We start from the raw sequence: 115,343 nt of genomic DNA on the forward strand, positions 1-115,343 counted from the left end.
TGAATCCCTTGGCGCTGATGCCGGTGGGACGGATGTCCCCGGCGCCCGGTTCCTTCCCCTGCCGAGACCGCTGTTATCCCCGGCGTCCCCGCGCAGATGAGTGAGCATGGGCAGAAGCCTGGCCCGGCCGCGTGCGCAGCGGCTCTTCACCGTTCCGACGGGCACATCCAGGACTGCCGCGGCCTCGGCCACGGGATAGCCCTGCATGTCGACGAGTACCAAGGCCGCGCGCTGGTCGGCTGGAAGCTTGGCCAGAGCCGCCAGGAGCTGCCGGTTGAGGTCCTGGCGCTCGGCAGGGGCCTCGGCCGACTCATGGGGCTCAAGAAGCTGTTCCAGCCGCTCGGTGTCGTCCATGGGGGAAGTCTTGCGGGAGGCGGCCTTCCGAGCCCGGTCCAGGCAGGCATTGACCGTGATGCGATGCAGCCAGGTGGTCACGGCGGACTGACCACGGAAGGTATGGGCCGCCCGGAAGGCGGAGACCAGCGCATCCTGAACCGCGTCGGCCGCTTCCTCGCGGTCGCCCAGAGTACGAAGGGCAACCGCCCAGAGCCGGTCGCGGTGGCGCCGTACCAGCTCACCGAACGCGTGAGGGTGGCCATCAACATGAGCGCTCAGGAGGTCCTGGTCGCTTGTATCGCCGAGTGCGGCGTCGTCCAACGGTGAGCCCCCTCCCCTGTCCGGTCAGCTGGTGATCTCGATCTCCGAGATTCCGCCTCGGAAATCGCTGGGCGATCCGTCCGTCGGCAGTTCGGTGATGTGGATCAATACGTACCGGGTCCGCACGGGCTTGTCGAGGGTGTTGCTGAGAGTGCTGCCCACCGTCTCCAGCTTGGTGAGGCGCTGTGAGAAGTCCGAGAGGGCGGTCGGGTTCGAGGCACTCTCTCCGGCGGCCAGTGCTTGGGCCTTCTGACCGCCGCGGTACATGTCCACGTTGATGCCGGACACTTCCTGCACGCTGCCGAGGTCGACGATTATGCCGCTGCCCTCTTTGCGATTCGGGAGATTCCCGAAGTTGGCGTAGCCCCGGTACTGCGGTGTGATCCAGGCAGTACCCGGCTTGCCGTCAATGGCGTTGGGCACCTGCTCCTGCTGTATCCCCGACCCGCCGGGCATGAACTCGGTCGCACTGGAGATGTTGATGGGCTTGCCGGGCTTGACGGCCTTGTCGTCGTTTCCCGGGGTCGTTTGCGTGGGAGCGGGATCTTCCGCCTCGTTGTGGTTGAGGAGCCGGTCGGCGATCTGCCAGCTGCCGAGTCCCAGGGCTGCGATGAGGAGTGCGGCGACGGTCCACTTCAGCGCCTTGCCGGTGCGGCTCTGGAGCGGCGGCGGCGGCACTGCCACCGGGGCGGTGGCGGCGCGCCCGGGAGCGGAGTGCGGGCGCCCGTAGGTGCCCTGCTGGTAGGTGGTGCGCTGGTATTCGGGCGGGGCGGTGAAAGTGGGTTCCGGCGGCCGGATGCGCGGCATCTCCGCGACCGCGGCTGCCAACTCGTCCGGGGTGGTGCAAGGCGGTTCCTGGCGGGAGGCGGTGGCCCCGTCGTTGACCAAGGCCCGCATGGCGAGCTCGGAGAGACCGCGGTGTATCCCCGCGCGCACTTGGTCGGGGGCGATCAGCCCGACATCCTTGGGGAGGCCGGAGAGGCCATGGGCGTCGGTCTCGTAGGGCCAGCGCTGTGTCAGCGCGGCATAGAGAAGCGCGCCGATCGCCTCGGTGTCCGTGCGCTGCGGACGCTCGGCACTGATTCCGCGCAGAGCGGCGTTCACGGCGAGGCCGCGAATCCGGTACTGACCGCTGGACGTCCGCAGTACGGCTCCGGGCGTCAGGCGCAGATGGGCAAGGCCTTCACGGTGGGCCGCTGCCATGGCCTGGGAGATCTGGCTGACCAGCTGATAGGCGTCATGGGCCTCCATCGGGCCGGAGGCGAGGAGAGCGGTGAGTTCGACAGCGTCCGGCAGCCACTCGTGGACGACGTAGACAAGGTCGTTCTCCTCGACGGCGTCCAGTACTTGAACGAAGCGCGGGTCACCGAGCAGGGCGGCGGACCGGGCCGCGGCCAGCACGGAGCGGGCCCGGGGATGGCCGGCGGGAAGCAGATGTACGCCGACCGCGCGGCGCAGCTTCTCGTCGACCGCACGCCAACTGCTGAAACCGTCCAGACGGGTGACGCACTCCTCCAGGCGGTAACGTCTGGCGAGCTTGTGGCCGCTGTGCAGCTCCGGCGCCTCGACGGACGATTCGGTGCTGTGCCGCTCACTGCCCGTGTCCGTCGCGGATCGCTCCGCCGTGTCCTGGGCTTTCGCCAATCCGTCGGTCGTGGCCTTGTCCGCCTTGGCGGTCAGCGGTTCATCACCGCTGTTGTCGGCCACGTCGACGGCAGCCGTGCTACGTTCCGCCACCGTCGCTCCTGCCTCCCCATCCGTTGCGCACTATCCAACAGCCAAGCCAATTGTGCCCACAGTCGGACGCTATGCACGACACACGGCAGCCGACGATGGTTGTGCTCGGCCCCCGTCGTCCTAGCGTCCGAGGCGTCCGCGCACCATGCCGACCATGGCGTTCATCTCTTCGATCCGCATCTTCTTCGCCGCGACGAAGAAGACACCCAACAGGACGATGCCACCACCGATCAGTGCGGCCACCGCGCCGAGAGCGCCACTGCCGAGACGGTCCAGGACGACATAGGCGACCGCGCCGGCCGCGAGGGCCCCAGGGACGGACGCCAGGCAGAGCCGGGCGTACGTACGCAGGACGCGGCCGCCGTCCAGATCGCCGCCCAGCCGGTTCTTCAGCCTGCGCCAGGCGACACCGACGCCGACCGCGTAGGCCAGTCCGTACGAGGCGGCCATGCCGACCACGGCCCAGCGCGGCGGCAGGACCACGTAGCAGACGGCGGAAGCGGCGGCATTGACCGCGGCGACGATGACCGTGTTGTAGAAGGGCGTCCGCGTGTCCTCGTAGGCGTAGAAACCACGCAGCACGACGTACTGGATGGAGTACGGAATCAGTCCGAGAGCGAACGCCATCAGGATGAAGCCCATGGACCGCGCCGACTCCAGCCCACTCGACGAGAACATCAGGATGGAGAGCGGGACACCGAGCGCCAGGAACGTGAAGGCGATGGGGACGATCGCGACCGCGGAATTGCGCAGTCCCTGGGAGATGTCGTCGCGCACCGCGCCGGGATCGCCGTCGGAGGCGGACCGGGAGATCCGGGGCAGCAGCGCGGCCATGACCGAGACGGTGATGATGGCCTGCGGCATGCCCCAGATCAGCTGGGCGTTGCTGTAGGCGAGGATGCCCGTGCCGTCCCTGCCGGACGCTTCGCCGGCTGCGGTGGCGAGCTGGGTGACGACCAGCACACCGGCCTGGTTGGCGAGGACGAACAGGACGGTCCACTTGGCCAGCTTGACCGTCTTGCCGAGGCCGTGGCCCTTCCAGTCGAACCGCGGGCGGAACCGGAACCCGGTCTCCCGGAGGTACGGGATCATCGCGAGAGCCTGGACCACCAGGCCGAGCAGCGTGCCGATGCCCAGGAGCCGTACGCCGTCCGGGGGGATCGTCCCGACGGTCATGCTCGAGTCGGCGGCGGTGCCGTAGACCCAGATGAAGAGACCGAACGTGGTGATCATGACGATGTTGTTGAGGACCGGAGTCCACATCATCGCGCCGAATTTCCCGCGCGCGTTGAGGATCTGGCCCATCACCACGTGCACGCCCATGAAGAAGATCGTGGGCAGGCAGTAGCGGGCGAAGGTGACGGCGACATTGTTGGCGGACGGATCTCCGGCGATCGTGTCCGACATCAGACGCACCAGCAACGGCGCCCCGAACACGGCGAGAGCAACGATCACACCGAGAGCCACCATGACGAGGGTCAACAGCCGGTTGGCATAGGCCACGCCGTCGTCGTCATCGTTCTTCATCGCCCGCACGAGCTGCGGTACGAACACGGAGTTGAGGCCGCCACCGACGGTCAGGATGTAGATCATCGTCGGCAGCGTGTAGGCGACGGTGAAGGAGTCACCGAGCAGCGCCGCACCCAGGGCCGCGGTGATCACCAGGCTGCGTACGAAGCCGGTGAGCCGGGAGACCAGCGTCCCCGCGGCCATCACCGCGCTCGACTTGAGCAGCCCCGCGGCCTTGCCGGGCTTCTTGGCGGGGGGCGAGGGAGCTGCCTCGGGCTCCGGAGCGGTCAGTACCTGTCCCGAGCCCTGCTGGTCGCGGTACAGGTGCGCGAACGCGTCCGGCGGCGGAGTCTCGTCACCGGCCCGCGAGACCAGGTCGTCGACGCCCGTGAACTGGGTGGTTCTGGGGTCGTCCCCGTACGGGAGACGGCGCGACGGTCCGGCGGGCTCGGGAGGCGGGGTCTGCGCCCAGATGCGGGGATCGGGGGCGGGCTGCTGCGCGGAAGGCCGCTGGTACAGCTCCATCGTCTCCTGATAAGTGCCGGGAGGCGGCGGGGGGTGCGAGGCGCGGTCGTACAGCGCCTCGGTCACCGGATCCTGCGTGGAGAGATCCTGTGCCCAGTAGGGATCCTGGGTGTAGGCGTCCTGGACATACGGATCCTGGGCAGGCGGCGGAGAAGGCGGAACCTGGCCGGCCGGATCGCCGCCCGCGCCCTGCCCACGGTCACCGTCGTACGGCGCGTTCATGGTTACCCCACCTCATCGTCCCCGGCCGACCGGCCACGACATCGCTCAACGGTCCACTTTCTCACCCGTGCCCGACGCGTCCGCGCTTTCCGGTCCGGTGTCCGGTGTCAGGTCACTCGGCTGCCCGGGATCTGTCGCCCTCGCGGCCTGCTGATCGCCCGTGTCCTTCGTGCCGTGCGCGTTCTCTTCGCCGTCGGCGTCCTCGCCCTTGCCGGTGTCTCCGGCCGCTTCGGCACCGTCGTCGTCCGTAGGATCGGCGGCTTCCTTACGGGCCACCGCCCGCTTGCGCTGGCTGTACATCTTGATCCCGGCCAGTACCAGCAGCAGCACGCCGCCGGCGATGACGAGCATCACGGTGGGCGTGATCTCGGAGACCTTGACCTGGAAGGTCATGGGGCCGCCGTAGGGCTTGCCGTCGACCGTGTACAGCTGCGCGGTCACCTGCACCGGACCGTTGGCGTTGCCGGCGCCGGTGAACTTCACCGACTGGCTGTGCCCGCCGTCGATCTTGATCGGCTGCTCGGTGACCGCCCGGTTACCGTCGAGCTTGAGGCGGGTCGGGTTGTCGGACTTGAGCCGGAGCACCAGATTCTGGACACCCTGGACCAGCTTGTTCTGGACCGTCACCGGAATCGTCGCGCTGCGTCCGGACAAGGTGAGGACCGACTTCGGGATGAGCTGCACCTCGCTGGTGAGGCTCAGCAGATAGGTCTCCACCGTGGTGCGGTACTGCTGGGCCTGCGTCGGCTCGCCCCGCCAGGAGGTGGACATCGCCCGGTTGATCGCGTTGCTGAAGGGAGCGGCCACACGATCCGGTGAGCTGAGGATGGCCTTGAAGTTGTCGAGCCGTTCCTGCGTCTTCTTGATCTCCAGGAACGCCCCGGTCGGCAGTTCCTGACCACGCAGGCTCTTCGGGTACCGCGCAGAGCTGGGCACCTTGGTGGTGGCGTTGCTGTCAGGCTTGGCGGCGGCCGCCTCGACCAGATCGGCCGACTGCGTCCAGCGCTCGGGGTCCAGACCACGCAGCGCGTTTGCCATGGACTGCGCCTGGGTGGCGGTCGGCATCCGCTGGGGGGCCACGACGACGCTGCGCTGATTACCGGGCTCCTGCAAGGTCAGCGCCAGCGACTGGGCGAGGAACTTCTGGACCGCGAGAGTGGAGCTGCCCGCCTCCGTCATATCGCCCCGGAAGGCCGTGGAGAGCCTGGTGTCGGCGACGACCGCCGTTGTCCCGCCGCCGATCGGGCGTGCGGCGCTGGGGGTGTACGGCAGATTGTCCTGGAGACTGTCGCCGCGAGTGATGACCTTGTGGGCACCCGCCGAGGTCGCGACATCGATGATCGAGGGATCGATCGCGCCGTCCACGGGCCAGGCGAAGTCGACGGACGGCTTCACATGGAGGACGGTCTCCACGGTCTTCCCGGCCACATCGGTGGCGGGCTGCAGATGACTGAGCGCCCCGGAGACGTTCTTGCCGCGATGAGCCAGCGATGCCAGGTCCGGATCACCGAACGGCAGGGCGACGACCTTGCGGTCCTTGACCGCCTTTTCCAGGGAGTTGAGCCACTGGGTGGCAATGGCCTGGTTCCTGCCCGGGACAGTGGTGTCGCCGCTTCTGACGCGGTAGTTCCGGGTCATGGCATCCGCGGTGGCGATCAGATCCGGGTCGATGACCCAGGTGACGGGAAGCTGGCCGCCGAGCGTGACCATCTGTTCCAGCCGGCCACCGGGAGCCATCTCCTCGGCGAGGCCGTCGTTCTCGAAAACAGGGGTCTGCTGATCGTCCGAGCCGGTCTCCGCGGAGAGATGCGCCGACGACATCAGCGGCCAGAGCGCGGTGAGCTGCGTCTTCTTCTCTGTCGCCTCGGGCTGCCAGGGAAGGAACGTGCGCTGGATGCCCAGCACCTGCTGGTACGGAGCGGCGGAGGTCTGACCGGTCAGCGAGACGCCGAGCTGGTACACGCCGTCCTCACCGAGCCCGAGCTTGCTGACCGGGACGGACAGGGAGAAGTCCTGGGAGATGCCGGAGGCGAGCTTCGGGAAAGTGACCTTGTACTTGCCCCCGAGCGGGGCCACCTCACCCGAGGCATTGGTGGAACGCTCGGAGGCGTCGTCGATGGCGGTCCTGCCGGACAGTCGCGGACCCACTCGCAGATCCACCTGAGCGCTGGTGATCGGCTTCTTGCCCTCGTTGGTCACCGAGCCGGAGACGGTGAGGGTGTCGCCTTTCACCGGGGCGCTCGGGCTGAGTGTGTCGAGCGACACATCGACCGTACGGGGGCCGGATGCCTCCGGCGCGGCATGGGCCGCAGGGGCCGCTGTGCCGGCCAGCAGACCTGCCAGGAGCGGTGCTCCGGCGATCAGGGAGGCTGTACGCCGCAGCCACCGGCGGGCAGGAGAATGACCCATCCCCTGGAAGTCTGCCGCCTCCGCCACGCGCTCGCCCGTCCCTCGTCATCGTTGGTTGCCGTTGGTGGTTGTCGATTGCTGCGTCCACGCATGGTAACGATGTGCGCTGTGGTGAAGTGCTGGGGACTGCTCCACATGATCAGAAGAATCTCATGCGTCACAGGAAACCCGTGAATCGGCGGCCGGGACCGAAACGGGGACGACCGCGTGAGCCATGGCACGTAACCTTTTCTGTTGTGCCGAACGCCAATGAAGACAATCCCAGTGCCCTCAGTCAGGTGCAGCGCCGCGCGGTCAGTGAGCTGCTACGGGTGTCCCCCGTCGCCGACGATCTCGCGCGCCGATTCCAGGAAGCCGGATTCAGTCTCGCCCTGGTCGGTGGCTCGGTCAGGGACGCCCTTCTCGGGCGTCTCGGCAATGACCTGGATTTCGCGACCGATGCCCGTCCCGAGGACGTTCTGAAGATCGTCCGGCCTTGGGCGGACTCGGTATGGGAAGTCGGGATCGCCTTCGGCACGGTCGGCTGTCAGAAGGACGCCCGAGTCGGAGACGCTGATCAGCGCTTCCTGGTCGAGGTGACGACGTACCGCTCGGAGGCGTACGACCGGACGTCACGCAAACCTGAGGTGTCTTACGGCAACTCCATCGAGGAAGACCTCGTACGCCGTGATTTCACGGTGAATGCCATGGCCGTAGCCCTGCCGCAGAAGGAGTTCATCGATCCCCACGGCGGACTGGAGGACCTCTCGGCCCAGGTGCTGCGTACCCCCGGCACTCCCGAGGAGTCCTTCTCCGATGATCCGCTGCGCATGCTCCGGGCTGCTCGATTCGCCGCACAGCTGGACTTCGAGGTGGCCCCGGAGGTGGTCGCGGCCATGACGGCCATGGCCGAGCGCATCGAGATCATCTCTGCCGAGCGAGTACGTGACGAGCTGAACAAGCTCATCCTCTCCGCTCGGCCGCGCACGGGACTGGCGCTGCTCGTGGACACCGGCCTCGCCGAGCGAGTGCTGCCCGAGCTTCCGGCGCTGCACCTGGAGAGCGATGAGCACCACCGGCACAAGGATGTGTACGAGCACTCCCTGACTGTCCTGGAACAGGCCATCGACCTGGAGGAGGACGGGCCCGACCTGGTGCTGCGGCTGGCCGCGCTGCTGCACGACATCGGCAAGCCCCGGACGCGGCGTTTCGAGAAGGACGGCCGGGTCTCCTTCCACCACCACGAGGTGGTGGGCGCGAAGATGACCAAGAAGCGGATGATCGCGCTCAAGTACTCCAACGAGTTGGTGAAGGACGTCTCGCGGCTGGTGGAGCTGCACCTGCGCTTTCACGGTTACGGGACGGGTGAGTGGACTGATTCGGCGGTACGGCGCTATGTGCGTGATGCCGGTCCGCTGCTGGAACGGCTCCACAAACTGACCCGTTCGGACTGCACCACACGCAACAAGCGCAAGGCGAACGCGCTCTCCCGCGCGTATGACGGCCTGGAAGCACGCATCGCTCAGCTCCAGGAGCAGGAGGAGCTGGATGCCATCAGGCCGGATCTGGACGGCAACGAGATCATGGAGATCCTCGGTGTCGGCCCCGGGCCGGTGATCGGCAAGGCGTACACATTCCTGCTGGAGCTACGACTGGAGAACGGGCCGATGGAGCGCGACGCGGCCATCGCCGCGCTCAAGGAATGGTGGGCAACACAGAACTGAGGAGCGCGCGGGTCATGTTTCACGTGAAACACGACCCGCGCGGTGGCGTTCCGGAGGGCGACGTTTCACGTGAAACGTCGCCCTCCGCGGGTGAGGGACGCGGATACGGCCGCGTAGAGCAAGGCGACCATCACGACGAGCGGCGCCGAACGGCCGTCCGGCGGCAGCAACAGGGCGGCTACTCCGGCGGCTCCGACGAAGGCGACGTTGAAGAGAACGTCATAAAGAGAGAAGACCCGGCCGCGGAACGCGTCGTCGACGTCTGTCTGCACCACGGTGTCCGCGGCGATCTTCGAGCCCTGCGTGATCAACCCCAGAACGAATGCGGCGATCAGTATGGGTACGGGGGTGAAGGGAAGCCCCAGGGCTGGTTCCAGTACGGCCGCTGCTCCAGCGCACAGCGCCATCCATCCGTACGGGCCGAGCCGCCCCACCGCCCAGGGCGTGAGGACGGCGGCGGCGAAGAATCCTGCTCCGGACATGGCGACGGCCAGCCCGAGAAGCGCCAGTCCGTCGGATTCCCGTTCCGTCCAGGCGTATCTGCACAGCATGAGCACCATCACCGTCAGCGCTCCGTAGCAGAAGCGCATCACCGTCATGGCGGCCAACGCGCCGGCTGCCGCTCGCCGCTGTGTGAGGTGCCGGATCCCATCCGCGAGCCCGCTCGCGGTGGAGGCCAAGGCGGCCCTCAGTCGTAGTTGGCCCGACGCCCGCTCGGGGCCGAGCAGTTCGCGCGCCAGGAGGAGTGCGGTGAATGCCGCACAGAGATAGAGGGTGGCGCCCAGCAGCATCACGACCGCGTCGGAGTCGGCTGCCGTCAGCCGGACGGCAAAGGCGAGTCCACCACCCGCGGTCGCGGCGAGTGTTCCGGCGGTCGGTGAGAGCGAGTTGGCGAGGACGAGACGCTCGTCGTCGACCACGCGCGGCAGGGCGGCCGAGAGGCCGGCGAGGACGAACCGGTTGACGGCGGTCACGGACAACGCTGAAACGTAGAAAAGCCAGTCGGGTACGGAAGCCAGAATCAGCAGCGCCGTACAACTCGCCAGCAGGGCCCGCAGCAGGTTCCCGTACAGGAACACCTGGCGGCGCTGCCAACGGTCCAGCAGCACACCGGCGAACGGGCCGATCAGTGAATAGGGCAGCAGCAGTACCGCCATGGCGGAGGCGATCGCGGCGGGCGAGGTCTGTTTCTCGGGCGAGAAGACCACGTACGTGGCGAGCGCGACCTGGAAGACGCCGTCGGCCGCCTGGGAGAGCAGGCGGACCGCGAGCAGCCGACGGAAGTTGCTGAGGCGCAGGAGTACGCGCAGATCACGTACGACAGGCATGTGAGCCAGCGTCACATATGTACCGGTGAAGCACGCGAGAAGGGTCCTCGGACATCAGCCAGGGGACCCTTCTCGTACGCGTGCGAAAGCGGCGTTCCAGTACCGCCGCGACACGCTTTAGCGCTCGACCTCGCCTGCGATGAACTTCTCGACGTTGTCGCGGGCCTCGTTGTCGAAGTACTGGACCGGCGGCGACTTCATGAAGTACGAGGACGCGGAGAGGATCGGGCCGCCGATGCCACGGTCCTTGGCGATCTTCGCGGCGCGCACGGCGTCGATGATGACACCCGCGGAGTTCGGGGAGTCCCAGACCTCGAGCTTGTACTCCAGGTTGAGCGGGACGTCTCCGAAGGCGCGGCCCTCGAGACGGACGTACGCCCACTTGCGGTCGTCGAGCCACGCGACATAGTCCGACGGACCGATGTGGACGTTGTCGGCGCCCAGATCGCGGTCGGGGATCTGGGAGGTGACGGCCTGCGTCTTCGAGATCTTCTTGGACTCCAGGCGCTCGCGCTCGAGCATGTTCTTGAAGTCCATGTTGCCGCCGACGTTCAGCTGCATCGTGCGGTCCAGGACGACGCCCCGGTCCTCGAAGAGCTTCGCCATGACGCGGTGGGTGATGGTGGCGCCCACCTGGGACTTGATGTCGTCGCCGACGATCGGGACACCGGCCTCGGTGAACTTGTCCGCCCACTCCTTCGTACCGGCGATGAAGACCGGGAGGGCATTGACGAAGGCGACCTTGGCGTCGATGGCGCACTGCGCGTAGTGCTTCGCGGCGTCGTCGGATCCCACGGGCAGATAGCAGACGAGGACGTCGACCTGCTTGTCCTTGAGGGTCTGGACGATGTCCGCCGGCGCCTCGGGGGACTCCTCGATCGTCTGGCGGTAGTACTTGCCCAGGCCGTCGAGGGTGTGTCCGCGCTGGACTCTGACGCCGGTGGACGGCACGTCACAGATCTTGATGGTGTTGTTCTCACTGGCTCCGATGGCGTCCGCGAGGTCGAGACCGACCTTCTTCGCGTCGACGTCGAAGGCGGCCACGAACTCGATGTCCCGCACGTGGTAATCGCCGAACTGAACGTGCATCAGACCCGGGACCTTGCTCGCCGGGTCGGCGTCCTTGTAGTACTCGACGCCCTGCACCAGTGAGGCGGCGCAGTTGCCCACGCCGACGATGGCTACGCGAACCGAACCCATTCCGCTTGCTCCCTGTGTCTCTCAGTGTTCGTGATGAAACCCTGCGGAGGTGCAGGACCTCACTTGGCGGTGTCGGCGGACGGATCCGACGGTCCGGGATGTCCCGGGGGCGTACCCCCGGGAGACGCGACATCCCGGTGCCGGGGCAGGCCGTCCGCTTCTCCTGTTGTGTCTCCCTGTGCGGCGGGCTCCTCGGGCGCGGACCGTCTCTGATCCCGCCCCGCCCGCTCACTCTCGATGAGCTCGTTCAGCCAGCGCACCTCGCGCTCCACGGACTCCATTCCATGGCGCTGGAGCTCGAGCGTGTAGTCGTCGAGGCGCTCGCGTGTACGGGCCAGGGAGGCGCGCATCTTCTCCAGACGCTCCTCGAGCCGGCTGCGACGGCCCTCCAGCACACGCATCCGTACCTCGCGCTCCGTCTGACCGAAGAAGGCGAACCGAGCAGCGAAGTGCTCGTCCTCCCAGGCATCCGGACCGGTGTGCGACAGGAGCTCCTCGAAGTGCTCCTTACCTTCCGCCGTCAGCCGGTAGACGATCTTGGCTCGGCGGCCCGCGAGCGAAGCGGCGAGCGCGTCTTCCAGGGCGCTGCCCGGCTCCTCGATCAACCAGCCATTGGCGACCAGCGTCTTGAGGCAGGGGTAGAGCGTTCCGTAACTGAACGCCCGGAAGATCCCCAGCGAAGTATTGAGCCGTTTCCGCAGCTCATAGCCGTGCATAGGGGACTCACGGAGCAGGCCGAGAACGGCGAACTCAAGGATGCCCGAGCGTCTGCTCATCCATCGCCTCCTCCGTTGTGAGGGACTCTTATGTCGTGCTGATGTATCGACTCGATACATCAGCACGATAGAACGGAGATGCTGATGCGACAAGGGGGGCCTTGGTGAGCGGCATCACATCGCTAATTCTCAGGAAGCAACTTGCCTGATTTGGGGTGAACTTCAGCTCTAGGTAGGTTTTGGCCGTGCGTAGTCTGTGCGGCATGCAGACCACCGGGAACCCAGCGACGCTCTTGAGCGTCAAGACTGTCGGCTTACCGGCTGCATGCCGGATGAGCCCCAAGGGGGGCGCATCCGTATTCAGTTCGGGGGGACCGGAACTCAACTGCCGCTTCCAGGCGTACGCGCCTGCCCGAGGAGTAGTCGTTCGATGAGCGAGCACCGTCGCAAACCGCCACAGCCGCAGGGTGGCGGGCGTGCCGCGACCAGGCGTGCAGCCCAGCAGCCGTCAGGCCGCCGTGCAGCCCCTTCCCATGAGACAAATACGTCGTCGCCCTCCGAGTCGCACGAGGACGAGCGCCCTTACAGCAGTCGTGCCGAAGCCAGACGAGCCGCTCAGAAGGGCGGTCGCAGGCGTGGCGCCGACGGCGGGGGCGCCGGCCGTGGCGGATCCGGCGGCGGCCGGCGCGGCGGTGGCGGGGGTCATGAGGGTCCTGGCCGCGGCGGGCGGCCGTCCAAGAAGCGGTTGATCGACTACCCGCGCCACAACAAGGACGGCTGGCGGCGCTGGGTGCCGTCCTGGAAGCAGACCACTGGTCTCTGTGTCGCTTTCGTCGGCTCGATTCTCGCCGCCAGCACCATCGCGTACGCCTTGGTGGAAGTGCCTGACAACACCCTGGCTTCGAAGGCCGAGAACAACGTCTACTACTGGGACGACAACACGCCCATGGTCTCCACCGGTGGTGGTGCCAACCGGCAGATCCTCCCGATCGAGAAGATCCCCGCGGCGATGCAGAACGCGGTGATCTCGGCGGAGAACAAGACCTTCAGGGACGACTCCGGCATCGACCCGATGGGTATCGCCCGAGCCCTCTTCAACATGGCCAAGGGCGGCGACACCCAGGGTGGCTCCACCATCACCCAGCAGTATGTGAAGAACGCCCGCCTGGGCGACCAGAGCCAGACCCTGGACCGCAAGTTCAAAGAGCTGTTCATCTCCATGAAGGTCGGCACCGACGTGGACAAGCCCGACATCATGGCGGGCTACCTGAACACCTCGTACTACGGACGCGGCGTGTACGGCATCCAGGCGGCCGCCCGTGCGTACTACAACAAGGACGCGAAGGATCTGGACGCGAGCGAGTGCGCCTTTCTGGCCGCGGTGCTCAAGGGCGCGACCTACTACGACCCGTACGGCGGCACGGACTACATCCCGTCGCGCACACCCGCTGTGAACCTCAAGGCGGCCACGGCGCGCTGGAGCTGGATTCTCGACGAGATGGTGAAGGACAAGCATCTCGACGCCGCCGAGCGTGCCAAGTACACCGAGTTCCCGATGCCCGTGCCGCCGGGGAAGAGCGACGAGCTGAGCGGACAGACCGGTTATCTGGTCGACCTCGCCAAGGTGTACTTCCTCAACAACAACAAGGAAGGCGTCAAGGAGGAAAACCTCTCCAAGGGCGGCTACGAGATCCACACGACCTTCAACAAGAAGAAGGTCCAGAGCCTCACCAAGGCGGTCGACAAGGTCTACAAGGCCAATATCGATCCGGAGAAGCGCCCGGAGACCGACAAGCACGTCCAGTTCGGTGGTGCCTCCGTCGATCCCTCCTCCGGAAAGATCGTCGCGATCTACGGCGGTTCCGACGCCACCAAGCACTTCACCAACAACGCGGACCAGACGGGTGCCCAGGTCGGATCGACCTTCAAGCCGTTCGTGCTGGCCGCGGCGATGGAGAGCGGTGTGCGCGACCCCAAGCTCCAACGGGTACAGAGCGCAGCCGAGAGAACGCCGGTGTCGCCGGACAAGTCCGAGTACAACGGTAACGACAAGCTGAAGATCAAGAACTACGACGGTTCGGTCTGGCAGAACGAGGAAGGCAAGGAGTGGCTCCAGACCAACGACGGCGGTAAGTCGTACGGTCAGATCGATCTGCGCTACGCCATGCAGGAATCCGCCAACTCCCCCTTCGTCCAGCTGGGCATGGATGTCGGCATCCCCGAGGTGAGGAACGCGGCCATGAAGGCCGGGCTGCTGGAGTCCTCCCTCGTCGGCGCCGACGTCCCGTCCTTCTCGATCGGTATCTCCGACCCCAGCGCCATCCGGATGGCGGGTGCCTACGCCACGTTCGCGGCCAGTGGTGAGCAGCGCGATCCCTACTCCGTCTCCAAGGTGGTCAAGAACGGCGAGACCCTCTACGAGCACGAGGGCAAGGCGAGCACGGCGTTCCCCGCGAAGGTCGCGGACAACGTCACGGATGTGCTGAAGACCGTGGTGGAGAAGGGAACCGGCAAGAACGCGCGGCTGGAAGGGCGCGAGGTGGCGGGCAAGACCGGAACCACCGACGGCAACAAGTCCGCCTGGTTCGTGGGCTACACCCCGCAGCTGTCGACCGCCATCGACATGTACCGGATGGACGACAACGCGAAGAGCAAGAATCGCAAGTTCCTGGAGATGTTCGGCACCGGCGGCCAGGACAAGATCCACGGCGCCTCGTTCCCCTCCGACATCTGGCACGACTACATGGAGCAGGCGCTCAAGGGCACGAGCCCGGAGAAGTTCCCCAAGCCCGAGCCCATCGGTGAGGCCGTTCTCGGCGGCGGTGCGACCCCGTCCTCGTCGCCGCCCCCGTCGCCGACCGAGTCGGAGACGGAGTCGCCGTCCGCGACGCCGAGCGAGTCGGAGTCGGTGACGGATTCGCCGTCGCCCTCGACGAGCCCGTCCGAGACCTGCAACAACCCGTTCGGTTGTGAAGATCCCGGCACCGACGGGGGCAATGACAACGGTGGTCCCGGTGGTGGTGGCAGGCCGACCGAGACGCCGTCGGACGACGAGACCGACGACGGCGGTGGAATCTTCGGCTAGCGCCCGGCCTGGGGCCTGCGGTTCCCAGGCCTGACACGCCGGTCACGAGGGCCGTCGCACCGTGCGTACACACTCGCTGTACGCACGGTGCGGCGGCCCTCGTCGCGTTCCTGGCGACGTACGGCAGGATGGTCGGCATGCCGAGCGCAGAAGAGACAACCGTGGACCAGGACCGGTCGGTGGTACCGCCCACGCGGCGGGACGAGATCGCCGCGGCCGGCAGCGAACTGATCGGCGGCCCGGCCGGGCGCTGGGCCTGGTCCGGCAGCAGTCGGCTCACGCCCGTGCGGGTGGTGGCACTGGTGGCGATCGGGATGTTCGCGCTGGGCATGGTGCAGAAGATGCCGTGCTACGACTGGGCGTGGTTCCAGGGCGCCAGCTCCCAGTACACCCACGCCTGCTACTCGGACATCCCGCACCTCTTCCTGGGGCGCGGCTTCGCCGACGACCTGGTGCCGTACTTCGACCGGCTCGACGGCGACATGGAGTACCTGGAATATCCCGTGCTCACGGGCGTCTTCATGGAGGTCGCCTCCTGGCTCACGCCGGGTGGCTCCACGCAGTACCGCGAGCAGATGTACTGGATGGTCAACGCGGGGATGCTGATGATCTGCGCCGCGGTCGTTGCGGTCTGTGTCACCCGTACCCACCGGCGCCGCCCCTGGGACGCCCTGCTGGTCGCTCTCGCGCCCGCCTTCGCGCTCACCGCCACCATCAACTGGGATCTGCTCGCCGTGGCGCTCACGGCCGCCGCGATGCTGATGTGGTCACGCGGCCGGTCGCTGGCTTTCGGCATCCTCATCGGGCTCGCGACCGCCGCGAAGCTCTATCCCGTGCTGCTGCTCGGGCCGCTGCTGCTGCTGTGCTGGCGGGCCGGGAAGCTCCGGGAGTACGGGACCGCCGTGCTGGGCGCGGCCGGTGCCTGGTTGCTGGTGAATCTCCCGGTGATGGTGCTCGCGCCCGAGGGGTGGAAGAAGTTCTACACCTTCAGCCAGGAGCGCCAGATCGACTTCGGCTCCTTCTGGCTGATCATCACGCAGCGCACGGGCGAGTCCATCGAGGTCGGCACCGTCAACAACGTAGCGATGCTGCTGATGCTGCTGGCCTGCGCCGGGATCGGGGCGCTCGCCCTGACGGCCCCGCGCCGGCCGCGCTTCGCACAGCTCGCCTTCCTGGTCGTCGCCGCCTTCATCCTCACCAACAAGGTCTATTCGCCGCAGTACGTACTGTGGCTGGTTCCGCTGGCCGCACTCGCCAGGCCGCGCTGGCGTGACTTCCTGATCTGGCAGGCCTGCGAGGTCATGTACTACGTGGGCATCTGGATGTACCTCGCGTACACGACGAGCGGCGACGACCACAAGGGACTGCCGGCGGAGGGCTATCAGCTCGCCATCGCCCTGCATCTCCTGGCGACGCTGTATCTGTGCGCGCTGGTCGTACGGGACATCCTGATGCCCGAGCGGGACGGCGTACGGACGGACGGCTCGGACGATCCGTCGGGCGGCGTGCTGGACGGGGCGGAGGACGTGTTCGTCCTCGGACAGACGGCCGGCCCTTCCCCGCACGAGGCCCAGGAGGCGGAGGGACCACGGGTCGAGTGGGGAACGAGGCCGTCCGAGGCGCCCTGAGCGGCTCGCGGGGCCCCGGACCGACCCCGGGGGCCCTGTTGTGCTCCTGAGCGCGCTGTGGGCTCAGGAGCATGCGTACGGGGCCTCCCCGTCCGGAGGCCGTGAGGGACCGACGCCGTACGTCAGCGGTCGACGATGCGGTCGAACTGCGTTGTCGTGTGCCGCAGATGCGCCACCAGTTCGTCGCCGACCCTGGGCTCCTCGGCGTCCGCGGGCACGAAGAGGATCGACACCTGCATGTGCGGCGGTTCGGCGAACCAGCGCTGCTTGCCGGCCCAGACGAACGGTGAGAGATTGCGGTTGACCGTGGCCAGACCGGCGCGGGCGACGCCCTTGGCGCGGGGCGTCAGACCGTGCAGGGCCTTGGGGGCCTCCAGGCCGACACCGTGCGACGTGCCTCCGGCGACGACCACCAGCCAGCCGTCGGAGGCGACCTTCTGCTGGCGGTAGCCGAACCGGTCGCCCTTGGCGACCCTGGTGACGTCCAGGACGGAGCCGCGGTACTCGGTCGCGTCGTGGTCGCCGAGCCACAGCCGCGTACCGATGCGGGCGCGGAAGCGGGTCTGCGGGAACTGCTGCTGAAGCCTGGCCAGTTCCTCGGCGCGCAGATGGCTGACGAACATGGTGTGCAGGGGGAGCCGCGCCGCACGCAGCCGGTCCATCCAGCCGATCACTTCCTCGACCGCGTCGGAACCGTCCGTACGGTCCAGCGGGAGATGCAGGGCGAAGCCTTCCAGGCGTACGTCCTCTATGGCCGAGTGCAGCTGGCCGAGCTCCTCCTCCTTGACGCCATGGCGCTTCATGGAACTCATGCACTCGATGACGACCCGGGCGCCCACCAGGGCGAACACGCCGTCCACGGACGAGACGGAGCGGACGACGCGGTCGGGCAGCGGAACTGGCTCCTCACCTCGCCGGAAGGGCGTGAGGACCAACAGGTCGCCGCTGAACCAGTCCTTGATGCGGGCGGCTTCGTAGATCGTGCCGACGGCGAGCATGTCGGACCCGAAGCGGGTGGTCTCGTCGGCGAGACGCTCGTGACTGAAGCCGTAGCCATTGCCCTTGCAGACCGGGACAAGTCCCGGGAACTGCTCGATGACCGACTTCTGGTGCGCCCGCCAGCGCGCGGTGTCGACGTAGAGGGAGAGCGCCATGCCGGTCCGGAACCTTTCTGGTGGCTGCGGTGTGTGAAGGATATGAGTGGTCTTGAGGATCTTGGCGTCCTTATGAAGACATCTGCCGGAGGTGTCCCCGGCCATGCTTCCGCACGCGTCCCCGGACATGTCCGGGGCAGGATCCGTGGCCCGTCATCGTGGTCAGCGCCGCGACATGTAGATGTCGAGCGCCTTGTGGAGCAGTTTGTTGAGCGGGAAGTCCCACTCGCCGATGTACTCGACGGCCTCGCCACCTGTGCCGACCTTGAACTGGATCAGGCCGAAGAGGTGATCGGTCTCGTCGAGAGAGTCGGAGATGCCGCGCAGGTCGTAGACGGTGGCGCCCATCGCGTACGCGTCGCGCAGCATCCGCCACTGCATCGCGTTGGAGGGCCGGACCTCGCGCTTGTGGTTGGCGGATGCTCCGTAGGAGTACCAGACATGGCCACCGACGATCAGCATCGTCGCCGCCGCGACGTTCTCGCCCTCGTGCCGGGCGAAATAAAGACGCATGCGGTTGGGGTCCTCGGTGTTCAGGACGCTCCACATGCGCTGGAAGTACGAGAGCGGGCGCGGCCGGAAGCGATCGCGCTCGGCCGTGATCTCGTACAGCCGCTGCCACTCGGCGAGGTCCTCGTAACTGCCCTGGACGACATCGACGCCGGCCTTCTCAGCCTTCTTGATATTGCGCCGCCACAGCTGGTTGAAGCCCTTGAGGACATCGTCCAGAGAGCGGTTGGCAAGCGGCACCTGGAAGACATAGCGGGGCTGTACGTCACCGAAGCCGGCGCCGCCGTCCTCGCCCTGCTGCCAGCCCATCTTGCGCAGCCGGTCCGACACCTCGAAGGCGCGCGGTTCGATCTCCGTGGCCTCGACGTCACGCAGGCGCTTGACGTCGGGGTCCTGGATGCCGGACTTGATCGCGCCCGCGTTCCAGCGACGGATGACGACCGGCGGCCCCATCTTCACGGAGAACGCGCCCTGGTGCTTGAGATGCGCCAGCATCGGCGTCATCCACTCGTCCAGATTGGGGGCGTACCAGTTGATCACCGGGCCCTCGGGCAGATACGCCAGATAGCGCTTGATCTTGGGGAGCTGACGGTAGAGCACCAGTCCGGCACCGACGAGCTGGTCGTTCTTGTCGAACCACCCCAGGTTCTCGGAGCGCCACTCGGTCTTGACGTCAGCCCATGCCGGGACCTGGCAATGACTCGCCGCGGGCAGGCTCTGGATGTACGCCAGATGCTGCTCACGGCTGATGGTCCTCAGGGTCAGGCTCATGCGGGGCGCTCCTCGGCAGGTGTGTCCCCATGGATACAGGGGCTCCGGCTCTCGCGCCGAAGCCTACTGCGCCGATGGGGCGCCCCGTTTGGCCGTTCGAAGAGTGTCCGGTCAGCCGATGAGCCCGCCGAACAGACCGCCATGTGCCATTCCGAGGAAGAAACCGACCGCGGAGGCCCCCAGTCCGAGGATGATCAGGAACCGTTCGCGGGTCGTCACGGAGATGAACTGCCCGTACGCGCCCGTCAGGATTCCCACCAGTCCGGCCCACGAGCTGAGCAGGTGCAGGTTGTTGAAGAACGCGGAGATGAAGGCGAGAAGGCCCAGTACCAGCGTCACCACGACCAGCGTGTCCTGGAGCGGATGAGCTTTGCCGTCCGTGGCGAAGAGAGAGGTGGCGGAGTTCGGTCGCATTGCCTGTGCCATGTGGCACCTCCTGGCTTTGCCGGAGGCGGCGCACTGTAGCGCCGCACACACCCGATGTGTACAGATTGCGGCCGAGGGCGGCCGGATTTCAACCCGAAGCCGCAGTGCGGGTAGTCTGTACCGTCTGCACCGGTGTCTGCCCTGGCACGTGATCCCTCGCTCGTAGAGCTGGATGGTCAGTGGCGGCCGATACCGTTGCGTACGCATCACGACCCTCCTGCCACGGAACGACCGTGGCCGCTGAGTCCAAAGGAGGTGGGTTCCACATGCGTCACTACGAGGTGATGGTCATCCTCGACCCCGATCTCGAGGAGCGCGCAGTCTCCCCGCTGATCGAGAACTTCCTCTCCGTCGTCCGCGAGGGCAACGGAAAGGTCGAGAAGGTCGACACCTGGGGCCGTCGTCGTCTCTCTTACGAGATCAAGAAGAAGCCCGAGGGCATCTACTCGGTCATCGACCTCCAGGCCGAGCCTGCGGTCGTCAAGGAGCTCGACCGACAGATGAACCTGAACGAGTCGGTCCTCCGGACCAAGGTCCTCCGTCCCGAGACCCACTGAGCTTCTAGCTCAGAGGTCATCGGGTCCGAGTAGCAGCAAGCAGCCAGAAGCAAAATCCCGCCGAGAGGTTCACCCATGGCAGGCGAGACCGTCATCACGGTCGTCGGCAATCTCGTCGACGACCCCGAGCTGCGCTTCACCCCGTCCGGTGCGGCGGTCGCGAAGTTCCGCGTCGCGTCCACTCCCCGCACCTTCGACCGTCAGACCAATGAGTGGAAGGACGGCGAGAGCCTGTTCCTGACCTGCTCGGTCTGGCGCCAGGCGGCGGAGAACGTCGCCGAGTCGCTTCAGCGAGGCATGCGCGTCGTCGTGCAGGGCCGGCTGAAGCAGCGGTCCTACGAGGACCGCGAGGGCGTCAAGCGCACGGTCTACGAGCTGGATGTCGAGGAAGTCGGCCCCAGTCTCAAGAACGCCACGGCCAAGGTCACCAAGACCACCGGCCGCGGTGGCCAGGGTGGTTACGGCGGCGGCCAGCAGGGCGGCGGCAACTGGGGCGGCGGTCCCGGCGGCGGCGGTCCCGGTGGTGGCCAGCAGGGTGGCGGCGGTGCTCCCGCCGACGACCCGTGGGCCACCAGCGCGCCGGCCGGCGGCGGCCAGCAGCCGCAGGGCGGCGGGGGCAATGGCGGCGGCTGGGGCGGGAGCTCCGGCGGCGGTTACTCGGACGAGCCTCCCTTCTAAAGGGCGGGCTCGTACCCCACTTCTTGATCACACAGGAGAAACACCATGGCGAAGCCGCCTGTGCGCAAGCCTAAGAAGAAGGTCTGCGCGTTCTGCAAGGACAAGACCCAGTACGTGGACTACAAGGACACGAACATGCTGCGGAAGTTCATTTCCGACCGTGGCAAGATCCGTGCCCGCCGCGTTACCGGCAACTGCACGCAGCACCAGCGTGACGTCGCCACGGCCGTCAAGAACAGCCGTGAGATGGCGCTGCTGCCCTACACGTCCACCGCGCGATAAAGGGGAGGGTGACCGAATCATGAAGATCATCCTCACCCACGAGGTCACTGGCCTCGGTGCCGCAGGCGACGTCGTCGACGTCAAGGACGGCTACGCTCGCAACTACCTGGTTCCGCGTGGTTTCGCGATCCGCTGGACCAAGGGTGGCGAGAAGGACGTGGCGCAGATCCGCCGCGCCCGCAAGATCCACGAGATCGCGACCATCGAGCAGGCCAACGAGATCAAGGCCCGCCTCGAAGGCGTGAAGGTGCGTCTGGCCGTTCGCTCCGGCGACGCCGGCCGCCTCTTCGGCTCCGTCACCCCGGCTGACCTCGCTTCGGCGATCAAGACCGCCGGTGGCCCCGAGGTCGACAAGCGTCGCATCGAGCTCGGTTCGCCGATCAAGACCCTGGGCTCGCACCAGGTGTCCGTGCGTCTGCACCCCGAGGTTGCCGCGAAGCTCGGCATCGAGGTCGTCGCCGCGTAACCGCTGCGCTCGGCAGAGCATGGAGAGGGTCGCATCCCCCAGGGGATGCGACCCTCTCGCTGTTTCACGTGAAACAGGCGGGAAGGGGGCGCAGGGAATGTTTCACGTGAAACGCGCCCCGGGCTCTCGTCGCCTCAGTCAGCGAGTGGCACCCGTGACCAGCCAGTGGCCGGAGCGAGTGCGCAGCCAGAGCGTCAGCAGGCGGACCGTCATCATCAGGCCCATCGCCCACCAGAGGGCCGTCAGCCCGCCTCCGAGCGCGGGTACGAGCAGGGCGACCGGCGCGAAGACCGCAAGTGTCGCCAGCATGGCTCCGGCGAGATACGGACCGTCCCCTGCTCCCATCAGGACGCCGTCCAGTACGTAGACGATTCCCGCGATCGGCTGGGAGACCGCCACGACCAGCAGGGCCGGGAGCAGCGTGTCCTGGACCGTCTGATCACCGGTGAACAGCGGAACGAACAGTGGACGGGCCAGCACGATCAGAGCGCCGAGCAACACACCGGAGACGATCCCCCACAGCACCATGCGCCGACAGACCTCCCGGGCGCCATGGGTGTCACCGGCCCCGAGGTAGCGGCCGATGATCGCCTGTCCCGCGATGGCGATCGCGTCGAGTGCGAAGGCCATCAGGCTCCAGAGCGACAGAATGATCTGGTGGGCGGCGACATCGGCGTCACCGAGCCGGGCGGCGACCGCGGTGGCGATCATCAGGACGGCGCGCAGCGAGAGTGTACGGACCAGCAGAGGGGCGCCGGCCTGGGCGCTCGCCCGTATCCCGGCGGCATCCGGACGCAGTGACGCGCCGTGCCGACGTGCTCCTCGCACGACGACGACCAGATAGACGGCGGCCATGGCCCACTGGGCGATGGCCGTACCCCAGGCGGAGCCGGCGATGCCGAGCCCGGCGCCGTAGACGAGGGCGACATTGAGAACCGCGTTGGCGCCGAACCCGCCGACGGCGACGTACAGCGGCGTCCGGGTGTCCTGGAGCCCGCGCAGTACACCGGTGGCGGCCAGCACGACCAGCATGGCGGGTATGCCGAGGCTGGAGATCCGCAGATAGGTGATGGCGTACGGGGCCGCGGTGTCGGATGCTCCGAACAGGCCGATGAGCCAGGGCGCCGTGGGCAGCGTGACAGCGATGACGGCGGTACCGAGCAGCAGCGCGAGCCAGATGCCGTCCATGCCCTGGCGGATGGCGGCCGGGAGGTCGCCCGCGCCGACGCGACGGGCGACGGCCGCGGTGGTGGCGTAAGCGAGAAAGACGAAGATGCTCACCGCGGTGGTCAGCAGGGCCGCCGCGATGCCGAGCCCGGCGAGTTGCGGGGTGCCGAGGTGGCCGACGATCGCGCTGTCGACCATCACGAAGAGCGGCTCGGCGACGAGTGCGCCGAAGGCGGGAACGGCGAGCGCGACGATCTCGCGATCGTGGCGTCGCCGCCCTGTTCTGGAAGCCGCGGGAGCCTGTGTCATGCGCTCAATCTAATCTTCCACAGGTAAGTGACGCAATGCGTCACTGATCCTTACTTTGGTCTCAGGTGAAGGCTCTTCTGCGCACCGCTTGTTCTGAACTTGGTCCAGGCGGGAAAGTTTTTCTCCCCCACAGTCGGTGGACGAAAAAAGACCTGGTCAGAGTGTGTGTGTCGAGGTCGCTATGAGTTTGTCCACAGTGCTGTCCCCCGGTCCGTGCACAGGATCGCCCGGGTTCTCCACAGCATCTGGTCCGTCGTCCACATGGCCTGTGGATAACCAGATTGGCTGACGGTGCCGGCGGGCCTACCGTGGACCGGCGTCCGACGCGCCGGAACCGGAGTCAGGCCTCTCGTTTTGTCAGTGTCGTGCCGTAGAAAGAGTGGCACGGCGAAGTCCGTTGAGCGGACGTGAGGAGGTGGCCGGTGAGCATTCCCGAGCCGTTGGACGACCCCTGGACCGATGCCGGTCCCAGTGACCGTCTGCCGGTCTCCCGACAGCGCCGTAGCGAGGGCCGGGGCCGCGAGGACCAGCAGGAGCGCGGCCGTGAGAACGGGGCCTGGGACGGCGGTTCCTCGGGCTTCGAGCGGGTGCCACCGCAGGACCTCGACGCCGAACAGTCCGTCCTCGGCGGCATGCTGCTGTCCAAGGACGCCATCGCCGACGTAGTGGAGATCATCAAGGGGCATGACTTCTACCGTCCCGCGCACGAGACCGTCTTCACGGCGATCCTCGACCTCTACGCCAAGGGGGAGCCGGCCGACCCCATCACGGTGGCGGCCGAGCTGACCAAGCGTGGTGAGATCACCCGTGTCGGCGGGGCTTCGTATCTGCACACCCTCGTACAGTCGGTGCCCACCGCGGCCAACGCGTCGTACTACGCGGAGATCGTTCACGAGCGGGCGGTGCTGCGACGCCTCGTCGAGGCCGGCACCAAGATCACACAGATGGGATATGCCGCCGACGGGGACGTGGACGAGATCGTCAACTCGGCCCAGGCCGAGATCTACGCGGTCACCGAGCAGCGGACCAGTGAGGACTACCTGCCGCTCGGCGACATCATGGAGGGCGCGCTCGACGAGATCGAGGCGATCGGTTCGCGCAGCGGGGAGATGACCGGTGTGCCGACCGGTTTCACGGACTTCGACTCCCTCACGAACGGCCTGCACCCCGGCCAGATGATCGTCATCGCCGCGCGTCCCGCCATGGGTAAGTCCACGCTCGCCCTGGACTTCGCACGAGCCGCCTCGATCAAGAACAATCTGCCCAGCGTGATCTTCTCCCTCGAAATGGGCCGCAACGAGATCGCGATGCGTCTGTTGTCGGCGGAGGCGCGGGTGGCGCTGCACCATATGCGCTCCGGCACGATGACGGACGAGGACTGGACGCGGCTGGCCCGCCGGATGCCGGACGTCTCGCAGGCCCCGCTCTACATCGACGATTCGCCGAACCTCTCGATGATGGAGATCCGCGCGAAATGCCGTCGTCTCAAGCAGCGGAACGAGCTCAGGCTGGTGATCATCGACTATCTCCAGCTGATGCAGTCCGGCGGTTCGAAGCGTGCCGAGAGCCGTCAGCAGGAGGTCTCGGACATGTCGCGAAACCTCAAACTCCTGGCCAAGGAACTGGAGCTGCCGGTCATCGCGCTGTCGCAGCTGAACCGTGGTCCCGAGCAGCGTACGGACAAGAAGCCGATGGTCTCCGACCTGCGTGAGTCCGGCTCCATCGAGCAGGACGCGGACATGGTGATCCTGCTGCACCGCGAGGACGCGTACGAGAAGGAGTCACCACGTGCGGGCGAGGCCGACCTGATCGTGGCCAAGCACCGTAACGGTCCGACGGCGACGATCACGGTGGCGTTCCAGGGCCACTACTCACGATTCGTGGACATGGCCCAGACCTGAGCCCGGCTGTTGTAGGGCCTCAGATTTCATGTCGGAATCTCAGGGCTGATGTCGGGTCAGAGTCGGATACGACACGGTCTTGAGACTCGCAGGTCGTGCCATCACTCATTTGGGCGAAGTCCTGAGTGACTGATCCCTTCGGGTGTGCCGCAAGCGGCAGCGTGCTGTCGACGGCACCGGAGCGGGGTGGGCAGAACCGCAGCCTCGCACAGCATCTGCGGCGGCACTGCCGTGTGATCGGTGACCCCGTTGTGGCCCGGCGCGGCGCCGGTGCCGTGAGGGAGTGCGGTGTTCAAGCTCTCGGCGTACGTGCCGTGGCCGTCGCCCACCATCCGACCATCGCCGTCACCGGGCAACACGAAGGCGGCCCCTCCGCCCCCGTTCAGGGGGTAGAGGGGCCGCCTTCGTCCGTCACGTCGGCGGAACGTCCGGTGCGGGTGCGGCGTCCGGTTTCTCCGATGTGCGCGCAGCCAAGAAGACCGTGGCCTCGGTGGAGAGGGGCGGAGGCGACCCGCCCCGTGACTCAGCCCCGGTAGAAGACGAACATGCTGCCCGGGTTCTGGGGGTCGCGTTCGCAGTGGACGATCGTGACGTGGTGGCCCGCGCCCATGTCCATCTCCCGCTGGGTCTCCTTCGTGAAGCAGTCCGTCGCGGCGTCGCCCTGCGTTTCAACATAGGGGAGGTCGGCGGCCTGGGCGGCTCCGATGGCCAGGCCGGAGAAGGCCAGGATGCCGGCGGCGGCGACTGCTGCGCGCTGGAACTTGCGCATGTTCTCTCTCCTTTACGTGCATACGTGCAGTGGTGCGTGTACGCCTCTGCGGCGCACGGGCCCGCTACTCGCGGAGCGCGGCTGGCGGACCAGCCCCGCAGTCGGCCGGAGTCGTGTCCGGCCGCGGCGAAGCGCCGCGTCGCGCTCCAAGATCTTTTCGGACACCTGAACCTCACCACACGCTCGAATGATGCTTCAAGGGCTCAAGATCCTTTGTTACGGGGTTATCACAAGCCGGCCGGAGCCCTTGCTCTGCGGAGCCGGTGGCCAAGTGGAGGCAGACCGGCCGCAGTTCTGGGACTGGCAGGAGGGAGGAGCCTGGCCGGCGCCGCCGCGCGCGAGAACCCGCTGCTAGATTCGTCCGCCATGCGATCACGTGAGTACGACCTCGACTTCCGCGACAGGGCCGGACGTATACGCGCCTGGGGCATCGGTCTGTTGGCTGTGGCGACGCTCCAGTGGGCTTGGTGTGCCCTGTTGTTGCTGACGCCGTACACGGTCGACGAGGAGCCCGACGACCGTTACCCCGCGGAGTGCGAGTCACGGTTGTTGACCGAACGTGGTACGGCCAACGACGGTCTGCAAAGGGGAGACTGGTGTCAGAACGAACGCGACTGGCCTGAAGTCCTGGCCGTGCTGGGGCTGTCCGTGCCGGTGTCGGTCGTTGGCGTGGCGCTCTTCACGAGCGGCAGTGTGAGTATCCGGATGAGTGCCCACGCCCAGGCGATGCGCGAACTGGACAAGTACCCCAAAGCGTCGAACACGTAGCGTCCACGGCGTAGCCGGCCGCTGGTTCGGGGCATCGGAGCAGTGGGCCTTGCAGGTCGGACCGGAATTCATCACGACCATGAGAAGCACACAGACGCCAGGCTTGACCGAATCGGCTCCCTCGTCGATCAAGTGCTCCCCGACCTGGATTGTGTGTTCGATGGGTTCGGTCTGCTGCCCCTTGTAGGATCTCGGCTGACTAGGTAGGGCGGGCGGGAGTCGTGGTGGAACTGACCGAGATGATCCGCGAGTTGCGGGCCCAGTTGACCGCAGCATCGGCAGAGGGCGCGAGCGAGCCCCTGCAGTTTGAACTCGGCCCCATCGAGGTCGAGGTGAACGTCGCCGTCAGCAAGGAGATGGGCGGTAGCGGCAGAGTCCGCTTCATGGTCGTCGAAGCCGGCAGCGACGGAAAGTACGCGCGGTCCGAGACGCAACGCATCACGATCACTCTCCAGCCGACCACTCGTGGCCCGGACGGCACCCGCATGTCCGCTCACATCTCGGGGGCCGCGATGGACAGGGAACGCTGAGGGTTGAGCGATGGTCGGGCTGCAAGCCGACCGCGTCGCCGAGGTTGTCGTCGCGATGGCTTCAGGCGACCGGCGCAGGGGCTCAGGCTATCTGGTCGCTGCGGGGAAGGTACTCACGGCGGCGCACGTCGTCGCGGGCGCGACGGCCGTACAGGTACGGTTCGATGCGGACCGGCCGGGCGAGCTTGTGCTCGACGCCGAGGTGGTTTTCGAGAATGCGACGATCGACGCTGCTGTGCTCGCCGTTCCCGGCCTGCCGGACGGGGTCGGAACCGCTCGGTACGGGCGGGTCGGCGAGCAGGACGCCGTGCTGCGGGGCAGCGCGATGGGCTTCCCGGAGTTCAAGATCCGGGAGGATGAGGACGGCTCGCGCTACCGCGACTCCGAGCACGTCCACGGAACCTGTCCCGTGCTCTCCAACCGCCGCGAGGGAACCCTCGACCTGCATGTCCCGCCACCGAGGGGCAGCTGGAACGGCATGTCAGGCGCGGCAGTCTTCAGCGCCGGGCGAATCGTGGGGATCGTAGTGGTCCACCACCTGGACGACGGACCCGGACGGCTTGCGGTGAAGCGTGCCGACCGATGGGCCGAGAACCTCTCAACCACCGAACAGCGCGTGCTGGAAGGACTGTTGGAGAGCGCACTCGCTCCGGAACAGCTGCCGGACATCGTTCCCCGGGCCCGGTTCGGACTGGTCGAAAGCGGGTACGAGGAGCGGCACCCCTACCAGGCCGAGGCCCGTCGGACCATTGACGGAACGCCCGTCGCGGTTCAGGCGGAGCAGAGCCGGGCGACACCCGAGCCGATGGGGCCGGGGCAGCCTTTGGCGGTGGTGACCGACCCCTTCCAGCTGGAGGTACACCACGCGATCGACTCCCGGGCCACCGTTCTGCCGGCACTTCCCGCCTACGTGTCGCGCGAGCACGACCGCCGGCTCAAGGAGATAGTGGGACGGGCCGCCTCCGGTGTCAGCCAGATCGCGGTGCTGGTGGGCAGATCCTCGACCGGTAAGACCCGTGCCTGCTGGGAGGCCCTTCACCTGCTCCGCGAGCAGGACGAGCCCTGGCGGCTGTGGCATCCCATCGATCCCACCCGCCCCGACGCCGCCCTGGCCGAACTTGCCGACCTCGCCCCCCGCACCGTGATCTGGCTGAACGAGGCCCAGTTCTACCTGGCAGCGGATCAACTCGGTGAACAGGTCGCCGCAGGACTGCGAAACCTGTTGCGCGAACCGGCACGAGGACCGGTACTGGTGCTGGCCACCTTGTGGCCGAGCCACTGGAACACCCTGACCGCCCGCAGCGAAGCGGACCCACACGCTCACGCCCGGGAACTGCTGGACGGGCACAAGATCGACGTCCCGGACGCGTTCACGGGCCCTGACCTTGCCGCGCTGGCCGAGAAGGCCGGCGCCGATCCCCGGCTCGAGGAAGCGGTCGAACACGCTCTGGATGGCCAGATCACGCAGTTCCTGGCCGGGGCGCCGGTCCTGTTGGACCGCTACCGGGCGGCGCCACCAGCGACCAAGGCCCTGATCCACGCTGCCATGGACGCCCGCCGCCTCGGTGCCGGGCCGCGTATCCCTTTGATGTGGCTGGCCAATGCCGCCCCCGCCTACCTCACCGAACTCGAGTGGGACCGGGCAGACGACGACTGGCTGCAACAAGCCCTCGACTATGTCATCAAGCCCTGCAATGGCTTCCCCGGCATCCTCACCCCTGTCAAGACGGGTGCTCCCCGCAACCAGCGCCCCCATGTCACGGCTGCTTCCGGGCATCCCACCCGTGCCGGGCAGGGGCCGCTGTACCGGTTGGCCGACTACCTCGAACAGCACGGCCGCCACCACCGTGCCGACCGAGTCCCCCCGATCGGCTTTTGGACCGCGGCCGCTGTCCACGCCCACCCCACTGACCTTGCAACGCTCGGTGACGCCGCCTGGGACCGCGGTCTGTACCGGGATTCCGCCCAACTCCACAAACACGCCACCACCCAGGGCGATCCCCGCGCCGCGGCCAGCCTTGTCCGCAACCTCGACCCCACCGACCACCAGCACTTCGAATGGCTGCCGTGGGCGGCCGCCCGCGCCGCCCTCGACAACCCGGCCGCCGTGGCCGCCGCACAATGGGCCACCTCTCACGTTGCCCTCGACGTGGAAGCGGTGGCCCATCTGCTGCGCGCTCTGTGGGAGGTCGGGGCGCACGAGCAGATCCCCGTGTTGCTGGCCCGTGACCCGGCCGCCCGCGCAGCCCTCGACGACGCGGACGCCGTGGCCCGGCTGGTGGACAGTCTGCGCCAGGTCGGGGCGCATGAGCAGATCCCCGTGTTGCTGGCCCGTGACCCGGCCGCCTGCGCCGCCCTCGACAACCCGGATCGGCTGCTGCTCAGCCTGCGGGACGTCGGGGCGCACGACCAGGCCGCTGCCCTGGCCGACCGGGTCGCCGCCCACGTGGCCCTCGACAGCCCGACCGCCGTGGCCGGCGTGCTGAGCAGGCTGCGGGAGGTCAAGGCGTACGAGCAGGTCGGCGCATTGCTGGCTCGCGACCCGGCCGCCCACGTCACCCTCAACGACCCATCGGGCGTGGCCGGCCTGCTGGGGAGTCTGCACAAGGTCGGGACGTGGGCGGAGGCTACCGCGTTGCTGCCCCATGACGCGGCCGCTGTGGCCCGGCAGCAGGAGGGGCTGCGCAAGGTCCGGGCGTACGAGCAGGTCGGCGCATTGCTGGCCCGCGACCCGGCCGCCCACATCGCCCTCGACGACCCAGTCGGCGTGGCCCGCCTGCTGGAGAGTCTGCGCAAGGTTGGGGCGTACGAGCAGGTAGCCGCGTTGCTGGCTCGCAACCCGGCCGCCCACGTCACCCTCGACGACCCATGGGACGTGACCCGCCTGATCAACAGCCTGCACGAGCACGAGCAGGCCACCGCCCTGGCCGACCGAGCCGCAGCCCACGCCTCCGTCGACAAGAAGGGCGTGGTCGACCTGATCAACAGCCTGCGTGAGCACGGGCAAGCCACCGCTCTGGCCGACCGAGCCGCAGCCCAGGTTCCCCTCGACAACCCGAACGTCCTGTCCAATCTGCTGCACGTTTGGCGGAGGGCCGAGGCGTACGAGCAGCTCAGCGCGTTGCTGGCTCGGGACCCGGCCGCCCACATCGCCCTCGACAACCCATTCGGCGTGGCCTCGGTGCTGAAATACCTGCATGAGGTCGGGGCGCACGAGCAGGTCATCGCTCTGGCCAGTCGGGCCGCCGCCCACGCCGCCCTCGACAACCCGCATCTCGTGAGCGTGCTGCTGGACAGTCTGCATGAGGTCGGAGCGCACGAGCAGGTCTTCACTCTGGCCGGCAGGGCCGCCGCCCACGCCGCCCTCGACAGGTTCGGCGTGGTCGAGTTGCTGGACAGTCTGCGCGAGGTCGGGGCGCACGAGCAGGTCATCGCTCTGGCCGGCCGGGCCGCCGCCCACGCCTCTCTCGACGTCGCGCACGCCGGAGTGGACAGGCTGCTGAGCACCTTGCGGGAAATCGGGGCGCATGAGCAGGCCGGCGCCCTGGTCGACCGGCTTCCCGCCACAGGGTACTTCCAGGCGTTCATCAGAATCCGTGACCATCGGGAGCGGTTCAGGTTTGGACGGGAGCCGGACGGAAGTGCCGCCGATCCATGGGTGTGGGAAGACCTGGAGTGATCCGGGCGGCGGTACTCAATCCGAGAGACCGCGATTTCTCGGGCATCCCGCAGGGCGGGCCCGGCACATCGGCGGCAGACGGCCCAACTGTCCGCCTACGCACCGGACATGGAGCCCCGGCTGTGATCCGGATTCCGGCGGCATGCTCTGCGGCGTGGTCGGTCGGCGCTCCGCGAAATGAAGTCGACTCGGCAGGGGCCGCACCGGTAGATGTGATCCATGACTTCTGCCTTGGAAGAACTGCTGCCCAGCACGCGCCGCTCCTTGCTGCACCACATCGCCCGCGCACAGGCAGAAGGACGTACGCCGTCACTGGTCGCGGCGGTGGCGCGCGAGGGGCGGTTGGTGTGGTCAGGCTCCAGGAGTTCTGTGGACGGGCATACTCCGGACGCCGACACGCAGTACCGCATCGGGTCGATCACCAAGACCTTCACCGCCGTTCTGGTGATGCGGCTGCGCGACGAAGGGCTGCTCGACCTCAACGATCCCCTGGAGCGGCACCTTCCGGGGACGGGGGTCGGTGAGGTCACCATTTCCCAACTCCTGGGCCACACCGCGGGACTGAGCGCCGAGTCCCCCGCGCCCTGGTGGGAACGGACCCCCGGCATGCTTCGCCAGGGACTCGCCGATGTTCTCGGAGAGCGGCCCGTACTGCACCCAGCAGGACGGCGTCACCACTACTCCAACCCCGGCTACACCGTCCTCGGTTCGCTCATCGAGGCGGTCCGCGGCAGTTCCTGGGGGGAGGTGCTACGGCGCGAGATTCTTGAACCGCTGTCCATGGACCGTACGACTCTGGCGCCTGTGGCTCCACACGCCGAGGGCTGGGCCGTGCATCCCTGGGCCGATGTGCTCCTGCCCGAGCCTTCCGTGGATCTCGGACTGATGGCGCCGGCCGGCCAGCTCTGGTCGACTGCCGCTGATCTCTGCCGCTTCGGCGTATTCCTCGCGGAGGGCGACGACACGGTGCTGAGTGCCGCGTCCGTGGCGGAGTTGCGGACGCCGTCCGTGCCGCCGGAGGCCGGGCAGTGGGGCGGAGGCTACGGGCTGGGGCTGCAATTGGCCGGCCAGGGCAGCCGGATCCTGATCGGACATGCGGGGTCGCTGCCCGGTTTTGTCGCCAGTCTGTGGGTGAGCGTGGAGGACGGAGTGGCCGCGGTGGCGCTCGCCAACGCCACCTCAGGGCCACCGGTCGGGGTGATCGCCGCCGAACTCCTCAACATCGTGGTGGATGCCGAACCGCGAATCCCCGCTCCGTGGCGTCCGCTGCCCGAGGTCGACCAGGCGCTGCTGAGCCTCACCGGGCCCTGGTACTGGGGCACGCAAACCTTCGGAATGAAGCTCACTGCGGACCGAGGCTTGGAATTGCACCCGCTGCGCGGCAATGGGCGTGGCTCCCGCTTTGTCTCCCAGCCGGATGACACCTGGACAGGCCTCGACGGTTACTACGCGGGGGAGACCTTGCGTGTGGTGCGGCGACCGGACGGCTCGGTGAACCATCTCGACCTCGGGTCGTTCGTGTTTACCCGTGAGCCGTACGACCCGGAGGCGGATGTGCCCGGCGGTGTGGACGAGGGAGGCTGGCGCGGCTCGGCGTCGTGAGGCCGGCCGGATGTTTCACGTGAAACAGGTGAGGCCGGGTCTTTGGTCCTGACGAGCCGCAGAAGCCAGGCGTGCCCCGGGCTTCACCTGGTGCACGGCTGAATCCTCGGGTCAGAGCGACAGCTTGAAGCCCACGTGAGAGGCGGTGAAGCCCAGCCGTTCGTAGAAGCGATGAGCGTCGGTACGACTGGCGTCGGAGGTCAGCTGGATCAGTTGGCAACCCTGGCGCCGGGATTCATCGACCGCCCATTCGATGAGCGCGGTTCCAAGCCCACTACCGCGCTCGTCGGCGTGGATGCGTACGGCCTCGACGATCGAGCGGGTGGCGCCGCGCCGCGACAGCCCGGGGATGACCGTCAACTGGAGCGTGCCGACCACCCGGCCTTCGCGAACGCCCACCATCACATGCTGGTTCGGGTCGTGGGCCAGGCGCTCGAATGCGGCGGTGTACGGAGTGAGGTCGTCCGGGGATTCTCTTTGCGCGCCCAGCGGGTCGTCCGCAAGCATCGCCACAATGGCCGGGATGTCATCGGAGGCCGCGGGGCGTATCTCCAGATCGCTCATGATCCGCAGACTACGCCGGGAGTCGCGGCTTCGAGGGGGTGCGCTGGTCAGCCCGTCGCCAGGCTCAGTGGCGCGAAATTCCGGGTCCGGTCACCCGGCAGATCCGGGATGCCATGGACCATCACCGTCGTGAGGAGAGCCGTCTCCAGGCCGTGCTCCTTCACCCAGTCCAGCAACTCCTTGTGGCGTGTGTCGATGTCCACCCGTGTGGGGCGGTCGGGGCACGTGGCGAGCGAGGAGACCAGCGCTTTCGCCGTCTCCGTGTCCCGGGCGATCAGTGGGCCGACGACCTCCATTTCCGAAGTGGACCAGGCCGCCGCGAATCCGGTGATGGTGGAGCCTTCCTCCGCGACCCTGATGCGGTCTGTGGAGCTGGGAAGGCGCGTGATCATATGGGTGCGGTCCACTCCCAGGACCTTGGTATCCAGGCGGACCAGGGCCGCCAGGTCATGTGCGGTCGCGGGCCGGGTAGTCGCCCGTGGCGCACGTTCCGGGAAGCGGAAGAATCCGCGTACCCTCTCCACGCTGCCGGCGTCGGTGAATCCGAGTTGCTGGTAGAGCGGTCGGCCGTACGACGTGGCATAGAGAGCGAGCGGAGTGTCTCCCGCCTCCTGCAGTACATGCGTCATCAGTCGTCGCCCGAGGCCCTGCCGGGCATGCCGCCCGGCGACGAGCAGCATGCCGACAGCCGCAAGGCCCTGGCCGCGCGGGGGACCAGGGCGGCCAGAGCCGGTGGAACCGGCGGAGCGGTCAGAGGGCTCCTGGAGCGGCCCGTAGGAACTGACCACGCAGGTGGCGGCCAGCCCTTCACCGTCCGGTTCTGTGATGCCGTATCCGTGACCGGCTGTCAGCAGAAAGCGCCACCTGCGTTCCTCGCGAGCCCAGCCTCTGTCCTCGGCGAGGTCCGCGCAGGATGTGAGGTCTGCCATGGTCAGGCGCCGGATGGGAAGGGTGGCGTGCGATGTCGGCATGTGGATCAGGCTGACGGAGCTGACGCCCCTTCGTCCATTCCTTTCCGGAAGGAGATGGCCGGGGCATGGGTTGTTTCACGTGAAACACGATGGTTTCACGTGAAACAAGGCTCACTCTTCAGTCGTCCGACGAGCTTCTGTCGACGGGGATCAGTCACACGTACTAACCTCCGCCTACATGGCGAGCCCACGCAGACTGCATCTCTTCGACCTCGACGGAACGCTTATTCGTGGTTCCGCTGCCGCAGTGGAGATCTCCCGGCAGCTGGGACTGAGCGCCGAAATCGCCGAGCTCGAACGTGACTTCGCGGCCAGAGGGCTGGCGGCGGACGAGTTCGCGGTCCGTGCCCGGGAGTTGTGGGCGGAACTCACCGCGGTGCACGTATCGGCGGCCTTCAAGGGGGCGCCGTGGCTCACCGGCATCCGTGAGGTCTGGGCGGATATCCGGAAGCAAGGGGATTACTGTGCCGTTATCTCCCTCTCGCCCGACTTCTTTGTCTCGCGACTGCTGGACTGGGGCGCGCATGCCGCCCACGGTTCCCGCTGGCCGGTTCTGCCTTTCACCGAGCCGATCGACCGGACGGGCATTCTCAACCCGGCGGCGAAGGTGAAGATCACGAACCGGCTGTGTGCAGAGTTCGGGGTAGGTCTGGACGACTGTGTTGCCTATGGTGATTCCATGTCGGACGCGGACCTCTTCGCCATGGTGCCCAGGGCGGTGGCGGTGAATGCGGATCACCATCTGGCGGGGCTGGCCACGCACGCGTACGCGGGAGGCGATCTGCGTGAGGCCTATGAACTGGTCCGCCTCCAGCGGTAATACGCTGACCCAAGGGTGTTGTGGAAAGCGCGGTCGGAGTCGGTGGGTGAGTACGGGAGCAATGCAGCGTAACGGTAAATCCGGTGCTCATGGCCGGACTTCGCGCTCTTTGTCCCATACGGCGATGTGCTCTGCCATGCTGCGACGGCCGGGACTGCGGACAATGTCACACTCCTCCGCCTCATGCCCGAATTGGGGGTATGGCGGAGGTTAATGTGGACTGCCAACAGTCCCAGTCAGAGCGGGGAATTGCTAGCGCATTCCGGATAGCGGAAGTGCGTAGACCGACCGAAAGATGTTCGAGGCGAGGCACACCATGGACGCTCCGACCACCACGTCGGCCGAGAACGGCACCTCCGGGGACAACAACTCTTCCGGGAGCAACCGCACTTCCAGCCGCTCTTCCAACGACACCGGAGGGGGCGGCTGGTTCGCCCCGCGCAAGGCACCACGCACCGGGGGGCGCACAGAACCCCAGCCGGACTCCGCGACGACCGACGGTCCGGCGGACACGCCGGACCGGGGGCGAATACCCGTCCCGAGCCGCTCGCTCGCCTCCATACGCCCGGTGGGTCGTTCCGTACCGACTCGCCACGAGGGCTCAGAAGGGCACGACACGCGTCCTGGCGGCCCCCAGCAGCCGGCGCCGGTGGACGACGTCCCGGATGCCTTCCGGCCGCGTAACAAGGGCTTCCGTGACGGGGACGGGCCGGCTCCCCACCCGCTGGTCCACGACGGCCCCGGCCTGATGACGGACGGCGCCGGTCGCCCGGTCCCCGAGGCTGCCGCAGAGGCCGCTGTACGGTCCGCCGACGCGCGACCGGAGTTCGTACCGTCCGGTGCTTCCACGCAGCCCGGCGTCGAACGGTCCGAGCCCGCGGAGCCCGGCTTCGCACAGCCTCCAGCCGCCGCGTCGCTTCCGCCGGAGGCCCCGGTATCGGCCGCACTGCCCCCTGAAGCCCCGGCTCCCGCTCTGCCCCCCGAAGCCCCGGCTCCGCCTCCTGCGGCCCCTGCCCCGGCCACCGGGTCTCCGGCCCCGCAGCCGTCCGCGGTCATTCCGCCCGCAGCCGCCTCCGCCGAGGACCGCGACGCGTCCCCCGACGCGATCCTCGTCCGCCGCACTCTGGCCGAGATCGCGCCCGTCTCCGACCAGTTGACCTCCTACTTCTACGCGCTGCTCTTCGTCCGCCACCCCGATCTGCGCAGCCTGTTCCCCGTAGCCATGGACACCCAGCGCGACCGGCTCCTCAAGGCGCTGCTCACCGCGGCCGAGCACATGGACTCCCCGGCCGTCCTCACCGACTACCTCCGCCAGCTGGGCCGCGGACACCGTAAGTACGGCACCCAGGCCACGCACTACCCGGCCGTCGGAGAGGCTCTCATCGGCGCGCTGACCCGCTACGCCACCACGACCTGGGACGACGAGACCGAGGGCGCCTGGGTCAGGACGTACACGACCATCTCGCAGATCATGATCGACGCGGCGGCCGAGAACGAGCAGTACGCCCCGGCCTGGTGGCAGGCCGAGGTGGTCTCGCACGAACTGCGCACCCCCGACATCGCCGTGGTCACCGTCCGCCCGGACCAGCCGTACTCGTTCCTCGCCGGGCAGTACACGAGCGTGGAGACACCGTGGTGGCCGCGCGTCTGGCGTCACTACTCCTTCGCCTCGGCGCCCCGCCCCGACGGCCTGCTGGCCTTCCACGTCAAGGCGGTTCCGGCCGGCTGGGTCTCCAATGCCCTGGTTCACCACGCCCGCCCCGGCGACATCCTGCGCCTCGGCCCTCCGGCCGGCTCCATGACCGTCGACCACAGCACCGACAGCGGCCTGCTCTGTCTGGGCGGAGGCACCGGCATCGCGCCGATCAAGGCGCTTGTCGAAGATGTCGCCGAGCACGGACACAGGCGCCGGGTCGAGGTCTTCTACGGCGCGCGCAGCGACCAGGACCTGTACGACATCGAGACCATGCTGCGGCTCCAGAGCGCGCATCCCTGGCTCGCGGTACGCCCGGTGGTCGCCGAGGGGCCCACTCAGGGCCTGACGGGACAGATTCCCGAGGCAGTACGCGACCACGGCCCCTGGCATGAGTTCGACGCGTATCTGTCCGGTCCCCCCGGGATGATCCGCAACAGCCTCGACGCGCTCAGGGCTGCTGGTATCCCGCTCGAGCGAATCCGTCACGACTCCCTCGACGCCCTGGTGGCGGCCGACTAGAACCGGCCGTCCCGGACCGCCTCGGGGCATGCCCGGTGGCGGTCGGCGCGGACCGGCCAGGTCAGCCCAGGTCGGGCGCGTGCATCGCGCGTACGCCCTCGATATTGCCGTCCAGGTAGTGCCGCAGAGACAGCGGTACGAGATGAACGGCGGCGATCCCGACCCGGCTGAACGGCACCCGGACGATCTCGTACTCGCCGCACGGCTCCTCGATCTCGGGGCCGTGCCGCAGCGAGGCGTCCATCGACTCCAGCCGGCAGACGAAGAAATGCTGCACCTTCACGCCGGTCACCCCGCCGTCGGCGATGTGCTCCACGGTGTCGACGAAGCAGGGCACCACATCGAGGATCTTGGCGCCGAGTTCCTCGTCCACCTCACGGTGGAGGGCGTCCACGACGGTGGCGTCCGACGACTCGACGCCGCCGCCGGGAGTGAGCCAGTAGGGATCCACTCCGGGTTTGGTGCGTTTGATCAGGATCAGGTCGTCGCCGTCGAGCAGGATGGCGCGTGCGGTGCGCTTGACCACGGGCCGTTCGGTCATGGGAAGAGGTTCGCCCGTGACAGGGGTTCTGAAACTACCGCCGGCCCTGCTGTCACCAGTCCACCGCAGCGCGCAGCAGCCACTCGTGCGCCCGCGCGACCGGCGGCAGGGAGAGGGTTCCGGTGCGTACGACCAGGAAGTAGGTGCGCAGCGGGGGCACCGGCGGATCGAGCAGAGCGACCACTTCCCCGCGCTCCAGCGCCCCCTCGCAGAGATAGCGGGGCAGCACGGCCAGTCCCGCACCCGCCGTCGCGCACTCCAGGACGGCCCGCAGATCGGGGGCGATGACGGTCCCGGCGGCGGCCGGACGGGAGTCGAAGACGGCCGACCAGTAGCGGGAGACGAGCGGCAGCGACTCGTGTACTTCCACCACCGGGAGTTGCTCCAGCACCACATGCCCCTCGCGCAGCACGTTGTGACCCAGCCGTGCGGCCCAGCGGGGCGCCGCGATCAGCACGTGTTCCTCGTCGCAGAGCGGAGTCGCGGTCAGCAGTCCGCCGCGTGGCCGGGCCGTCGCGATGGCCAGATCATGATGTCCGGCGGCCAGCCCTTCCAGGGTTTCCTCGGCGTTTCCGAAGAACGACGCGCGCAGCGCGAGGCCCTGGGCGATGAGCGGGGTGAGTGCGGGAAGCGCGCGCAGGGAGGTGAACTCCGGGGGACCGGCCAGGTGGAGTGTCCGTACGCCGGAATCCTCGTCGAGCCCGGTCTCGGCGATCTCGACCAGTGCGTCGAGGTGGGGCGCCGCCCGGTGCGCCAGTTCGTCGCCGATCGTCGTGGGGGTGACGCCACGGGCCTGACGCAGGAAGAGCGGGCGGCCCAGCTGTCGTTCGAGGGTTCTGATCTGCCCGGTCACCGCGGGCTGGGAGAGGCCCAGCAGCGCCGCGGCGCGGGTGAAGGAGCCGGCGCGGTGCACGGTGACGAAGGTACGCAGCAGAGCCAGGTCCACGTCCCGCTCTCCCGTCTCGAACCTTGCCTTCGAGGCAACTCCGGACCGTTAACTATAAATAAGTCGATAGGTTGCTGTCGCTACTGTGATTGGACACTGACGCAGAGTCAACTAGCCTTGGGCAAATGGTTCTCCGCGCGTGGAACCTGGGGCGGCCCGAGCCACGAGGGGGGAGGCTCGGACCGCCCGTATTCAGTTCAGCGAGCTGCCTCGTCCAAGGCGCGCAACACGTCCGCGACCAAGTCCTCGGCGTCCTCGGCTCCGACGGAGAACCGGATGAAGCCTTCCGGTACGGCGTCGCCGCCCCACCGTCCGCGACGCTCCGCCGTGGACCGTACGCCGCCGAAGCTCGTCGCGTCGTCCACGAGGCGCAGCCCGTCCAGGAAACGCTCGGCCCGGCCCCGGTCGGGTAGCACGAAGGACACCACGGAGCCGAAGCGCCGCATCTGCCGGGAGGCGACGCGGTACGAAGGGTCGTCGGGCAGGCCCGGGTAGCGCAGCCCGCTCACCTCGTCACGTTCCTCCAGCGCGCGGGCCAGCGTCAGGGCGGTCGCGCACTGCCGGTCGACGCGCAGTTGGAGCGTGGCCAGCGAGCGGTGTGCGAGCCAGGCCTCCATCGGCCCCGGAATCGCCCCGACGACCTTGCGCCAACGCCGTACGCCCGCCGCCAGTTCCGGATCGCCGCTGGTCACATGGCCGAGCAGGATATCGCCGTGGCCCGTCATTCCCTTGGTGTCACTGGCCACGGAGAAGTCCGCGCCCAGCTCCAGCGGTCGCTGGCCCAGCGGGGTGGCGAGCGTGTTGTCGACGGCCACCAGAGCGCCGGCGGCGTGCGCCTCGCGGACCAGGCGCCGTACGTCACAGACATCGAGCCCGGGGTTGGACGGCGTCTCGATCCAGAGCAGCCGCGCCCCGTCCAGGACACGCAGTTGGGCACCGTCCCCGGTCGGCGCGGTCCGCACCTCCACGCCGTACGCCTCGAGACGCTCCCGCAGCAGTGGCAGGGCCTGATACCCGTCGTTCGGCAGGACGACCGCGTCGTCGGCTCGCAGCTGGGAGAAGAGGACCGCGGAGATCGCGGCCATTCCGGAGGCGAAGGCGACGGTCTCGACCGGCTCCCCCGGTGCTTCCAGCTCGCCGATGGCCCGTTCCAGATGGGTCCAGGTCGGGTTCTCGTCCCGGCCGTAGGTGTACGGGCCCGTCGGCTCGCCCGGCAGATGGAAGTGGGCGGCGAAGACCGGTCCGGGCAGGGTCGGTTCGTGTCTCACCGGGTCGGGCAGCCCGGCCCGTACCGCTCGTGTGCCGTCCCCGATGGTCATGCGGCCTCCTCGATCGCGTCTCGTACGGTGGCGAGGAGCCCGTCGCACGCCGCCTCCACCATTTCCAGGCACTTCTCGAATCCGTCCATACCGCCGTAATACGGATCGGGCACTCCGAGGTCCATGGGCCGAGCGGCGCCGGACCGCGTGTCCGGCGGGTCGTCCAGCGGCCCCACGGCGGGGTCGTAGGAGCGCAGCAGCCGTACTTTCGCGGCGGCCTCGGGCGTCGGCGCCAGTCGCCGCAGCTCCCGCAGATGTCCTTCGTCCAGCGCGATCACCAGGTCGAGAAGCGGGAACCACGAGGCGCGGAACCGCCGTGCGGAGTGGTCGCTCGGGTAGCCGCGCGCGTTCAGGACGGACAGGGCGCGCGGATCGGCGCCGTCCCCCTCGTGCCAGCCGTCGGTGCCGGCGCTGTCCACCTCGACCCGGCTGTCCAGCCCTGCCTCCGTCAGCCGTGCGCGGAAGACAGCCTCGGCGATGGGAGAGCGGCAGATGTTGCCCGTGCAGACGAAGCAGACGCGGTACGCGGAACTCATGAGGCGGTCAGTCCTTGTCGTCGGGGAGCACGATATTCAGCGCCCACGACACGATCGAGATGATCAGGCCACCGAGCACGGCCGCCCAGAAGCCGTCCACGTGGAAGCTCAGGTCCAGCGTGTCGGCGAGCCACGAGGTCAGCAGCAGCATCAGGGCGTTGACCACCAAGGTGATCAGCCCGAGTGTGAGGATGAACAAGGGCAGCGTCAGCAGCTTCACGACCGGCTTGACGATGAAGTTCACCAGGCCGAAGATCAGGGCCACGAGCACCAGCGTCAGTGCCTTCTTGCCTGTGGTGCCGCCGGTCAGCGTGATGTCCGCGATCAGCCAGATCGCCACCGCCAGGGCTATCGCGTTGGCCAGCGTCTTGACTACGAAATTCTTCATGTGTCTGATCGTGGCATGAAGGCATTCCGACTGGATGAGCTGGAGGCGGAGCGCGCCGCCAACAACGGTGCGTATCTGCAGTTTGTGCGGGAACGCACCATGTCCGTGGGCCTGTACGCCCTGGACGCGGGCGAGACCGACCCGCAGCAGCCGCACCGGCAGGACGAGGTGTACTTCGTCGTGAGCGGCCGGGCCTCGATCACGGTCGGAATGGAGACCACACAGGTCGGCAGGGGCAGCGTCGTCTACGTACCCGCCGGAGTGGCGCACAAGTTCCACCACATCACGGAGGACCTGCGGGTGATGGTCGTCTTCTCTCCGCCCGAGAGCTGACGGTACCCCTCAGCTCCGTCTCAGGGTCGGATCAGGGGAGATCAAGGGATACGAGGCCCCCGTGGTCGCCGCCGCGCCTCTAGCATCGAGGGCGTAGGGCAGATTCGTGCGGCACTGGGCGAAGCGAGGTAAGGACGATGGCGGTTCGGGAGATGTTCACGGGGTTGCCCTGGTGGGTGAAGTGGATCGCGGTGCCCGCGATCGTCGTCGTCCTGTTCGGCGGGCTGATCATGAGCGTGCTGACGTTCCTGGTGGGAGTGGTGTTCAAGCTGCTGCTTCTGGTCGCTCTGGTCGGCGGACTGATCTATGTCGTACGGAAGTTCATGTCGTCCTCGTCCTCGCGTGGCGACTGGTAGGGCAGGCAGCCCGTACGCCTATTAGCCCGCCCGGGGGAAAGGTGAACGGGAAACCAACCCTGGCCCTGACCTGCCCCTAGAGTGGCAAATCTCTGCCGCACCCTGGGAAAGCAGCATCGACGATCGCCCGGACCATTGGTTTGTGCGATCTTTTTGGGCGGGGCCTCAGGGTTCCTCGGGTCCGCTCAGGTTCCTCCGGTTCCTTGGTCCCCCAGGAGTGTGGTGGCGCGCGGGGGCGGCCCCCGCGGGCGGGCGTTCGCCCGTCAGCACGCCTGGGGGTGACCTTTGGCCACAGCTCCACCCACCGCGGCTCCTACCTTGATCGGTTCGGTGCAGCGGGCTCTGCGCCTGTTGGAGTCGGCGGGCTCCCATCCGGACGGAGCGCCCGCGAAACAGCTCGCGCGTGAGACCGGACTCCATCTCCCCACCGCCTACCACCTGCTGCGCACTCTGACGCACGAGGGCTATCTCCGCCGGGAGAGAGGCGTTTTCGTACTCGGTGACGAGGTGCAGCGGCTGGCACGCTGCGAAGTCGCGCGCAACGGTCGCGACAGGATCGCCGACTCGCTGGGCCGCTGGCGCGACGCGCTCGGCGCCCCGGTCTACTTTGCGGTCTACCGCGAGGGTGAGATCGAACTCATTTCCATGGCCGACAGCCCCGCGGCTCCCGCCGTCGCCCAATGGGCCGACCTCCGGGAGACGGCCCATGCCCATGCCATCGGGCAGTGTCTGCTGAGCCAGCTCGACGAGGAATCCCGCCGCGATCACCTGGACCGCCATCCCGTCCGCCAGCTCACGCCCTACTCCGTGCCGGACCGGAGCGCCCTGCTGGAGCGCATCGGCTCCCTGGGGCGGATAGAGCCGGTGGTGGAGCGTCAGGAGTATGTGCTGGGCACGGTCTGCGCGGCCGTGCCGATCACGGTCGGCTCCACAGCGGCCGCTATGGCTATTTCTGTACCCTTCCACCAGCAGGAGCGGCTACTTCCGGCGATCGAATGGTTACGCAGAGAGATTGGATCGCTCCTGAGCTCGCTAACCTTCTCTATCAGTATCTGAAAAACTACTCCTTGTGATCCGCTAGCGCGTACAGCACGATTGCGTCAAGAGGGTCAACGGGGATCATTCCCAGCCAATGCTTCATCTACTCCGGAGTGCACGATGCGCGAGTCGGTCCAGGCCGAGGTCCTGATGAGCTTCCTCGTCTCCGAGGAGCTCTCGTTCCGGATCCCGGTGGAACTCCACTATGAGATGGGGGATCCCTACGCCGTGCGGATGACCTTCCATCTGCCCGGCGACGCCCCTGTCACCTGGACCTTCGGGCGCGAGTTGCTGCTTGACGGCATCAATACGCCCAGCGGGGACGGCGATGTGCATATCGCCCCGACCGCGCCCGAAGATCTCTCCGACGTTCATATCCGGCTCCAGGTCGGCGACGATCACGCACTGTTCCGGGTGAGTGCCGCGCCGCTTGTGGCCTTCCTCGACCGTACGGACCGACTGGTCCCGCTCGGTCAGGAGCGCACCCTCGGAGACTTCGAGGGAAACCTGGAGGAGGAACTCGGTCGCATCCTCGCCGAGGAGAACGCCGGCTGAAACGAGAAAACTGAAATGAGAAAGCGGACGGGCCCGGACGGTGCATACCGTTCGGGCCCGTCCGCATGTCCCCCAGACCGGTCCCGGGGCGACACGAGCCTTCCGCCCGTGGGCCGCCGGGACGTGCGGGCTACTTCTTACGGCGTCGACCGCTGCCGCCGAGCCCACGTACCGATGTGTTCTGCGTCGACGACGAGGAGACCGTCTCCGGCTCCGCCGACCTCGGTCCCGGTGTCGCAGCCGGCACGGGTCGTGCGGCCCCCTGCCCCGCGGTCCCCTGTGCCGCGTTCCCGGGGCCCGCCGACTCCGGGCCGGGGGACGGCAGGGCCGGGGCCGGACTTCCCGGCGCCGAGCGGTCGGCGGAGACCACCAGCGCCGCCAGTGCCGTGGTCACCGGCACCGAAGCGACCAGGCCGATCGAGCCCACCAGTGTTCGGACGATCTCTTCCGCCACCAGCTCGCTGTTGGCGACCGTGCCCATGCTCGACTGTGCGATCGAGAAGAGCAGCAGCAGTGGCAGCGCCGCACCCGCGTAGGCGAGGACGAGCGTATTCACCACTGAGGCGATGTGGTCCCGGCCGATCCGGATGGCCGCCCGGTAGAGGGCGCGCGGGCCCATCGACGGGTCCGCCTGGCGCAGTTCCCAGACCGCCGAGGTCTGTGTCACCGTCACGTCGTCGAGGACGCCGAGCGAGCCGATGATGACTCCCGCCAGCAACAGGCCGCTCATGTCGATCTCGGGATAGAGGCCGTGAATCAGGCCGGTGTTGTCATCGGTGTTGCCGCTCAGACTCGCCCAGCCGATGAAAAGCGACCCCAGCAGTCCGATCAGCAGCAACGAGATCAGTGTGCCGAGGACCGCGACGGAGGTACGAGCTGTCAGACCGTGGCACATATAGAGCGCGATCAGCATGATCGCGCTGGCCCCGATCACCGCCACGATCAACGGATTCGAACCCTGCAGAATCGCGGGCAGGATGAACAGAGTCAGCACCGCGAACGAGACGGAGAGGGCGACGAGCGCCATGACACCGCGCATCCGTCCCACCACGACGACCGCGAGTGCGAAGATCCCGGCCAGCAGGGCCATGGGGAACTTACGGTTCACATCCGTCACGGAGTACTGAAGATCACGGGGAGCGTCGGGGGCGTAGGCCACCACAACGCCTTGTTTCACGTGAAACTGCCGAGGCGCGTCCGGCTGGACGACCTCGAGGAAGGTCCGTCCCTTGTCCTTGCCGGTCGTGACCTCGATCGTCGCCTTCTTGCACCTCCCGGTCTCCGCCTGCTGTGCCCCACGCCCCTGAGGCGTCGAGGTGTCACCGGTCGACGGCACCTGGGCGGCGTTCACGTCCTTGCAGTCGATCTGTTCGAGCTGCACCACCCTTCCCTGCTCCGTCTGCCGGTCGAAGCCGACACCGGTGCGCTCGTGCGACGGCGCACCACCGGGCCAGAGCACGGCGAGCCCGACCACCACGGCGGCCGCGAAGGGAATCAGGACCGCCGCGATGACTTTGCGAAGGTGCTGGGAGACCGGAGCGGCGGGTCCATGGCTGTGCGAGTGGCCATGCGGATCGTGGGACTGCTGTGGTGGGGTCACCGACCGATCATCGCAAGAAAGCTCAGCGAACAGTGCCCCCTCTGTTCAGCACGCCAGAAATGACGCTAGCGTGGGGGCACCTTTGCACACGCGGGAGCTCGGAGCACCGGGCTGAGAGGGCGCTGACTGTGTAGGCCCGGGAGCATCTCCTGGACCCCTGCGCTGCGCCGACCGCTGAACCTGTTACCGGGTAATGCCGGCGTAGGGAGTAGGTCTTATGACCCATCAGGACACACACACGCCTGCCTCCGGCTCGGAGACTCCGAGCGAGGCCGGAAAGCCCATCGGCTGGCACAAGGGATACATCGAGGGTTCACGCCCGGATCTTCATGTGCCGGTCCGCCAGGTGCACCTCACCAACGGGAGGGACGTGACGCTGTACGACACGTCCGGCCCGTACACCGACCCCACCGTCGACACCGACGTACGCCACGGCCTCGAGCCGCTGCGGGAGAACTGGATCATCGGGCGTGGGGACACCGAGGAATACGCGGGCCGCCCGGCCCGCCCGGAGGACGACGGGCTCAAGCACACGCCGTCACGCGGGGGACTTCCCCGGAGCGGAGCGGCCGATCTGCGGGGTCTGGACGCGGTCTTTCCCGGCCGGCAGCGCCGGCCGCGCCGGAGCCGGAACGGGCAGGCGGTGACCCAGCTCACGTATGCCCGCCGCGGCGAGATCACCTCCGAGATGGAATACGTCGCGATCCGGGAGAACGTGTCCCCGGAGGTCGTCCGCGAGGAGATCGCCGCAGGCCGCGCCGTACTGCCGGCCAATGTCAACCACCCGGAGATCGAGCCGATGATCATCGGCAAGCGATTCCTGGTGAAGGTCAACGCCAACATCGGCAACTCGGCCGTCACGTCCTCCATCGAGGAGGAGGTGGAGAAGATGACATGGGCGACCCGCTGGGGCGCCGACACGGTCATGGACCTCTCCACCGGCCGCAATATCCACACCACCCGCGAGTGGGTGCTGCGCAACTCCCCCGTGCCCATCGGCACCGTGCCCCTCTACCAGGCGCTCGAAAAGGTCGACGGCAAGGCCGAGGAGCTGACCTGGGACATCTACAAGGACACGGTCATCGAGCAGGCCGAGCAGGGCGTCGACTACATGACGGTCCACGCCGGTGTGCTGCTGCGGTACGTGCCGCTGACGGCCCGCCGTAAAACGGGCATCGTCTCGCGCGGCGGCTCGATCATGGCCGCGTGGTGCCTCGCGCACCACAAGGAGTCGTTCCTGTACGAGAACTTCGAGGAGCTGTGCGAGATCCTCGCGGCGTACGACGTGACGTACTCCCTGGGTGACGGCCTGCGGCCGGGATCCATCGCGGACGCCAACGACGAGGCGCAGTTCGCCGAGCTGCGCACACTGGGGGAACTGAACTCGACGGCCAAGCGGCTGGGTGTACAGACGATGATCGAAGGCCCGGGACATGTCCCGATGCACAAGATCAAGGAGAACATCGACCTTCAGCAGGAGATCTGCGAGGAGGCGCCGTTCTACACACTCGGCCCGCTGACGACGGATGTGGCTCCGGCGTACGACCACATCACCTCCGGCATCGGGGCAGCGATGATCGCGTGGTGGGGCACGGCGATGCTCTGCTACGTCACGCCCAAGGAACACCTCGGCCTGCCGGACCGCGACGACGTCAAGACGGGTGTCATCACCTACAAGATCGCGGCTCATGCGGCGGACCTCGCCAAGGGGCACCCGGGGGCACAGGACTGGGACGACGCACTCTCGGACGCGCGGTTCGAGTTCCGCTGGGAGGACCAGTTCAATCTGGCTCTCGATCCGGACACGGCGCGGGAGTTCCACGACGAGACCCTGCCGGCTGAACCGGCGAAGACCGCGCACTTCTGCTCGATGTGCGGGCCCAAGTTCTGCTCGATGAAAATCAGCAGGAGCATCACGGAGCAGTTCGCTCCTGACCTGGCAACCTCTGCTTCGGCCGAGGAAGTGGAGGCAGGGATGCTGGAGAAGTCCAAGGAGTTCGCGGCGAGCGGCAACCGCGTGTACCTCCCCCTGGCCGACTGAGCGCGGCAGCGGGGCACCGCGGAGCGGCTGGGAGCCGCCAGGGACCGGGGCACGGGCCGGAGCTACTCCGGCTTGTGCTCCGGCCCGCCGAAGTCGGGGCTGGTGAAGTCCGGGCTGGAGAACGTCGGGCGCCGGCCGGCGGTGGAGCCCTCGCCGGGGCTGGAGTAGTTCGGGCGGCTGTAGCCGATCGTGGGGAGGCTCTTCACCGAGCGGGGCGGCCCCGGGGCGGCCGGGTCGGAGCTGGGGTCGGCCAGGGCGGCCCGGAGGAAGGGCAGGATGCCCCGCTCCAGCAGGGCGTGGCGCCAGGCTTCTCGTGCCCGGCCCACCTCGTCCGGCAGTTCCCCGCCACCCGGTTCCTCGGCCGGGAGCTGGGTCGCTCCGTTGCGCAGGGCCGTGATCAGCAGGCCGACCGCGGCGGCCAGGATGCCTACCACGGTGATGGCACCGAAGAACCAGCCGACGGCCAGCATGCTGTTGGCGAAGGCGGGCGCCGGATCCAGTGCTTTGAGGAGGTAGCCGACGAGCAGGAAGATCGCCGCCGCGGTACCTCCGAGAACCGGCACCAGCACGGTGATGACGGCTGCGAACCCCGCGCCGGATCCCGTCCCTTCGCTCTTGTCCGGCTCCAGGACGGAATCGCGGACTGAGGCGGCGGAGGCCGGTGAGCGGGATTCCTCGCGAATCGTCGCGTAATGCTCGTACTCGGCGGCGGCGGCCGTGCTGATCAGCGCCGTGGCGTTCAGGGCCATGGTGCGCAGTTGCTCGGCGTTGAGCCGCTTCCCGACCTCGGCGAGGTCGGGACGGTCATGCGCGTTGCGTAGTGCGTCGTCGAGGATCCGCTCGAAATCCGCGCGATCCTCGCTCAGCAGGTGCGGAGCGCTGTTCATATGCATCCCCCGATACTCCGTAAGGCCGACTCGCCCGTGTGGAACGGGCAGTTGGCGGAAACGGAGGAGAGCCTGCTACGGATAAGCCGATGGTAGAGCTGTTTCGGCTCGACGTGACAGGGGGTTTGCGTAAATCACACGTCCGCGTGGATTCAGTTGTCCAGCGGAAGCTGTACCACCAGCAGCTTTCCCGCCATCGTGACGCCACCGTCCATGGCGATGGCAAGTCCGTCGGCATATACGTGCGGCCCTTCCACCGCCGGGCCCGAGTCGTCTTCGTCGTCCGACGCGTCTTCTGTGCCGACTTCGCCGAGGAGATAGGGAATCGGACTGTGGCCGTGGACGACCCGGTGGCCGCCGTACCGGGAGAGCAGTTCCTGAACGGCCTGCGGGCCGCCCTCGTCACGGAACGCGAAGCGTTTGGTGAGCTTGCGGAACAAATCCCAGCATTCGTCGGCGTCATTGCGGGTGAGGATTTGATGAACGGTCTCGTTCACGTCCTCGATGGTGGATCCGTAGTCCAGATAAGCCGTGGTGTCGGAGTGCATCAGCAGATGCCCGTCCTGCTCGACGACCGCGTCGAGCCGGGACATCCACTGGAGATGGACATCCTGGAGGCGCTCCATGTCGGTGCGCTGGCCGCCGTTGAGGAGCCACGCGGCCTGGAAGGTGGCGGTACCCGCACCGGAGTTGACGTGGGTGTCGCCGAACCGCTTCGCGCCGATGAGCAGCAGTTCGTGATTGCCCATCAGGGCCTTGCAGTAGCCGCCGGCGGCGGCCGCCTCGGCGGAGAGCCGCATGACGAGGTCGATGACGCCGATGCCGTCGGGGCCGCGGTCGGTGAAGTCGCCGAGGAACCAGAGACGGGCGTTGCCCGCCGCCCAGTGGCCGTCCGCGTCGATGAGGTTCTGCTCGGACAGCGCGGCGACGAGCTCGGCGAGGTAGCCGTGTACGTCGCCGACGACATAGAGCGGGCCGTGACCGTCGGGCCCGCTCGTCTCGGCGGCGGCCACGGGCACTTGGAGCGTGTCCCCGCGGTTGATCACCGGCAGATCGCGTGCGGTGGGCGTGTAGCCCTCCGGCGGCTCGTTGTTCGGGACCGCGTTGCCGGGATGCCCCGACGGGCCACCGGCAACGGGGCCCGTCTCCCCGGGCTCTCCTGACTGCACGGGAACCTGGGCGTAAGGCGGTACGCGGAAGTCGCGCAACGTCGCCGTACGCACCACAGGTCCCTGGCCGGCCCCCTGTGTCATCGACCCCTCCACCACCGTCGTGCCGCCGTACACCTCTCGGCCCTCGCCGGTCCGGTGGGGGTGAGCCCACCGGCGATAAGACAAGGTCCGTGGTGTCGTGCGCCCATCATAGGAATGCCGCTCGCCCTCTGTGACGCACCAGGGGTGGTGAATCCGATTGCACCGCCGGATCTACGACCGTTTTCGCATGGGTCATCCGATATGCGAATGGTCTGGTCCTTCGGAGATCCCCTGGGTGACTCGGTCAATCGCCCGTGGGGGACCGGGGCGCGCTCACCGTGGTGCGTGGCGGACGCCTTTGTGACGAGGTCCGGACGATCAGTTCGGTCGGTATGACCTGCTCGACCGGCCGACCGGTGTCGAGACCTTCGATGGCGTCGATGAGGAGCTGGATGACGGCGGTGCCGATACGGCGTGGTTTGAGCGAGAGTGTCGTGATGGGCGGTTCGGTGGAGGCGTACACGGTGGACTCGCTGCAGCAGACCAGCAGCAGGTCCTCGGGTACGCGCAGCCCGTACCGCCGGGCGGCGGCGAGCAGATCGGTGCCGTTGGGGTCGAAGAGCCCGTAGACGGCGTCGGGGCGGTCGGGGCGGGCCAGTAGCCGGTCGGCGGCGACGGCCCCGGCGCACGGGTCGTGAGCGGGGTAGGACTCGTAGACCGGGTCCTGGCCGACGCGCTCGCACCACTGTAGATACGCGGTGGTGGAGAGCCGGGTGTAGGTGTCCGTGGTGGTGCCGGTGAGGAGGCCGATACGGCGGGCTCCGGCGTCGGCGAGATGGTCGAGGAGGCCGAGGACGGCTTCCTCGTGGTCGTTGTCGACCCAGGCGGTGACGGGGAGGGTGCCCGCGGGCCGGCCGTCGGAGACGACGGGAAGGCCCTGGCGGACGAGTTCGGTGACCACCGGATCGTGGTCGGAGGGGTCGATGACGACGGTGCCGTCGAGGGCGACGTTCGACCAGACGTCATGGCGGGATGTGGCGGGGAGGATGACGAGGGCGTAGCCGCGGGCGAGCGCGGCGGAGGTCGCGGCCCTGGCCATCTCGGCGAAGTAGGCGAACTCGGTGAAGGTGAAAGGTTCATCCCCGTACGTCGTCACGGTCAGGCCGATCAGGCCCGATTTGCCGGTACGGAGGGTTCGGGCCGCGGCCGAAGGCCGGTAGCCGAGGCGCTCTGCGACTTCTCGGACATGGCGTCGGGTGGCGTCGGGTAACCGGCCCTTGCCGTTGAGCGCGTCCGAGACAGTCGTGATGGAGACACCGGCTGCGGCGGCCACGTCCCGGATGCCCGCCCGACCTTGCCGGCTGCTCCGGCGGGTTGTGTCCGTCCGGCTCACCTGGTGTTTCCCTGCTGCTGTCATGGCGAGCCGATAGTAGGGCTCGGGCGGGCGGTAGGGCCGGTCGCATATTCACCCGTACGCAGTTACGTTTCTGCATGGTCGAAAATACCCAACAGCCTTGGAAGGCGAGGAGGTTGGGGGGTGCAGATGTGTTCTTCCATGCAACGAGCGGGATAGACCTGTCGAAGGGCACATGTTTCGAAGAGGTCTCAACTCACCACTACGGGCGACGCGCGCCACGGCGCGAGCCACCGGCGCGCGTCAGGGCCGCATGTGCTCCCCCTGGGCCGTCTCCCTGCCGTGTGCACGCTTTCACGATGCCCGCCATTCGCAGCGGCCACGAATCCTCATAGGGTGAGCAGTATTGAAGCGGTGGCGTGAGCAGTACTGAAGCGGTATGGACCAGTGAACGGTCGAGGAGGACCTGCGGTGAGCGAGACGAGCCCCAAGCTGCGAGCCGAGCTGGACGGCGTTCCCACGTACAAGCCGGGCAAGCCGGCGGCGTCCGGCGGGCCCGTCGCGTACAAGCTGTCCTCCAACGAGAACCCGTATCCGCCGCTTCCCGGGGTGATGGAGCAGGCGATCTCGGCCGCCGGGGTCTTCAACCGCTACCCGGACCTGGCCTGTACCGGCCTGACGAACGAGCTGGCCGACCGCTTCGGGGTGCCCGTCTCGCACCTGGCGACCGGCACGGGCTCGGTGGGTGTCGCCCAGCAACTGCTCCAGGCCACCGCGGGCCCCGGTGACGAGGTCATCTACGCCTGGCGCTCCTTCGAGGCGTACCCGATCATCACCCAGATCTCCGGCGCGTCCTCCATAAAGGTGCCGCTGACCGCCGACGAGGTGCACGACCTGGACGCGATGGCCGACGCGATCACCGACCGGACCCGGCTGATCTTCGTCTGCAACCCCAACAACCCGACCGGCACGGTGGTGCGCAGGGCCGAGCTGGAACGGTTCCTCGACCGGGTGCCGGGCGATGTGCTGGTGGTGCTGGACGAGGCGTACCGCGAGTTCATCCGTGACGCCGAGGTGCCGGACGGTGTCGACCTCTACCGTGACCGCCCGAATGTGGCCGTGCTGCGTACCTTCTCCAAGGCGTACGGGCTGGCGGGGCTGCGGGTCGGTTTCGCGATCGCCCATGAGCCGGTGGCCGCCGCGCTGCGCAAGACCGCGGTCCCCTTCGGTGTGAGCCAGATCGCACAGGAGGCGGCGGTCGCCTCGCTGCGGGCCGAGGACGAACTGATGGGGCGGGTCGGCGCGCTGGTCGCCGAGCGCGCGCGGGTGTACCAGGGGCTGGTCGACCAGGGGTGGACCGTACCCGTGACACAGGCCAATTTCGTCTGGCTGCGGCTCGGCGGGCGCACGCTCGATTTCGCGGCGGCGTGTGAGGCGGCGGGCGTGGTCGTACGGCCCTTCGCGGGCGAGGGGGTACGGGTCACGATCGGCGAACCCGAGGCCAACGACCTGTTCCTGCGGTCGGCCGAGGCGTTCCGCAAGGAGCTGTAGCCGGGGCCGGAAGGCGGTCGGGCGGCAGGCGGGGGACGGTCGTTTTCAAGCCGTCCCCCTGTTCGCGCTCTTGACGCGGGACGGTCCTGCGTTTGTCAGAGGGACCCCCCCATGAAGATCCGAAAGCCGGTACGACATAATGCTTGTGAATGTGAACGCGTTCACAAGCGTGTCCCGGTTCCGGCCCTTACGTGCGGGGCGAAAGGGGCAAACTGCCGTCTGATCGCGGCGATGCAAGGAGAAAGGAGAAGCGACGTGGAGCTCGCACTGGCGCCGGAGACCCTGGCGCGCTGGCAGTTCGGCATCACCACCGTCTACCACTTCCTCTTCGTCCCCCTGACGATCTCGCTCGCCGCGATCACGGCGGGACTGGAGACCGCCTGGGTCCGTACGGAGAATCCCAAGTACCTCAAGGCGACCAAGTTCTGGGGCAAGCTGTTCCTGATCAACATCGCGATGGGTGTCGTCACCGGCATCGTCCAGGAGTTCCAGTTCGGGATGAACTGGTCCGACTACTCGCGGTTCGTCGGTGACGTCTTCGGCGCCCCGCTCGCCTTCGAGGCGCTCATCGCCTTCTTCTTCGAGTCCACCTTCATCGGACTGTGGATCTTCGGCTGGGACAAGCTCCCGAAGAAGATCCACCTGGCCTGCATGTGGATGGTCTCGATCGGCACGATCCTCTCGGCGTACTTCATCCTGGCGGCCAACTCCTGGATGCAGCACCCGGTCGGCTACCGGATCAACAAGGAATCGGGGCGGGCCGAGCTCACCGACTTCTGGAAGGTGCTCACCCAGGACACCGCGCTCACCCAGTTCTTCCACACCCTCACGGCTGCTTTCCTGGTCGGCGGCGCCTTCATGGTCGGAATCGCGGCCTTCCACCTGGCCCGCAAGAAGCACATCCCGGTGATGCGGACCTCGCTGCGTCTCGGCCTGATCACCGTCGTGATCGCCGGAATGTTCACCGCGATCAGCGGCGACACCCTCGGCAAGGTCATGTTCAAGCAGCAGCCGATGAAGATGGCCGCCGCCGAGGCTCTCTGGGAGGGCGAGGCGCCCGCTCCGTTCTCCGTGTTCGCCTACGGGGACGTCGAGAAGGGGCGCAACGATGTCGCCATCGAGATCCCCGGGCTGCTCTCCTTCCTCGCCAACAACGACTTCACCTCGCACGTCCCCGGCATCAACGACGTCAACAAGGCCGAACAGGAGAAGTACGGCCCCGGCGACTACCGGCCCAACATCCCCGTCGCCTACTGGGGCTTCCGCTGGATGATCGGGTTCGGAATGGCGTCCTTCGCCATCGGCCTGCTCGGTCTCTGGCTGACCCGTAAGAGGTTCCTGCTGCCACCCGCGCTGCGGACGGGGGAGGACGAAGTGCCGAATCTGGTGCTCTTCCGCAACAAGGCGCTCAGTCCGAAGTTCGCCAAGTGGTACTGGATCACCGCCCTCTGGACGCTGCTCTTCCCGCTGATCGCCAACTCCTGGGGCTGGATCTTCACCGAGACGGGACGCCAGCCCTGGGTCGTGTACGGAGTGCTGCGTACGTCCGACGCGGTCTCCCCCGGCGTCTCCCAGGTCGAAGTGCTCATCTCGATGATCGTCTTCACCCTGCTGTACGCGGTTCTCGCGGTCATCGAGGTCAAGCTGATGGTGAAGTACGTCAAGGCCGGGCCGCCCGATCTCACGGACGACGACCTCAACCCGCCCACCAAGATCGGCGGCGACCACACGGACGCCGACCGGCCGATGGCCTTCTCGTACTGAGGAGTTGAGGAGCTATGGAACTCCACGACGTCTGGTTCGTCCTGATCGCCGTTCTCTGGATCGGCTACTTCTTCCTCGAAGGCTTCGACTTCGGCATCGGGGTCCTGACCAAGCTGCTGGCCCGCGACCGCAAGGAGCGGCGGGTCCTCATCAACACCATCGGGCCCGTCTGGGACGGCAACGAGGTCTGGCTGCTGAGCGCCGTGGGTGGCACCTTCGCCGCCTTCCCCGACTGGTACGCCACGCTCTTCTCGGGCTTCTACCTGCCGACGCTGCTCATCCTGATCTGTCTGATCCTGCGCGGTGTCGCCTTCGAGTACCGGGCCAAGCGGGCCGAGGAGAAGTGGCAGCGCAACTGGGAGCACACGATCTTCTGGACCTCGCTGATTCCCGCCGTGCTGTGGGGGGTCGTGTTCGGCAACATCGTCCACGGCATGAAGATCGACGCGCACAAGGAGTTCGTCGGGAACCTCGGGGATCTGTTCAGCCCGTACGCGATTCTGGGCGGGCTGGTGACCCTGACCCTCTTCACCTTCCACGGTGCGGTGTTCGCCGCGCTCAAGACGGTGGGGGACATCCGGGACCGGGCGAGGAGGCTCGCGCTCGTCCTGGGGGCGGTCACCGCCGTCGTGACGCTCGGCTTCCTGCTCTGGACCCAGGCCGACATTGGTGACGGCAAGAGCCTTGTCGCGATGATCGTCGCCATGGCCGCGCTGGTCGTCGCGATCGGGGCCATCGCGGCGGGGCGCGAGGGCTGGTCGTTCGCGTTCTCCGGGGTGACGATCGTGGCCGCCGTCTCGATGCTCTTCCTGACGCTGTTCCCGAACGTCCTGCCGTCCTCGCTGAACGAGACGTGGAGCCTCACGGTCACGAACGCCTCGTCCAGTCCGTACACCCTGAAGATCATGACCTGGTGCGCGGGGATCGCGACGCCGGTCGTGCTGCTCTACCAGGGCTGGACGTACTGGGTGTTCCGTAAGCGGATCGGTACCCAGCACATCGCCGGCGCGTAGCGGATACGCCGTAGGAGTAGGTGTTTCACGTGAAACCAATCAACCCGCGTCTGCTCCGGTACGCACGGGCCACCCGTTTCTTCCTGGCAGCCGTGGTGGTTCTGGGGCTGGCCGGTGCGGGGCTGGTCGTCGCCCAGGCGATGCTGATCGCCGAGGTGGTGGTGGGCGCCTTCCAGCATGGATCCGACGGCTCCGGTCTGCGCACTCCGCTGCTTCTGCTGGTGGCGGTCGCCGTCGGGCGCGGTCTGGTCTCCTGGCTGACCGAGCTGGCGGCCCATCGGGCCGGAGCCGCCGTCAAGTCCGAACTGCGCGGCCGGCTGCTGGACCGCGCGGCCGAACTGGGGCCCGGTTGGCTGACCGGACAGCGCACCGGCTCGCTGGTCGCGCTCGCCACGCGCGGCGTCGACGCCCTGGACGACTACTTCTCGCGTTATCTGCCGCAGTTGGGGCTCGCGGTGGTGGTACCGGTCGCGGTCCTGGCGCGGATCGTCACCGAGGACTGGGTCTCGGCGGCCGTCATCGTGGTGACCCTGCCGCTGATTCCGATGTTCATGGTGCTCATCGGCTGGGCCACCCAGTCCCGGATGGACCGTCAGTGGCGGCTGCTGTCCCGGCTGTCGGGCCACTTCCTGGATGTGGTCGCCGGACTGCCGACCCTCAAGGTGTTCGGCCGGGCCAAGGCGCAGGCCGAGTCGATCCGTACGATCACCTCGGAGTACCGGCAGGCCACCCTGCGTACGCTGCGGATCGCCTTCCTGTCGTCATTCGCGCTGGAACTGCTCTCGACGCTGTCGGTCGCGCTGGTCGCGGTCGGCATCGGCATGCGGCTCGTCCATGGCGACCTCGATCTGTACACCGGCCTGGTGGTGCTGATCCTGGCGCCCGAGGCGTATCTGCCGATCAGGCAGGTGGGGGCGCAGTACCACGCGGCGGCCGAGGGACTCTCGGCCGCCGAGGAGATCTTCACGGTCCTGGAGACGGAGCCTTCGGCGGGGGGTACGGGAGAGGTCCCCGAGGCGCTGCGGCTGGAGCTGGACGGTGTGACGGTCCGCCATCACGGGCGTACGGAACCCTCGCTGGACGCGGCCACACTGACCGTGGAGCCGGGGGAGACGGTCGCCCTGGTCGGTCCGAGCGGCATCGGGAAGACCACGCTGCTCAATGTGCTGCTCGGGTTCGCCGTACCCGACGAGGGCCACGTCCGGGTGGACGGCCGGGAGCTGTCGTCCCTCGACCTGGACCGCTGGCGGGAACGGATCGCATGGGTCCCGCAGCAGCCGCACGTCTTCGCGGGGACGATCGCGGAGAACGTACGCCTGGCCCGGCCGGACGCGGACGACACGGAGGTACGGGAGGCGCTGCGGAACGCGGGGGCGGACGCCTTCGTGGCGGCGCTCCCCCAGGGCCTGGAGACCGTACTTGGCGAGGACGGGGCTGGGCTCTCGGCCGGTCAGCGCCAACGGCTCGCGCTGGCACGGGCGTTTCTCGCCGACCGGCCGCTGCTGCTGCTGGACGAGCCCACGGCGGCGCTCGACGGGGAGACCGAAGCGGGCATCGTGGACGCGGTACGCCGGCTGACGGCGGGCCGTACGGTGCTGCTGGTTGTCCACCGGCCGGCGCTGCTCGCGCTGGCGGACCGGGTGATCCCGCTGGCAGCGCGGCCCGCCGGGGAAGCCGGCTTCGGTGAGGGGGCGGCAGCGCTTCGGAGCGTGGAGGCGGGCCTGGTCACGGGGACCGCCGCGGCCATGGGGTCCGCTGCCGCCGAACCCGCCGTACGTATCACCTTCGACGCGGCCGACGGGTCCGCCGCGTCGTCCCGGGATCCGCTCGCCCGGATGCGGGCCGCTGCCGGGACGCTCCGCGGCCGCTTCGCGCTCGCCCTGCTCCTCGGGAGTTGCGCCCTCGGTTCCGCGGTCGGGCTCATGGCGGTGTCCGGCTGGCTCATCTCGCGCGCTTCCGAGCAGCCGCCCGTTCTCTACCTGATGGTCGCGGTCACGGCGACCCGCGCCTTCGGGATCGGCCGGGCCGTCTTCCGGTACGCCGAGCGGCTCGTGTCGCACGACGCGGTGCTCAGGATGCTCGCCGACCTCAGGGTCTCCGTCTACCGGCGGCTGGAGCGCATCGCGCCCGCCGGGCTGCGCACGGCCCGGCGCGGGGATCTGCTGTCCCGGCTCGTCGCCGATGTGGACGAGCTCCAGGACTACTGGCTCCGGTGGCTGCTCCCGGTCGGCACCGCCCTGCTCGTCGGTGCGGGCGCCGTCGGATTCACCGCGTGGCTGCTGCCGGAGACGGGTGCCGTACTGGCCGTCGGGCTGCTCGTCGCCGGTGTGGGCGTGCCGCTCCTGAGCGGCGCCACCGCGCGCCGAGCGGAGAGGCAACTGGCCCCGGCACGCGGACTGCTGGCCACCCGGGTCACCGATCTGCTCAGGGGCACCGCGGAGTTGACCGTCGCGGGCGCGCTCAAGCGGCGTATGCGCCAGGTGCGCGAGGCCGACGGGACGCTGACGGCCATCGCGTCGCGGGGCGCCACCGCCCTCGGGCTCGGCGCCGGACTCTCCGCCCTGGCCTGCGGGCTGACCGTGGCAGCGGCCTCGGTCGTGGGGGTCCGGGCCGTACACGACGGACGGCTCGCGGGCGTCGAGCTGGCCGTGATCGTACTGACCCCGCTCGCCGCGTTCGAGGCGGTCACCGGACTGCCGCTCGCCGTGCGCTACCGGCAGCGGTCCAGGCGGGGAGCGGAGCGGGTGTGCGAGGTACTGGACGCCCCCGTGCCCGTACACGAGCCGGAGTGGCCCGCCTCCGTGCCCGTATCGCCGTTCCCGCTGGAGGTGCGGGGGCTGTCCGCGCGGTACGCGGGGCAGCGGCGGGACGCGGTCGGCGGCCTCGACCTGACGCTGACCGCCGGGAGGCGCGTCGCCGTCGTCGGACCCTCGGGTTCGGGCAAGAGCACGCTCGCCCAGGTGCTGCTGCGCTTCCTGGACGTGCGTGAGGGGACGTACGGCCTCGGCGGTACGGACGCGGCCACCCTCGACGGGGACACCGTCCGGCGCTTCGTCGGGCTGTGCGCCCAGGACGCGCACCTCTTCGACAGTTCCGTACGGGAGAACCTCCGGCTCGCCCGTACGGACGCGACCGAGGACGAACTGCGCGACGCCCTGCGGCGGGCCCGGCTGCTCGACTGGGTCGACGCCCTGCCCGCGGGCCTCGACACGCTGGTCGGCGAGTACGGCGCCCAGCTGTCCGGCGGACAGAGGCAGCGGCTCGCGCTGGCCCGCGCGCTGCTGGCCGACTTCCCCGTGCTGGTCCTGGACGAGCCCGCGGAACATCTGGACCTGGCCACGGCGGACGCGCTGACGGCCGACCTGCTGGCGGCGACCGAGGGGCGGACGACGCTGCTCATCACGCACCGGCTTCAGGGGCTCGACACGGTAGACGAGGTGATCGTGCTGGACGGAGGCCGTTGCGTACAGCGCGGCTCGTACGCCGAACTGGCCGCCGACGAGGGGCCACTGCGGCGGATGCTGGAGCGGGAGCGCGCCGGTGATCTGCTCGACGCACGGGCCGGAGCCGGGACCGGTCCGTGGGGTGGCGCGTAGACCTGGGCAAGGGGCGCCACCGGCACGCGGGGTGGCGCACAGGCCCGGCAACGGGCGGCACTCGGGCGATGCCGGGACAGACGCGGAAGCCGGCACCCGGCGTGGTGTACAGAAGTCAACTTTCCCTATCAAATGGGACTTACTAGGCTCAGGTCATGGAAGCGCCCGAATCCATGGACCCCCTCGAGGCCGCCGCCCGCGCGGCCGGCAGCCTCGAGGGCCTGTCCGCCGAAACCACCGCGCGCGTGCCACAACTCCTGGAAGCGATGTGTTCCGTCGGCGAGGGCCAGGGGCTGCACGCCACCCTCGACCGGATCTGCGGGACCGCGGCCGAACTCGTCGGCGCCCGGTACGCCGCGATCGGTGTCGTCGACGAGACCGGAGAGGGTCTCTCCGACTTTGTGACGTACGGAGTCGACGAGGACGTGGCCCGGCGGATCGGGCACAGGCCGGACGGGCGCAGCGGACTCCTCGGTGCCCTGATCCGGCGTCCGGGGCCGATCCGGCTCGCCGATCTGACGGCCGATCCGCGCGCTGCCGGATTCCCCCCGGGCCATCCGCCGATGAAGACGTTCGTCGGTGTCCCCATCCGCGTACGGGACGAGGTCTTCGGCAATCTCTATCTGGCCGAGAAGTCGGGCGGTGCCGAATTCAGCGGCGCCGACCTGCACATGGTGCGCGTGCTCGCCACCGAGGCCGGGATCGCCGTCAGCAATGCCCGGCTGTCCGAGGCGGCCCGGCAGCGTGAGCGGTGGATCGACGGCTCGGTGGCCGTCACCACCGCGCTGCTCTCCAGCGGCGACGCCGACGACGCCCTCGCCGTCGTCGCGGAGCAGGCCTGCCGGCTGTCGGATTCCGCCGTGGGCGTGGTGCTGCTGCGGACGGCGGACGGCAGTCTCGAGGTCGTGGCCGTCTCTCCCGACCACCCCACCGTCCGGCTCGGTTACCTCTTCCCGGCCCGGAGCCCGGTCACCGCGGCCCTGCTGGCCGGCGAATCCGTCTTCGTGGACGACGCGGCCACCGATCCGCGGCTGGCGTCGAGACTGACCGCCGGTTTCGGTCCGATCATGCTGCTGCCGTTGCGTACCGACGGCCGGGTGCTCGGCGCGCTCGTCATGCCTCGCGACCGGGGCGCTCGCCGATTCGGTGAGACGGAACGAGGTCTGGCCGGCCGGTTCGCCTCCCAGGCGGCGCTGGCACTGATGATGGCCGAGGCTCAGCGCGACCGGGAGCGGCTGGCCGTCCTGGAGGACCGCGACCGGATCGCCCGCGATCTCCACGACCTTGTCATCCAGCGGCTGTTCGCCACCGGGATGACGCTGGCGAGCGCCCAGCGCGGGCCCGTCGCCCCCGAGGTGCACCGGGGCATCGACAAGGCGGTCGACGAACTGGACGTGACGATTCAGGAGATCCGTACGGCCATCTTCGCGTTGCAGCGGGGACCGGCCGAGGCACCGTCAGGGGTGCGTACCCGCGTCCTGCGGGAGATCACCATGGCGGCCGTGCCCCTGGGCTTCCGGCCCGCCCACCGCTTTGTGGGACAGATCGACGACGCGGTCGGTGAACTCGCCGGGAGGAATCTGATCGCCGCGCTCCGTGAGGCTCTCTCCAACGCGTTCCGGCACGCGCACGCGACCCGGGTCGAGGTCGTCGTCGACGCCACCGCACGGCTGCCCGACGGCAGGGGCGCGGTCCGGCTGACGGTCGTGGACGACGGTGTGGGCATCCCGATGGGCGGGAGGCGCAGCGGGCTGCGCAATCTGCGGCGGCGGGCCGAGTCGCTGGGCGGTTCGAGCACATGCGAGACGGGGCTCGGAGAGGCCGGTACGACGGTGATCTGGGAGGCGCCGCTGTGACCGGAAGGGCGCGACATGACAGGCAACGGCACGGGCGGGAGTGGTGCTACAGCCCCGCCAGGATCTGTTCGATGACGACCGCGACGCCGTCCTCGTTGTTGGCGGCCGTCCGTCCGGAGGCGGTCGCCAGCACGTCCGGGTGCGCGTTTCCCATCGCGTACGACGTCCCGGCCCAGGTCAGCATCTCCAGGTCGTTCGGCATGTCTCCGAAGGCGACGACCTCGTCGGAGGAGATGCCGCGCTCGGCGCAGCAGAGTGCGAGCGTGCTCGCCTTGCTCACGCCCAGAGCGCTTATCTCCAGCAGCGCGGTCGGGCTGGAGCGGGTGATGGAGACGCGGTCGCCCGCCGCCGTACGGGCCAGCGCGAGGAAGCCGTCGGGGGTCAGGTCGGGGTGGTGCGCGAGCAGCTTGACCATGGGGGCGGCGGCGTTCGGGTCCGTCTCGTGGAGGAGCTTCTCCGCGGTGGCGACGGTGGCGCCCGGGTCCTGGTGGAAGGGCGGATACGCCGGTTCGTAGTGGATACCGGTGGTCAGTTCGATCGCGAAGGCCGTTCCCGGGGCGGCGTCCCGGAGGTTGCGCACGACGTCCAGGGCGGTCTCGCGAGGCAGGGGGCGGACCTTCAACAACTCCCCGCCGGCGCGCAGATCGACGACCGCGGCGCCGTTGGCACAGATCGCCAGGCCGTGGCCGTGCACATGGTCGCTGACGACGTCCATCCAGCGGGCCGGGCGGCCGGTGACGAAGAAGACCTCGATGCCCGCCTTCTCGGCGGCGGCGAGCGCGGCGATCGTACGTTCCGAGACGGACTTGTCGTCGTGCAGCAGGGTGCCGTCCAGATCGGTGGCGATCAGCCGGGGCCGGGCGGGGAGAGGGGAGTCGCTAGGCGGGGTCACGGGGTCATTCTCGCGTACCGACGTGCACGGTCGGGCGGAGGGGCGCACATCTGAGAGGTGCGGGACGGCGCTGTCACGGGTGCGGGGGCTCGTTACGGTCCGCCGGGGGCCGTACTCGGACCCGCACGGTCCTCCGAGGCCGTACCGGGACCGGTCCTCTGCGTGGGCGGGGCTCAGCGGGGGCTCAAGAGGGACACCTCCGACGCGACGAACCCGCATAGGGTCGGACCATGCGTCTGAGTACTGTGATCCTTCCTGTCCGTCGCTGGCACGACGGTGGCCGCGACGAGTGGCAGCGCGCCGAGCTGCTCGGTTTCCACACCGCCTACACGTACGACCATCTCTCCTGGCGGACCTTCCGCGACGGCCCGTGGTTCGGGGCGGTCCCCACGCTGACGGCCGCGGCCGCCGCCACCTCGCGCATCCGCCTCGGCACGCTGGTGACCTCGCCGAACTTCCGGCATCCGGTGACGCTCGCCAAGGAACTGATCTCGCTGGACGATGTCTCCGGTGGGCGCGTCACGCTGGGCATCGGCGCGGGCGGTACGGGCTTCGACGCCACGGCGCTGGGCCAGGAGGCCTGGACACCGAGGGAGCGGGCCGACCGGTTCGCGGAGTTCGTGGAGCTGCTCGACCGGCTGCTGACCGAGGATTCGGTGACGTACGACGGGACTTTCTACTCGGCGGCCGAGGCTCGTGACATCCCGGGGTGCGTGCAGCGGCCCCGGCTGCCCTTCGCGGTCGCGGCCACCGGTCCGCGCGGCCTGAAGCTGGCCGCCGGTCATGGCCGGGCCTGGGTGACGACGGGTGACCCGAAGCTGTTCGAGTCGGGTACGCCGGAGCAGTCCCGTGCGGCCATCCGCGGGCAGATCGAGCGGCTCGGCAAGGCCTGTGCGGAGATCGGGAGGGACGTCTCGGACATCGAGAAGATCCTGCTCACCGGCTTCACTCCGGACCGCAGTGGACCGATGGAGTCCCTCGACGCGTTCGTGGACTTCGCGGGCAGGCACTTCGAGCTGGGGATCACCGAGATCGCGGTGCACGCGCCGATCCCCGACTCGGATTTCGCCGCCGATCAGCGGGTCTTCGAGAGGATCGCGACGGAGGCACCGGCGCAGCTCCGGACGTAGTCCGTCGTAGGCGACCGTCGGTTTGAAGTGGTTGTGGTTCATAGGTTTGATCCACAGCCAACTCCGTTTATCCACAGGCGATTTGACGATTCTGTGGATAACGAGCCTGTTCTTTTGGCCTGTTTGGTCAATATGGCTTCTTTGTCTGTGTGTTGTGGTGAGGCTGTCCACGGTCCTTGCCTGAAGCTCTCGTTCTGTCGCGGCGGCGACAAAGGCCGCGATGTCGCCGCCGGCTCCGGTCGCCTGGTCTCCGCTCGCCTGGTCTCCGGTCCCGGCACGTTCACCGCCCCTGTCCCCGAGCCGCGCGGCCCGCTGCGTCCGCGGACCCACTCGCCGCCGCACGGGCCGCCGGGGAGTGCGCCAGATACTCGACGGCCCGGCGCAGCGAGCCCTCCCGCGAAGGGTGGTACGACCACCGGAAGTAGCCGGGTATCGCCGCGCCCAGGTCACGCCAGGCGGGCAGCAGGCCTTTGGCGACAGCCCTGTTGTGCTCACGCAGGGAGTAGCGTGTCCGGCCGGCGAGCCGGGGGTCGTGCCGGATCAGGTGGGCGGCGCCCCGGGACCACATCCACACCAGCACGGGCACGGCGACGCACATGGTCCCGATCCGGCGGGCGTAGCGCAGCGGATCCGAGCCGCCGCAGTGCTGGTACATGTCGAACGCCACGGCCCGGTGCTCCACCTCTTCCGCGCCGTGCCAGCGCAGCAGGTCGAGCATGACCTCGTCCGCACCCGCCCGGTCCAGCGCCTCCGCACGCAGCACCCAGTCGCCGAGGACGGCCGTGAACTGCTCGATCGCGGCGATGAACGCCAGCCGGTACAGCAACCACCTCCTGGCCGGCAGGGGGATGCCCCACGGCGGCTTCTCGCCGAGCAGCCGCTCGAAGAGGAAGTCCACGCGCCGCGTGTACGGCTCGGTGTCCAGCTTCTGCTCCGCCAGGTGGTCCAGTACGGAGGAGTGCTGCACGCCGTGAGTGGCCTCCTGCCCCATGAACCCCTTGACGTCCCTCAGCAGGTCCGGGTCCGTGATCAGCGGCAGGCCCTCCTTGAAGACCCTCACGAACCACCGCTCGCCCGCGGGCAGCAGCAGGTGCAGCACATTGAGGACATGAGTGGCGGTGGGCTCGTCCGGTATCCAGTGCAGGGGTGTCTCGTGCCAGTCGAACGAGACCCGGCGCGGCACGATCGCGTACCGCCCCACCCGCCGATCCCTGTCCCCGGCGCTCACAGAGGAGGCTCCACCCGGGCGATCGCGCGCAGCGCCCTGGGCGCGATGCTGGACAGCAGCCGCGCACCGCGGGCCTCCGGGGTGACGGGCACCACGGCCTGGTTGCGCACGACAGCGCGCAGCACCGCGTCGGCGACCTTCTCGGGCGGATAGTCGCGCAGCCCGTACAGCCGGGATGTCTTCTTCCTGAGCCGCTCCTCGTCCTCGGCGGAGACACCGGCGAAGCGGGCCGTGGAGGTGATGCCGGTGTTGACGATGCCGGGGCAGATCGCGGACACCCCGATGCCCCGGCCCGCCAACTCGGCCCGCAGGCATTCGCTGAGCATCAGCACCGCCGCCTTGGACGTGCTGTACGCGGGCAGCAGCCTGGACGGCTGAAAGGCCGCGGCGGAGGCGGTGTTGACGATATGGCCGCCCTGGCCGCGCTCAGCCATCTGCTTGCCGAAGAGCCGGCAGCCGTGGATGACACCCCACAGATTGACGTCCAGGACCTGCTTCCAGTCGTCGGCGGTGGTGTCGAGGAACGCTCCCGACAGCCCGATGCCCGCGTTGTTGACCAGGACGTCGACCGTGCCGTACTCCGACGCGACCTTCTCGGCGAGCTTCTCCATCGCCCGTCCGTCCCCGACGTCGGTCCGCTCGCTCCAGGCCTCCGGGGCGCCGATCAGCCGGGCCAGTTCCGCGGTCCTGGCAGCCCCCTCCGCGTCCCGGTCGACCGCCACGATCCGGGCGCCCGCCTCGGCGAACGCGAAGGCGGTGGCACGGCCGATGCCGGAGGCCGCGCCCGTGACCAGGACGAGCTGTCCGCCGAACCGCTCGGCGTACGGGCCGCTCGGCCCCGGAACCCCGACATCCCTGACGGGGTCCGCGCCCTCCTCGTGGGCCGTGACGAAATCGCTGATCCAGGAGGCCAGCTGGTCGGGGCGGGTCCGCGGGATCCAGTGCTTGGCGGACAGCGAGCGACGTACCAGCCCCGGTGCCCACTCCTCCAGACCGTCGTAGAGCCGCTCCGACAGGAAGGCGTCCTCGGTCGGCGTGATCAGCTGGACGGGTGCGTGCGCGTAGGCGTCGGTACGGGGCCCGCGCAGCCGGGCGCGGACATTGTCCCGGTAGAGCCAGGCCCCGTGCGCCGCGTCCCTCGGCAGGGAGGACGTCGGATACGCCCCGCCGGGGATCTTCTCCAACCGCCGGAGGATCTTCGGCCACTGCTTGCCGAGGGGGCCACGCCAGGCCAGCTCGGGCAGCACGGGCGTATGCAGCAGGTAGACGTACCAGGACTTGGCGCCCTGCCCGAGGAGCTGGCCCGCCCGGCGCGGAGTGGGGCGCCCCGCCCGTCGCCTGATCCAGAGCCCCAGGTGATCGAGGGACGGCCCCGACATCGAGGTGAACGAGGCGATCCGGCCCTCGGTCCGCGCCACCGTGACGAACTCCCAGGACTGTACGGAACCCCAGTCGTGGCCGACCAGATGCACCGGCCGGTCCGGGCTCACCGCGTCGGCGACGGCCAGGAAATCGTCCGTGAGTTTCTCCAGCGTGAAGCCGCCGCGCAGCGGCTCCGGCGCCGTCGACCCGCCGTGTCCCCGTACGTCGTACAGCACCACGTGGAAACGCTCGGCGAGCCGTCCCGCGACCTCCGACCAGACCTCCTTGCTGTCCGGATAGCCGTGCACGAACAGCACGGTCGGCCGCGCCGGATCGCCCAGCTCGGCGACGCACAGCTCGATTCCGCCCGTCCGCACCCAGCGCTCCCGCGCCCCCGCCGGCCCGGGGCCCGTACCACCGTCCCCACGGCCACCCGTGCGCCCGCCCGCGTGCCCACCGGAGCTTTCGCCCGCACATCCACTCGTACTCATACGGCGGCCTCCGTCCAGCGCCGCACATGCGGCAGATCGTCATCCAGCCAGAACGCGCTCTGTTCCGGGTCCCGGGAGTCCGTGACCACGAGAATCTCCTCGAACTTCACGCCGATGCCCCGGAATCCGAGGTGAGGCTCGACCGCCCACAGCCCCGGCGCGGGCGGATGGTCGGAGAATCCGTACGGGCTCCACAGAGGCGACCAGCCGTCGCGGTGACCGCGCACAGCGTCGCTCGCCAGCCCCTTGAGCGACTGTGTGCCGAAGCCGAACACACGCGGCGACCAGCGACGCTCCTTCACACGGTCGACCTTGTGGGCGATGACGCCGAACGGATACGCCCGATGCCGGTTGGCGTACCCCTGCCGGACCATCAGCCGGTCCACGTCCTGGTAGATCTCCCGGAGCGAGCGCCGCTCGCGCACCTCGCGCAGGATCAACTCGCGATGCGCCTGGAGGTCGGCGAGAAGCCTGCCGTGCACGGGCGGGGGATGCGGGCCGAGACAGCCCGAATATCCGACATCGGCCGTAAAGCCGCGGTGCACCGGCGCCAGGTCGAGGATGAACGGCATGCCCGCTTCCAGCCTGCGACCGGTGGGGAAGAACTGGAGCGGTATCCGGAAGTCGGTGAAGGCCGTACGGTCCCCGAACCACGCGAAGGGCAGGTGGAACCAGTCGCGCACACCCCGGGCGCGCAGCCACTCGCGCTGCATCCGCGCCGCTTCGCGCTCGGTCACCCCCGGCCTCAGCCGCGCGGCGACCGCCTCCGCGCACGCGTACGCCAGGCGCTGCACCTCCCTGAACCCGCGCAACTCCGCGGTCAGTCCGTCTGCCACCGCCGCGCCCCCCATCTCTGCCCCGCGCCCCGTCTCCGCCTCGCGTCCTGCCACTGTCTCGCCTTCCGTCACCGCTCAAGAGCTGTCCCGCAATCCTCCCGAATACGTTCCGTGTCCGTCCTGTGACTCCGATGAATGTGACAATGCCCGCCAAGCCGCGTCAAGGGCCGGGTGTTACCTGTGGATAACCGGGATGCGCCCCGGCCCCCTTACGGGCCCGTACGTCTGAAGGCTGACATGGATACAGCCGTCTGGTCTGACGCTCCCCATGCCGTACGCGCCTACCTTCGTACCGTGACTGTCATCGCTACCGAAAGCCTGAGCAAGCGGTTCCCCCGGGTGACCGCGCTTGACCGGCTCTCCCTGGACATCGGACCCGGTGTGACCGGCCTGGTGGGCGCCAACGGAGCCGGCAAGTCCACCATGATCAAGATCCTGCTGGGGTTGTCCCCCGCCACGGAGGGCCGGGCCTCGGTGCTCGGGCTCGACGTCGCCACCAGCGGCGGTGCCATCCGCGAGCGCGTCGGATACATGCCCGAGCACGACTGTCTGCCACCGGATGTCTCGGCCACCGAGTTCGTCGTACATATGGCGCGCATGTCCGGGCTCCCCCCGACCGCGGCCCGTGAGCGGACCGCCGACACCCTGCGCCATGTCGGCCTCTACGAGGAGCGATACCGCCCCATCGGCGGCTACTCGACCGGGATGAAGCAGCGCGTCAAGCTCGCGCAGGCACTGGTCCACGACCCCCAGCTGGTCCTCCTCGACGAGCCGACCAACGGCCTGGACCCGGTCGGCCGCGACGAGATGCTCGGCCTGATCCGTCGCGTCCACACCGACTTCGGCATCTCCGTCCTGGTCACGTCGCATCTCCTGGGTGAGCTCGAACGCACCTGTGACCATGTCGTCGTCATCGACGGCGGAAAGCTTCTGCGGTCCAGTTCCACCAGTGACTTCACCCGGATCACCACGACGCTCGCGGTCGAGGTCACCGACACGGACACGCACCCCGACGGCACACGCGCCCTGCGCGAATCCCTCGCCGCGGCCGGGATCACACTCCACCCCGGCATGGAGGAGGGGCTGCCCGGAGCGGGTCACATCCTGCTGATCGAGGCCACCGGCGAGGAGACGTACGACATCGTCCGCGACACCGTGGCCGGGCTCGGCCTCGGGCTCGTACGGATGGAACAGCGGCGCCACCACATAGCGGAGGTCTTCGGCCCGCGGCAGACCGCCGAGGCGGCCCACGAAGCCCACGAGGCCCACGAGGCCGGCGAGAGCCACGCCACCGATGCGGCGGGCACGCACGCGGCGCCGTACGCAACGCAGAAGGGAGGCGCCGGCGATGAACGCTGAAGCTGAGGCCGGAGCCGGATCCACGGGCGGAGCCGGAAACCCCGCAGCCGCCACAAGCGGTACAGGCGCCGGGAGCGAGACCACCCGGATCCACAACATCGGTTACCGCAACTACGACGGCATGCGGCTCGGCCGGGCCTACGCCCGCCGGTCCCTCTACTCGCAGTCGCTGCGTGGCGCGTACGGACTCGGCCGCTCGGCCAAGTCCAAGGTCCTGCCGATGATCCTCTTCGCGGTGATGTGCCTGCCCGCCGCGATCGTCGTCGCGGTCGCCGTCGCCACCGACCTCAAGAGCCTGCCCCTCGAATACACGCGCTACGCGATCTTCACCCAGGCCGTCATCGGCCTCTATCTCGCCGCGCAGGCCCCGCAGTCGGTCTCGCGCGATCTGCGCTTCAAGACCGTGCCGCTCTACTTCTCGCGCCCGATCGAGTGCGTCGACTACGTGCTCGCGAAGTACGGCGCGATGGCGTCCGCTCTGTTCGTGCTGACCGGGGTGCCGCTCGTCATCCTCTATGTCGGCGCCCTGCTGGCCAAGATGGACTTCGTCGACCAGACCAAGGGGTTCGCACAGGGGATGGTGTCGGTGGCGCTGCTCTCTCTTCTCTTCGGCGGGCTCGGCCTCGTGATGGCGGCCCTGACCCCGCGCCGCGGCTTCGGCGTCGCGGCCGTGATCGCCACGCTGACCATCTCGTACGGCGCGGTCTCCACCCTCCAGGGGATCGCCTGGGCCTCCGACAGGCTCGGCGCCGTCCAGTGGATCGGTCTCTTCTCGCCGGTCACGCTCATCGACGGCGTACAGACCGCCTTCCTGGGCGCCTCCTCGTCCTTCCCGGGCGAGGCCGGGCCCTCGGCCGGGGTGGGCGTCGTCTATCTGCTGGTCGTTCTCGCGCTCGTCCTCGGCTCGTACGCCGTTCTCATGCGCCGTTACCGGAAGGTCGGGCTGTGACCATCATCAATATCGACCACACCTCGCGCTGGTTCGGCAACGTGGTCGCCGTCAACGACGTCACGATGACGATCGGCCCCGGCGTCACCGGCCTGCTCGGTCCCAACGGCGCGGGCAAGTCCACTCTCATCAACATGATGGCCGGCTTCCTCGCCCCCTCCACGGGTGCCGTCACCCTCGACGGGCAGCGGATCTGGCGCAACGAGTCCGTCTACCGGCAGATCGGCATCGTGCCGGAACGGGAGGCGATGTACGACTTCCTCACCGGACTCGACTTCGTCGTCGCCAACGCCGAACTGCACGGTCTCGGCGCCCAGGCGGCTCACGAGGCCCTGGCCACGGTCGAGATGGAGTACGCGCAGGACCGCAAGATCTCGACGTACAGCAAGGGCATGCGCCAGCGCGTGAAGATGGCGTCCGCGCTGGTCCACGAACCGTCCGTGCTGCTCCTGGACGAGCCCTTCAACGGTATGGACCCGCGTCAGCGGATGCAGTTGATGGAACTGCTGCGGCGTATGGGCGCCACGGGCCGTACCGTCCTGTTCTCCTCGCACATCCTGGAGGAGGTGGAGCAACTCGCCTCGCACATCGAGGTGATCGTGGCAGGTCGCCATGCGGCCTCCGGTGACTTCCGCAAGATCCGCCGTCTGATGACCGACCGTCCGCACCGCTATCTCGTCCGCTCCAGCGACGACCGCGCGCTCGCCGCCGCGCTGATCGCCGATCCGTCGACGGCCGGTATCGAAGTGGACCTCGCCGAGGGCGCACTGCGTATCCAGGCGGTCGACTTCGGCCGCTTCACCGAACTGCTGCCGCGGGTCGCCCGTGAGCACTCCATCCGGCTGCTCACGGTCTCGCCCTCGGACGAGTCCCTCGAGTCGGTCTTCTCCTATCTCGTAGCGGCCTGAGCGGCCTGAAAGGAGCTGTGACGTCATGTACAACCCCACAGTCGCCCGGCTCACCTACCGGGCCCTGCTCGGCCGGCGCCGGGCCGCGATCCTCTTCGTACTGCCCGCTCTGCTGATCCTCATCGCGGTCGCCGTCCGCGTCCTCGACGGAGCGGACGACCAGATCGCGGCGGATGTGCTGGGCGGCTTCGCCCTCGCCACGATGGTGCCGCTGATCGGCGTCATCGCGGGTACGGGCGCGATCGGGCCCGAGATCGATGACGGCTCGATCGTCTATCTGCTGTCCAAGCCGGTGAAGCGGCCGACCATCGTCTTCACCAAACTGATCGTGGCGATCGCCGTGACCATGGCGTTCTCCGCGATTCCGACCTTCGTCGCCGGATACATCCTCAACGGCAACGGCCAGCAGATCGCGATCGCCTACACCGTCGCGGCACTCGTCGCCTCGATCGCGTACAGCGCGCTCTTCCTGCTGCTCGGCACGGTCAGCCGCCACGCGGTGGTCATCGGGCTCGTCTACGCGCTGGTCTGGGAGACGCTCTTCGGCAGCCTCGTATCGGGCGCCCGGACACTCAGCGTCCAGCAGTGGGCGCTGGCGCTCGCGGAGAGGATCGGCGACGGGAGCACGATCACCTCCGATGTGGGACTGCCCGTGGCGGTGTGCCTGCTGGTGGGCGTGTCGACGCTCGCGACCTGGTACGCGGGCCAGAAGCTCAAGACGCTCACGCTCGCGGGCGAGGAGTGAGCGGCAGGCCTGCGCGTGGGCCGTTACGGCGTCAACCCCTGCCCGGTGGGCGGGGGTTGACGCGTAACTGTACGTTTATCGGCTCGTTGTTCAGGGCGCGTGGAGGCAACTGGAATCCGTGACGTCGAGCGTTCGTGAAACTGGGGATCGCCGGTGCCGGATCGAAAGCCGCACCGGTCATTGAGTGAGTAGCCACCGTGAGCCGACCTCCGCCCCTGAAGCCCGGGGAGAGGGCCGACCATCATCGGTTCACCAGTGGAAGGCACAGTCATGCCACCAGAAGGTGCTCTGCTCGAATGCGCACGATGCGCGACAGCGTCATGGGACGGGTCGAGATGCTGGACAGGGTCAAGGCGCTGGCGCTCCTGCCGGACGGCGTACACATCACGACGGAGGGCGTCGCGCGCTGCTTCGAAGTATCCACAGACGTCATCAGGCAGTTGACCGCGAGGCACCGCGCGGAGCTGTCCAAGAATGGGATGCAGGTAGTGCGCGGCTCTGACCTGCGTGAATATCAGAGTGACAATGTGTCACTCTCATCTGAGGCTCAGGGAAGTTATCCACAGAGGCGCTCCAGTCTCACGCTCTACACCCGACGCGCGGTGCTCAACATTGCGATGCTCCTTGCGGGTGCGGGTGCGGGTGCGGGTGCGGGTGCGGGTGCGGGTGCGGGTGCGGGTGCGGGCCCGCGCCCCGGGCCCGGCGAAGATCGGCCGACAGGCCCTAGGGGGTGTCCGCAATGTCAGTTGGGGAGCCAGAGTCGTAGGCAGGCGAGGGTGACCAGGGCTTTGTAGTGGCGGGCTCGTTTGTCGTAGCGGGTGGCGAGGGCTTTGTTCTGCTTGAGCTTGTTGAAGCAGCGTTCGACGACGTTGCGGCGCCGGTAGACGTCACGGTCGAGACGGCACGGGCTCTCGCCTCGTCGTAGGCGTCCGCTGATCTGGTCGACGCGTTCGGGGATGGTGCAGGCGATACCGCGTCTACGCAGGTAGGAGCGGATCTTGCGGGATGAGTAGCCCTTGTCACCGAGTACCCGCAGCGGTCGCGTGCGGGGCCGGCCGGGCCCGGCCCGCTTGATCGCGATGCGGGCCATGACCGGTTCGAACTGTGTGCAGTCGTTGACGTTCCCGCCGGTGAGCGTGAACGCGAGGGGAAGGCCGCGGCCGTCACAGGCGAGGTGGATCTTCGTACACAGTCCGCCGCGGGACCGGCCCAGCGCCTCATCCGCCCAGGGCCCCCTTTTCGGGCTCCGGCGGCGTGCTGGTGGGCGCGCACGATCGTCGAGTCGACGCAGACGACCGACCAGTCGACTGCGCCGACCGCATCCGAGTGCTGCTGGACGTGGGCCAGGAGCCGGTCCCAGGTTCCGTCGGCCGACCAGCGGCGGAACCGTTCGTAGACGGTCTTCCACGGCCCGTACCGTTCAGGCAGGTCCCGCCAGGCCGCACCCGTGGAAAGCTTCCACAGGATGCCGTTGAGGACCTGCCGCCGGTCCCGCACCGGACGACCCATCCGGGGCGGGGCCAGCAACGGCCCGATGACATCCCAAGCCTGATCAGTCAGTTCATGACGTCGTACCACGAACGGACCAACGACCGACCGACTTTGCGGACACGCCCTAGCCGAGCAGCAGCCTCTCCAGCACCACCGCGATGCCGTCGTCCTCGTTCGACGTGGTGATCTCGTCCGCCACGACCTTCAGTTCCTCGTGTGCGTTCGCCATCGCCACGCCGTGCCGTGCCCAGCCGAACATCGGGATGTCGTTCGGCATATCGCCGAACGCGATCGTGTCCGCCGCCTTGACGCCGAGTCGCCGCGCGGCCAGTGAGAGTCCGGTGGCCTTGCTCAGGCCCAGCGGAAGGATCTCCACGACCCCGGCTCCGGCCATCACCACATCCACCAGGCTGCCGACCGTCGCCCGTGCCACCCGCGCCAACGCGTCGTCGTCCAGCTCGGGATGCTGGATGTAGACCTTGTTGAGCGGCGCCGACCACAGCTCCGCCGGATCCTTGACCGCCACCGTCGGGAGCGGACCCTCCAGGAGCCGATAGCCGGGACCGACCATCACCTGGCCGTCGAGGCCGTCCCGGCTCGCGGCCAGTGCCAGCGGCCCGGCCTCCGCCTCGATCTTGGCGAGCGCCAGCCCGGCCAGCTGCCGGTCCAGCGTCACCGACGTCAGCAACCTGTGCTCGCCGGCGTGGTAGACCTGCGCGCCCTGGCCGCACACCGCGAGACCCTCGTACCCCAGATCGTCCAGTATGTGCCGGGTCCAGGGCACCGCACGTCCGGTGACGATGATGTGAGCGGCGCCCGCCGCGGTGACCGCGGCGAGAGCCTCACGCGTGCGGGTGGAGACCGTGTGGTCGTCACGGAGCAGCGTGCCGTCGAGGTCGGTCGCGACAAGCTTGTACGGGAACGAGCCCGCGGACGACGGCTCGGCCGGGCCGTCGTCCGCGGGCACCGGCGGAGTCGCGGTCGGCGACGCGGAAGCGGGGCCCGTGCTCACTTGGCGATCGGCTCCAGCGCCTCACGGCCGCCGAGATACGGGCGGAGCATCTCGGGCACCCGCACCGAACCGTCGGCCTGCTGGTGGTTCTCCAGGATCGCCACGATCGTGCGCGGTACGGCGCAGAGCGTGCCGTTCAGCGTCGCGAGGGGCTTGACCTGCTTGCCGTCCCGCATCCGGGTGGAGAGCCGGCGGGCCTGGAAGCCGTCGCAGTTGGACGCGGAGGTCAGCTCGCGGTACTTGCCCTGGGTGGGGATCCACGCCTCACAGTCGAACTTCCGCGAGGCCGAGGCGCCCAGGTCGCCCGTGGCCACGTCGATCACCTGGAAGGGCAGCCCGAGGCCGGTCAGCCACTGCTTCTCCCAGTCCAGCAGCCGCTGGTGCTCGGCCTGGGCCTCCGCCGGGTCGACGTACGAGAACATCTCGACCTTGTCGAACTGGTGGACCCGGAAGATGCCCCGGGTGTCCTTGCCGTACGTACCGGCCTCGCGGCGGAAGCACGGCGAGAAGCCCGCGTACCGCAGGGGCAGCTTGTCGGCGTCGATGATCTCGTCCATGTGGTACGCGGCGAGGGGTACCTCCGACGTGCCGACCAGGTAGTAGTCGTCCTTCTCCAGGTGGTACACGTTCTCCGCGGCCTGGCCGAGGAAGCCCGTGCCCTCCATGGCGCGAGGGCGGACCAGCGCCGGGGTGAGCATGGGGATGAAGCCGGCCTCGGTCGCCTGCGCGATCGCCGCGTTGACGAGAGCGAGCTCCAGCAGGGCGCCGACGCCCTTCAGGTAGTAGAAGCGCGAGCCGGACACCTTGGCGCCGCGCTCGACGTCGATGGCGCCCAGCGCCTCGCCGAGCTCCAGGTGGTCCTTGGGCTCGAAGCCCTCCGCCGCGAAGTCGCGGATCACGCCGTGCGTCTCCAGGACGACGAAGTCCTCCTCGCCGCCGACCGGGACGTCGGGGTGGACGATATTGCCGAGCTGGAGGAGGAGCTGCCTGGCCTCCTCGTCGGCCTCGTGCTGCTCGGCGTCCGCCGCCTTGACGTCGGCCTTCAGCTGCTCCGCCTTCTTGAGCAGCCCCGCCTTCTCCTCTGCGGAGGCCTTGGGGATCAGCTTGCCGAGCGATTTCTGTTCGGAGCGCAGCTCGTCGAAGCGGATTCCGGACGCCCTGCGCCGCTCATCGGCGGAGAGCAGGGCGTCGACGAGGGCGACGTCCTCTCCACGGGCGCGCTGGGAGGCGCGAACACGGTCGGGGTCCTCACGAAGCTGGCGAAGGTCAATCACTCCACCAGGCTACCGGTGCACGCCGACAGCGTCCCACTCGATATCAGAAGCGTGTCTCTCTGTCTGAATTGCCCTGTTTAGGAAACTTGTCGCGAAATCCCTCGCCGGTCGTTCGCTGTTCGTCAATAATGGGGATTCAATTCCCCGGATCGAGGCATTCTGCCGCTATGGCGTTGACTCACTTCCCTTGTGTGGAACGGGACTTGGGCCGGGTCGGTCGCCGCGCATTGTCCACAGGAATGCACAGGGCAACTCAAGTTATCCACAGGCTGTGTGGGAAATCTGTGGATCACTGGATTGGTCGATTCGAGGCGATGTGGGGACAGGAAGATACCCCCCTCAAACCCACTCCAGTTACTCATTTGGGTGGGAATTACTCCCCCTGACGAGTTGATCGCTGGAATTGAGCTGACGCGGATGGCCTGGCGTCCTGTGGATGGAAGTGGGGCACCTGGGGGGATTTGTCGACTGTGTCGGATTGTGTTGTCGACTTGTCCCCAGGTCGAGAAGGGGCCCTGTGGATAACTCTGCGGTACATCCACAGGCATCGGAGGCGGGCCCCGGACCGGATCGGGTGCAGACCTCGGACGGGGGCCGGGCGGCGAAACGCCGGGTGTCAGACGCGGCCGTCCTGGCTGCGCCCGAGCCACTCCGCCGCCTCGATGAACGCCGTGTCCGACGTACCGGGCCGCAGCGTCCGCACATCCGCCGTCGAGACCCCCGCCCGCGGGTACGAGCCGAGGAACCGCACCTTGGGACAGATCCGCTTCAGTCCCATCAGCGCCTCGCCCACCCGCCGGTCCGCGATGTGGCCCTCGGCGTCCACGGCGAAGCAGTAATTACCGATGCCCGCTCCGGTCGGCCGCGACTGGATCAGCATCAGGTTGACCCCGCGCATCGAGAACTCCTGGAGCAGTTCGAGCAGTGCGCCCGGGTGGTCGTCGCCCAGCCAGATGACCACCGATGTCTTGTCCGCGCCCGTCGGCGCCGCCGGGCGCGCTGGCCGCCCCACCAGCACGAAGCGCGTCTCCGCGTTCTCCGCGTCGTGGATCTCGCTGACCAGGGGCTCAAGACCGTACGTGGCCGCCGCGAACTCGCCAGCGAAGGCCGCGTCGAACCGGCCCTCCTGCACCAGCCGCGCCCCGTCCGCGTTCGACGCGGCCGATTCCCACAGCGCGTGCGGCAGATGGGTCCGCAGCCAGTTGCGCACCTGCGGCTGGGCGACCGGGTGACCGGTCACCGTCTTCACGTCGGAGAGCTTCGTCCCGGGCCGTACGAGCAGGGCGAAGGTGATCGGCAGCAGCACCTCGCGGTAGATCGTCAGCGGCTCCCCGGAGGCGAGCTCGTCGAGCGTCGCGGTGACCCCGCCCTCCACCGAGTTCTCGATCGGTACGAGCGCGGCCGCGGCCTCCCTGTTCCGTACGGCGTCGAGAGCCGCCGGTACGGACACCATCGGAACGAGTTCCCGGGTGGCGGCCTCCGGGAGCGTACGGAGGGCGGCTTCCGTGAAGGTGCCCTCGGGACCGAGATACGTGTAGCGCATGGCCGACATACGGTCACCTTAATGGGCCGACCGGGTTCATGATTCCGGCCACCCGAACCCCCAGGTCGCAGGGCTGTCGCGGCACGACGCCGGACGCCCGGCTCGGGGATCAGGGCTGCGGCGGAGGATGCCGGACGCGTACGGATCAGGACTCCAGCAGCCGCTGGCCCACGTACTCCCCCTCCCGCGCTCCGCCCGGCACGGCGAACAGCCCGCTCGCCTCGTGCCGGATGAATACCGACAGCGCGTCCCCCCGGTCGAGCTTGCGCTGCACCGGCACGAATCCCTTGAGCGGATCGGCCTGCCAGCAGATGAAGAGCAGCCCCGCGTCCGGCGTCCCGTCCGGCGCGATCCCGTCGTGGAAGGAGAAGGGGCGGCGCAGCATCGCGGCACCGCCGTTCTGCTCCGGTGCGGAGATCCGGGCGTGTGCGTTGGCCGGGATGACCGGCTTGCCGTCGGGGTCCGTACGGTCGAGGTCCAGATCGGTCATCTCCGTGCCCCCCGTAAGGGGGGCACCGTCCGACTTGCGCCGTCCGATGACCTTCTCCTGCTTGCCGACGCTGAGCGCCTCCCAGTCGTCCAGGAGCATACGGATACGTCGTACGACGGCGTAGGAGCCGCCCGCCATCCAGGCCGGGGTGCCGGCCGGGGGGGCCGCCGGGACGAAGATCCGCCGGTCGAAGTCGGGCTCGGCCGGTTTGGGGTTGCCGGAGCCGTCGATCTGGCCCATCAGATTGCGGCTGGTCATGGGGTGCGCGGTGGCGCCCGGGGACCGGTTGAAGCCGTTCATCTGCCAGCGCACCCGCGCCGCCGCTCCCGCGTCCTTCTGGAGCGTACGCAGGGCGTGGAAGGCGACCAGCGCGTCGTCGGAGCCGATCTGGATCCAGAGGTCGCCGTTGCTGCGTCCGGCGTCGAGCCGGTCGGCGGAGAAGGCGGGCAGCGGGTCCAGGGCGGCGGGCCGGTGGCGGGCCAGGTCCGTACGGTCGAAGAACGTCCGGCCGAAACCGAAGGTCACGGTGAGGGAGGAGGGGCCCGCGTCCAGGGCGATACCGGTGTCGTGACTGCCGCTGACCCCGTCTCCCGCGATGTTCCCGTGCGGCTCTCCGGCCATCATCGCGCGTGCCGAGGCCGACCAGCGGCGCAGCAGCGCGGCGGCTTCCTTCCGTCCCGCGCCCGGGGCCAGATCGAAGGCGATCAGGTGGCCGCGGGCGTGCATCGGGGTGGTGATGCCCGGCTGGTGTGCGCCGTGGAAGGGGACGGAGCCCGTACCGACGGTGGTCAGCGCGGTCGCTTCCTCCGGCCGGCCGGCCGCGTAACCGGTGGCTCCGCCCACCGCGCCGAGTGCCAGCCCGGTGGCGCCCGCCGCGCCCGCGGTGCCGAGGAGCCGCCGCCTGGAGATCCGGGCGGCGGGGGCGTCGCCGCCCTCGTCCTGGGGCCGGTTGTCCTGATCCTGGCCACGGAGGCCGTGGCCCTGCTGGTCCTGCCGGGTGTCGCTCACGATGGGTCAGCCGATCTTCACGTTCTTGTCGACGGTTGTCTGGTCGATGTCGGAGGTCCGTACGGTCAGCCGGAGCCGCCAGTCGCCCGGCATCGGAAGCAGCACGGGGTCGGCGATCCAGCGTCCGGGAGCGGCGCGCTGGGGAACGATCGGCAGCGGGCCGATCTTCTCGGCCACGAGAGTGAAGGAGGCCTTCACCTCGGGTACGTCCAGCGGCTTGCCGTCGGGGCCGTGGATGTCGACCCGCATCAGATTGGCGCCGGAGCGGGCCGGGCCGAGGGTGAGCCGCGCGGTGCCCTTGCCGCTTTGGCCACCGGTGTCGAAGGGCAGGCTGAGGCTGACGGGTTCGTCCTTCGCGGGGGTGGTGGCGGCCGGGCCGCCGGTCCGGTTCGCTTCCTGCCCGGCGGTACGGCCCGGCTCGGTGGAGGTCAGCGCGGTGGTGACGGCGAGGAGTACGACGGCGATGCCGGCCTCGGCCAGCACGGAACGGCGCAGTCCGGTACGGGCCGGGTCGGCGTCCCGAATCCGCTTTTGGCGTGCGGACGCCAGTGCGGCTTTCTGGCGGGCGAGTTGGGTAATTCTCTTACTGTCACCGACGACGGTTGTCGCGGCGGCGGCGGTCTCGGACCCGGCCCCCTTCCCGGTCTCCGGCTCCGTCACCTCCCTGGCCCCGGACTCGGTTCCGCCCGTGCCCCCGGCTCCGGACTCGGCTGCTGCCCCGGCCTTCGCTCCGGTCTCCGCTCCCGCCATGACCTCCACTCCGGCCACGACCGCGGTCTCCCTGCCCGTATCGCCGGGTGCACCGGTCTCCGACGCCCCGTCAGCCCGCTGCCCCAGCCGACCTGTCCACCGCCGTGAGAACCAGGCGATCCCCACCAGCACAGCCACCAGCCCGACCTTGACCAGCAGGAGCTGCCCGTATGACGTGCCCCAGAGCGCCGACCACGATCCGACCTGACGCCACGACTGGTAGAGCCCGGTCGCGGCGAGGACCACGACGCTGACGAACGCGACGCGGGAGAAGCGCAGTACCGCCGTGCTCTCGATGAACGGCGCCCGGTAGAGGGCGACGAGCAGCGCCGTGAGCCCGCCGAGCCAGGTCGCCACGGCGAGCAGGTGCAGGACGTCCACCGGCATGGCGATACCGGGCTGGATCCCGGTCGAGGCGTGCTCGGCCAGTGCCCAGGTGCCCGCGATCCCGGCCGCGACGACCGTGCCGCCCAGGGCGAGTCCGAAGGTGAGGTCCTGCTTCTCCTCGTCCCGCTCTTCGTCGTTGGCTTCCTTCCCGTCCTCGCCCTCCTCGTTCTTCCTCTCGTCGCCCTCCCCGTCCTGGGACGTCCTCTGCTTGGCGTACGCGCCGAAGAGGACGGCGATGAAGAGCGCGGCCGCGCCGAGGAGCAGCAGCCGGGAGACGAGTGCCGCTCCGGTCTTGGTGGCCAGGACGTCCTGGAGTCCGCCGAGATCGAAGGCGTCGCCCAACTTGCCCGAGCCGGTGTACGGATTGCGCAGGAGCAGCAGGGCGAAGGTGGCTGCGGTGAGGGTGAGCCAGCCCTGGACGACCAGCCGCTGGAGGGGGCGTACGGACGCGCCGCGCTGCCAGCAGCCGAGGACGAAGGCGGCGCCGCCGACGAGCAGGATGAAGCCGGCGTACGAGACATAGCGCGCGATGTCGTAGAGGACGCCGACCAGTCCGCCGCCGGCCTCCTCGCCGGACACCGCGGCGGCGGTCTTGGACGGTGCGCCGATGGAGAAGGTGAAGGCGCCGGAGATGGGGTGGCTGTCGGCGGAAACGGCCTGCCAGGCAACGGTGTACGTGCCGTCGGGCAGGCCGGATCGCAGGTCGACGCCGTACCGGACGGCGGAGCCGTCGCTCAGGTCGCGGACCTTCTGGGCGTCGACCCGCTTGTTGTCAGGATCGAGAACACGTATCGAGTTGTCGCCCAGGGCGATCTGTTCGGAGAAGGTGAGAGTGATGTCCTTGGGAGCTGTGGCGACCACCGCCCCATCCTTGGGAGTGCTCCCGGTCAGCGCGGCATGCGCCGACGCCGTGCCGGAGAGCACGGTGAGAACGGTGCCGAGCAGCACCGTGGTGACGAGCAGCAGCCGCACCAGGGGTGCGGTTCCCAAGCGTGGGGCGATGGCTGTCATGACGTGTCAGTCCCTCGGTTCAGTCCCTTTGGCGCTGGGCTAGTGCTGGGCGGGGTTGTAGTTCATCGGCTTCACGGGAAGCTCGACCTTGATGGGGTCGGTCTTCTCGAAGTGCAGCTCGATGCCGACCTTCTGACCCTGCTTGGGCCGCTGCTTGAGATTCATGAACATGATGTGGTTGCCACCGCGTTCGAGATCCAGTTCGCCGCCGGCCGGGATGTCGAAGGACTTCACCTCACGCATCTTCTGGGTCTCGGTCTTGTGGATGGTGATGTCGTCGGAGAGGGCGCTGGTGACGGAGGTGAGCTTGTCGTCGGCGCCACCGTGGTTGGCGACGACGATGAAGCCGGCCGCGAGGTCGCCGGCCGGCTGCGGCATGTAGCCGCCCTCGGCCTTCAGTTCGGGCGAATCGGCGGAGCAGCCGGCCAGCGTCAGTGCCAGCGTGGCCGCGAGGCCGACGGCCAGTACGGGAAAGGGGCGGCGGTTCACGGGTTCTCGCCCTTGATGAGCTTGGGGAGGTCCTTGGCGTAGTCGTCCGAGGTGGTGTCCTCGCCGTACAGGACGTAACCCGCGTCGGTCTTCGGGGAGAAGGCGATGACCTGGGCACCATGCATGGAGGTGATGCTGCCGTCCTTCTCCTTCTCGGGCGCCTCGATGCCGATGCCGAGCTGGCGGGCGCCCGCCTGGATGGTGTCGAAGTCGCCGGTGAGCCCGGTGAAGGACGCGTCGCCGGCGCTGGGCAGCCACTTGGCGAGTTCGGCGGAGGTGTCGCGCTCGGGGTCGGTGGTGACGAAGACGACCCGGAGCTTGTCCTGATCGGCCTTGGGGAGCGCCTTCTTGGCGATGGCGATGTTGCTCATCGTCAGCGGGCAGACGTCCGGGCAGTTGGTGTAGCCGAAGTAGATCAGCGTCGGCTTGCCCTTGGTCTCCTCACGGAGGTCGTAGCTCTTCCCCTTGGTGTCCTTGAGGACGAGGTTCGGCTTCTTGAAGGGGGCGTCGAGCACGGTCGCCGCTTTGGTCTTGCCCTGGGCGGACACATCGGCGACCGGGCTCTTCGAGGAGTTGTCGCCGCTGTCGCCGCCACAGGCGGTCAGGGTGAGAGCCGCCGCCGCGGCGAGCGCGGCGGCTACGGTCAGGGTCTTCTTGCGCATGGGGATATTTCCTGGTCGTTCCGTTGGGGGGGGGTACGGGCACCGGGCACGCGGGGCCGGCCGGGGGCCGGGGTGTCCCGGCCCTGTGCTCCAGCCTCGCGTGCCACGGGCGCGTGGTGGGTCAGGCGGTACGGCGTCGTCCGGCCAGGATGCCGAAGGTCACCCCGGCGGCGCCGACGACGATGCCCGCGATGCCGAGGACCCGGGCCGTGGTGTCGCTGCCGGAGGCGGAGGCGGTCCCGGACTTCGCGTCTCCGCTCTTCGCGTCGTTCTGCGCGCCGTCCTGCTTCGAGGCCGCTCCGGCGGTCCCGGCGCTGGAGGCGCCGGCGGTACCACCGTGTTCGTCATCGGTGGCCGCGGTGAGCTTCAGCACGGGCGCCGGGCTCTCGGGCTCCTCCTCGCCCTCCTCGGGCGCCTCGATCCAGCGGACGACCTCCTTGTCGTCGTACGTCTGGAGGGTCTTGAACAGCAACTCGTCGGCGTCCTGCGGGAGTTGTCCGACGGAGAGGGGGAACTGCTGGAACTGACCCGACGCGATGCCCGGCCCGCTCTTGCCGCCGGTCGCGGTCCAGGTGACCTTGGAGACGGCCTCGGTGATGGTGTTGCCGTGCATCTTCAGCGGCTCGGCGAGCTTGCTCTTGGTGACGTCGACCTTCCAGCCGGGCACGGGCTGGGGCATCACGGAGGCCAGCGGGTGCTCGGTCGGGAAGTTCACCTCGACCTTGGTGGTCGAGGCGTCGTCGCGCTCGTTGGGAACCTTGAAGTTGATCGTGGCGTAGCCGCCCTTGGCGGCCTCGCCCTGCGGCTGCACGCTGACATGCGCGGACGCCGGCCCGGCCAGCAGGAGAAGGGTGGTCGCGGCGATACCACCGGCGACGGAGACACGGGCCACGTTCTTGCCCGAGAACGCTGACAACGCTGGGAACACAGCACACTCCACGGTGTGAGGGAAGGAAGTGATCGGACAGGGGGTCGCGACGGCGCGAACGCGCGGCGGCAGCGCGACATCCCCCCGACCGTGCGGAGTGTGTCGCGTCAGGCGGCGAGCGCGGGTACGCGTGCGAAAGCGGGGAGAAGGGCGGCCGGAGGGCCGCGTCTGCTCACCGTGTGCTGGAGAGCCTCCGCGGCCGGTGGTGGGGGAGCGTGGTACGAGGCGCGCGGGGCGCGCGGCTCCTGGGCCGGTACGCCGGGCAGTCCGGCGCACAGGGCTCGTACGAGCGCGAGCGCGGCCCGCAGGGCGCGCAGCGGCGCGCTGTCGGTGACATCGCTGATGCCGTGCGCCGAGAGATGAGCGAGCCGCAGAAGCGCGAGATCCCCGCGGCGCAGCAGCCAGCCCGTCGCGAGCGCGGCCAGCAGGTGCCCGAGGACCATCGGGAGAGACGGCAGCAACCCGTCGGCGGATGCGGACACCGAGGCCGGCACGGAGCCGGATCCGGACGCGGAGGCCGAGACCGATGCGGCGGATCCGAGTGCGGGCGCCATGTGGTGGTGGACGCCCGTTCCCGTGCCGCCCGCCGAACCCGCCGGGCTGATCCCCGCGTTGGCGAGGATCCGCTGCGCGTCGACATGGCTGAGCGAGGTGGGACCGGCTCCGCAGACCAGTTTCGCGGCCATTCTGATCAGCGCGTCGTCGGTGCCCGTCGGGACCGTGACATGCCGCTGACCGAGGCCGAACACCGTGTGCAGGGCGAGCTGTCCGCCCGTCAGGGCGACGACGATGGTCGCTGTCGACCGCGCCCGTCCGGCGAGTGGCGCGGCGACCGCGAACACGGACAGAAAGCCGAGCACCAGGCTCCACCAAGGGACGGTGGCGCAGGCGGCCAGCGCGTGTCCTGTCGCCGACAACACGACGCAGACCGCGGTGAAGACCGCGGCCCTCAGCAGCCGCGGGGCGGCTCCGGCGCGTGCGAAAGGCTCGGACATGGCCGGGCCATCATCGCACTGAGGGTCCCGGCCCCGTAGGGCAGGTCCGGAAGATGACCCTCTGTCCTATACACCGCCATGCGCCGCATACGCGTCCGCCGAATGAGGGCTATCACATCAATCGCGTGCTTACGACCCGAGATGGAGGGCAATACGTATCGGTACGTCGAGCCGCAGCCAGGAGGCTGGAGCAATGAGCATCTGGTGGTCTCTCCACTTGCGGCGCGAAGCCGCGAGCGTTCCGCTCGCTCGGCGCCTTCTGCTCGGCGCCATGGAGACCGCGGGAGTCGACCCCGACATCTCCTTCGATCTGTCGGTGGCACTCAGCGAAGCCTGTGCGAACGCGGTCGAGCACGGCGGCGACGACCCTACGGGCGAGGCGCCCGGTGGATACCGGGTGACGGCCTATCTGGACGGCGAGCTGTGCCGTATCGAAGTGGCCGACTCGGGGCCCGGTTTTCCCTCCCGGCGGGTGGTGCGGCGCACCACGCCCGCGCCGGTGCCCGCCCCGACGTCCGAGAACGGCAGGGGGCTGTGTCTGATCGAGCAGCTCGCCGATCATGTGCATTTCCGTAACCGGCCGGGGCACGGCGCGGTGGTCAGCTTCGACAAGATCCTGAAATGGCGGGAGGACGCCCTGCTCAGAGCCATGTGAGCTCGGAGCGAAGCGTCCCCCCGATTCCCCGTGCGGGATTCCCCCGTACGGGCTCGGCCATACGGGTCGGGCAAGGGCCGGGCAGGGGCAGGCCGGGTCAGGCCTGCTTGAGGCCCGCCATCCAGGCCTCCACCTCGTCGGCCCGGCGCGGCAGCGCGGCGGACAGGTTCCGGTTGCCGTCCTCCGTGACGAGGATGTCGTCCTCGATCCGGACGCCGATGCCGCGGTACTCCTGCGGCACGGTCAGGTCGTCGGCCTGGAAGTAGAGCCCCGGCTCCACCGTGAGACACATACCGGGCTCCAGCGTCCCGTCCACGTACGCCTCCCTGCGCGCGGCCGCGCAGTCGTGGACGTCCAGGCCGAGCATGTGGCCCGTGCCGTGCAGGGTCCAGCGGCGCTGGAGACCCAGCTCCAGGACCCTTTCGACCGGGCCCTCCAGCAGGCCCCACTCGACGAGCCTCTCGGCGAGGACGCGCTGCGAGGCGTCGTGGAACTCGCGGTACTTCGCGCCCGGCCGCACCGCCGCGATCCCGGCTTCCTGGGCCGCGTACACCGCGTCGTAGATCTTCCGCTGGATCTCGTCGTAGCGGCCGTTGATCGGCAGGGTGCGCGTGACATCGGCGGTGTAGAGGGTGTGGGTCTCCACGCCGGCGTCGAGCAGCAGCAGGTCGCCGGAGCGTACGTCGCCGTCGTTGCGCACCCAGTGCAGGGTGGTGGCGTGCGGGCCGGCCGCGCAGATCGAGCCGTAGCCGATGTCGTTGCCCTCGACGCGGGCGCGCAGGAAGAACGTTCCCTCGATGTAGCGCTCGCTGGTCGCCTCGGCCTTGTCGAGGATCCGCACGACATCCTCGAAGCCGTGCACGGTGGCGTCGACGGCCTTCTGGAGTTCGCCGATCTCGAACGCGTCCTTCACCGCGCGCGCCTCGGAGAGATGGACGCGCAGCTCCTCGTCGCGCTCGGCGGTGACCTTGTCGGTCAGCGCGGCCTCGATGCCGGCGTCGTGCCCGCGGACGTTACGGACCGGTCCCGTGGCGTCCTCGAGAGCCGCGGCCAGTTCCCGTACGTCCTTGGCGGGCAGGCCCAGCACCTGCTCGGCCTCGGCGAGGGAGTGCCGGCGGCCGACCCACAGCTCGCCCTGGCCGTCGAGCCAGAACTCGCCGTTCTCCCGGTTGGAGCGCGGCAGCAGATAGACCGTCGCCTCGTGCCCGCCGGACTTCGGTTCCAGTACGAGGACGCCGTCCTGGGTCTGGTCGCCGGTGAGGTACGCGTACTCGGTGGAGGCGCGGAAGGCGTACTCGGTGTCGTTGGACCGGGTCTTGAGGTTGCCCGCGGGGATCACCAGGCGCTCGCCGGGGAAGCGCGCGGAGAGCGCGGCGCGGCGGGCGGCGGTGTGGGCCGCCTGCGCGATCGGCTCCAGGCCGTGCAGTTCGGTGTCGGCCCAGCCGGACTTCATGTTCTCTGCGAGCTCATCGGACACGCCGGGGTACAGACCGTTCTTCCTCGTCTTGATCGGCTCTTCTTCCGTCTCCGGGGTTTCCGTCTCCGGGGTTTCCGGGGGGAGCTCCTCAGCCACGTCTTCTCCTTGTGGGACTTCGTGGGACTTCGTGCGTGGGGCTTGGTACGTGGGGCTTCGTGCGACTTCGTGGGACCGGCACAGACCGGACCAGGACCGGTCTTTTCCATCGTATGTGCGAGGGATGGCAAGGCCGGAGTGCCTGTGGAAAACCGCCGGGTCAGTCGAACCGGACGGCGAGCAGCACGATGTCATCGGTCGAATCGTCCGATGTGCCGTGCGCGTTGGCCGTGTCGTGCGACGCGTCCGTGCCGCCCGTGCCGCCGGTGTCGCCGGTGTCGCGCGTCCCGTGGGTCCCGTAGATGTCCGGCAGTACGGTCCGCAGCACGTGATCGGCGACCGCCCCCGGATCGTGCCGGGCGGACGTGGGCACGCTCACCGCCGCCGCGTGCAGCCGCGCGAAGGCCCGGTCCATGGGGTCGCCGGTACGGCGCAGCAGCCCGTCCGTGTAGAACAGCACCGTCTCGCCCGGCGCCGGCCACAGCTCGACGCTCGGCGCCTCCCAGCACGCGAGCATGCCGAGCGGCGCGGACACGGTGGTCTCGACGAACTCGGTGCGCCGGTCCCCGACGATCAGTGGGGGCGCGTGCCCGGCCCCGGCCAGCAGGATCTTGCACTGGCCGTGGGTGGGTTCGGCGTACGCGAAGAGCGTGGTGGCCGTACGCGCGGGCTCGGTCAGCCGGAGCAGGAGCTCCAGATCGGAGAGTACGGCGACGGGGTCCTCGCCCTCCATCACGGCGTACGCGCGCAGAGAGGCGCGCAGCCGGCCCATCGCGGCCACCGCGCTGGGCCCGCTGCCGCTGACCGAACCGACGGCCAGGCCCAGGGCGCCCTCGGGCAGCGGCAGCGCGTCGTACCAGTCCCCGCCGCCGCGCGAACCCGCGCGATGGCGGACGGCGAGCTGTACGCGGGGGACCCGGGGCAGCCGGCCGGGCAGCAGCTCCTCGGTGAGGGTGGCCACGTGGGTACGGGCCCGTTCCAGCTCCAGCAGCCGGGCGAGGTGCGCACTCGCGTACCGGGTGTAGAGGCCGATCAGGTGGCGCTGCCGTTCACCTGGTTCGGCGGGTTCGTCGTAGAGCCAGACGGCGGCGCCGAGTTTCGCGGGAGCGGTGTAGGGAGCGGCACCCGAGGCGACGCCGGGAGTGGCTCCGGACGGGGTGTCGGGGGAAGCGCTCGGAGCGGCGGCCGGGGCTCCGGTCGTGCCGATGCCGTCAGCGGTAACGGCTGTACCAGCGGTAACGCTTGTACCGGTGGTGACGTCGGCGGCATCGATTGCGGTGAGCGGTACGGCGAAGCTGGCGCCGTAGCCGAGCCGGACCGCGACCTCTCTCTCGCGCGGGTCCGTCTTCGTGTTCCCGCCCGGACGATGACCCGAGCCCGGCCCCGCGTCTGCGTCCCCGCCCGCGTCCCCCTCGCCGAGCAGATCGGGGTCCGCCACCGGCTCGGTCCGTCCGACCGGGCTGTCGAGGAGCCGGCCGTACGAGGTGGCGTGGCGCGGCACGGTTTCCAGATGGCCGAGTTCGGAGTGCGTGAGCCCCAGGCCGACGGTGGCGACGGGGCCCAGACCGTCGGCCGGTTCGAATACGACCAGGCCACGGCGGGCGCCGACCAGGGCGGCTCCGGCGCGCAGCAGTTCATTGAGCGCGCCGTCCAGGGAGCTGGTCCTGGCCAGGCGCTCGGTGAGTTCGTGGAGGGTGGTCAGATCGGAGACCCAGCCGGCGAGCCGGTCCTGGATCAATGCGCCCGGAGCGGTGGGAAGGGTGTCCAGAGGCGCGGCAGTCTGAGCGGCGGTGGGGGGACTGGAATCGATTCCAGCCACTTTCGGCATGTTCGGGGCGCTCATGACGGCCGACTTTCAGAATGGTGCATTTTGCTCAATAGCATCGCAAACCCCCATGTCATTCTGCGCGGCTATCAATGCGTCCACATGTACACGCACAACTAAGGCGATGTCCAGCGTTGTCCTGGCGGAACAATGGGTGTCTGTGAGACGCTGAACTTGGCTAAAAAATTACCCCCCTGGCTGGGTTTTGCGATCGACTGAGTGCGCTCAACCAGGGGTCCTCAAGGGGCTGGGTACCACTACAGCCCGGGTCGAGCGTCATTCCGAACGTGATGGGTACGTAAACGGTGACGGACAGGGGCAGTTGGGACCGCCCCCGGAACCTCCGGAACCCGACGGCGGGCTTGGGCGTCTTAACCGCCGAAGGCCCTACCTCATCCTCCCGGACTGGCGAGAACAGCACAGCGGGACAACAAGCGCCACGCGCACGCCACCCCTCGCCACGCGTTCAACGAAGACAGTCCGTACTCGGCTCACTCAGGGGCGGTGTGATACGCCGCCGGGCCGGGAGGTTCTGTTCGTGCCATGGGCTCCGCGCCTCGGGCTCGGGCTCCGGCAAGGGGCGGTCAAGCGTCGAAATGTACGCACGGTGAAGTGATGCACACACATGGTCTACGTGCCATGTGGACTCGGCGTTCAACGGAAAGGAACGAGCGCTCATGCGCGAGATCCTCGGAAGGCGACGCAAGCTCCGGTTCCGGCGTAAGGGGAGGCCCGCACAGCTCGACGTGGCGCTCACCTGTGCGACCGAGTGGAGATGGCCCGTACTCCCGGGTGCCGGCCTCACGTCGGCCGGCGGCCGCGGGACCCGCGGTAGCGGCTGTAGCTGCCCCGACCCCGAGTGTGTCGTACCCGGCGCGCACCCCTTCGATCCGGAGTTGCTCGCGGCGTCCACCGACGAGCGCCTGGTGCGCTGGTGGTGGAACAACCGCCCCACGGCTCCGATCATCCTCGCCACCGGTGGCAGCGCCCCGTGCGCGGTGAGTCTGCCGGCCGTCGCGGGCGCCCGCGCGCTGGCGGAGCTGGACCGGATGGGCATGCGGCTGGGGCCGGTCGTCGCGACGCCCACCCGCTGGTCGCTGCTGGTGGCTCCGTACACCCTCGAACAACTCGGTGAGCTGCTCTACACGATGGACTGGGTGCCCAGTTCGCTCCGGTTCCACGGCGAGGGCGGCTATCTCGTCCTGCCGCCGTCCGAGGCCCCCGGCGGGCAGGTCCGCTGGGAGCGGGCACCACTGCCCGGCTCGGCGGCGCCCTGGCTGCCGGATGTGGAGGCGGTCGTGGACGCGCTCGTCGAGGCGAGCACCAGTGCGCCGGACGGCGGCAGCAGGCTCGCCTACTGACCGCACACGGGCCGTGAACGCGCTCGGTATCCAACAAGTGCGCCCATGTCCCTGCCCGCGTCCCGTCCCGCGCCTTGTGCCCCGCCCTTTGTGGCGCGCCTCGCCCCGCCCCCGGTCCGGCTCGATCCGGAACGGGGGCGCGTCGCGTTCCGCGCCTTGTCGCGTCTCCGTGCTTTCCCTGCTTCGTACCGCTATGCGTACGGTCCGTCAGGCGCTTTGCCTGATTCGCTCTTGTCCGCGTCACTCGTACGGGTGTGAGCTGAACCGAGTTGTCGGGGAATTGGGCGTGCGGCGGCCCCGGGTGTCCCATTCCGTCGATATCTTCTGCCCTCCGTCAGCAATTCCCCAGCAGCGGCAGGTGGGCCCTCCATGAATCTCCGCATGATCGGGCTCACGGCCGTTGTGGCGTGTACCGCGCTGCTGCCGCTGGCCGCTTCCGCCGGCCCTGTCGGCGGAAGCGGACCCGGGGCGGCGGCCGGTGGCTCCGGTGGTGGTTCTGGTGGTGGTTCCGGGAGCGGGCGCGGAGGGGAGTCCGGTGCCGATTCGGCGGCGGAGTCGGCACCGGACTCGGTGGCGCTGCTCGCGGGAGTGAAGGCGGGACGTCGGCCGCTGTCCGGAATCGACGGGTCCGGGTCGGCCGTCGGTACGGCGAACACCAAGGACGCCGCCGATACCCAAGGCCCCAAGAACACCGTGGACGTGGCGGATCTGACGGATGCGACGGACGTGGTGGATGTGACGGGCGTCGAGGGCACCGCGCACTCCGGGGGCGCCGACGGCGATGTGCGTGCTCTGGTGCGTACGGTCGAGCGATGTGGGCCTGAAGTCGCCGCTCCCCAAGGGGTCGAGGCACAGACCTGCGTCCTGACCGAGGGCCGGGACACCTGGGCGCGCACCTACTACCGCAACAAGACGAGCGGTGAACTCCTCGCCGTACTCAGCCTGATGGGCCCGCGCGGGCGCACCGTACAGACCCACTGCCGCGTCACGACCACGGACGAGCCGACGACATGTGAAACGCCGCGTGAGCCGTCCCGGGGGGAGCCCGCGCAATACGTGGCGATGGCGGAGTTCGCGGCCCCGGTGAACGGCCGGAGCGGCGAATACGAGGGGAACAGCGGGAACCGGGTGGACGGCGAGGAGATCGGGCCGCTGTTGCTGCGGTCGGGGAGCAACGCCCGGCGCCCGGTGGCCCGTTGACATACGGGCGGCACCTGTAAAAGCGAACGCCCGGTCGCTGGCGACGGGGGATGCACCAGCGACCGGGCTTCTAGAACCGTAACAAGAGATCGGCGGTTAGCAAATTCGATCCGGTGTATTCGGACAATGAATTATCCGCCGGCCGAGCGGGGTGTGACAGGCCTCACCGGACTTCGGGGAACCCTTTGCCGCGCTTGTCCCTCTCGCGCCCCGTCACGGCCCTGCGCGGGCTGTCCCGCGCCTCACTGTCCGTCACCTCGCCCACCGTGCCGCTGTCAGCTGAGCGTCACCTGGCGGTTGGTGAGTCCGCCGCGTGCCCGGCGTTCCTCTCCGGTCAGCGGCGCGTCGGCGGCGAGCGCGGTGGCGAGCCGCTCGGCGAACTCCGCCGCCGGCTTCTCGCAGTCGTCCGCACCCATCGTGCTGGGCAGGTCCCACACCGGAACGGTGAGTCCGTGCGCCCGGAAGGAGCCCACCAGCCGGGTCTGGGCGCCGAGGCTCGACGTACCGGCGGCGTGCAGCCGCGCGAGTGCGTCCAGCAGCTTCTCCTCGGGGTACGGCATGACCCAGCGCAGGTGGTTCTTCTCCGGCGTCTCGCACCAGTACGCGGCGTCCGTGCCGCTGAGCAGGGAGGTGGGGATCGCGGCGGCGTTGGCACGCTCCAGGGAGGCGGCCACCTCGGGCGTGGTGTTCTCCGAGTCCGGTACCCAGAACTCGAATCCGGAGTGGACGATCGGCTTGAAGTCGGCCTCGGGGGCGAGCAGATCCTGAAGGCGCGGACCGTCGGCGGGCACCCGCTGCGCGGCCACCGGGTTACCGGGCTCCGCGCTCAGCGCGCGCAGGAGCGTGTCGGCCAGATCGCGGCTCAGGTCCCCGGACGAGGTGTCGTTCTGGAGGGCGAGCAGTACGGAGCCGTCGTCGCGGCGCAGCGCCGGCCAGGCCATCGGCAGAACGGTCGCGAGAGTGACGGACGGTACGCCCTCGGGCAGCCCGTCCTTGAGGGTCAGTTCGGCGGTCGCGGCGGGCACCAGCTCGCGCAGCGCGACCCAGTCGCACTCGCCGGCCAGGCCCTCGAAGGGGCGCTGGACCAACTCGGTCACGGCGTGCGCGGCTTCCCGGCCGTGACAGGCCTTGTAACGACGGCCCGAACCGCACGGGCAGGGCTCGCGCGCCCCCACCACCGGAATCGGTCCGTCGTTGAGCTGGGCCTTCGCGGCCTTCGTCTGGGGGCGCTTCTTCGCCATGGTGTGGCTTTCTCCCGTGAGCGGCGGTGCGGTGTCCGCGCGAGCCTAGCGGCTCGGCTCTCCAGGAGCCTTGGGGGCGCGAAGCGCCGCGTGTGCGGCCGGGGAGCCGGGAGTGCGGCCGTACGACCGCCGGGCCGTGTTCCAGAAGCCTCGCCTGCCCTATGGGCGCACGGCGCTACTTCTCCAACATGGCCTGGGCGCCCCGCTGCCCGCCGCGCGTGCGGAGCGCGCGTACCGCTCCGCGTGCCCAACTATGCGCGGAGCGGCGGTCCGTACGGCCCGGCAGGTGCTGAAGCGTGCGCGTGCGGGAGGCCGTGGGCTCTCAGGCGGCGCCGTCGAAAGGGTCCGCGAAGCCCAGTCCGTCCAGGCTCTCCAGCCCGTCCAGTCCGTCGAGTCCCTCCAGCCCGTCCAGCGTGCCCATTCCGGTCATCGCGGGGGCAGTGACGCGCGTAGCGAAATCGTCGCGGCGGTGTCCTTCGGTAACGATCGCCCACACCGTGACTTCTCCGGTCGCGCTGTCCCGTACCCCCCACTCCTGGGCGAGGGCCGTGATGATGTTGAGCCCGCGTCCACCGCGCGCCGTGACCGAGGGGGTCGACGGAATGGGCCGGGTCGGGCCACCGCCGTCCGTGACCTCGACGGTCAGCCGGCCGGCCTTGTCGACGCGCCAGGCCGCGCGGACATCGCCGTCGCCGATCTCCGCGTGGTCCAGCGGCCGGCCGTGACGACAGGCGTTGCTGAGCAACTCGGAAAGGATCAGTACGGCGTCGTCGACGACCGAGCCGGACACCCCGCTGCGGCTCAACTGCTCACGCATCCGGTGCCGCGCCTTGCCCACGCCCGCAGGGCCATGGGGAACGGCCATGCACGACGACGTGGGCACTTCTTGTGCCACCACAAATGCCACCCCCGAGACCTCCTTTATGCCCCCACGCCACCGTGTGAATGCCCCACCGGCCCGGACCGGAAACCGGCCGGGGGCGGGCCGTTGACGCACTCATGACGTCCGAACGCGGAACGAACGCGCCGGTGCACTCCCTGTCACCGTCGGCGTCGCCCGGCGGGCCGGTGGGGCCCGGGGGGCCTGAGGGGCGGGGAGGTGGGTCAGGCCGGGCGGCCCAGCTGGGACAGCACCCGCTTGGGACGGTTGGTGATGATCGCCTCCACTCCGAGCCGTACGCAGAGGTCGACGTCCTCCGGCTCGTTCACCGTCCACACGTGGACTCGGTGGCCCGCCTTGTGCAGGCGCTCGATGTAGCCGGGGTGGTTGCGGACGATCCGCATCCCGGGCCCGGCGATCCGGGCACCCGCGGGCAGCCGCCCGTCGCGCAGCCGGGGCGAGAGGAACTGCATCAGGTAGACGGTCGGCAGTTGGGGCGCGGCGGACGCGATCCGGTGCAGTGAGCGTGCCGAGAAGCTCATGATCCGTACGGCGGACTCGCCCGGACCGGACGCGTCGGCCGGGGCGGGCTCGTCCAGGCCGAAGCGCCTGAGCAACTGGACCAGCCGCTCCTCCACCTGGCCGGCCCAGCGGGTCGGATGTTTGGTCTCGATGGCCAGCTGGACGGGGCGCCCGGCGTCCGCGACGAGTTCGAGCAGACGCTCCAGCGTCAGTACGGAGGTGAACTCGCGGTCGCGCCAGTCCGGGCTCTCCTCGCTGTCCTTCCAGGAACCGAAGTCGAGCGTGGCGAGATCGGCCAGCTCCAGGGCGGAGACCGCGCCGCGTCCGTTGGAGGTGCGGTTCACACGACGGTCGTGGACACAGACGAGATGGCCGTCGGCGGTGAGCCGTACATCGCATTCGAGGGCGTCGGCGCCGTCCTCGATGGCTTTCGTGTACGCGGCCAGGGTGTGCTCGGGCGCGTCCTCGGAGGCTCCGCGGTGGGCGACGACCTGGATGCTGTGCTGTCGTGCTTGAGTCACCGCGTCATGGTGTCATCGTGACGGGGTAGGCGGGTGAACGGTCCGGCTTCTCCGGCCCGTCGCCTCCGGATGCGTTCGTTATGTCCGGAATAAAGGATGGCGAGCAGACACACAGGTCCTGCTTACAGTGGCCTGACGCGTTGTGGGAAAAGCTGACCGCAGACACTTGCGCAAGCGCAAGACAGCCGCAAACGCCAGCAAAGACATGCAAAAACAGACAAGCGGACAGCGGACGACCGCGCAGCGGACCTCTTGCCGAAGACCGATGTGGAACCGAGGAGAACGAGCTGTGAGCACCGAGAACGAGGGCAACGAGGGCAACGCGGCTCCCGCTGTCCCGCCCGTACCTCCCGTGCCGGGCGCCGCTCCCGAGGGCACCCCCGCGTCCGGTCCGCAGGAGGGCGCGCAGGAGCGGCCGGCGGCAGCGCCGGAGCCGCCCGCGCACGCCCCCAGGCCCGCGCAGGCGCCTCCGGCGGGGGATCCCGCAGGGGCCCCCGCGACGTCGCATGCCGCCGGTGCCGGCTGGCCGCCGCCTCCGCCCGTACTGCCCTCCTACGGAAGCGATTCCCATGGAAGCGCTCCTCACGGGGGCGGGGCCTACGGAGGCGGTGCCGGCGACGGCACCCAGCCGTGGGGCGCCCCGGCTGCCGGCCACGACCCCCAGCCGCAGTCCCCGCGCAAGCGGCGCGGCGGACTGATCACCGCCGTGCTCGCGGCCGCGCTGGTCGCGGGCGGCGTCGGCGGTGGCATCGGTTTCTGGGCGGCCGAGACGAACGGCGGCGGTTCGATCGGTTCGACGACCGTCTCCGCGGCGGAGGCCCCCAAGGACGTCAAGCGCGCCTCCGGCACGGTCGCCGCGGTGGCCGGCAAGTCGCTGCCGAGCGTGGTCACCATCGAGGCGCAGGGCGGTAACGGCGAAGGCGGTACGGGCACCGGCTTCGTCTACGACAAGGAAGGCCACATCCTCACCAACAACCATGTGGTGGCGTCCGCGGCCAACGGCGGTGACCTCACCGCGACCTTCTCCGACGGCAAGAAGTACTCCGCCGAGGTCGTCGGCCGGGCCGAGGGCTACGACGTGGCGGTGGTCAAGCTGAAGAAGGCCCCCTCCGGCCTCTCCCCGCTCCCGCTCGCCAACTCGGACCAGGTCGCGGTCGGCGACTCGACGATCGCGATCGGCGCCCCCTTCGGCCTCTCCAACACCGTCACCACGGGCATCATCAGCGCCAAGAACCGTCCGGTCGCCTCCGGCGACGGTTCCGGCGCCGGCAACTCGTACATGAGCGCCCTCCAGACCGACGCCTCCATCAACCCCGGCAACTCCGGCGGTCCGCTGCTGGACGCCAGGGGCGCGGTCATCGGCATCAACTCGGCCATCCAGTCGGCGGGCAGCGGTGGCCTGGGGCAGTCCCAGGCGGGCTCCATCGGCCTCGGTTTCGCCATCCCGATCAACCAGGCGAAGAACGTCGCCGAGCAGCTGATCAAAACCGGTCAGCCGGTCTACCCGCTGATCGGCGCCACGGTCTCGATGGCCGAGGGCGGCGAGGGCGCCACGATCTCCCCCCAGGGCGAGGGCGGCGCCGCGGCGATCACCCCGGACGGCCCCGCCGCGAAGGCCGGTCTCAAGTCGGGCGATGTCATCACGAAGTTCAACAACACCCCGATCGACAGCGGCCCGACCCTGATCGGCCAGATCTGGACCCACAAGCCGGGCGACAAGGTGAAGCTCACCTACAAGCGCGACGGCAAGGAGTCGACGGTCCAGGTCACCCTCGGCGAACGCAAGGGTGAGAGCTGAGCGCGGCGGCGTGCCGGGTGCGCGTGTAGGAGTACGCGTACGTCTGTAGCGCCGGAGCGTCCGGGCCGCCGAGCCCGAGTTTCCCGAGGTGGGGTGCCGGAGTCGATCCGGCGCCCCACCTCAGGCGTGTGCGGGGCCGGGCCCCACCTCAGGCGTGTGCGGGGCCGGTGGCCGTCCGCGCACGAGTGGTACTTCAGTCGGCGGAAGTGCCGGGCTGTCAGCGGAAGTCGAGGCCGGTGGCGGTGGCCAGGTCCCGCAGGTCGACGTACTTGTAGTTGGAGCCCTCGCGCGGCTCTCCGCCGGGGCCGGCCACATCAGGGGTGTCGATGCCGTCCTGGAACACGGCGAGCCCCTGCGGATACCGGTCGCCGAACGGCCTGTTGACGATCTCCAGGCTGTCGGTGCCGTCGACGCCGTCGATCGCGTTCTCGCCGCTGCCCGCGCCGACCCGGAAGCCGGCGGTGAACCTGTTGCCCTTGGCGGGATCACGGTCGTACAGGGCGAATGTGCTGTCGCCCTGGCTGGAGACCACGATCTGGCCGCCGCCGCCCGGCCGTTCGATCAGCGTGATGCCCTCGACGTCCGCGACGAGGTGCTTCCCGCCGAAGCCGGGGTCCTCGCCCGGGACGCACTCGCCGGTCGTCGGGTCCTGGGTGTAAGGAACGCCGTAGTCCCGGACCCGGTCGATCAGGGTGGGCCTGCCGGTGAGGTCCGCGTTGATCCGCCAGACGCCGACGTCCTCCTGGCCCGCGTACAGCACGCCGTTGGCCGGGTCGACGCGCAGGCCCTCGAGATACGGCTGCTCGCCCGGCTCCTCGCAGGGCGTCCATGTCGTGTGGTCGGGCAGCGCGAAGGTGGTGGGGAAGCTGACGGTGCGTATCTTGCGGTAGCCGATCGTGCCGTCGGCGGCCGGTTTCGTCAGCTCCAGCAGCGCCACCCGGTTCGTCAGCTCCTGGGTGACGACGGCGTACACACGGCCGGTCTTCCGGTCCTTCCAGGAGTCCAGACCGTACGCCGTGGCCTGCTTGTTCACCTCGTCCTGGTCGGCGGAGAAGATGTACGGCGAGGCGTCGTCGGCGGTGATGTCGGTGACGGGGCCAGGCGTACGGTGCGGGGCGACGCGGTAGATGACGAGTTTGTCCCGGCCGCGGTCCGTCGCGACCGCCAGATCCGTACCGTCGACGACGTCCACGTTGTTCAGGCGACCGGGCTCGTCGTCTGCGCTCGGTGGCCTCGGCGACGGGAGCGACTGCACCTCGCGCCCCGCGAGGTCGTACACGCGCAGGCCGCCCACCTTGGCGGTGCCCAGCACGAGGCTGTGCGCCGGGTTCTTCGGATCGCGCCAGATCGCGGGGTCGTCGGCGCTCGCGTTCCCGCCGTCCTCGTCGTCGAAGAGGGGCGGTGTCTCGGCCTCGGCCGTGACCTCGGGAACCGCCGGACCGGCGGGCGCCGGGGCGACGGTGGCCGGAGGGCCGGCGTGTGCCGGGGCGACGACGACCGCGACCAGCGCCGCCGATGTCACCGCCCCGGCGATCGTCGCGTAACGCCGGTGGAGTCTGCTGCCTGCGCTCTGCATGCGAAACCTTCCTGCGGAGAGGGGAAACGCCGGGCGTGCCGGAAAGAGCTGAGATACCGGAACACCGGAACACCGGAATGCTGGACAGAGGATGTAACGCGTCCCTGTGCGAGCGACAGTCGTCGTGGACAACGCGGCGTGAACAGCTGCGCCCACGACGCTTTCCACCGGGTGGCGCGGCCTGTCGAGGCGGGGCGCCGGACCGATCGGGCGCCCCCTCCATGAGAGAGCCCGACCGCTGGCGACGGGGGATGCGCCAGCGATCGGGCTCTACTTAAGAGTAACAAGACTGCTCACGTACGGGTGCCGACTGCTCGACGGCGATGCGGAGTTGTGACCGGGATCACGAGACAGGACGCGCGAGGGAGAATGGCCTGTTCTGATCGGTCGGGCTGGACGAGTCCTTCCGGAGGGGTCTCGTCACGTACCCTCCATCAACTCGGCGCGTACGGCCCGCCGTTGGCCGGTCCCGTAGGCGCCTGTGTCAGCGATCGCACGGAGGCGCGTACGAGAGACGGGGCAGATACTCGTGCCATTTGTCCGGCGTCAGGACGCTCCGGGTCATCGAGCAGATACGACGGATGGCCTCGTCGACGTCCAGGTTCCACAGCCGGACCGTGTCGGCACCGCTCGACACCCCGAGCATGCGGCTGTTGGGACTGAACGACAGGAAATTGCCGGTCTTGGCGTTGGGGCTCATCGACTGACCGATCGGAACGGCGTCGGAGGGGAGGGTGACGTTCCAGAGCCGGACCGTGTCGTCGTTGCCGCCGCTCGCCAGGGTGCGGCCGTCGCGGCTGAACGTCAGTGACACGACCGCCTCGGTGTGGCCGGTGAGGGCGGAGCCCGCCCGGGGCGTGTCGAGGGGATCGGCGACGTCCGAGAGCCGGACCGTGCCGTCGTCGCTGCCGCTGGCCAGGGTGTCGCCGTCCGGACTGTAGGCGAGCGCGTTGATGGGGCCCAGGTGTCCCTTGAGCGGTGCGCCGAGGCGGGCGGTGTGGCGCGGGTCGGCCACGTTCCAGAGCCGGATGGTGCTGTCGGCGCTGCCGCTGGCGAGCGTGCGGCCGTCCGGGCTGAAGACGAGGGCGTTGACGTACCCCGTGTGGCCGGTGAGCGGCGCGCCGAGCGGAAGCAGGCGCGACGGGTCGCTGACGTCCCACACCTGGATGGTGCGGTCGTCATGGGCCGTTGCCAGCGTGTGCCCGTCCGGGCTGAACGCCAGTGCCCCGGGCCCCGCGAACCGTGTCCGCAGCGCGACGGGCGGCCCGTAGGGGACGGGCCGGGCCGGATCGGTGACGTTCCACAGCTGCACCGCGCGGTTTCCCGTCAGCACCGCGAGGGCGCGGCCGTCGGGGGAGAACGCCAGCGAACGTACGTCCCCCTCCCCGGGGGTGAACGGTTCGCCCAGCGATACGGGCCGGCTGGGAGCCGTGACGTTCCACAGCCGCACCCTCTCGTCGCGCGCGGCCGTGGCGAGCACCCGCCCGTCCGGGCGGAACGCTCCGATGCGGCCGATCATGTCCGACGCCGGAATCGACCAGAGGCGGACCTTGTTGTCGCCGCTTCCGGTGGCGAGGGTCCGTCCGTCCGGGCTGAAGCCCAACGCGTACATCTCGCCGCTGCTGCCCGCGAGGGGCTCACCGACCTGTGAGGGGTAGGCCGGGTTGCTGACGTTCCACAGGCTCGCCGTGCTGTCCGCGCTGGCGGCGGCGAGCATGGCCCCGTCAGGGCTGAAGGCCACGGACCACACGGCTCCGGTGTGGCCGGTGAGCGGTGCGCCGAGTTGTTTCGGGCGCCGGGGGTCGGCCACGTTCCACAGCCGGACGGTGTCGTCCTTGCTGCCGCTGGCGAGGGTGCGGCCGTCGGGGCTGAAGGCCACGGAGTGCACCGTGGCCTCGTGGCCCGTCAGCACCGTGCCGACCGGCCTCGGACGCCGTGGATCGGCCATGTCCCACAGCCTGATCGCGCCGCTGTCGCTCCCGGTGGCCAGGGTGTGTCCGTCGGGACTGAACGCCACGGAGCGCACAGCGGCGGTGTGGCCGGTCAGGGCGCCGAGCGTCTTCGGCCCGCGAGGCTCGCGTACGTCCCACAGGCGAACGGTGTGGTCTTCGGTGGCGGCGGCCAGCGTGTGTCCGTCCGGGCTGAAGGTGAGCAGGTAGATCGTGCCGTCATGGCCGGACAGGGGCGTACCGAGCGGGCGCGGGTGGCGAGGATCCCGTACGTCCCACAGCCGGATCGTGCCGTCGTCCCCCGCACTGGCGAGGGTGCGGCCGTCCGGGCTGAAGACCGCGCTGCTCACCCAACTCGTATGGCCGGTGAGGGGTTTGCCCAGGGGTTTGGGCCGGGTCCGGTCCGTCACGTTCCACAGCCGTACGGTCCGGTCGTAGCTGGCGGTGGCCAGGAGCCGCCCGTTCGGGCTGAACGTGGTGAGGTAGACGGCGCCGGTGTGGCCATGGAGCGGCGTGGCCAGCGGCGCGTTCACGATCGAGATCAACCGGTTGTTCGTACCCTCGTCGTCCGGTCGCAGGCGGTGTGCCACCAGGTCGAGTTGAGCGGACAGCGACGGATCGGTGTACTGCACGCGATCGGCTTCGGCGAGTACCTGCTGGAACACCGCCTCGTCCCGCTGCTGCCACGCGACCACCGCCGAACCGACGGCCAGGACCGCCAGAACGACCAGAGCCGACACCGCACTTCGGCTGATCCAGACCGTACGCTTGCGCAATCTGACCGAAGCGGTCAGGAATTCGACCGCGCTCCGGGTCAGAAACGTATGACCGGCGGACTTCGCCCAGGTGTGGGCCTGCTCCAGGCGGGAACCGCGGTAGAGCAGGGACGTGTCGCGGTCCGAGCCCTCCCAGGCCCTGCCGTCCTCCTCCAGCCGCTGGCGCAGCAGGTGGTCGTTCCTGTCCTCGTCGATCCAGCCGCGCAGGCGCGGCCAGGCGTGCAGCAGCGCCTCATGGGTGATCTCCACGGTCTCCGCGTCGAGCGTCACCAACCGGGCGCGGACCAGGGCTTCGAGCGATTCCTCCGTTCTGCCGGGGTCCGTCGACTCCTGCGCCAACTGGCGCCGCGTCCCCCGCCTGCGGGTGGCCTGGGTGTCCTCGCCGAGTCGGACCAGCCTCAGCAGGAGCAGTCTCGCGGCCGTACGCGCCGCCGGGCCGAGGCCGGACCAGGCCCGTTCGGCGGTCGCCGCCACCGCTCCCTGGATTCCGCCCGCAGCCCGGTAACCGGCCAGCGTCAGCCGTCCCGCCTTCCGCCGCTGCCAGGTGGCGAGCAGGGCGTGGGAGAGGAGCGGCAGCACTCCCGCGCCGGGCGTCCCACGAGGGCCGTCGGCACTCACTTCCCGGACGATCAGCTCCGCCAGCCCCGGTTCGAGCTCCAGTCCCACGGCCTTGGCCGGGCCGGTCACCGCTTCGCGCAGTTCCGCGGTGGTCAGCGGTCCGAGCACCATGTGCCGGTGTTGCAGCGCGTCGGCCAGTTCGGGATACGCGAGGCACTGCTCGTAGAAGTCGGCGCGTATGCCGAGGACGACGAGTACGGGGGCGGAGCCGGCCGTGGAGAGGGTGGGGCCCGTGGTGTCGCCGGAGCCGGCGGGCGAGCATCCGGCGTGGAGGAGCTGGATGAAGGTGCGCCTGTTCGCCTCGTCGGAGCCGAGGGCGAACGCCTCCTCGAACTGGTCCACGATGACGACCGGACGGGCTTCGGAGGCCGTCTCGCGTCGTGCCCATGCGGCGAAGGCAGCCCTCGCGGCGTGGGCGAATCGGGAAGTGCCGGGCTCGTGGCCGCCGGACTCCTGGCCTGCTGGTTCCGGTTCGACCGTCGCCGGTTCGACCGCCGCCGGTCGGTCCGTCGCCGGTTGGTCCGTTTCCGGTTTCTCCGCCGCTGGTTTCTCCGCCGGCGGTTCCTCCACGGTGGAGACGAGGTCCGCGAGTTCCGGGATCCGGCGGATCAGCTCCGCGAGGGGGTCGCTTCCCGGCACGAGTTGCAGCACCGCTCTCGGCCGGCTCCTCTCGTCACCCGGCGCGCCGCCGCGCAGCGCGGGCACCAGCCCGGCGCTCAGCAGGGAGGACTTTCCCGCCCCTGAAGCGCCCACGAGCATGACCAGGCCACCCGTATCCTCCGCCGCGCGCAGCTGAGCGACGAGGGCGTCCGTGCTCCGTTCCCGGCCGAAGAACCACCGGGCGTCCTGCGGACGGTACGAGGCCAGCCCCCGGTAGGGGCACACGCCACCGGGGACGGACGAGGCCTCGACCGAGGGGGGTTCCTCCTCTTCCGCGGCTGTCGCCGGGCGCTCGCCGACCGGGTCGGCCACGGCTCGCGCCCACAGGCGCTGCCACTGGGCCATGTCGTACAGCCCTGTGGACACCGGAGCGGGCCGCGAACGCCGTGCCTGGGGAATCAGGACGTACAGCACCGCCGCGAGGGCGGCGAACTGGGCAGGCACGTTCTTGGCCCGTCGCCAGTCGCTGATCCGCTGGGCGGACACCCGCACGGGCCGCCCTCGCTCGTCGACCCGCTGAAGCCGGACGACCGCCTCGGCCACACTTTTGAGCGGAGGGTTGCCGGCTTCCCGGTAAAGCAGCGCGAGACGTTCCGCGAAGGCTGTGCGTGCCCCTGAGTCGGAACTCAAGGTCTCCACTCCTTACTTCCCCCGCGCCTGTACGTCCGGACCGGATAACTCACTTTATATGGCTGACCTGGGGTGAAGTCGGTGGTCCGATACCGGAACCTCCACGGCGGGAGACACAGCTGACAGGATCACGACGCAGCAGCGCTTCACAGCGCTTCCACCGCGCGTCGTCGAGCCAGGCCACCAGCTCGGCGCACGGAGAGACAACTCATCGCACCATCGCACCGCGTGTTCTCGGTCAGCTTTCGCTTTCGCCGCAGTCGTGGGTCCGGCCTTTCCGCGATCCGCACCAACTGCACGGGATCCACCAACCACGCCAGCCATATCGGTACGGCGCGGGTCGACACCGCCCCACCGTTCGGCGCCGGTCCCCACGAGGGGAGGGACCGGCACCGAACGGTGGGGCCGGGCCGCCTTTCTCCTCCGGTCGTCAAGACCTCTTGAGGAGTCGTATGCTGGCGCCATTGCGCGACAGAACGGTGGGCACCCATGGCGAAGGTGTACGAACGGATCGCGGCGGAACTCCGCCAGTCCATCCGCGCGGGTGAACTCAAGCCCGGTGACCGCCTGCCCTCGGAGGCGAAGCTGGCGGAGGAGCACCGGCGGAGCGTCCCGACGATCCGCGACGCGCTCCGGCTTCTCCAGGACGAGGGGCTGATCGAGAAGCAGCACGGCCGGGGCAACTTCGTCCGCAGAGCCCGTACGAAAGTGCTGCGCACCAACGCGCGGCACCAGTGGGAGAAGAACCGGACGCGCGAGCCGGTGGAGAAGCGGCTCAAGACCGGTTCCACCGAGCATGCCACCGGGCTCGATGTGAGAGACCTGGTCTTCCACGCGGCTTATCGCGAGGCCAAGGCGGACACGCGGCTCGCCGAGGCGCTCGGTGTCCCTGAGGGAACCGCCCTCGTGGAGCGCACGTACCGGACGCGGTACGCCGCCGAGAACGCGCCCTTCGCGCTGGTGACCTCGTATCTCGTCCGCGCCCTGGTCGAGGGGAATCCGGACCTGCTGGACGCGGCGAAGGAGCCGTTTCCGGGGGGCACGCAGAGCCAGCTCCTCTCGGTGGGGATCGAACTCGACCGCATCGAGGAACGCGTCATCGCCCGTCCGCCGACCCCCGAAGAGGCGGATGAGCTCGAACTGCCGCCCGGGACCTCGGTCCTGGTGCTCCGCAAGACATCGTTCGACACCCAGGACCGCGTCGTGGAGATGTCCGACGTCACGCTTCCCGGTGACCGTACGCAACTGCACTTCACCACCCCGCTGGAAAGGTGGTGAGTGCCGTGAGCCGGCGCGTCGTCGTCATCACCGCCGTTCACGCGCCGTCCGCTCACTTCCTGCCGGACGCGTACGCGTCGCTGCGTGAGCAGGAGTTGCCCGGGGGATGGGACTGGCACTGGCTGATCCAGGAGGACGGCCGGAGCGACGAGGCCGCGCCGCACGTACCCGACGACCCGCGGGTGACCTTCCGGCAGGGACGTCCCGGCGGTCCGGGCACCGCCCGTACGCTGGCGCTCGCGCACGCGGACGGCGAGTACGTCAAGGTCCTGGACGCCGACGACCAACTGCCGGCGGGCGCGCTGGCCCGCGACCTGGCCGCGCTGGAAGGCGATCCCACCATCGGCTGGGCGACCTCGCGCGCGCTGGACCTGCTGCCCGACGGCTCGACGGCCGGCTTCGACGGCGACCCCGCACAGGGCCCGATCGAGCGCGGTGCCGTACGGGAATTCTGGTCGGCGAACAACTACCGCGCGCAGGTCCACCCGGCGACCCTCTTCGCCCGCCGCGATCTGGTGCTGGCGCTCGGCGGATGGATGGCACTGCCGGCGTCCGAGGACACGGGGCTGCTGCTCGCGCTGAACTCCGTCAGCCGCGGTTGGTTCACCGCCGAGACGGGACTCCTCTACCGCAAATGGCCGGGCCAGGCGACCGGCCAGGCCGCACATGTCGACCCGGCGGAGCGGGATGCCCGGATGACGGTGGTGGAGGCGAGGGCGAGGGCGCTGTCGGATCTGGGGTGGGGCTCCCCGGCCGCCGGTTGAGTCGCCGTACTCCTGGCCGATGCGCCCCGGGCCCGTGAGGCGGACCGAAAATCCCAGTTTCGAAAACAGCAGTTTCGAAAACTTGATTTTCGCTTTGCTGGGTGGCTACAGTTCTGCTGTCAGCTACGGACCGGATCAGGAGCAGCCATGGCCGAGGCACCGGCGGCGTCGCGCCGCCGCAAACTCACCGCCGAGCGGGAGCGTGAGCTGCTGCGCGTGACGGCCGAGCTCGTCGGTGAGGTCGGCTACGAGCAGGTGACCATGGCGGCGGTCGCGCAGCGGGCGAAGTGCAGCACGGCGACGCTCTACCGGCAGTGGGAGAGCAAGCCGCGTCTGGTGATCTCGGCGTGGAAGGCCCTCAGCACGGAGGCCGGGAAGGACCTGTCCGGTATCGACACCGGCAGTCTGCGCGGCGACCTGATGGCCGTGATGCGGTATCTGGTGGCGGACGACCCGGCCAAGAAGACCTTCACCTCGATGCCGGCCGCCATCGTCCAGGACGAGGGCCTCATGGAGATCGTGCGCGAGATCCTGATCCATCCGATCCTGCGCGACCTGGCCCAGCTCTTCGAGCGTGCGGTGACCAGGGGAGAGATCGAAGCCGGAAACCCGGTCATCGACCTCGCGGATCAGATCCTGTTCGGCCCGTTGTTCGCACAGACCATCCTCCACGGGACACCGGCGACCCCGGAGCTCATGGAAACCGTCGTCGAGCTGGTGCTTCTGCCCGTCCTCACCGCGCGGCCCGCCGCGGTCTGACCCGCCCCCGACCCCGACTGCCTTCCGGCGGCGCCATCCGGTCGCGCCGGCGACCCCGCACACCCTGACAACGGCGTAACGCCGCTCGTCCACCTCCGCATGCCCTCCTCAGGCCCGCGCCGGTCACCTGCCGGGCCCAGGGCACCGCACGCCCGAAACCACCATCGATCCGGAGCGTCTCCCTCATGGCCACTTTCCTCCACAAGATCGGCAGGGCCGCGTTCACACGGCACTGGCTGGTCGTCCTCCTCTGGGCGCTCGTCCTCGGCGCCCTGGGCATCGGCGCCTCCACCGGCTCGGGCCCCGCCAGTTCCAGCCTCAGCCTGCCCGGCACGGAGGCGCAGCGCGCCTTCGACCTCCTGGGCGAGAAGTTCCCGGCGGCCAACGCCGACGGAGCCACCGCCCGCGTCGTGGTGCGCGCACCCGACGGCGGGAAGATCGGCAGCCCGGAGAACAAGGCCGCCCTCGAAGCGGCACTGGCCGGCATCGAGGACTCCTCCGCCCGCATAGGGCAGATCAGCGACCCCTTCACCACCAAAGCACTGAGCGCGGACGGCACCACCGCCTACGCCCAGGTCACCTACACCACCCCGGACTCCGACCTCACCGACGGCGACCGCACGGGTCTGGACAAGGCCCTCGAATCGGGGCGGGATCAGGGGCTGACGGTGGAAGCCTCCGGCAACGCGCTGGCCGCCCCCGAGGAAAGCCACACGGCCGAGGCCATCGGCTTCGCCCTGGCAGCCGTCATCCTCCTCATCACCTTCGGCTCCCTCATCGCCGCCGGCCTGCCCCTGCTCACCGCGCTCGTCGGAGTGGGCGTGAGCATGGCCGCCATCACCGCCCTCAGCGGCCCGCTCGACCTCAACAGCAATGTCTCCGCTCTCGCCACGATGCTGGGCATCGCCGTCGGCATCGACTACGCCCTGTTCATCGTCTCCCGCTACCGCTCCGAACGCGCCGACGGCCACGACGCCCGCGAGGCCGCCGCTCGCGCCAACGGCACCGCGGGATCCGCCGTCGTCTTCGCGGGACTGACCGTGGTCATCGCCCTGGCGGGCCTCGCGGTGGTGAACCTGCCCATCCTGACCGCGATGGGCCTCGCCGCGGCCGGCGCCGTCGTCGTCGCCGTCCTCGTCGCCACCACCCTGGTCCCCGCCCTCCTCGGCTTCGCCGGCGAACGCGTCCGCGGCAAGACCCGCAAGAAGGCCCCCGCGGCCGACAGCAGCCCGCCCGGTAGCACCGAGCCCGGTAGCACCGAGCCAGGTAGCACCACGCCCGGCAGCAGCAAGCCCGGTAGCACCACGCCCGGCAGCACCGAGCCCGTCAGGCCGGGACCGGGACAGCGCTGGATCTCCTTCGTCCTGCGCAAGCCGGCCCAGATGCTCGTCCTGGCCGTGGTCGCCCTCGGTGTGGTCGCGCTCCCGGTCGCCCAGCTCGAACTCGGGCTGCCGGACGACGGTTCCAAGGCCGCCTCGTCCACCCAGCGCAAGGCGTACGACATGCTGTCCGAGTCCTTCGGGCCCGGCTTCAACGGTCCCCTCACCGTGACCGTCGACGACCAGGACCCGGCCGTCGCCCGCGGCGGCGCCCAGGACATGGGCAAGTCCCTCGCCGGCCTCCCGGACGTGGCCGCCGTGACCCCGGCCGCCTTCAACGAGAGCGGCGACACCGCGATCATCACCGTCATCCCCAAGAGCGCACCGGGCAGCGACGCCACCAAGAACCTCGTCGACGACATCCGCACCCTGGCCGGTGACCTCCGGTCCGACACCGGAGCCCGTTCCCTCGTGACCGGCACCACGGCCCTCAACATCGACATCTCCGACAAGTTCAGCGCGGCGATCGTGCCCTACCTGGCCGTCGTCGTCGGCCTCGCCGTACTCGTACTGATCCTCGTCTTCCGGTCCATCCTGGTCCCCGTCAAGGCGGCCCTCGGATTCCTGCTCTCCGTACTGGCCTCCCTCGGCGTCCTCGTCGCCGTCTTCCAGTGGGGCTGGCTGAAGGACCTCATCGGCCTCGAACAGACCGGCCCCCTCATGAGCCTGATGCCCGTCCTCATGGTCGGCATCGTGTTCGGCCTCGCGATGGACTACCAGGTGTTCCTGGTGACCCGTATGCGCGAGGCATACGTCCACGGAGCCGACGCCCGCACCGCGGTCGAGACGGGCTTCAAGCACAGCGCCACCGTCGTCTCCGCCGCGGCCCTCATCATGATCAGCGTCTTCGCCGGCTTCGTCGGCTCCCACGACGCCATGATCAAAGCCCTCGGCTTCGGCCTGGCCATCGCCGTCGTCTTCGACGCGTTCGTCGTCCGCATGACGATCGTCCCGGCAGCCCTCGCACTCCTCGGCAAGCGCGCCTGGTCCCTGCCCGCCTGGATCGACCGCATCCTGCCCAACGTCGACATCGAAGGCGAAAAACTCGCCAAGCACACCCCCGCGGCTCCCCCACTCCGCGAACCCAGCTACGCCGGCTCCGCAGACCACGACCACTGACAACCCCCGTCCCACGGGCCCGCGATCGCCATGGCGCCGCGGGCCCGTGCCCTGCACGAAGGACGCCGATGCACCGTGTACTCCTCGCGGGCGGCCCCGCTCTCGTCCGAGACGCCTACGCGCACGTCATCGCCGCGTCCCCCGCCTTCGTGATCCAGGCCCAGACCGCGACCCTCGCCGAGGCCCTGACCGTCCTGACCTCCACGACCTGCGACCTCCTGCTCATCGATGCCCGCGAACTCGCCCGCGCCACATCGGCGGCGGCTCAGGTATCGCTGCGCCACGCCGCCGCCCGCACCCGAACCGTCGTACTCGGCACGATCCCGCCGGCCGAACTCCCGCTCCTCACGGAGGCGGGCGTGACCGGCGTGCTCGGCCCCTACCTCGAACCCGACGAGTTCTTCACGGCACTCGATGTGGTCTGCCGCGGCGCCATAGTCATCTCGCCGGCGCCCTCCCACGCACCCGGAGCACCGGCCGCCCATGGGGCTCTGGCGCCACTCACCCAGCGGGAACGTGAAGTACTCGCCCTCATCGCAGCCCTGCCCGACAACACCGCCATCGCCCTCGCACTCGACCTGAGCCCCGTCACGGTCAAGTCGCACATCAACCGGATCATGCACAAACTCGGAGTGTCCAGCAGATCCCAACTCGTCGCCCTCGCCTACGAGAACCGACTGATCGTCCCGGGCCCTCGGATCACCTCCGGTGCGGCACCGGGCGAGCACCGTACTGTCCTTGGGGCTCCGGGACTCGGTGTCTGAAACGAACGAGAGGTTCCAGGGTCTCGTGCCACCGTTCCGTGACCCCGTTCCGTGACCCCGTTCCGTGACCCCGTTTCCGTGCCACCGGACGCGCCCGGCAGGACGGCGGTCCCTCAGCCGACCTGGATCCAGGTGGTGATCGCGAGGACGGTGGGTACGGGGCATGCCAGGACGGCGATGAGGAGCAGGCGGATCTCCATCGTGAGCCGGCGGACGCCGGGTGCGAAGGCCAGGGCGGTGAGCGCGGCAGCCGCGCCGACGGCGGGCAGGACGTATCGAAGAACGACGTCTGCGACGGGCACACCCGCGGCCAGGCTCCAGACCGCGGTGATGGTGACAAGGCCCGCCAGCCAGGTAAGCGACAGGACGGTGAGCGCCCACAGCACGCCTGCCAGCACGGCGGGGACAGTCCGCCCGCGGTGAGCGGCCGGCGTCGGCTGCCATGGTCCGTAAAGAGTGGTGTACGTCCGGGGGTTCACCGGCGATGCCTTCCGTGAGAGGGGATGCGCATGATCCTCACGTCACGGGCGCTGCCGGGGCGTGGGCGCGGATGCTCACCTCGGCGCGGGCTCGTACTCACATGTCCACGACCGGGCCGTGCACACCCTCCGGCGGCGACACCCGTCACGACGTGGCGGCCGGCGGGCCCCGTGGCTGCCCCGGATGTGGTCCCGGCCAAAGGGTCGTTTCCGGATCCTGTGGACCAGGGACGGACCAACGGCCTCGGGGACGGGCGACGGCCGGTAGGCTGTAGTCGCTCCGCCGCAGGTGGGCGGGGCGTGGGTGGGTTGCCCGAGCGGCCTAAGGGAACGGTCTTGAAAACCGTCGTGGCGCGAGTCACCGTGGGTTCAAATCCCACACCCACCGCAGCAGGTCGGCGTATACGCAGGCCAGAAGGGGTGCCCTCGGTGAGGGCGCCCCTTCAGCACACCTGTTGGCGAACGCCGAGAGCCGGGTCCTCTGCATCGCCCATGTGACGAGGGCTGAGGGGACCCGCCTACGGTTCGACGATGTGCCGCAGATAGGCGTGCGGGTCGGCGAGATAGCGGCGCCAGTGATCCACGACGCCGAGTTCCCGCCAGGCGACCCTCCGCATACCGTGCTCACCGACCTCGATGATGTCCGCGCCCGGCAGTGCGGTCAGCAATGGGGAGTGCGTGGCACAGATGACCTGGCCGCCCTCCTTGGCCAACCGGTCGATGTGCCCGATCAGCTCGAGGCACGAAGAGAAGGAGAGCGCTGCCTCCGGCTCGTCGAGAACATAGAGCCCGGCGTGAAGGAACTTCCCGCGGAACGCCGCGAGAAAGCCCTCGCCGTGGCTGACCCGGTCCGGCGAGAACCCCTCCCTGCCCAGCGCGTCCAGCGCGGTCTCGGCACGCAGGAAGAAGCCCTTGCGCGCTGACCAGTTGGTGGCCATACGGCGCCCGCGCCCCGAGGCGGCGTCGAATTTCATACGCTCGCCGAGGGCCGACTTGCCGCGCGGGGACGCGTAGCTCCAGTCGTGGGAGCCGCCGTAGGAGTCCAGGCCGAACCCCTCCGCCAACGCCTCGACCAGGGTCGACTTCCCCGAGCCGTTCTCACCGACCAGAAAGGTCACCGGTGCGGTGAACCGCAGCCCTTCACCGAGCAGCTGCCGGACGCAGGGCACCGACCAAGGCCAGGTTTCCTCGTTGTACGAGGAGAGATGGGCATACGCGCGTTCGATAATCACGCAACCAGTGTCGCCTGGACTCGGAAGGCGTACGGGTGCAGTCCGGCACCTCCATTTCGCCAACCGTGCTGCGTCGTCACAGCGCCATAGCCGCGCAGGATTGGGTGGCGAGCGAAGGGCTTGTCGGCGCAGGGCGCCCAGCCGGCGACGCGACAGCAGCCGGGAGAGGTCCGAGCAGGCCGGTCGCCGCACGGCGACCACGACGCCAACCCTCAGCACCCCGTATCGATGGGGGGACCTTTGCTGACCAGTCGTGGTGACCGTGGCGGGACGAGGGCTGCAAGGGCGCCCGAAATGGGCGCGCCGCTTCTGCTTGTGGCCTGTCGGAACGTCGCCCGTCGCCCGTTGTGGTGATCTTGACGCTTCGTGGCCGGGCCGCTGGGCTCGGGGGGAATGCAGTGGTGGCGTGGTCCGGACGCGCCGGACTGGTCGACACACGGTCGGCGCCACAGAAGGAGAGGGGCGAAATGGTGAGAAGCCTATGACCGTCAGTGAAGCAGAGAGTGTGAGCCTGTCTCCGGAGGCCGCGCGAGCCGCGCAGTACTTCGACTCCCTCGGTCTTGAGTTTCAGCACGCGTTCGAAAATCGTAAACAGGTGCAGATCCGTGCGGTGGAGCGACTGGTGGGCCGGCTGGCTCCGGGGGCCCGGGTTCTGGACGCGGGGTGCGGCACCGGAGTGCCGACAGTCGCGCAGCTGTGTGAAGCGGGCCTGGATGTCACCGGGATCGATGTCTCCGAAGTCATGCTGTCTCACGCACGGCGTCAGGTCCCGCGGGCACGTTTCGTCAGGGCGGATCTCACCAGTGCACACCTGGACATCGGTACGTTCGACGCCGTTGTCAGTTTCTTCTGCCTCATCGACTTGCCGGAGGAGACGTTCGTCGCCGCGCTGGAACGGTTGCGAGACCTCGCTGTTCCGGGGGGCCGCGTGCTGGTCGCCGTACCGGAGTACCGCAGCGAGGACGAGGTGGACTTCGTGGGCGAGAGATACCGGCCCGTGCTGTGCCGGCGCGAGGAGGTCATCGCCTGGGCGGGCCGCGCGGGACTGGAAGTGGAAGGGCTGGAGGTCTGTCAGGACCGGGGCGCCCAGGGGCAGTCGGAAACCGGGCTCTATCTCTGGGCTCGGCGCCCGGCATCTTCGGGGCTCCCAACGGACGCGCCCGCACGCCCGTGACATGAGCGCCGCCGCCGGTACGAGCCTGACCTGAGGCGTCGACACGAGCCGGCAGGAACGGGGCGGGGCGAGCCTGGAACCGTCAACCAGGCTCGCCCCGTGCGGAAGGCCGGACCCCCTTGCCATGAAGTCCGGCCCGTTCTCCGCGAAAGCGGCCCGCTCCGCAAGAGGCCTTCATGCCGGAGTGACGAGATTGCCGAAGGACCCCAGCCGTGGGCGTGCTGTCATTCGGCCCCCGGCCCGCCCTTCTGTACGCGGGTGCGCCTGGCGATCTCGTAGGCGATGCCCGGCAGGGGCAGGAGGGCCGAGGCCCAGAGGGCGACATGGAAGAGGGGCTCGTCGCCGGCCAGCCACTCGGTGAGGATCGTGACCGGCAGGCCGATGCACGCCGCGACCAGCAATCCGTTGCGCATGCCCATGGTCCCGCGCCGTACTTCCACCGCGACGGTGACCGTGCTGAGGGTGAGCCAGAAGGCGAGGCGGCCTGGGGTGACGGGAATCGATCCGGACCACCCGATGAGGTGCGAGAACAGCAGGAGTCCACCTATCGCCGACGGCACCAGCATCGCCATCCGCAGCAGCCGCGGACGCAGCGGCGACCTCGCCTGCGCCCAGGCGGTGGCGAACGCCTTGACATCGTCGCCCACGACGTCCCGCGGCGCGCGTCCCGCGGCCGCCGCGTCCTCGAGGTGCGCGGAGAGCTCGGCCAGCATGTCCTGGACGGCCGCGTCATCGACGCCCCGGTACTCCCAGTTGCTGCGGCATATCGCCAGGATTCGTTCAGTGGTCATGGTTTTGTGTTCCCCCCATGGGCGGCTCGGTGCTGGTCAGGATCTCGTTCACCTGGGCCGTGAAGTCCAGCCAGGCGGTGCGGCCGCGCGCCAGTTCCACTCCGCCCGCCCGGGTCATCCGGTAGTACTTGCGCGGTGGCCCACCGCTGGACGACGGCGCGCGATAGGACTCGACGAGCCCGGCCCGCTCCATCCGGGCGAGCAGCGGATAGATGCTGCCCTCGCTGACGAGCTCCAGCCCGCAGTCGGTGAGCGCTTCGACGAACTCGTATCCATAGCGAGGACGTTCGGCGATCAGGGCGAGCAGGCAGATGTCGAGCGCTCCGCGCAGGAGCTGGCTCCGCCGTTGGTCACCGGACGTGCGCAGCTCCTCTGTCATGCGGTACAAGATAGTCAGCAACTACCTTGCACCGCAAGGTAAAGGGGTGGGCGTTCCCGAGGCGGACCGGTGCGTCGCCGGTAATCTCCAGGCCCTGCGCGACGGGGACCGCATATACGAATCCGCTCGACCATGGCCCGCCGCGAACCCGACGGCAGTCATGGGATGGCGTACGGCGAGGAGCGGTTCCGCCACTGCTCTACGACGTCATCGTGCTTCTTCACCGCACCGACCAGTGCCCTGCTCGGCAACACGGCGGACAGGTTCGGTCAGAACATCGACACCCTGTGACCTATCGCGTTGCCACTCGTTGCGGGTTGCCTGACGGTGATTACTGTATGAAGGGCGATCGGCACCCGAAGCCGGATGTCGAAGCGGCTCTGCGACGGGCGGAGAGCACTGGCCTGAAGGTCAAGCGAGGCCACCGGTGGGGATACGTGATCTGCTGCCCGTGCTCTGCCGGCACGAAGGTGTGGTGCACGCCTGCGAATCCGGGCACGGAGGGTAGGAAAATCGATGAATTCACCCGTCGGCACAGCAACTGTGCGTGAGTGGTCGTTCGTCCTGTACCCCGAGGAAGAGCCGACGCGGGAGCAGTCCGACCGTTTCGACCGTGCGGACGCCCTGGCTGGTGGCCAGGTCGGCTGGGAGGAGTACGGGCAGGGCACGCGTTTCCCCTGCGTGGTGGAGGCGCCCGGTTTGGAGGAGGCCGTGGCTTGGGCTGTTGAGCGGCTGGGCGAACTGGGGGTGCCGATCGCGCGGATCGAGACAACGGGTAGCTGGTCAAGGAGTACGGGGTCGCTCGGCCCCGGAAAACCGTTCGCTCCCCTCCGCGGCCGGCCGTACCGTCGCCGCCATGAAGCTGCTCTCCGTCAATATCGGCAGGCCTCGTCCCAATCCGTGGAAGGGCCTGCGCCTGACGGGTATCGACAAGCGGCCCGTTGACGGTCCGGTCGCCGTCACCGTTCCCGGCTCGGAGGGGACCGGCGCCGTCGGGCTTGTCGGTGACCGGGTCTATGACGTGAAGCATCACGGTGGCTCCGATCAGGCCGTCTACGCCTACGCGCGCGAAGATCTCGACGCGTGGGAAGCCGAGTTCGGCGGGCCGCTCGCCAACGGGGTCTTCGGCGAGAACCTCACGACCCTCGGAGTGGACGTCAACGGCGCCCTGATCGGGGAGCGTTGGCGGGTCGGGCCGGACGTCGTGCTGGAGGTGTCGTGTCCGCGGGTTCCGTGTGCGACGTTCCAGGGATGGCTGGAGCGGGCCGGTTGGATCAAGCGGTTCACCCGGGCAGCGCGGCCCGGTGCGTATCTGCGGGTCGTCGAGACCGGTGAGATCCGTGCCACCGACGCGGTCGGCATCGTGCACCGGCCCGATCACGACGTGACCGTCGCCGTCGTCTTCCGGGCGATGACTCTGGAACCGGAACTGCTGCCACGGCTGCACGCCGCCGACGCGCTGCCGGAGGAGATCAAGGAACAGGTCCGCCGGCGCACCACCGCGTAGGAACCGCACGGGCGCCGGGGGCGCCGGGCGCCGGGTCGTGTCCGTATCCCGGACGGGAACACTGTTGCACCTCTGTTGTATCTAAGCTGTGCTCATGCCTTCAGCGCCTGCCGCTCCCGTCAAGCAACCACCTGCCGCCGACCGCGTCTACAGCCACATCAAGGAAGCCGTGCTCGACCGTCGCTACGAGGGCGGCACCCTGCTCACCGAAGGGGAGCTGGCCGAGGCGGTCGGCGTGTCTCGTACACCCGTACGGGAAGCGTTGCTCAAGCTCGAGGTGGAAGGGCTGATCAAGCTCTACCCGAAGAAGGGCGCGCTCGTGCTCGCCGTGTCCGCGCAGGAGATCGCGGACGTGGTCGAGACCCGGCTGCTGGTCGAGGAGTTCGCCGTACGGAAGGCCGTACCGGCGTCCGAGCGGCTGATCGGGCGACTGGAGGAGCTGCTGGAGGAACATCGGCAGCGGGCCGTGGACGGGGATCTCGCGGCCGTCGCCGTGACCGACCGGACCTTCCACGCCGAGATCGTGCGCCACGCCGGCAACGACATCCTCTCCAAGCTGTACGACCAGCTCAGAGACCGGCAGCTGCGGATGGGCGTCGCCGTGATGGAGGCGCACCCCGACCGGATCGCCAAGAACATCACCGAGCACGCCGAGCTGCTCGAAGCCATCAGATCGGGCGACGCCGACGGCGCCGCGCAGGTTCTGTGGCGGCACGTCAGCCGGGTCAAGGTGCTGGTCCGGGGTGAGGCGCGGTGAGCGCGATCTCCGTCACACTGCCCGGTGATCCGCCCGGCGGCCGTCGCGCCGCCTGGGTCTGGGGCATCGGCGTCGCCGTCTACTTCGTCGCCGTCATCTTCCGTACGAGCCTGGGCGTGGCCGGCCTCGACGCCGCCGACCGGTTCGACGTCAACGCCTCGGCCCTGTCGACCTTCTCCATACTCCAGCTGCTCGTCTACGCGGGCATGCAGATACCCGTCGGCCTCATGGTCGACCGGCTCGGCACCAAGAAGGTGCTGACCATCGGCGTGGTGCTGTTCACCATCGGGCAGCTGGGCTTCGCGCTCTCGCCCACATACGGAGCCGCCCTCGCCTCCCGCGCCCTGCTCGGCTGCGGTGACGCGATGACCTTCATCAGCGTGCTGCGGCTCGGCACCCGCTGGTTCCCGGCCCGGCGCGCGCCGATGATCGGGCAGTTCGCCGGGCTCATCGGCATGGCGGGCAACCTCGTCTCCACCATCTTCATCTCCCGCACCCTGCACGGCCTCGGCTGGACCACGACCTTCGCGGGCAGCGCCCTGGCGGGTGTCGTCGTCCTCGTCCTGCTGCTGCTCTTCCTCAAGGACCACCCGGAGGGGTACGAGCCGCCGCCCGCCGAGCACGCGGGCGCCGCGTACGTACGCAGGCAGATCGCCGCCTCGTGGCGCGAGCCCGGCACCAGGCTGGGGCTGTGGGTGCACTTCACCACCCAGTTCCCCGCGATGTTCTTCCTGCTGCTCTGGGGCATGCCCTTCCTCGTCGAGGCGCAGGGCCTGTCCCGCGCCGTCGCGGGTGAACTCCTCACGCTCGTCGTCCTCTCGAACATGGCCATCGGGCTGGTGTACGGGCAGATCATCGCCCGCCACCACGCGGCCCGGCTCCCGCTGGCCCTCGGCACGGTCGGGACGACGGCGCTGGCCTGGGCGACGACCCTCGCGTATCCCGGACATGCCCCGATGGGGCTGCTGATCGCCCTCTGCGCGATCCTCGGCGCCTGCGGACCCGCCTCGATGATCGGCTTCGACTTCGCCCGGCCCGCGAATCCGCCGGAGCGTCAGGGCACGGCCTCCGGAATCGTCAACATGGGCGGTTTCACGGCCTCGATGACGACACTCCTGGCGGTCGGCGTCCTGCTCGACGCGAGCGGCGACAACTACCGGATCGCCTTCTCGTCCGTCTTCGTCCTCGAAGCCGTCGGAATCACTCAGATCCTGCGCCTGCGGGCGCGCACGGTCCGACGGGAACGGGAGCGGCTGGTCGCCAGCCGGGTGGAGGCCGTGCACGTGCCCGCATGAGGCGCACGGGGCGCAGCGGGGCGTGAGATCGGATGGCCGGTGGCTACCCGTGCGCCCCTGGCGCCCTTTCGGCTACGGCGTGACCGCGAACTCCCGCACGATCGCCTCGGCCAGCTCATGATCCCCATCGATCTTGATCCGGTCCGCCACCGCCGACGGCCGCACCCGTCCGCACGCCAGCCGGAAGTACGTCTCCCAGTCCGTCATCAGCGTCACCACCGGACCGAGTGAGGGCGAGCCGTCCACCGAGCCCTTGCCCTCCGCGTCCACCCTGACCGTACGCAGGAACTCCAGCGGGCCGCTCACATCGATGACCACCGCCGAATTCGGCGGCGCCCCCGCGTCCTTGGCGACGACCTTCGGCAGCGCGGACAGCAGCACGTCGCGGGTCACCACGGCGCCGGGCGAGTCCAGGTTGCCCGGCTTGTTCAGCGCCGAACGCAGGTCCTGCTCATGCACCCAGATGTCGAACGCCCGCATCCGCATCGCGGTTTCCAGGGTCTGCTCCGTACCGAGCGGGGCGCGGACCATGGTGTCGGGGGAACGGTTCTCGTTCCGCAGCTGCCGGTTGCGGCGGATGATCGTGTACTCCAGTTCGGAGGTCATCTCCGGCGCCGTGTGATGCCGCCGCACATCGACCTGCATCTCCATATAGCGGCTCATGTCGTCCCGTACATGGTAGAGATCGCGCGGCAGTGAGTGGATCGGCCGGGGGTCTCCGAGCATTTCGCATTCCAGGCCGATGACATGCGAGACGATGTCCCGCACGGACCAACCTGGGCACGGCGTGCGCCAGTTCCATTCGCCCTCGACGAGCGGCTGCACCAACTCGGCTATGGCTTCGACGGAATGGGTCCAGGCATCGGCGTAGTTTTGAAGGCTGGGATGGACGGTCACGGGACCCCTCGGCGGTTCTGCGGTACGCGGGCTGGTTTGACGGCGGGCGGGCTGCGGGCTGCGTGGGCGGTCTGGCAGCTAAGTTACGCTGCCCGGTGGCACCCCGGCAGTGCTTTCGTGTGACGATCGTAGGCCCGTGTTGACGGCTCGAATGCCAGGACGGTGGTACTGTGCGCGCCTCTCTGCTCCAGATCGCAGTAGACCCGGACGAATCAGTGGATTCCCGAAGGCGCCGGGTCGCCTCGCTGGTACGGCGGCAACAGGGCGCCGATCTCGTGGTGTTGCCGGAGCTCTGGCCGGTCGGTGCCTTCGCGTACGACTCCTTCGCCGACGAGGCGGAAGCGCTGGACGGGCCCACGTTCGACGCGATGTCGGGCGCGGCACGCGACGCGGGGGTCTGGCTGCATGCCGGGTCCCTCGTGGAACGGGACCCGGAGGGACGCCTTTTCAACACCTCGCTCGTCCTCTCCCCCGCCGGTGAGCTGGTCCGTACGTACCGCAAGATCCACCGCTTCGGTTTCGACCGGGGCGAGGCGACACTGATGAACGCGGGCGCCGAACTCGTCACCGTACGGCTGCCGGAGGTCACCCTCGGCCTCGCCACCTGCTACGACCTGCGCTTTCCGGAGCTGTTCCGGGGCCTGATCGACGCGGGCGCCGAACTGCTCGTCGTCCCGGCCGGCTGGCCGGCCCGCCGGCGCGCGCACTGGACGCTGCTCGCCCAGGCCCGCGCGGTCGAGAACCAGGCGTACGTCCTGGCCTGCTCCACCGCCGGTACCCACGCCGGTGTGGAGCAGTCGGGACACAGCATCGTCGTCGACCCCTGGGGCGAGGTGCTCGCCGAGGCGGGGACGGACGAGGAGGTCCTGACGGTCGAATTCGACCCGGGGAAGGTCGCGGCGACGCGCGAGCAGTTCCCGGCGCTGAAGGACCGGCTGCTGGGACTGGCGCCGCCGCCGCTCCGGTGACCATGGGGCCCGGCTGTGAGCGGACCTGCTGTGAGCGGACCTTCGGTGAGGGGCGTGGCTGTGAGCGGACGTGCTGTGAGCGGACCTGCGGTGGGTGGCGTGGCTGTGAGCGGCATCGCTGTGATCCGTCCGCGCAGGTCCGGCCCGGCCCGCGTCAGCCGTCGTCCCGTTCCTTCTCCGCCATCCTGATCACGCACACCGCCACCGCGATCAGCAGCGCGTGGTCCGTGTCCTCCCGTACGACGTCCACACCGTAGGTCTCGCGCACCCGCAGCCATCGCCGTGAGATGTGCGCCAGCAGTTCGCCGTCGTGCTCGATCGCGAACTCCCGGTCCAGGATCCGTCCGCTCA

At 69.1% G+C, this 115,343-nt stretch carries 93 protein-coding genes, 1 tRNA gene, 1 pseudogene and 1 riboswitch (2 of these 96 running past the window's edge); of the genes and pseudogenes, 45 read left to right on the top strand and 50 right to left on the bottom strand.

What is annotated here, in order from left to right; genetic code table 11:
• The 4 genes from sigM to ACIOJD_RS22090 all read right to left on the bottom strand — a co-directional run.
• Window positions 1–657: the 5' portion of an RNA polymerase sigma factor SigM gene (gene sigM, locus ACIOJD_RS22075; RefSeq protein ID WP_401916225.1), read on the bottom strand. Its footprint begins 48 nt before the window's first position; the window shows 657 of its 705 coding nt (coding positions 1–657); it begins with the start codon at window positions 655–657; the stop codon falls past the left edge of the window.
• 24 nt (window positions 658–681) lie between these two features.
• Window positions 682–2,394, bottom strand: coding sequence for a protein kinase family protein (locus ACIOJD_RS22080; protein WP_401916228.1), 1,713 nt, complete (start codon window positions 2,392–2,394; stop codon window positions 682–684).
• Window positions 2,395–2,514: 120 nt separating this feature from the next.
• Entirely contained in the window at window positions 2,515–4,650 is a 2,136-nt protein-coding gene (gene murJ, locus ACIOJD_RS22085; protein ID WP_401916231.1) for a murein biosynthesis integral membrane protein MurJ, read from the bottom strand.
• Window positions 4,651–4,695: 45 nt separating this feature from the next.
• A complete protein-coding gene (locus ACIOJD_RS22090) occupies window positions 4,696–7,086 on the bottom strand; it encodes a DUF6049 family protein (protein WP_401916234.1) in 2,391 nt (796 codons plus the stop codon).
• A gap of 209 nt (window positions 7,087–7,295) precedes the next feature.
• Here ACIOJD_RS22090 and ACIOJD_RS22095 point away from each other — a divergent pair, with 209 nt between their 5' ends.
• Window positions 7,296–8,762 carry a CCA tRNA nucleotidyltransferase gene (locus ACIOJD_RS22095; RefSeq protein ID WP_401916237.1) on the top strand — a complete coding sequence of 489 codons (1,467 nt, stop codon included), beginning with the start codon at window positions 7,296–7,298 and terminating at the stop codon, window positions 8,760–8,762.
• Between the two features lie 65 nt (window positions 8,763–8,827).
• On the opposite strand, the gene ACIOJD_RS22100 is transcribed toward ACIOJD_RS22095, so the two are convergent.
• The 3 genes from ACIOJD_RS22100 to ACIOJD_RS22110 all read right to left on the bottom strand — a co-directional run bounded on the left by ACIOJD_RS22100 (window position 8,828) and on the right by ACIOJD_RS22110 (window position 12,066).
• Window positions 8,828–10,090 carry an MFS transporter gene (locus ACIOJD_RS22100; RefSeq protein ID WP_401916240.1) on the bottom strand — a complete coding sequence of 421 codons (1,263 nt, stop codon included), beginning with the start codon at window positions 10,088–10,090 and terminating at the stop codon, window positions 8,828–8,830.
• A gap of 117 nt (window positions 10,091–10,207) precedes the next feature.
• Window positions 10,208–11,290, bottom strand: a complete 1,083-nt coding sequence (locus tag ACIOJD_RS22105) for an inositol-3-phosphate synthase (RefSeq protein ID WP_401916242.1) — start codon at window positions 11,288–11,290, stop codon at window positions 10,208–10,210.
• Window positions 11,291–11,349: 59 nt separating this feature from the next.
• Window positions 11,350–12,066, bottom strand: coding sequence for a helix-turn-helix transcriptional regulator (locus ACIOJD_RS22110; RefSeq protein ID WP_401916245.1), 717 nt, complete (start codon window positions 12,064–12,066; stop codon window positions 11,350–11,352).
• Between the two features lie 370 nt (window positions 12,067–12,436).
• Here ACIOJD_RS22110 and ACIOJD_RS22115 point away from each other — a divergent pair, with 370 nt between their 5' ends.
• Together ACIOJD_RS22115 and ACIOJD_RS22120 are read left to right on the top strand one after the other, a co-directional pair.
• Entirely contained in the window at window positions 12,437–15,091 is a 2,655-nt protein-coding gene (locus ACIOJD_RS22115) for a transglycosylase domain-containing protein (protein ID WP_401916248.1), read from the top strand.
• Between the two features lie 137 nt (window positions 15,092–15,228).
• Window positions 15,229–16,719, top strand: coding sequence for a glycosyltransferase family 87 protein (locus ACIOJD_RS22120; RefSeq protein ID WP_401916251.1), 1,491 nt, complete (start codon window positions 15,229–15,231; stop codon window positions 16,717–16,719).
• 122 nt (window positions 16,720–16,841) lie between these two features.
• Here the strand turns inward: ACIOJD_RS22120 and ACIOJD_RS22125 are convergent, their stop codons facing one another.
• From ACIOJD_RS22125 to ACIOJD_RS22135, 3 genes are all read right to left on the bottom strand, one after another.
• Entirely contained in the window at window positions 16,842–17,873 is a 1,032-nt protein-coding gene (locus ACIOJD_RS22125; protein ID WP_401916254.1) for an alanine racemase, read from the bottom strand.
• Between the two features lie 162 nt (window positions 17,874–18,035).
• The gene (locus ACIOJD_RS22130) at window positions 18,036–19,154 is read right to left on the bottom strand and encodes a lipid II:glycine glycyltransferase FemX (protein WP_401916257.1); all 1,119 of its coding nucleotides are present in this window, start codon (window positions 19,152–19,154) and stop codon (window positions 18,036–18,038) included.
• Between the two features lie 111 nt (window positions 19,155–19,265).
• A complete protein-coding gene (locus tag ACIOJD_RS22135) occupies window positions 19,266–19,580 on the bottom strand; it encodes a hypothetical protein (protein ID WP_401916259.1) in 315 nt (104 codons plus the stop codon).
• A gap of 266 nt (window positions 19,581–19,846) precedes the next feature.
• Between ACIOJD_RS22135 and rpsF the strand changes: the two genes are divergently transcribed.
• The 4 genes from rpsF (at window position 19,847) to rplI (ending at window position 21,563) form a co-directional block, all read left to right on the top strand.
• A complete protein-coding gene (gene rpsF, locus ACIOJD_RS22140; protein WP_006604399.1) occupies window positions 19,847–20,137 on the top strand; it encodes a 30S ribosomal protein S6 in 291 nt (96 codons plus the stop codon).
• A gap of 75 nt (window positions 20,138–20,212) precedes the next feature.
• Window positions 20,213–20,815 (top strand): single-stranded DNA-binding protein, encoded by a 603-nt coding sequence (locus ACIOJD_RS22145; RefSeq protein WP_401916262.1) that lies wholly within the window; start codon window positions 20,213–20,215, stop codon window positions 20,813–20,815.
• Window positions 20,816–20,860: 45 nt separating this feature from the next.
• Window positions 20,861–21,097, top strand: coding sequence for a 30S ribosomal protein S18 (rpsR, locus tag ACIOJD_RS22150; RefSeq protein ID WP_003967857.1), 237 nt, complete (start codon window positions 20,861–20,863; stop codon window positions 21,095–21,097).
• 19 nt (window positions 21,098–21,116) lie between these two features.
• Complete coding sequence (gene rplI / locus ACIOJD_RS22155; RefSeq protein ID WP_401916265.1) at window positions 21,117–21,563, top strand: 50S ribosomal protein L9; 447 nt, start codon at window positions 21,117–21,119, stop codon at window positions 21,561–21,563.
• Window positions 21,564–21,701: 138 nt separating this feature from the next.
• Here the strand turns inward: rplI and ACIOJD_RS22160 are convergent, their stop codons facing one another.
• A complete protein-coding gene (locus ACIOJD_RS22160) occupies window positions 21,702–23,039 on the bottom strand; it encodes an MATE family efflux transporter (protein ID WP_401916268.1) in 1,338 nt (445 codons plus the stop codon).
• A gap of 440 nt (window positions 23,040–23,479) precedes the next feature.
• Between ACIOJD_RS22160 and dnaB the strand changes: the two genes are divergently transcribed.
• Complete coding sequence (gene dnaB, locus ACIOJD_RS22165; protein WP_401917103.1) at window positions 23,480–24,940, top strand: replicative DNA helicase; 1,461 nt, start codon at window positions 23,480–23,482, stop codon at window positions 24,938–24,940.
• A 523-nt stretch (window positions 24,941–25,463) separates the two neighbouring features.
• On the opposite strand, the gene ACIOJD_RS22170 is transcribed toward dnaB, so the two are convergent.
• Window positions 25,464–25,709 carry a hypothetical protein gene (locus tag ACIOJD_RS22170; RefSeq protein ID WP_401916270.1) on the bottom strand — a complete coding sequence of 82 codons (246 nt, stop codon included), beginning with the start codon at window positions 25,707–25,709 and terminating at the stop codon, window positions 25,464–25,466.
• Between the two features lie 366 nt (window positions 25,710–26,075).
• Here ACIOJD_RS22170 and ACIOJD_RS22175 point away from each other — a divergent pair, with 366 nt between their 5' ends.
• The 4 genes from ACIOJD_RS22175 (at window position 26,076) to ACIOJD_RS22190 (ending at window position 32,288) form a co-directional block, all read left to right on the top strand.
• Window positions 26,076–26,477: a hypothetical protein gene (locus ACIOJD_RS22175; RefSeq protein WP_401916273.1), complete on the top strand. Its 402-nt coding sequence runs from the start codon at window positions 26,076–26,078 to the stop codon at window positions 26,475–26,477.
• A gap of 224 nt (window positions 26,478–26,701) precedes the next feature.
• Window positions 26,702–27,007 carry a trypco2 family protein gene (locus tag ACIOJD_RS22180; RefSeq protein WP_401916276.1) on the top strand — a complete coding sequence of 102 codons (306 nt, stop codon included), beginning with the start codon at window positions 26,702–26,704 and terminating at the stop codon, window positions 27,005–27,007.
• A gap of 10 nt (window positions 27,008–27,017) precedes the next feature.
• The gene (locus ACIOJD_RS22185; RefSeq protein ID WP_401916278.1) at window positions 27,018–30,686 is read left to right on the top strand and encodes a serine protease; all 3,669 of its coding nucleotides are present in this window, start codon (window positions 27,018–27,020) and stop codon (window positions 30,684–30,686) included.
• Between the two features lie 219 nt (window positions 30,687–30,905).
• On the top strand, window positions 30,906–32,288 hold the full coding sequence (locus tag ACIOJD_RS22190; protein ID WP_401916281.1) for a serine hydrolase domain-containing protein: 1,383 nt from the start codon (window positions 30,906–30,908) through the stop codon (window positions 32,286–32,288).
• A gap of 111 nt (window positions 32,289–32,399) precedes the next feature.
• On the opposite strand, the gene ACIOJD_RS22195 is transcribed toward ACIOJD_RS22190, so the two are convergent.
• On the bottom strand, window positions 32,400–32,852 hold the full coding sequence (locus ACIOJD_RS22195; RefSeq protein WP_401916283.1) for a GNAT family N-acetyltransferase: 453 nt from the start codon (window positions 32,850–32,852) through the stop codon (window positions 32,400–32,402).
• Between the two features lie 47 nt (window positions 32,853–32,899).
• Window positions 32,900–33,823, bottom strand: a complete 924-nt coding sequence (locus ACIOJD_RS22200) for a GNAT family N-acetyltransferase (protein ID WP_401916286.1) — start codon at window positions 33,821–33,823, stop codon at window positions 32,900–32,902.
• A gap of 178 nt (window positions 33,824–34,001) precedes the next feature.
• Here ACIOJD_RS22200 and ACIOJD_RS22205 point away from each other — a divergent pair, with 178 nt between their 5' ends.
• Window positions 34,002–34,643 (top strand): HAD family hydrolase, encoded by a 642-nt coding sequence (locus ACIOJD_RS22205; protein ID WP_401916288.1) that lies wholly within the window; start codon window positions 34,002–34,004, stop codon window positions 34,641–34,643.
• A gap of 316 nt (window positions 34,644–34,959) precedes the next feature.
• Window positions 34,960–36,858, top strand: a complete 1,899-nt coding sequence (locus ACIOJD_RS22210) for a globin domain-containing protein (RefSeq protein WP_401916290.1) — start codon at window positions 34,960–34,962, stop codon at window positions 36,856–36,858.
• A gap of 61 nt (window positions 36,859–36,919) precedes the next feature.
• Here ACIOJD_RS22210 and ACIOJD_RS22215 read toward each other — a convergent pair whose 3' ends face one another.
• The 5 genes from ACIOJD_RS22215 to ACIOJD_RS22235 all read right to left on the bottom strand — a co-directional run bounded on the left by ACIOJD_RS22215 (window position 36,920) and on the right by ACIOJD_RS22235 (window position 40,588).
• Complete coding sequence (locus tag ACIOJD_RS22215; protein WP_401882447.1) at window positions 36,920–37,399, bottom strand: NUDIX domain-containing protein; 480 nt, start codon at window positions 37,397–37,399, stop codon at window positions 36,920–36,922.
• A 52-nt stretch (window positions 37,400–37,451) separates the two neighbouring features.
• The gene (locus ACIOJD_RS22220; protein ID WP_401916293.1) at window positions 37,452–38,345 is read right to left on the bottom strand and encodes a LysR family transcriptional regulator; all 894 of its coding nucleotides are present in this window, start codon (window positions 38,343–38,345) and stop codon (window positions 37,452–37,454) included.
• A 197-nt stretch (window positions 38,346–38,542) separates the two neighbouring features.
• On the bottom strand, window positions 38,543–39,664 hold the full coding sequence (locus ACIOJD_RS22225) for a cystathionine gamma-lyase (protein WP_401916296.1): 1,122 nt from the start codon (window positions 39,662–39,664) through the stop codon (window positions 38,543–38,545).
• On the bottom strand, window positions 39,661–40,200 hold the full coding sequence (locus ACIOJD_RS22230; RefSeq protein WP_401916299.1) for a low molecular weight protein-tyrosine-phosphatase: 540 nt from the start codon (window positions 40,198–40,200) through the stop codon (window positions 39,661–39,663). The genes ACIOJD_RS22225 and ACIOJD_RS22230 overlap by 4 nt, the downstream gene beginning before the upstream one ends.
• A gap of 7 nt (window positions 40,201–40,207) precedes the next feature.
• Window positions 40,208–40,588, bottom strand: coding sequence for a phage holin family protein (locus ACIOJD_RS22235; protein ID WP_401916302.1), 381 nt, complete (start codon window positions 40,586–40,588; stop codon window positions 40,208–40,210).
• Between the two features lie 15 nt (window positions 40,589–40,603).
• Here ACIOJD_RS22235 and ACIOJD_RS22240 point away from each other — a divergent pair, with 15 nt between their 5' ends.
• From ACIOJD_RS22240 to ACIOJD_RS22255, 4 genes are all read left to right on the top strand, one after another.
• Complete coding sequence (locus ACIOJD_RS22240; protein ID WP_401916304.1) at window positions 40,604–40,921, top strand: cupin domain-containing protein; 318 nt, start codon at window positions 40,604–40,606, stop codon at window positions 40,919–40,921.
• Between the two features lie 137 nt (window positions 40,922–41,058).
• On the top strand, window positions 41,059–41,277 hold the full coding sequence (locus ACIOJD_RS22245; protein WP_401916306.1) for a DUF5326 family protein: 219 nt from the start codon (window positions 41,059–41,061) through the stop codon (window positions 41,275–41,277).
• A gap of 285 nt (window positions 41,278–41,562) precedes the next feature.
• On the top strand, window positions 41,563–42,333 hold the full coding sequence (locus tag ACIOJD_RS22250; protein WP_401916309.1) for an IclR family transcriptional regulator: 771 nt from the start codon (window positions 41,563–41,565) through the stop codon (window positions 42,331–42,333).
• A gap of 102 nt (window positions 42,334–42,435) precedes the next feature.
• The gene (locus tag ACIOJD_RS22255) at window positions 42,436–42,870 is read left to right on the top strand and encodes an SsgA family sporulation/cell division regulator (protein ID WP_401882471.1); all 435 of its coding nucleotides are present in this window, start codon (window positions 42,436–42,438) and stop codon (window positions 42,868–42,870) included.
• Window positions 42,871–43,000: 130 nt separating this feature from the next.
• On the opposite strand, the gene ACIOJD_RS22260 is transcribed toward ACIOJD_RS22255, so the two are convergent.
• Window positions 43,001–44,470 (bottom strand): YibE/F family protein, encoded by a 1,470-nt coding sequence (locus ACIOJD_RS22260; RefSeq protein ID WP_401916312.1) that lies wholly within the window; start codon window positions 44,468–44,470, stop codon window positions 43,001–43,003.
• A gap of 80 nt (window positions 44,471–44,550) precedes the next feature.
• A riboswitch (TPP riboswitch) is annotated at window positions 44,551–44,695 on the top strand.
• Between ACIOJD_RS22260 and thiC the strand changes: the two genes are divergently transcribed.
• The gene (thiC, locus tag ACIOJD_RS22265; protein ID WP_401916314.1) at window positions 44,688–46,511 is read left to right on the top strand and encodes a phosphomethylpyrimidine synthase ThiC; all 1,824 of its coding nucleotides are present in this window, start codon (window positions 44,688–44,690) and stop codon (window positions 46,509–46,511) included. (Overlaps the previous riboswitch by 8 nt.)
• A 62-nt stretch (window positions 46,512–46,573) precedes the next feature.
• Here the strand turns inward: thiC and ACIOJD_RS22270 are convergent, their stop codons facing one another.
• The 3 genes from ACIOJD_RS22270 to ACIOJD_RS22280 form a co-directional block, all read right to left on the bottom strand.
• Window positions 46,574–47,404 (bottom strand): hypothetical protein, encoded by an 831-nt coding sequence (locus ACIOJD_RS22270; RefSeq protein WP_401916317.1) that lies wholly within the window; start codon window positions 47,402–47,404, stop codon window positions 46,574–46,576.
• Window positions 47,405–47,550: 146 nt separating this feature from the next.
• Window positions 47,551–48,651, bottom strand: coding sequence for a metallophosphoesterase (locus ACIOJD_RS22275; protein WP_401916320.1), 1,101 nt, complete (start codon window positions 48,649–48,651; stop codon window positions 47,551–47,553).
• A 244-nt stretch (window positions 48,652–48,895) separates the two neighbouring features.
• Window positions 48,896–50,008: a LacI family DNA-binding transcriptional regulator gene (locus ACIOJD_RS22280; protein WP_401916323.1), complete on the bottom strand. Its 1,113-nt coding sequence runs from the start codon at window positions 50,006–50,008 to the stop codon at window positions 48,896–48,898.
• Window positions 50,009–50,416: 408 nt separating this feature from the next.
• Here ACIOJD_RS22280 and hisC point away from each other — a divergent pair, with 408 nt between their 5' ends.
• The 5 genes from hisC to ACIOJD_RS22305 all read left to right on the top strand — a co-directional run bounded on the left by hisC (window position 50,417) and on the right by ACIOJD_RS22305 (window position 59,725).
• Window positions 50,417–51,496: a histidinol-phosphate transaminase gene (gene hisC / locus ACIOJD_RS22285; protein WP_401916327.1), complete on the top strand. Its 1,080-nt coding sequence runs from the start codon at window positions 50,417–50,419 to the stop codon at window positions 51,494–51,496.
• A 255-nt stretch (window positions 51,497–51,751) separates the two neighbouring features.
• Window positions 51,752–53,260, top strand: a complete 1,509-nt coding sequence (locus tag ACIOJD_RS22290) for a cytochrome ubiquinol oxidase subunit I (protein ID WP_401916329.1) — start codon at window positions 51,752–51,754, stop codon at window positions 53,258–53,260.
• A 14-nt stretch (window positions 53,261–53,274) separates the two neighbouring features.
• The gene (gene cydB, locus ACIOJD_RS22295) at window positions 53,275–54,273 is read left to right on the top strand and encodes a cytochrome d ubiquinol oxidase subunit II (RefSeq protein WP_401916330.1); all 999 of its coding nucleotides are present in this window, start codon (window positions 53,275–53,277) and stop codon (window positions 54,271–54,273) included.
• 29 nt (window positions 54,274–54,302) lie between these two features.
• Window positions 54,303–57,869 (top strand): thiol reductant ABC exporter subunit CydD, encoded by a 3,567-nt coding sequence (cydD, locus tag ACIOJD_RS22300; protein ID WP_401916333.1) that lies wholly within the window; start codon window positions 54,303–54,305, stop codon window positions 57,867–57,869.
• Between the two features lie 155 nt (window positions 57,870–58,024).
• Complete coding sequence (locus ACIOJD_RS22305; RefSeq protein WP_401916336.1) at window positions 58,025–59,725, top strand: GAF domain-containing sensor histidine kinase; 1,701 nt, start codon at window positions 58,025–58,027, stop codon at window positions 59,723–59,725.
• Between the two features lie 46 nt (window positions 59,726–59,771).
• On the opposite strand, the gene ACIOJD_RS22310 is transcribed toward ACIOJD_RS22305, so the two are convergent.
• Window positions 59,772–60,617 carry a Cof-type HAD-IIB family hydrolase gene (locus tag ACIOJD_RS22310; protein WP_401916338.1) on the bottom strand — a complete coding sequence of 282 codons (846 nt, stop codon included), beginning with the start codon at window positions 60,615–60,617 and terminating at the stop codon, window positions 59,772–59,774.
• 230 nt (window positions 60,618–60,847) lie between these two features.
• Between ACIOJD_RS22310 and ACIOJD_RS22315 the strand changes: the two genes are divergently transcribed.
• Window positions 60,848–61,747, top strand: coding sequence for an LLM class flavin-dependent oxidoreductase (locus ACIOJD_RS22315; protein ID WP_401916340.1), 900 nt, complete (start codon window positions 60,848–60,850; stop codon window positions 61,745–61,747).
• 280 nt (window positions 61,748–62,027) lie between these two features.
• On the opposite strand, the gene ACIOJD_RS22320 is transcribed toward ACIOJD_RS22315, so the two are convergent.
• The 3 genes from ACIOJD_RS22320 to ACIOJD_RS22330 are packed head-to-tail and all read right to left on the bottom strand — an operon-like array spanning window position 62,028 to window position 65,679.
• On the bottom strand, window positions 62,028–62,975 hold the full coding sequence (locus ACIOJD_RS22320; protein WP_401916343.1) for a metal-dependent hydrolase: 948 nt from the start codon (window positions 62,973–62,975) through the stop codon (window positions 62,028–62,030).
• Window positions 62,972–64,828, bottom strand: a complete 1,857-nt coding sequence (locus tag ACIOJD_RS22325) for an SDR family oxidoreductase (protein WP_401916346.1) — start codon at window positions 64,826–64,828, stop codon at window positions 62,972–62,974. The genes ACIOJD_RS22320 and ACIOJD_RS22325 overlap by 4 nt, the downstream gene beginning before the upstream one ends.
• Window positions 64,825–65,679, bottom strand: a complete 855-nt coding sequence (locus tag ACIOJD_RS22330) for a M24 family metallopeptidase (RefSeq protein WP_401917106.1) — start codon at window positions 65,677–65,679, stop codon at window positions 64,825–64,827. The genes ACIOJD_RS22325 and ACIOJD_RS22330 overlap by 4 nt, the downstream gene beginning before the upstream one ends.
• 222 nt (window positions 65,680–65,901) lie before the next feature.
• Here ACIOJD_RS22330 and ACIOJD_RS22335 point away from each other — a divergent pair, with 222 nt between their 5' ends.
• From ACIOJD_RS22335 to ACIOJD_RS22350, 4 genes are read left to right on the top strand one after another with little or no spacing between them, the layout of a single operon-like run.
• A complete protein-coding gene (locus ACIOJD_RS22335) occupies window positions 65,902–67,023 on the top strand; it encodes an ABC transporter ATP-binding protein (RefSeq protein ID WP_401916348.1) in 1,122 nt (373 codons plus the stop codon).
• Window positions 67,013–67,972, top strand: coding sequence for an ABC transporter permease (locus ACIOJD_RS22340; RefSeq protein ID WP_401916350.1), 960 nt, complete (start codon window positions 67,013–67,015; stop codon window positions 67,970–67,972). Before ACIOJD_RS22335 ends, ACIOJD_RS22340 begins: the two co-directional genes overlap by 11 nt.
• Window positions 67,969–68,880, top strand: coding sequence for an ABC transporter ATP-binding protein (locus ACIOJD_RS22345; protein ID WP_401916352.1), 912 nt, complete (start codon window positions 67,969–67,971; stop codon window positions 68,878–68,880). Before ACIOJD_RS22340 ends, ACIOJD_RS22345 begins: the two co-directional genes overlap by 4 nt.
• Before the next feature lie 25 nt (window positions 68,881–68,905).
• A complete protein-coding gene (locus ACIOJD_RS22350) occupies window positions 68,906–69,625 on the top strand; it encodes an ABC transporter permease (RefSeq protein ID WP_401916354.1) in 720 nt (239 codons plus the stop codon).
• Window positions 69,626–70,367: 742 nt separating this feature from the next.
• Here the strand turns inward: ACIOJD_RS22350 and ACIOJD_RS22355 are convergent.
• The 10 genes and pseudogenes from ACIOJD_RS22355 to ACIOJD_RS22400 all read right to left on the bottom strand — a co-directional run bounded on the left by ACIOJD_RS22355 (window position 70,368) and on the right by ACIOJD_RS22400 (window position 81,665).
• Window positions 70,368–71,203, bottom strand: a pseudogene (locus tag ACIOJD_RS22355) (IS5 family transposase).
• A gap of 37 nt (window positions 71,204–71,240) precedes the next feature.
• Window positions 71,241–72,083, bottom strand: coding sequence for an HAD family hydrolase (locus ACIOJD_RS22360; RefSeq protein ID WP_401917109.1), 843 nt, complete (start codon window positions 72,081–72,083; stop codon window positions 71,241–71,243).
• Between the two features lie 41 nt (window positions 72,084–72,124).
• Window positions 72,125–73,402 (bottom strand): serine--tRNA ligase, encoded by a 1,278-nt coding sequence (gene serS / locus ACIOJD_RS22365; protein ID WP_401916355.1) that lies wholly within the window; start codon window positions 73,400–73,402, stop codon window positions 72,125–72,127.
• A gap of 616 nt (window positions 73,403–74,018) precedes the next feature.
• Complete coding sequence (gene pheA, locus ACIOJD_RS22370; RefSeq protein ID WP_401916357.1) at window positions 74,019–74,954, bottom strand: prephenate dehydratase; 936 nt, start codon at window positions 74,952–74,954, stop codon at window positions 74,019–74,021.
• Between the two features lie 136 nt (window positions 74,955–75,090).
• Window positions 75,091–76,344 carry an iron uptake transporter deferrochelatase/peroxidase subunit gene (gene efeB / locus ACIOJD_RS22375; RefSeq protein WP_401917112.1) on the bottom strand — a complete coding sequence of 418 codons (1,254 nt, stop codon included), beginning with the start codon at window positions 76,342–76,344 and terminating at the stop codon, window positions 75,091–75,093.
• 105 nt (window positions 76,345–76,449) lie between these two features.
• The gene (locus ACIOJD_RS22380; RefSeq protein ID WP_401916359.1) at window positions 76,450–78,591 is read right to left on the bottom strand and encodes a copper resistance protein CopC; all 2,142 of its coding nucleotides are present in this window, start codon (window positions 78,589–78,591) and stop codon (window positions 76,450–76,452) included.
• Between the two features lie 39 nt (window positions 78,592–78,630).
• Entirely contained in the window at window positions 78,631–79,080 is a 450-nt protein-coding gene (locus tag ACIOJD_RS22385; RefSeq protein WP_401916362.1) for a copper chaperone PCu(A)C, read from the bottom strand.
• A complete protein-coding gene (locus ACIOJD_RS22390; protein ID WP_401916365.1) occupies window positions 79,077–79,742 on the bottom strand; it encodes an SCO family protein in 666 nt (221 codons plus the stop codon). The genes ACIOJD_RS22385 and ACIOJD_RS22390 overlap by 4 nt, the downstream gene beginning before the upstream one ends.
• Window positions 79,743–79,863: 121 nt before the next feature.
• Window positions 79,864–80,658, bottom strand: a complete 795-nt coding sequence (locus tag ACIOJD_RS22395) for a YcnI family protein (RefSeq protein WP_401916367.1) — start codon at window positions 80,656–80,658, stop codon at window positions 79,864–79,866.
• A 119-nt stretch (window positions 80,659–80,777) separates the two neighbouring features.
• Window positions 80,778–81,665, bottom strand: a complete 888-nt coding sequence (locus ACIOJD_RS22400) for a hypothetical protein (protein WP_401916370.1) — start codon at window positions 81,663–81,665, stop codon at window positions 80,778–80,780.
• Between the two features lie 193 nt (window positions 81,666–81,858).
• On the opposite strand from ACIOJD_RS22400, the gene ACIOJD_RS22405 reads away from it, so the two are divergent.
• Window positions 81,859–82,320 carry an ATP-binding protein gene (locus tag ACIOJD_RS22405; protein ID WP_401916371.1) on the top strand — a complete coding sequence of 154 codons (462 nt, stop codon included), beginning with the start codon at window positions 81,859–81,861 and terminating at the stop codon, window positions 82,318–82,320.
• Window positions 82,321–82,417: 97 nt separating this feature from the next.
• Here ACIOJD_RS22405 and ACIOJD_RS22410 read toward each other — a convergent pair whose 3' ends face one another.
• On the bottom strand, window positions 82,418–83,893 hold the full coding sequence (locus ACIOJD_RS22410) for an aminopeptidase P family protein (RefSeq protein ID WP_401916374.1): 1,476 nt from the start codon (window positions 83,891–83,893) through the stop codon (window positions 82,418–82,420).
• A gap of 160 nt (window positions 83,894–84,053) precedes the next feature.
• On the bottom strand, window positions 84,054–85,736 hold the full coding sequence (locus ACIOJD_RS22415) for a PP2C family protein-serine/threonine phosphatase (RefSeq protein ID WP_401916377.1): 1,683 nt from the start codon (window positions 85,734–85,736) through the stop codon (window positions 84,054–84,056).
• Between the two features lie 659 nt (window positions 85,737–86,395).
• Here ACIOJD_RS22415 and ACIOJD_RS22420 point away from each other — a divergent pair.
• Together ACIOJD_RS22420 and ACIOJD_RS22425 are read left to right on the top strand one after the other, a co-directional pair.
• On the top strand, window positions 86,396–87,079 hold the full coding sequence (locus ACIOJD_RS22420) for a bifunctional DNA primase/polymerase (protein WP_401916380.1): 684 nt from the start codon (window positions 86,396–86,398) through the stop codon (window positions 87,077–87,079).
• Window positions 87,080–87,448: 369 nt separating this feature from the next.
• The gene (locus tag ACIOJD_RS22425) at window positions 87,449–88,279 is read left to right on the top strand and encodes a hypothetical protein (RefSeq protein ID WP_401916382.1); all 831 of its coding nucleotides are present in this window, start codon (window positions 87,449–87,451) and stop codon (window positions 88,277–88,279) included.
• Between the two features lie 275 nt (window positions 88,280–88,554).
• Here the strand turns inward: ACIOJD_RS22425 and ACIOJD_RS22430 are convergent, their stop codons facing one another.
• The 3 genes from ACIOJD_RS22430 to ACIOJD_RS22440 all read right to left on the bottom strand — a co-directional run bounded on the left by ACIOJD_RS22430 (window position 88,555) and on the right by ACIOJD_RS22440 (window position 91,443).
• Window positions 88,555–89,520 (bottom strand): DUF5926 family protein, encoded by a 966-nt coding sequence (locus ACIOJD_RS22430; protein WP_401916385.1) that lies wholly within the window; start codon window positions 89,518–89,520, stop codon window positions 88,555–88,557.
• A gap of 322 nt (window positions 89,521–89,842) precedes the next feature.
• Window positions 89,843–90,427 (bottom strand): ATP-binding protein, encoded by a 585-nt coding sequence (locus tag ACIOJD_RS22435; RefSeq protein WP_401916386.1) that lies wholly within the window; start codon window positions 90,425–90,427, stop codon window positions 89,843–89,845.
• Between the two features lie 197 nt (window positions 90,428–90,624).
• Window positions 90,625–91,443 carry a glycerophosphodiester phosphodiesterase gene (locus ACIOJD_RS22440; protein WP_401916389.1) on the bottom strand — a complete coding sequence of 273 codons (819 nt, stop codon included), beginning with the start codon at window positions 91,441–91,443 and terminating at the stop codon, window positions 90,625–90,627.
• 289 nt (window positions 91,444–91,732) lie between these two features.
• Here ACIOJD_RS22440 and ACIOJD_RS22445 point away from each other — a divergent pair, with 289 nt between their 5' ends.
• Window positions 91,733–93,241: a S1C family serine protease gene (locus ACIOJD_RS22445; protein ID WP_401916390.1), complete on the top strand. Its 1,509-nt coding sequence runs from the start codon at window positions 91,733–91,735 to the stop codon at window positions 93,239–93,241.
• Between the two features lie 217 nt (window positions 93,242–93,458).
• Here the strand turns inward: ACIOJD_RS22445 and ACIOJD_RS22450 are convergent, their stop codons facing one another.
• Entirely contained in the window at window positions 93,459–94,817 is a 1,359-nt protein-coding gene (locus ACIOJD_RS22450; protein ID WP_401916393.1) for a phytase, read from the bottom strand.
• A 484-nt stretch (window positions 94,818–95,301) separates the two neighbouring features.
• Window positions 95,302–99,459: an AAA family ATPase gene (locus ACIOJD_RS22455; protein WP_401916396.1), complete on the bottom strand. Its 4,158-nt coding sequence runs from the start codon at window positions 99,457–99,459 to the stop codon at window positions 95,302–95,304.
• Between the two features lie 480 nt (window positions 99,460–99,939).
• Between ACIOJD_RS22455 and ACIOJD_RS22460 the strand changes: the two genes are divergently transcribed.
• The 5 genes from ACIOJD_RS22460 (at window position 99,940) to ACIOJD_RS22480 (ending at window position 105,513) form a co-directional block, all read left to right on the top strand.
• A complete protein-coding gene (locus ACIOJD_RS22460; RefSeq protein WP_401916399.1) occupies window positions 99,940–100,728 on the top strand; it encodes a GntR family transcriptional regulator in 789 nt (262 codons plus the stop codon).
• Window positions 100,729–100,733: 5 nt separating this feature from the next.
• Window positions 100,734–101,492, top strand: coding sequence for a glycosyltransferase family 2 protein (locus ACIOJD_RS22465; protein ID WP_401916401.1), 759 nt, complete (start codon window positions 100,734–100,736; stop codon window positions 101,490–101,492).
• 147 nt (window positions 101,493–101,639) lie between these two features.
• A complete protein-coding gene (locus ACIOJD_RS22470) occupies window positions 101,640–102,251 on the top strand; it encodes a TetR/AcrR family transcriptional regulator (RefSeq protein ID WP_401916404.1) in 612 nt (203 codons plus the stop codon).
• Between the two features lie 185 nt (window positions 102,252–102,436).
• Entirely contained in the window at window positions 102,437–104,749 is a 2,313-nt protein-coding gene (locus ACIOJD_RS22475) for an MMPL family transporter (protein WP_401916407.1), read from the top strand.
• Window positions 104,750–104,817: 68 nt separating this feature from the next.
• Complete coding sequence (locus ACIOJD_RS22480) at window positions 104,818–105,513, top strand: response regulator transcription factor (protein WP_401916410.1); 696 nt, start codon at window positions 104,818–104,820, stop codon at window positions 105,511–105,513.
• Between the two features lie 113 nt (window positions 105,514–105,626).
• On the opposite strand, the gene ACIOJD_RS22485 is transcribed toward ACIOJD_RS22480, so the two are convergent.
• Window positions 105,627–105,911 (bottom strand): hypothetical protein, encoded by a 285-nt coding sequence (locus ACIOJD_RS22485; protein WP_401916413.1) that lies wholly within the window; start codon window positions 105,909–105,911, stop codon window positions 105,627–105,629.
• A gap of 384 nt (window positions 105,912–106,295) precedes the next feature.
• On the opposite strand from ACIOJD_RS22485, the gene ACIOJD_RS22490 reads away from it, so the two are divergent.
• Window positions 106,296–106,380 (top strand) — tRNA-Ser (locus ACIOJD_RS22490).
• Between the two features lie 130 nt (window positions 106,381–106,510).
• On the opposite strand, the gene ACIOJD_RS22495 is transcribed toward ACIOJD_RS22490, so the two are convergent.
• Window positions 106,511–107,224 carry an AAA family ATPase gene (locus ACIOJD_RS22495; RefSeq protein WP_401916416.1) on the bottom strand — a complete coding sequence of 238 codons (714 nt, stop codon included), beginning with the start codon at window positions 107,222–107,224 and terminating at the stop codon, window positions 106,511–106,513.
• Window positions 107,225–107,705: 481 nt separating this feature from the next.
• Here ACIOJD_RS22495 and ACIOJD_RS22500 point away from each other — a divergent pair, with 481 nt between their 5' ends.
• Complete coding sequence (locus ACIOJD_RS22500) at window positions 107,706–108,398, top strand: class I SAM-dependent methyltransferase (protein WP_401916419.1); 693 nt, start codon at window positions 107,706–107,708, stop codon at window positions 108,396–108,398.
• Between the two features lie 224 nt (window positions 108,399–108,622).
• Here ACIOJD_RS22500 and ACIOJD_RS22505 read toward each other — a convergent pair whose 3' ends face one another.
• On the bottom strand, window positions 108,623–109,189 hold the full coding sequence (locus ACIOJD_RS22505) for a hypothetical protein (RefSeq protein ID WP_401916422.1): 567 nt from the start codon (window positions 109,187–109,189) through the stop codon (window positions 108,623–108,625).
• A complete protein-coding gene (locus ACIOJD_RS22510) occupies window positions 109,179–109,568 on the bottom strand; it encodes a PadR family transcriptional regulator (protein WP_401916424.1) in 390 nt (129 codons plus the stop codon). Before ACIOJD_RS22510 ends, ACIOJD_RS22505 begins: the two co-directional genes overlap by 11 nt.
• Before the next feature lie 132 nt (window positions 109,569–109,700).
• Here ACIOJD_RS22510 and ACIOJD_RS22515 point away from each other — a divergent pair, with 132 nt between their 5' ends.
• The 4 genes from ACIOJD_RS22515 to ACIOJD_RS22530 all read left to right on the top strand — a co-directional run bounded on the left by ACIOJD_RS22515 (window position 109,701) and on the right by ACIOJD_RS22530 (window position 113,127).
• Window positions 109,701–109,859 carry a hypothetical protein gene (locus tag ACIOJD_RS22515; RefSeq protein WP_401916427.1) on the top strand — a complete coding sequence of 53 codons (159 nt, stop codon included), beginning with the start codon at window positions 109,701–109,703 and terminating at the stop codon, window positions 109,857–109,859.
• Between the two features lie 565 nt (window positions 109,860–110,424).
• Window positions 110,425–111,075 carry an MOSC domain-containing protein gene (locus ACIOJD_RS22520; RefSeq protein WP_401916430.1) on the top strand — a complete coding sequence of 217 codons (651 nt, stop codon included), beginning with the start codon at window positions 110,425–110,427 and terminating at the stop codon, window positions 111,073–111,075.
• A 94-nt stretch (window positions 111,076–111,169) separates the two neighbouring features.
• Window positions 111,170–111,832 (top strand): GntR family transcriptional regulator, encoded by a 663-nt coding sequence (locus tag ACIOJD_RS22525; RefSeq protein WP_401916432.1) that lies wholly within the window; start codon window positions 111,170–111,172, stop codon window positions 111,830–111,832.
• Window positions 111,829–113,127, top strand: a complete 1,299-nt coding sequence (locus ACIOJD_RS22530; RefSeq protein ID WP_401916435.1) for a nitrate/nitrite transporter — start codon at window positions 111,829–111,831, stop codon at window positions 113,125–113,127. The genes ACIOJD_RS22525 and ACIOJD_RS22530 overlap by 4 nt, the downstream gene beginning before the upstream one ends.
• A 72-nt stretch (window positions 113,128–113,199) precedes the next feature.
• On the opposite strand, the gene ACIOJD_RS22535 is transcribed toward ACIOJD_RS22530, so the two are convergent.
• Complete coding sequence (locus tag ACIOJD_RS22535) at window positions 113,200–114,024, bottom strand: maleylpyruvate isomerase family mycothiol-dependent enzyme (RefSeq protein WP_401916438.1); 825 nt, start codon at window positions 114,022–114,024, stop codon at window positions 113,200–113,202.
• A 170-nt stretch (window positions 114,025–114,194) separates the two neighbouring features.
• Between ACIOJD_RS22535 and ACIOJD_RS22540 the strand changes: the two genes are divergently transcribed.
• Window positions 114,195–114,992: a carbon-nitrogen family hydrolase gene (locus ACIOJD_RS22540; RefSeq protein ID WP_401916441.1), complete on the top strand. Its 798-nt coding sequence runs from the start codon at window positions 114,195–114,197 to the stop codon at window positions 114,990–114,992.
• Between the two features lie 154 nt (window positions 114,993–115,146).
• Here the strand turns inward: ACIOJD_RS22540 and ACIOJD_RS22545 are convergent, their stop codons facing one another.
• Window positions 115,147–115,343, bottom strand: partial view of an LURP-one-related/scramblase family protein gene (locus ACIOJD_RS22545; RefSeq protein WP_401916444.1) — the 3' end only. Its footprint extends 298 nt past the window's final position; 197 of the gene's 495 nt are visible here — the last part of the coding sequence; its start codon lies off the right edge, out of view; its stop codon occupies window positions 115,147–115,149.

The organism is Streptomyces sp. NPDC088116 (assembly GCF_044741745.1).
Classification (GTDB): Bacteria; Actinomycetota; Actinomycetes; order Streptomycetales; family Streptomycetaceae; genus Streptomyces.

Coding starts and splice junctions, on each gene's coding strand:
- ACIOJD_RS22425 (WP_401916382.1), top strand. CDS start 87,449: ATGAATCTCCGCATGATCGGGCTCACGGCCGTTGTGGCGTGTACCGCG.
- ACIOJD_RS22505 (WP_401916422.1), bottom strand. CDS start 109,189: ATGACCACTGAACGAATCCTGGCGATATGCCGCAGCAACTGGGAGTAC.
- ACIOJD_RS22105 (WP_401916242.1), bottom strand. CDS start 11,290: ATGGGTTCGGTTCGCGTAGCCATCGTCGGCGTGGGCAACTGCGCCGCC.
- ACIOJD_RS22110 (WP_401916245.1), bottom strand. CDS start 12,066: ATGAGCAGACGCTCGGGCATCCTTGAGTTCGCCGTTCTCGGCCTGCTC.
- ACIOJD_RS22170 (WP_401916270.1), bottom strand. CDS start 25,709: ATGCGCAAGTTCCAGCGCGCAGCAGTCGCCGCCGCCGGCATCCTGGCC.
- ACIOJD_RS22255 (WP_401882471.1), top strand. CDS start 42,436: ATGCGCGAGTCGGTCCAGGCCGAGGTCCTGATGAGCTTCCTCGTCTCC.
- ACIOJD_RS22450 (WP_401916393.1), bottom strand. CDS start 94,817: ATGCAGAGCGCAGGCAGCAGACTCCACCGGCGTTACGCGACGATCGCC.
- ACIOJD_RS22120 (WP_401916251.1), top strand. CDS start 15,229: ATGCCGAGCGCAGAAGAGACAACCGTGGACCAGGACCGGTCGGTGGTA.
- ACIOJD_RS22275 (WP_401916320.1), bottom strand. CDS start 48,651: ATGACACAGGGGGCCGGCCAGGGACCTGTGGTGCGTACGGCGACGTTG.
- ACIOJD_RS22160 (WP_401916268.1), bottom strand. CDS start 23,039: ATGACACAGGCTCCCGCGGCTTCCAGAACAGGGCGGCGACGCCACGAT.
- ACIOJD_RS22335 (WP_401916348.1), top strand. CDS start 65,902: ATGGATACAGCCGTCTGGTCTGACGCTCCCCATGCCGTACGCGCCTAC.
- ACIOJD_RS22500 (WP_401916419.1), top strand. CDS start 107,706: ATGACCGTCAGTGAAGCAGAGAGTGTGAGCCTGTCTCCGGAGGCCGCG.
- ACIOJD_RS22210 (WP_401916290.1), top strand. CDS start 34,960: ATGGACGCTCCGACCACCACGTCGGCCGAGAACGGCACCTCCGGGGAC.
- ACIOJD_RS22475 (WP_401916407.1), top strand. CDS start 102,437: ATGGCCACTTTCCTCCACAAGATCGGCAGGGCCGCGTTCACACGGCAC.
- ACIOJD_RS22230 (WP_401916299.1), bottom strand. CDS start 40,200: ATGAGTTCCGCGTACCGCGTCTGCTTCGTCTGCACGGGCAACATCTGC.
- ACIOJD_RS22225 (WP_401916296.1), bottom strand. CDS start 39,664: ATGACCATCGGGGACGGCACACGAGCGGTACGGGCCGGGCTGCCCGAC.
- ACIOJD_RS22415 (WP_401916377.1), bottom strand. CDS start 85,736: ATGAGCGCCCCGAACATGCCGAAAGTGGCTGGAATCGATTCCAGTCCC.
- murJ (WP_401916231.1), bottom strand. CDS start 4,650: ATGAACGCGCCGTACGACGGTGACCGTGGGCAGGGCGCGGGCGGCGAT.
- ACIOJD_RS22340 (WP_401916350.1), top strand. CDS start 67,013: ATGAACGCTGAAGCTGAGGCCGGAGCCGGATCCACGGGCGGAGCCGGA.
- ACIOJD_RS22130 (WP_401916257.1), bottom strand. CDS start 19,154: ATGAGCCTGACCCTGAGGACCATCAGCCGTGAGCAGCATCTGGCGTAC.
- rplI (WP_401916265.1), top strand. CDS start 21,117: ATGAAGATCATCCTCACCCACGAGGTCACTGGCCTCGGTGCCGCAGGC.
- ACIOJD_RS22175 (WP_401916273.1), top strand. CDS start 26,076: ATGCGATCACGTGAGTACGACCTCGACTTCCGCGACAGGGCCGGACGT.
- ACIOJD_RS22420 (WP_401916380.1), top strand. CDS start 86,396: ATGCGCGAGATCCTCGGAAGGCGACGCAAGCTCCGGTTCCGGCGTAAG.
- ACIOJD_RS22525 (WP_401916432.1), top strand. CDS start 111,170: ATGCCTTCAGCGCCTGCCGCTCCCGTCAAGCAACCACCTGCCGCCGAC.
- ACIOJD_RS22480 (WP_401916410.1), top strand. CDS start 104,818: ATGCACCGTGTACTCCTCGCGGGCGGCCCCGCTCTCGTCCGAGACGCC.
- cydB (WP_401916330.1), top strand. CDS start 53,275: ATGGAACTCCACGACGTCTGGTTCGTCCTGATCGCCGTTCTCTGGATC.
- thiC (WP_401916314.1), top strand. CDS start 44,688: ATGACCCATCAGGACACACACACGCCTGCCTCCGGCTCGGAGACTCCG.
- ACIOJD_RS22520 (WP_401916430.1), top strand. CDS start 110,425: ATGAAGCTGCTCTCCGTCAATATCGGCAGGCCTCGTCCCAATCCGTGG.
- ACIOJD_RS22430 (WP_401916385.1), bottom strand. CDS start 89,520: ATGGCGAAGAAGCGCCCCCAGACGAAGGCCGCGAAGGCCCAGCTCAAC.
- ACIOJD_RS22245 (WP_401916306.1), top strand. CDS start 41,059: ATGGCGGTTCGGGAGATGTTCACGGGGTTGCCCTGGTGGGTGAAGTGG.
- ACIOJD_RS22125 (WP_401916254.1), bottom strand. CDS start 17,873: ATGGCGCTCTCCCTCTACGTCGACACCGCGCGCTGGCGGGCGCACCAG.
- ACIOJD_RS22315 (WP_401916340.1), top strand. CDS start 60,848: ATGCGTCTGAGTACTGTGATCCTTCCTGTCCGTCGCTGGCACGACGGT.
- ACIOJD_RS22100 (WP_401916240.1), bottom strand. CDS start 10,090: ATGCCTGTCGTACGTGATCTGCGCGTACTCCTGCGCCTCAGCAACTTC.
- ACIOJD_RS22205 (WP_401916288.1), top strand. CDS start 34,002: ATGGCGAGCCCACGCAGACTGCATCTCTTCGACCTCGACGGAACGCTT.
- ACIOJD_RS22115 (WP_401916248.1), top strand. CDS start 12,437: ATGAGCGAGCACCGTCGCAAACCGCCACAGCCGCAGGGTGGCGGGCGT.
- ACIOJD_RS22510 (WP_401916424.1), bottom strand. CDS start 109,568: ATGACAGAGGAGCTGCGCACGTCCGGTGACCAACGGCGGAGCCAGCTC.
- ACIOJD_RS22390 (WP_401916365.1), bottom strand. CDS start 79,742: ATGCGCAAGAAGACCCTGACCGTAGCCGCCGCGCTCGCCGCGGCGGCG.
- ACIOJD_RS22305 (WP_401916336.1), top strand. CDS start 58,025: ATGGAAGCGCCCGAATCCATGGACCCCCTCGAGGCCGCCGCCCGCGCG.
- ACIOJD_RS22200 (WP_401916286.1), bottom strand. CDS start 33,823: ATGCCGACATCGCACGCCACCCTTCCCATCCGGCGCCTGACCATGGCA.
- ACIOJD_RS22270 (WP_401916317.1), bottom strand. CDS start 47,404: ATGCATATGAACAGCGCTCCGCACCTGCTGAGCGAGGATCGCGCGGAT.
- ACIOJD_RS22330 (WP_401917106.1), bottom strand. CDS start 65,679: ATGGGGGGCGCGGCGGTGGCAGACGGACTGACCGCGGAGTTGCGCGGG.
- ACIOJD_RS22460 (WP_401916399.1), top strand. CDS start 99,940: ATGGCGAAGGTGTACGAACGGATCGCGGCGGAACTCCGCCAGTCCATC.
- ACIOJD_RS22235 (WP_401916302.1), bottom strand. CDS start 40,588: ATGAAGAATTTCGTAGTCAAGACGCTGGCCAACGCGATAGCCCTGGCG.
- ACIOJD_RS22195 (WP_401916283.1), bottom strand. CDS start 32,852: ATGAGCGATCTGGAGATACGCCCCGCGGCCTCCGATGACATCCCGGCC.
- ACIOJD_RS22470 (WP_401916404.1), top strand. CDS start 101,640: ATGGCCGAGGCACCGGCGGCGTCGCGCCGCCGCAAACTCACCGCCGAG.
- ACIOJD_RS22135 (WP_401916259.1), bottom strand. CDS start 19,580: ATGGCACAGGCAATGCGACCGAACTCCGCCACCTCTCTCTTCGCCACG.
- ACIOJD_RS22240 (WP_401916304.1), top strand. CDS start 40,604: ATGAAGGCATTCCGACTGGATGAGCTGGAGGCGGAGCGCGCCGCCAAC.
- pheA (WP_401916357.1), bottom strand. CDS start 74,954: ATGTCGGCCATGCGCTACACGTATCTCGGTCCCGAGGGCACCTTCACG.
- rpsR (WP_003967857.1), top strand. CDS start 20,861: ATGGCGAAGCCGCCTGTGCGCAAGCCTAAGAAGAAGGTCTGCGCGTTC.
- ACIOJD_RS22215 (WP_401882447.1), bottom strand. CDS start 37,399: ATGACCGAACGGCCCGTGGTCAAGCGCACCGCACGCGCCATCCTGCTC.
- ACIOJD_RS22515 (WP_401916427.1), top strand. CDS start 109,701: ATGGCCCGCCGCGAACCCGACGGCAGTCATGGGATGGCGTACGGCGAG.
- ACIOJD_RS22380 (WP_401916359.1), bottom strand. CDS start 78,591: ATGACAGCCATCGCCCCACGCTTGGGAACCGCACCCCTGGTGCGGCTG.
- ACIOJD_RS22190 (WP_401916281.1), top strand. CDS start 30,906: ATGACTTCTGCCTTGGAAGAACTGCTGCCCAGCACGCGCCGCTCCTTG.
- ACIOJD_RS22405 (WP_401916371.1), top strand. CDS start 81,859: ATGAGCATCTGGTGGTCTCTCCACTTGCGGCGCGAAGCCGCGAGCGTT.
- ACIOJD_RS22400 (WP_401916370.1), bottom strand. CDS start 81,665: ATGTCCGAGCCTTTCGCACGCGCCGGAGCCGCCCCGCGGCTGCTGAGG.
- ACIOJD_RS22185 (WP_401916278.1), top strand. CDS start 27,018: ATGGTCGGGCTGCAAGCCGACCGCGTCGCCGAGGTTGTCGTCGCGATG.
- ACIOJD_RS22280 (WP_401916323.1), bottom strand. CDS start 50,008: ATGACAGCAGCAGGGAAACACCAGGTGAGCCGGACGGACACAACCCGC.
- ACIOJD_RS22350 (WP_401916354.1), top strand. CDS start 68,906: ATGTACAACCCCACAGTCGCCCGGCTCACCTACCGGGCCCTGCTCGGC.
- rpsF (WP_006604399.1), top strand. CDS start 19,847: ATGCGTCACTACGAGGTGATGGTCATCCTCGACCCCGATCTCGAGGAG.
- ACIOJD_RS22325 (WP_401916346.1), bottom strand. CDS start 64,828: ATGAGTACGAGTGGATGTGCGGGCGAAAGCTCCGGTGGGCACGCGGGC.
- ACIOJD_RS22145 (WP_401916262.1), top strand. CDS start 20,213: ATGGCAGGCGAGACCGTCATCACGGTCGTCGGCAATCTCGTCGACGAC.